At 46.0% G+C, this 115,343-nt stretch carries 98 protein-coding genes and 3 pseudogenes (1 of these 101 running past the window's edge); 66 read left to right on the plus strand and 35 right to left on the minus strand.

Annotated features, from left to right (window positions below):
• Positions 1 to 631 precede the first annotated feature (631 nt).
• Both Xhom_RS45565 and ghoS read left to right on the plus strand, forming a co-directional pair.
• Positions 632 to 1,084, plus strand: a complete 453-nt coding sequence (locus tag Xhom_RS45565; RefSeq protein ID WP_099139632.1) for a hypothetical protein — start codon at positions 632 to 634, stop codon at positions 1,082 to 1,084.
• Between the two features lie 480 nt (positions 1,085 to 1,564).
• Positions 1,565 to 1,882 (plus strand): type V toxin-antitoxin system endoribonuclease antitoxin GhoS, encoded by a 318-nt coding sequence (gene ghoS / locus Xhom_RS45560; protein WP_069317099.1) that lies wholly within the window; start codon positions 1,565 to 1,567, stop codon positions 1,880 to 1,882.
• Positions 1,883 to 2,052: 170 nt separating this feature from the next.
• Here ghoS and Xhom_RS45555 read toward each other — a convergent pair whose 3' ends face one another.
• Positions 2,053 to 2,499 (minus strand): GNAT family N-acetyltransferase, encoded by a 447-nt coding sequence (locus Xhom_RS45555; RefSeq protein WP_069317098.1) that lies wholly within the window; start codon positions 2,497 to 2,499, stop codon positions 2,053 to 2,055.
• Positions 2,500 to 3,084: 585 nt separating this feature from the next.
• Here Xhom_RS45555 and Xhom_RS45550 point away from each other — a divergent pair.
• The 8 genes from Xhom_RS45550 to gntU all read left to right on the plus strand — a co-directional run bounded on the left by Xhom_RS45550 (position 3,085) and on the right by gntU (position 10,686).
• The gene (locus Xhom_RS45550) at positions 3,085 to 3,390 is read left to right on the plus strand and encodes a PTS sugar transporter subunit IIB (RefSeq protein ID WP_069317097.1); all 306 of its coding nucleotides are present in this window, start codon (positions 3,085 to 3,087) and stop codon (positions 3,388 to 3,390) included.
• Between the two features lie 23 nt (positions 3,391 to 3,413).
• A complete protein-coding gene (locus Xhom_RS45545) occupies positions 3,414 to 4,712 on the plus strand; it encodes a PTS sugar transporter subunit IIC (RefSeq protein ID WP_069317096.1) in 1,299 nt (432 codons plus the stop codon).
• A 16-nt stretch (positions 4,713 to 4,728) separates the two neighbouring features.
• A complete protein-coding gene (locus Xhom_RS45540) occupies positions 4,729 to 5,088 on the plus strand; it encodes a PTS lactose/cellobiose transporter subunit IIA (RefSeq protein WP_084023161.1) in 360 nt (119 codons plus the stop codon).
• Entirely contained in the window at positions 5,075 to 6,382 is a 1,308-nt protein-coding gene (locus Xhom_RS45535; protein ID WP_069317095.1) for a 6-phospho-beta-glucosidase, read from the plus strand. Before Xhom_RS45540 ends, Xhom_RS45535 begins: the two co-directional genes overlap by 14 nt.
• Before the next feature lie 37 nt (positions 6,383 to 6,419).
• Entirely contained in the window at positions 6,420 to 7,391 is a 972-nt protein-coding gene (locus Xhom_RS45530; protein ID WP_069317094.1) for a LacI family DNA-binding transcriptional regulator, read from the plus strand.
• 147 nt (positions 7,392 to 7,538) lie between these two features.
• Complete coding sequence (gntR, locus tag Xhom_RS45525) at positions 7,539 to 8,534, plus strand: gluconate operon transcriptional repressor GntR (RefSeq protein WP_069317093.1); 996 nt, start codon at positions 7,539 to 7,541, stop codon at positions 8,532 to 8,534.
• 260 nt (positions 8,535 to 8,794) lie between these two features.
• Positions 8,795 to 9,352 (plus strand): gluconokinase, encoded by a 558-nt coding sequence (gene gntK, locus Xhom_RS45520; RefSeq protein ID WP_069317092.1) that lies wholly within the window; start codon positions 8,795 to 8,797, stop codon positions 9,350 to 9,352.
• On the plus strand, positions 9,349 to 10,686 hold the full coding sequence (gntU, locus tag Xhom_RS45515) for a gluconate transporter (RefSeq protein ID WP_069317091.1): 1,338 nt from the start codon (positions 9,349 to 9,351) through the stop codon (positions 10,684 to 10,686). The genes gntK and gntU overlap by 4 nt, the downstream gene beginning before the upstream one ends.
• Positions 10,687 to 10,916: 230 nt before the next feature.
• Here the strand turns inward: gntU and Xhom_RS45510 are convergent, their stop codons facing one another.
• The 6 genes from Xhom_RS45510 to Xhom_RS45485 form a co-directional block, all read right to left on the minus strand.
• Positions 10,917 to 12,140 carry an SGNH/GDSL hydrolase family protein gene (locus Xhom_RS45510; RefSeq protein ID WP_069317090.1) on the minus strand — a complete coding sequence of 408 codons (1,224 nt, stop codon included), beginning with the start codon at positions 12,138 to 12,140 and terminating at the stop codon, positions 10,917 to 10,919.
• A complete protein-coding gene (locus Xhom_RS45505; protein ID WP_069317089.1) occupies positions 12,127 to 13,266 on the minus strand; it encodes an SGNH/GDSL hydrolase family protein in 1,140 nt (379 codons plus the stop codon). The genes Xhom_RS45510 and Xhom_RS45505 overlap by 14 nt, the downstream gene beginning before the upstream one ends.
• Positions 13,253 to 14,674: an MBOAT family O-acyltransferase gene (locus Xhom_RS45500; RefSeq protein ID WP_069317088.1), complete on the minus strand. Its 1,422-nt coding sequence runs from the start codon at positions 14,672 to 14,674 to the stop codon at positions 13,253 to 13,255. The genes Xhom_RS45505 and Xhom_RS45500 overlap by 14 nt, the downstream gene beginning before the upstream one ends.
• Before the next feature lie 407 nt (positions 14,675 to 15,081).
• Positions 15,082 to 15,855: a protein bax gene (locus tag Xhom_RS45495; protein WP_069317087.1), complete on the minus strand. Its 774-nt coding sequence runs from the start codon at positions 15,853 to 15,855 to the stop codon at positions 15,082 to 15,084.
• A 428-nt stretch (positions 15,856 to 16,283) separates the two neighbouring features.
• Positions 16,284 to 17,102, minus strand: a complete 819-nt coding sequence (locus Xhom_RS45490; RefSeq protein WP_069317086.1) for a hypothetical protein — start codon at positions 17,100 to 17,102, stop codon at positions 16,284 to 16,286.
• A gap of 193 nt (positions 17,103 to 17,295) precedes the next feature.
• Positions 17,296 to 17,769, minus strand: a complete 474-nt coding sequence (locus Xhom_RS45485) for a DUF3761 domain-containing protein (protein ID WP_232326120.1) — start codon at positions 17,767 to 17,769, stop codon at positions 17,296 to 17,298.
• 354 nt (positions 17,770 to 18,123) lie between these two features.
• Here Xhom_RS45485 and Xhom_RS45480 point away from each other — a divergent pair, with 354 nt between their 5' ends.
• The 3 genes and pseudogenes from Xhom_RS45480 (at position 18,124) to Xhom_RS45470 (ending at position 21,110) form a co-directional block, all read left to right on the plus strand.
• Positions 18,124 to 19,227 (plus strand): toxic anion resistance protein, encoded by a 1,104-nt coding sequence (locus tag Xhom_RS45480; protein ID WP_069317084.1) that lies wholly within the window; start codon positions 18,124 to 18,126, stop codon positions 19,225 to 19,227.
• 101 nt (positions 19,228 to 19,328) lie between these two features.
• The gene (locus tag Xhom_RS45475) at positions 19,329 to 20,348 is read left to right on the plus strand and encodes a 5-bromo-4-chloroindolyl phosphate hydrolysis family protein (protein WP_232326372.1); all 1,020 of its coding nucleotides are present in this window, start codon (positions 19,329 to 19,331) and stop codon (positions 20,346 to 20,348) included.
• A 106-nt stretch (positions 20,349 to 20,454) separates the two neighbouring features.
• Positions 20,455 to 21,110, plus strand: a pseudogene (locus Xhom_RS45470) (SDR family oxidoreductase).
• 175 nt (positions 21,111 to 21,285) lie between these two features.
• Here Xhom_RS45470 and Xhom_RS45465 read toward each other — a convergent pair.
• Positions 21,286 to 21,636, minus strand: a complete 351-nt coding sequence (locus tag Xhom_RS45465; RefSeq protein WP_069317082.1) for a SymE family type I addiction module toxin — start codon at positions 21,634 to 21,636, stop codon at positions 21,286 to 21,288.
• A 687-nt stretch (positions 21,637 to 22,323) separates the two neighbouring features.
• Between Xhom_RS45465 and tnaA the strand changes: the two genes are divergently transcribed.
• Both tnaA and Xhom_RS45455 read left to right on the plus strand, forming a co-directional pair.
• Positions 22,324 to 23,730 (plus strand): tryptophanase, encoded by a 1,407-nt coding sequence (gene tnaA / locus Xhom_RS45460; RefSeq protein WP_069317081.1) that lies wholly within the window; start codon positions 22,324 to 22,326, stop codon positions 23,728 to 23,730.
• A gap of 761 nt (positions 23,731 to 24,491) precedes the next feature.
• Positions 24,492 to 25,118, plus strand: a complete 627-nt coding sequence (locus Xhom_RS45455; RefSeq protein WP_069317080.1) for a tyrosine-type DNA invertase — start codon at positions 24,492 to 24,494, stop codon at positions 25,116 to 25,118.
• A gap of 509 nt (positions 25,119 to 25,627) precedes the next feature.
• On the opposite strand, the gene Xhom_RS45450 is transcribed toward Xhom_RS45455, so the two are convergent.
• The 5 genes from Xhom_RS45450 to Xhom_RS45430 all read right to left on the minus strand — a co-directional run bounded on the left by Xhom_RS45450 (position 25,628) and on the right by Xhom_RS45430 (position 29,632).
• A complete protein-coding gene (locus Xhom_RS45450) occupies positions 25,628 to 26,206 on the minus strand; it encodes a TerD family protein (protein WP_069317079.1) in 579 nt (192 codons plus the stop codon).
• A gap of 55 nt (positions 26,207 to 26,261) precedes the next feature.
• The gene (locus Xhom_RS45445) at positions 26,262 to 27,290 is read right to left on the minus strand and encodes a TerC/Alx family metal homeostasis membrane protein (RefSeq protein WP_069317078.1); all 1,029 of its coding nucleotides are present in this window, start codon (positions 27,288 to 27,290) and stop codon (positions 26,262 to 26,264) included.
• A gap of 27 nt (positions 27,291 to 27,317) precedes the next feature.
• Complete coding sequence (locus Xhom_RS45440) at positions 27,318 to 27,773, minus strand: tellurite resistance TerB family protein (RefSeq protein ID WP_069317077.1); 456 nt, start codon at positions 27,771 to 27,773, stop codon at positions 27,318 to 27,320.
• 105 nt (positions 27,774 to 27,878) lie between these two features.
• Positions 27,879 to 29,045 (minus strand): TerD family protein, encoded by a 1,167-nt coding sequence (locus Xhom_RS45435; protein ID WP_069317076.1) that lies wholly within the window; start codon positions 29,043 to 29,045, stop codon positions 27,879 to 27,881.
• Entirely contained in the window at positions 29,045 to 29,632 is a 588-nt protein-coding gene (locus Xhom_RS45430) for a TerD family protein (protein ID WP_069317075.1), read from the minus strand. Before Xhom_RS45430 ends, Xhom_RS45435 begins: the two co-directional genes overlap by 1 nt.
• 425 nt (positions 29,633 to 30,057) lie before the next feature.
• Here Xhom_RS45430 and Xhom_RS45425 point away from each other — a divergent pair, with 425 nt between their 5' ends.
• The 5 genes from Xhom_RS45425 (at position 30,058) to Xhom_RS45405 (ending at position 34,658) form a co-directional block, all read left to right on the plus strand.
• Positions 30,058 to 31,197, plus strand: a complete 1,140-nt coding sequence (locus Xhom_RS45425; protein WP_069317074.1) for a phosphoribosyltransferase domain-containing protein — start codon at positions 30,058 to 30,060, stop codon at positions 31,195 to 31,197.
• Entirely contained in the window at positions 31,190 to 31,990 is an 801-nt protein-coding gene (locus Xhom_RS45420; RefSeq protein WP_069317073.1) for a hypothetical protein, read from the plus strand. The genes Xhom_RS45425 and Xhom_RS45420 overlap by 8 nt, the downstream gene beginning before the upstream one ends.
• The gene (locus Xhom_RS45415; RefSeq protein ID WP_069317072.1) at positions 31,983 to 33,074 is read left to right on the plus strand and encodes a cysteine protease StiP family protein; all 1,092 of its coding nucleotides are present in this window, start codon (positions 31,983 to 31,985) and stop codon (positions 33,072 to 33,074) included. The genes Xhom_RS45420 and Xhom_RS45415 overlap by 8 nt, the downstream gene beginning before the upstream one ends.
• Complete coding sequence (locus tag Xhom_RS45410) at positions 33,074 to 34,012, plus strand: HpcH/HpaI aldolase/citrate lyase family protein (RefSeq protein WP_069317071.1); 939 nt, start codon at positions 33,074 to 33,076, stop codon at positions 34,010 to 34,012. Before Xhom_RS45415 ends, Xhom_RS45410 begins: the two co-directional genes overlap by 1 nt.
• Before the next feature lie 160 nt (positions 34,013 to 34,172).
• The gene (locus Xhom_RS45405) at positions 34,173 to 34,658 is read left to right on the plus strand and encodes a tellurium resistance protein TerW (RefSeq protein WP_069317070.1); all 486 of its coding nucleotides are present in this window, start codon (positions 34,173 to 34,175) and stop codon (positions 34,656 to 34,658) included.
• Positions 34,659 to 34,720: 62 nt separating this feature from the next.
• Here Xhom_RS45405 and Xhom_RS45400 read toward each other — a convergent pair whose 3' ends face one another.
• The 6 genes from Xhom_RS45400 to Xhom_RS45375 all read right to left on the minus strand — a co-directional run bounded on the left by Xhom_RS45400 (position 34,721) and on the right by Xhom_RS45375 (position 42,282).
• Positions 34,721 to 35,215 (minus strand): TIGR00645 family protein, encoded by a 495-nt coding sequence (locus Xhom_RS45400; RefSeq protein ID WP_069318492.1) that lies wholly within the window; start codon positions 35,213 to 35,215, stop codon positions 34,721 to 34,723.
• A gap of 266 nt (positions 35,216 to 35,481) precedes the next feature.
• Complete coding sequence (gene dhbA / locus Xhom_RS45395) at positions 35,482 to 36,240, minus strand: 2,3-dihydro-2,3-dihydroxybenzoate dehydrogenase (RefSeq protein ID WP_069317069.1); 759 nt, start codon at positions 36,238 to 36,240, stop codon at positions 35,482 to 35,484.
• Positions 36,240 to 37,115, minus strand: coding sequence for an isochorismatase family protein (locus Xhom_RS45390; protein ID WP_069317068.1), 876 nt, complete (start codon positions 37,113 to 37,115; stop codon positions 36,240 to 36,242). The genes dhbA and Xhom_RS45390 overlap by 1 nt, the downstream gene beginning before the upstream one ends.
• Positions 37,112 to 38,740 carry a (2,3-dihydroxybenzoyl)adenylate synthase gene (locus Xhom_RS45385; RefSeq protein ID WP_069317067.1) on the minus strand — a complete coding sequence of 543 codons (1,629 nt, stop codon included), beginning with the start codon at positions 38,738 to 38,740 and terminating at the stop codon, positions 37,112 to 37,114. The genes Xhom_RS45390 and Xhom_RS45385 overlap by 4 nt, the downstream gene beginning before the upstream one ends.
• Positions 38,737 to 39,927, minus strand: coding sequence for an isochorismate synthase (locus tag Xhom_RS45380; RefSeq protein ID WP_069317066.1), 1,191 nt, complete (start codon positions 39,925 to 39,927; stop codon positions 38,737 to 38,739). Before Xhom_RS45380 ends, Xhom_RS45385 begins: the two co-directional genes overlap by 4 nt.
• A gap of 165 nt (positions 39,928 to 40,092) precedes the next feature.
• Positions 40,093 to 42,282: a TonB-dependent siderophore receptor gene (locus Xhom_RS45375; RefSeq protein ID WP_099139631.1), complete on the minus strand. Its 2,190-nt coding sequence runs from the start codon at positions 42,280 to 42,282 to the stop codon at positions 40,093 to 40,095.
• Positions 42,283 to 42,590: 308 nt separating this feature from the next.
• Between Xhom_RS45375 and fes the strand changes: the two genes are divergently transcribed.
• From fes to Xhom_RS45350, 5 genes are all read left to right on the plus strand, one after another.
• The gene (gene fes / locus Xhom_RS45370) at positions 42,591 to 43,892 is read left to right on the plus strand and encodes an enterochelin esterase (protein ID WP_069317065.1); all 1,302 of its coding nucleotides are present in this window, start codon (positions 42,591 to 42,593) and stop codon (positions 43,890 to 43,892) included.
• Positions 43,893 to 43,937: 45 nt separating this feature from the next.
• Positions 43,938 to 44,150: an MbtH family protein gene (locus Xhom_RS45365; RefSeq protein ID WP_069317064.1), complete on the plus strand. Its 213-nt coding sequence runs from the start codon at positions 43,938 to 43,940 to the stop codon at positions 44,148 to 44,150.
• A gap of 159 nt (positions 44,151 to 44,309) precedes the next feature.
• On the plus strand, positions 44,310 to 52,886 hold the full coding sequence (locus tag Xhom_RS45360; protein WP_069317063.1) for an amino acid adenylation domain-containing protein: 8,577 nt from the start codon (positions 44,310 to 44,312) through the stop codon (positions 52,884 to 52,886).
• 38 nt (positions 52,887 to 52,924) lie between these two features.
• Entirely contained in the window at positions 52,925 to 54,196 is a 1,272-nt protein-coding gene (entS, locus tag Xhom_RS45355; protein ID WP_069317062.1) for an enterobactin transporter EntS, read from the plus strand.
• 444 nt (positions 54,197 to 54,640) lie between these two features.
• Positions 54,641 to 57,778 (plus strand): autotransporter domain-containing protein, encoded by a 3,138-nt coding sequence (locus Xhom_RS45350; protein WP_069317061.1) that lies wholly within the window; start codon positions 54,641 to 54,643, stop codon positions 57,776 to 57,778.
• A gap of 165 nt (positions 57,779 to 57,943) precedes the next feature.
• Here Xhom_RS45350 and Xhom_RS45345 read toward each other — a convergent pair.
• From Xhom_RS45345 to Xhom_RS45325, 5 genes are all read right to left on the minus strand, one after another.
• Positions 57,944 to 58,641, minus strand: a protein-coding gene (locus tag Xhom_RS45345; protein ID WP_232326118.1) for an IS1 family transposase whose coding sequence is annotated in 2 segments (ribosomal slippage) — positions 57,944 to 58,392 and positions 58,392 to 58,641 — 699 coding nt in all. Because the reading frame shifts where the segments join, the coding sequence is not laid out codon by codon here.
• A gap of 385 nt (positions 58,642 to 59,026) precedes the next feature.
• Positions 59,027 to 60,007 carry a hypothetical protein gene (locus Xhom_RS45340; RefSeq protein ID WP_069317058.1) on the minus strand — a complete coding sequence of 327 codons (981 nt, stop codon included), beginning with the start codon at positions 60,005 to 60,007 and terminating at the stop codon, positions 59,027 to 59,029.
• Positions 60,008 to 60,208: 201 nt separating this feature from the next.
• Positions 60,209 to 61,159, minus strand: coding sequence for a hypothetical protein (locus Xhom_RS45335; protein ID WP_069317057.1), 951 nt, complete (start codon positions 61,157 to 61,159; stop codon positions 60,209 to 60,211).
• Complete coding sequence (locus tag Xhom_RS45330) at positions 61,160 to 64,285, minus strand: toxin VasX (RefSeq protein ID WP_069317056.1); 3,126 nt, start codon at positions 64,283 to 64,285, stop codon at positions 61,160 to 61,162.
• 18 nt (positions 64,286 to 64,303) lie between these two features.
• Positions 64,304 to 65,263 (minus strand): DUF4123 domain-containing protein, encoded by a 960-nt coding sequence (locus Xhom_RS45325; protein WP_169928390.1) that lies wholly within the window; start codon positions 65,261 to 65,263, stop codon positions 64,304 to 64,306.
• Between Xhom_RS45325 and Xhom_RS45320 the strand changes: the two genes are divergently transcribed.
• A complete protein-coding gene (locus tag Xhom_RS45320; protein ID WP_169928387.1) occupies positions 65,248 to 65,526 on the plus strand; it encodes a hypothetical protein in 279 nt (92 codons plus the stop codon). The genes Xhom_RS45325 and Xhom_RS45320 overlap by 16 nt on opposite strands.
• On the opposite strand, the gene tssI is transcribed toward Xhom_RS45320, so the two are convergent.
• Complete coding sequence (gene tssI / locus Xhom_RS45315) at positions 65,515 to 67,524, minus strand: type VI secretion system tip protein TssI/VgrG (protein WP_069317054.1); 2,010 nt, start codon at positions 67,522 to 67,524, stop codon at positions 65,515 to 65,517. The genes Xhom_RS45320 and tssI overlap by 12 nt on opposite strands.
• 12 nt (positions 67,525 to 67,536) lie before the next feature.
• Positions 67,537 to 69,279 carry a type VI secretion system baseplate subunit TssF gene (locus tag Xhom_RS45310; RefSeq protein WP_069317053.1) on the minus strand — a complete coding sequence of 581 codons (1,743 nt, stop codon included), beginning with the start codon at positions 69,277 to 69,279 and terminating at the stop codon, positions 67,537 to 67,539.
• A 464-nt stretch (positions 69,280 to 69,743) separates the two neighbouring features.
• Here Xhom_RS45310 and Xhom_RS45305 point away from each other — a divergent pair.
• Together Xhom_RS45305 and Xhom_RS45300 are read left to right on the plus strand one after the other, a co-directional pair.
• Positions 69,744 to 69,917 (plus strand): annotated as a pseudogene (locus Xhom_RS45305) (site-specific integrase); the annotation flags it as partial.
• Positions 69,918 to 69,955: 38 nt separating this feature from the next.
• Positions 69,956 to 70,198: a hypothetical protein gene (locus Xhom_RS45300; RefSeq protein ID WP_069317052.1), complete on the plus strand. Its 243-nt coding sequence runs from the start codon at positions 69,956 to 69,958 to the stop codon at positions 70,196 to 70,198.
• Positions 70,199 to 70,562: 364 nt separating this feature from the next.
• Here Xhom_RS45300 and Xhom_RS45295 read toward each other — a convergent pair whose 3' ends face one another.
• Together Xhom_RS45295 and Xhom_RS45290 are read right to left on the minus strand one after the other, a co-directional pair.
• A complete protein-coding gene (locus tag Xhom_RS45295) occupies positions 70,563 to 70,832 on the minus strand; it encodes a helix-turn-helix domain-containing protein (RefSeq protein WP_069317051.1) in 270 nt (89 codons plus the stop codon).
• 836 nt (positions 70,833 to 71,668) lie between these two features.
• Positions 71,669 to 72,034, minus strand: coding sequence for a hypothetical protein (locus Xhom_RS45290; protein WP_145957421.1), 366 nt, complete (start codon positions 72,032 to 72,034; stop codon positions 71,669 to 71,671).
• A gap of 149 nt (positions 72,035 to 72,183) precedes the next feature.
• On the opposite strand from Xhom_RS45290, the gene Xhom_RS45285 reads away from it, so the two are divergent.
• The 6 genes from Xhom_RS45285 to Xhom_RS45260 all read left to right on the plus strand — a co-directional run bounded on the left by Xhom_RS45285 (position 72,184) and on the right by Xhom_RS45260 (position 79,278).
• Positions 72,184 to 73,941 carry a type VI secretion system baseplate subunit TssF gene (locus tag Xhom_RS45285; protein ID WP_069317050.1) on the plus strand — a complete coding sequence of 586 codons (1,758 nt, stop codon included), beginning with the start codon at positions 72,184 to 72,186 and terminating at the stop codon, positions 73,939 to 73,941.
• 44 nt (positions 73,942 to 73,985) lie between these two features.
• Positions 73,986 to 75,992, plus strand: coding sequence for a type VI secretion system Vgr family protein (locus tag Xhom_RS45280; protein WP_069317049.1), 2,007 nt, complete (start codon positions 73,986 to 73,988; stop codon positions 75,990 to 75,992).
• Positions 75,989 to 76,759, plus strand: a complete 771-nt coding sequence (locus Xhom_RS45275; RefSeq protein ID WP_069317048.1) for a DUF4123 domain-containing protein — start codon at positions 75,989 to 75,991, stop codon at positions 76,757 to 76,759. Before Xhom_RS45280 ends, Xhom_RS45275 begins: the two co-directional genes overlap by 4 nt.
• Positions 76,760 to 76,779: 20 nt before the next feature.
• On the plus strand, positions 76,780 to 78,702 hold the full coding sequence (locus Xhom_RS45270; RefSeq protein WP_069317047.1) for an S-type pyocin domain-containing protein: 1,923 nt from the start codon (positions 76,780 to 76,782) through the stop codon (positions 78,700 to 78,702).
• Between the two features lie 12 nt (positions 78,703 to 78,714).
• Positions 78,715 to 78,984 carry an immunity protein gene (locus Xhom_RS45265; protein ID WP_069317046.1) on the plus strand — a complete coding sequence of 90 codons (270 nt, stop codon included), beginning with the start codon at positions 78,715 to 78,717 and terminating at the stop codon, positions 78,982 to 78,984.
• A 99-nt stretch (positions 78,985 to 79,083) separates the two neighbouring features.
• Entirely contained in the window at positions 79,084 to 79,278 is a 195-nt protein-coding gene (locus Xhom_RS45260) for a CPCC family cysteine-rich protein (RefSeq protein ID WP_069317045.1), read from the plus strand.
• Between the two features lie 357 nt (positions 79,279 to 79,635).
• Here the strand turns inward: Xhom_RS45260 and Xhom_RS45255 are convergent, their stop codons facing one another.
• From Xhom_RS45255 to Xhom_RS45245, 3 genes are all read right to left on the minus strand, one after another.
• A complete protein-coding gene (locus Xhom_RS45255; protein WP_084023153.1) occupies positions 79,636 to 81,741 on the minus strand; it encodes an AAA family ATPase in 2,106 nt (701 codons plus the stop codon).
• 106 nt (positions 81,742 to 81,847) lie between these two features.
• The gene (locus tag Xhom_RS45250; RefSeq protein WP_069317044.1) at positions 81,848 to 82,054 is read right to left on the minus strand and encodes a helix-turn-helix transcriptional regulator; all 207 of its coding nucleotides are present in this window, start codon (positions 82,052 to 82,054) and stop codon (positions 81,848 to 81,850) included.
• A 136-nt stretch (positions 82,055 to 82,190) separates the two neighbouring features.
• The gene (locus Xhom_RS45245; RefSeq protein WP_069317043.1) at positions 82,191 to 83,462 is read right to left on the minus strand and encodes a tyrosine-type recombinase/integrase; all 1,272 of its coding nucleotides are present in this window, start codon (positions 83,460 to 83,462) and stop codon (positions 82,191 to 82,193) included.
• Between the two features lie 285 nt (positions 83,463 to 83,747).
• On the opposite strand from Xhom_RS45245, the gene Xhom_RS45240 reads away from it, so the two are divergent.
• From Xhom_RS45240 to ssb, 16 genes and pseudogenes are all read left to right on the plus strand, one after another.
• Positions 83,748 to 84,635, plus strand: a complete 888-nt coding sequence (locus Xhom_RS45240) for a ParA family protein (RefSeq protein WP_069317042.1) — start codon at positions 83,748 to 83,750, stop codon at positions 84,633 to 84,635.
• On the plus strand, positions 84,632 to 85,021 hold the full coding sequence (locus tag Xhom_RS45235) for a hypothetical protein (protein WP_069317041.1): 390 nt from the start codon (positions 84,632 to 84,634) through the stop codon (positions 85,019 to 85,021). Before Xhom_RS45240 ends, Xhom_RS45235 begins: the two co-directional genes overlap by 4 nt.
• Positions 85,005 to 86,369: an SPI-7-type island replicative DNA helicase gene (gene dnaB-PI, locus Xhom_RS45230; protein ID WP_069317040.1), complete on the plus strand. Its 1,365-nt coding sequence runs from the start codon at positions 85,005 to 85,007 to the stop codon at positions 86,367 to 86,369. Before Xhom_RS45235 ends, dnaB-PI begins: the two co-directional genes overlap by 17 nt.
• Before the next feature lie 3 nt (positions 86,370 to 86,372).
• Entirely contained in the window at positions 86,373 to 87,947 is a 1,575-nt protein-coding gene (locus tag Xhom_RS45225) for a ParB family protein (RefSeq protein WP_069317039.1), read from the plus strand.
• Positions 87,948 to 88,023: 76 nt separating this feature from the next.
• Positions 88,024 to 88,599 carry a DUF2857 domain-containing protein gene (locus tag Xhom_RS45220; RefSeq protein ID WP_069317038.1) on the plus strand — a complete coding sequence of 192 codons (576 nt, stop codon included), beginning with the start codon at positions 88,024 to 88,026 and terminating at the stop codon, positions 88,597 to 88,599.
• 35 nt (positions 88,600 to 88,634) lie between these two features.
• Complete coding sequence (locus Xhom_RS45215) at positions 88,635 to 88,889, plus strand: ParE family toxin-like protein (protein ID WP_069317037.1); 255 nt, start codon at positions 88,635 to 88,637, stop codon at positions 88,887 to 88,889.
• 108 nt (positions 88,890 to 88,997) lie between these two features.
• Positions 88,998 to 90,221 carry an STY4528 family pathogenicity island replication protein gene (locus Xhom_RS45210; RefSeq protein ID WP_069317036.1) on the plus strand — a complete coding sequence of 408 codons (1,224 nt, stop codon included), beginning with the start codon at positions 88,998 to 89,000 and terminating at the stop codon, positions 90,219 to 90,221.
• Between the two features lie 196 nt (positions 90,222 to 90,417).
• Positions 90,418 to 90,771 carry a metalloregulator ArsR/SmtB family transcription factor gene (locus tag Xhom_RS45205; protein ID WP_069317035.1) on the plus strand — a complete coding sequence of 118 codons (354 nt, stop codon included), beginning with the start codon at positions 90,418 to 90,420 and terminating at the stop codon, positions 90,769 to 90,771.
• Between the two features lie 60 nt (positions 90,772 to 90,831).
• Positions 90,832 to 92,115, plus strand: coding sequence for an arsenic transporter (locus Xhom_RS45200; RefSeq protein ID WP_069317034.1), 1,284 nt, complete (start codon positions 90,832 to 90,834; stop codon positions 92,113 to 92,115).
• 52 nt (positions 92,116 to 92,167) lie between these two features.
• A complete protein-coding gene (gene arsC / locus Xhom_RS45195) occupies positions 92,168 to 92,602 on the plus strand; it encodes an arsenate reductase (glutaredoxin) (protein WP_069317033.1) in 435 nt (144 codons plus the stop codon).
• 6 nt (positions 92,603 to 92,608) lie between these two features.
• A complete protein-coding gene (gene arsH / locus Xhom_RS45190) occupies positions 92,609 to 93,331 on the plus strand; it encodes an arsenical resistance protein ArsH (RefSeq protein WP_069317032.1) in 723 nt (240 codons plus the stop codon).
• 378 nt (positions 93,332 to 93,709) lie between these two features.
• Positions 93,710 to 94,423: a PFL_4669 family integrating conjugative element protein gene (locus Xhom_RS45185; RefSeq protein WP_069317031.1), complete on the plus strand. Its 714-nt coding sequence runs from the start codon at positions 93,710 to 93,712 to the stop codon at positions 94,421 to 94,423.
• 14 nt (positions 94,424 to 94,437) lie between these two features.
• Positions 94,438 to 96,425, plus strand: a pseudogene (locus Xhom_RS45180) (DNA topoisomerase III).
• Between the two features lie 312 nt (positions 96,426 to 96,737).
• Positions 96,738 to 97,202, plus strand: a complete 465-nt coding sequence (locus Xhom_RS45175; RefSeq protein ID WP_069317030.1) for an STY4534 family ICE replication protein — start codon at positions 96,738 to 96,740, stop codon at positions 97,200 to 97,202.
• Positions 97,183 to 97,488 (plus strand): hypothetical protein, encoded by a 306-nt coding sequence (locus Xhom_RS45170; protein WP_418384607.1) that lies wholly within the window; start codon positions 97,183 to 97,185, stop codon positions 97,486 to 97,488. Before Xhom_RS45175 ends, Xhom_RS45170 begins: the two co-directional genes overlap by 20 nt.
• Before the next feature lie 16 nt (positions 97,489 to 97,504).
• The gene (gene ssb, locus Xhom_RS45165; protein WP_069317029.1) at positions 97,505 to 98,017 is read left to right on the plus strand and encodes a single-stranded DNA-binding protein; all 513 of its coding nucleotides are present in this window, start codon (positions 97,505 to 97,507) and stop codon (positions 98,015 to 98,017) included.
• Positions 98,018 to 98,085: 68 nt separating this feature from the next.
• Here the strand turns inward: ssb and Xhom_RS45160 are convergent, their stop codons facing one another.
• Together Xhom_RS45160 and Xhom_RS45155 are read right to left on the minus strand one after the other, a co-directional pair.
• Entirely contained in the window at positions 98,086 to 98,775 is a 690-nt protein-coding gene (locus Xhom_RS45160; protein ID WP_232326116.1) for a DUF4276 family protein, read from the minus strand.
• Entirely contained in the window at positions 98,736 to 99,827 is a 1,092-nt protein-coding gene (locus Xhom_RS45155; protein ID WP_069317027.1) for an AAA family ATPase, read from the minus strand. Before Xhom_RS45155 ends, Xhom_RS45160 begins: the two co-directional genes overlap by 40 nt.
• A gap of 452 nt (positions 99,828 to 100,279) precedes the next feature.
• Here Xhom_RS45155 and Xhom_RS45150 point away from each other — a divergent pair, with 452 nt between their 5' ends.
• The 6 genes from Xhom_RS45150 to Xhom_RS45125 all read left to right on the plus strand — a co-directional run bounded on the left by Xhom_RS45150 (position 100,280) and on the right by Xhom_RS45125 (position 105,298).
• Positions 100,280 to 100,561, plus strand: coding sequence for a helix-turn-helix domain-containing protein (locus tag Xhom_RS45150; RefSeq protein ID WP_069317026.1), 282 nt, complete (start codon positions 100,280 to 100,282; stop codon positions 100,559 to 100,561).
• A gap of 150 nt (positions 100,562 to 100,711) precedes the next feature.
• Positions 100,712 to 101,257 (plus strand): PFGI-1 class ICE element type IV pilus protein PilL2, encoded by a 546-nt coding sequence (gene pilL2, locus Xhom_RS45145; protein WP_069317025.1) that lies wholly within the window; start codon positions 100,712 to 100,714, stop codon positions 101,255 to 101,257.
• On the plus strand, positions 101,257 to 101,955 hold the full coding sequence (locus Xhom_RS45140) for a TIGR03759 family integrating conjugative element protein (RefSeq protein WP_069317024.1): 699 nt from the start codon (positions 101,257 to 101,259) through the stop codon (positions 101,953 to 101,955). The genes pilL2 and Xhom_RS45140 overlap by 1 nt, the downstream gene beginning before the upstream one ends.
• A complete protein-coding gene (locus Xhom_RS45135; RefSeq protein WP_069317023.1) occupies positions 101,931 to 102,470 on the plus strand; it encodes an integrating conjugative element protein in 540 nt (179 codons plus the stop codon). Before Xhom_RS45140 ends, Xhom_RS45135 begins: the two co-directional genes overlap by 25 nt.
• Positions 102,467 to 104,530 (plus strand): type IV conjugative transfer system coupling protein TraD, encoded by a 2,064-nt coding sequence (gene traD / locus Xhom_RS45130; RefSeq protein WP_069317022.1) that lies wholly within the window; start codon positions 102,467 to 102,469, stop codon positions 104,528 to 104,530. The genes Xhom_RS45135 and traD overlap by 4 nt, the downstream gene beginning before the upstream one ends.
• A 9-nt stretch (positions 104,531 to 104,539) precedes the next feature.
• Entirely contained in the window at positions 104,540 to 105,298 is a 759-nt protein-coding gene (locus Xhom_RS45125; protein ID WP_069317021.1) for a TIGR03747 family integrating conjugative element membrane protein, read from the plus strand.
• Here the strand turns inward: Xhom_RS45125 and Xhom_RS45120 are convergent.
• Both Xhom_RS45120 and Xhom_RS45115 read right to left on the minus strand, forming a co-directional pair.
• Positions 105,295 to 105,432 carry a hypothetical protein gene (locus Xhom_RS45120; RefSeq protein ID WP_157104623.1) on the minus strand — a complete coding sequence of 46 codons (138 nt, stop codon included), beginning with the start codon at positions 105,430 to 105,432 and terminating at the stop codon, positions 105,295 to 105,297. The genes Xhom_RS45125 and Xhom_RS45120 overlap by 4 nt on opposite strands.
• 17 nt (positions 105,433 to 105,449) lie before the next feature.
• On the minus strand, positions 105,450 to 109,052 hold the full coding sequence (locus Xhom_RS45115; RefSeq protein WP_069317020.1) for an AAA domain-containing protein: 3,603 nt from the start codon (positions 109,050 to 109,052) through the stop codon (positions 105,450 to 105,452).
• 286 nt (positions 109,053 to 109,338) lie between these two features.
• On the opposite strand from Xhom_RS45115, the gene Xhom_RS45110 reads away from it, so the two are divergent.
• From Xhom_RS45110 to Xhom_RS45065, 10 genes are all read left to right on the plus strand, one after another.
• Positions 109,339 to 109,668 carry an integrative conjugative element protein, RAQPRD family gene (locus Xhom_RS45110; protein ID WP_069317019.1) on the plus strand — a complete coding sequence of 110 codons (330 nt, stop codon included), beginning with the start codon at positions 109,339 to 109,341 and terminating at the stop codon, positions 109,666 to 109,668.
• Positions 109,665 to 109,901 (plus strand): TIGR03758 family integrating conjugative element protein, encoded by a 237-nt coding sequence (locus Xhom_RS45105; RefSeq protein WP_069317018.1) that lies wholly within the window; start codon positions 109,665 to 109,667, stop codon positions 109,899 to 109,901. The genes Xhom_RS45110 and Xhom_RS45105 overlap by 4 nt, the downstream gene beginning before the upstream one ends.
• Before the next feature lie 79 nt (positions 109,902 to 109,980).
• Positions 109,981 to 110,313: a TIGR03745 family integrating conjugative element membrane protein gene (locus Xhom_RS45100; RefSeq protein ID WP_232326369.1), complete on the plus strand. Its 333-nt coding sequence runs from the start codon at positions 109,981 to 109,983 to the stop codon at positions 110,311 to 110,313.
• A 10-nt stretch (positions 110,314 to 110,323) separates the two neighbouring features.
• The gene (locus Xhom_RS45095) at positions 110,324 to 110,701 is read left to right on the plus strand and encodes a TIGR03750 family conjugal transfer protein (protein ID WP_069317016.1); all 378 of its coding nucleotides are present in this window, start codon (positions 110,324 to 110,326) and stop codon (positions 110,699 to 110,701) included.
• Positions 110,698 to 111,354 (plus strand): PFL_4703 family integrating conjugative element protein, encoded by a 657-nt coding sequence (locus Xhom_RS45090; RefSeq protein ID WP_069317015.1) that lies wholly within the window; start codon positions 110,698 to 110,700, stop codon positions 111,352 to 111,354. Before Xhom_RS45095 ends, Xhom_RS45090 begins: the two co-directional genes overlap by 4 nt.
• On the plus strand, positions 111,351 to 112,184 hold the full coding sequence (locus Xhom_RS45085; RefSeq protein ID WP_069317014.1) for a TIGR03749 family integrating conjugative element protein: 834 nt from the start codon (positions 111,351 to 111,353) through the stop codon (positions 112,182 to 112,184). The genes Xhom_RS45090 and Xhom_RS45085 overlap by 4 nt, the downstream gene beginning before the upstream one ends.
• A complete protein-coding gene (locus Xhom_RS45080) occupies positions 112,174 to 113,586 on the plus strand; it encodes a TIGR03752 family integrating conjugative element protein (RefSeq protein WP_069317013.1) in 1,413 nt (470 codons plus the stop codon). Before Xhom_RS45085 ends, Xhom_RS45080 begins: the two co-directional genes overlap by 11 nt.
• Positions 113,586 to 113,936, plus strand: coding sequence for a hypothetical protein (locus Xhom_RS45075; RefSeq protein ID WP_069317012.1), 351 nt, complete (start codon positions 113,586 to 113,588; stop codon positions 113,934 to 113,936). The genes Xhom_RS45080 and Xhom_RS45075 overlap by 1 nt, the downstream gene beginning before the upstream one ends.
• Positions 113,924 to 114,325, plus strand: coding sequence for a TIGR03751 family conjugal transfer lipoprotein (locus Xhom_RS45070; RefSeq protein WP_069317011.1), 402 nt, complete (start codon positions 113,924 to 113,926; stop codon positions 114,323 to 114,325). Before Xhom_RS45075 ends, Xhom_RS45070 begins: the two co-directional genes overlap by 13 nt.
• Positions 114,325 to 115,343 carry the 5' end (the start) of a conjugative transfer ATPase gene (locus Xhom_RS45065; RefSeq protein ID WP_069317010.1) on the plus strand. The gene runs 1,744 nt beyond the window's last position, so the window shows 1,019 of its 2,763 coding nt (coding positions 1-1,019); its start codon is at positions 114,325 to 114,327; the stop codon falls past the right edge of the window. Before Xhom_RS45070 ends, Xhom_RS45065 begins: the two co-directional genes overlap by 1 nt.

Consider the following 115,343-nt stretch of genomic DNA (forward strand, 5'->3'; position numbering starts at 1 on the left):
GATTTGTGACAATAACGGCAATAGACGTCAGCTTTGGCCATGCTTTACCCTTAAAAGGCGGGAAGCATATCACAACAACTAACTATTTAATACATGACCGGCATTGTTTGTTTTGGACGTTTAATTTTTCCCATAGCCTCTCTGAGCCATCTATATAGCGTACTCCTAGAGATTCCCATCGTAACGCTATGAGGTGGTAGGATTTTATCCTGGATAGCGCGTTTAAATTCGGTTGGATAATGGACTGGCTGAACGTGTTCCCCGTACCTACGGGGATACGTCGTGTGGAAAGAATATCTGGAATGCAGAAAATATATAGTCAAAATAAACTTTCTCATCAATCAAATGTCTTTATTGCGTAAAAAAGCCGATAGAAAGAAAAAATACCCACGATAATACGATAGCTAAAACCGTATTGATTTTTGTTAATTTGAGTATTTTTAAGGTGAAATATGATGAAGGAAATGCAACAATCATCAGAAAAAAATTTACAAAACTTGTATTTCTAGTACCGTAAAACAATGGGAACAAAACTGTGACGAATGATATACATAATGCAGGTAGCCATATGGAGTAGTTCTCATATTTATTTCTTTCACCAAAAAATATATACAGCACTAAAAAGAGATTAGTGATAGATAGAATGGGAATGGCAGCTAATATAATGAATAACATACTTGTCCGTAGAAAATTTAACCATTTTTTTAGAGATATAATAATAGCAACATTGTTTTTATGGTACTTTTTTTTCTCATCTGACTCCATCAAAATGGAACCAAAAATAGTTAGTGAGGTTAATGATAACGGTGTGGTATATAAGGTCTCTGTTTACAAGTATGTACCTATTTCTCCTTACTGGATAATTCGCTATATGAATGGATACCAATATTATCTAACTTTAGATAAAAATGGCGAAAAAATATGGCAATCAGGTTTTAATAAAAAAATACAACATGAAACAATTATGTATCATGAGTTCTACTTTGAAAAAAATGATAAAGATTTAATTAGTCTTTTATACGCCAGAAATAATGGTTATAACGGTTTTGAGATAAAAAATGGAGCAGTTATTAACGATATCTGAGTCCGTTTTAATCCCTTTAGAAATAGTTCTAATTTATATTAAATTACCAAGTTTATAGATAGTAAAAAATAGCCAGTTTATACTACTGAAAACACTTATAAGAAATTATTAGACATTTTCTATCTCCTAGGATTTCTATGTTTAAATTTATCAATGTGTTTGATGTGATTAAACTGTTTTTCACAGGATGGTATTTCAAAAAAATTCCTTTCAAAATAATCAGAATTGACAAATTTTGTGGCTATAAAATTAAGTACACTTTTGATTGATATCTAACCCAGTTATTTCAGAACTTATGGGGAACTAAGCTACAAGTGATGGGGAAGCAGTTCCTCAAATAACTGTGATTTATTGATATGGTGTGACCGAGTTAATAACTGCTAAATTCACCAACGAACCACAATACCTCTGGAAATAGTGGGATGTGGCTTTAACTTACTGTAATCAAGTAAATGGTTAAATAAATAGAGAGGGCTAAAAATGGCTACTTACATGGTTCGTGTTGAAATTTTTGGTGCAGGCTTAAGAGAATATGATGCACTTCATGAAGCAATGAAGTTAATTGACTTCAGTAGAACAGTCAGATACCCCAATGGTGAGGTGATGGCTTTACCTACCGGAACTTATGTTGGGGTTTCATTAAATTCTGCTGCACAGATCAGGGAGAAGGTTAGGAAATTAGCGGATCCATTATCATCAAAAACTGCTGCGGTGTTTGTTTGTCAGTATGGTGAATGGGCTGCTCACTTATATCCGGCATCTGCATCCACATCGGCATTCGCATCTGAATCCGAATAGATAACGTTTAGCAGGCTGGTTGCCAACAAGTAGTTTGGCGACTAGCTTTTTGTGGTTTATTCCTACGTCATTCACATGGTGGGCGACAGCGGTTTATCTCCGTAAGTACGGGAAATACTGAGCTAAACCGCAAGGGATAAAATGACACCCTAAGCACATGATGACCTGGACTAAATTAGTTTTTTTCGATAACAAATGACACGTTCTGTTTCGTCAAATCCCCAATTCTCATGGGCCTGATGTGACTGCTTATTTCTGATTTCTGCATCTGAACAGAGTTCATAAAACCCTTTATTGATGAGTTCGCTGCTTATTTTATTTACGAGTGCTTGACCAATACCCTTCCGGCGATGTGTTGAGTTAACCCAGATCCCCTCCAGAAATGGAACGGGTTGTCCGGTGCAACCATTTGCATATTCACGCATACTAACCTCAGCGAAACCAACAGGTAGGTTTTCATCCATAAAAGCAATATAACTGACATTATTGTTGCTAATTAGTAGCTTGTCTATCTCACTGAGATGTTCATCTTGAGAATGGCTGTCCCAAAGTCTGAGACGCATATCCGCCCAAATTATTCTGTCCGATTTATCCATCTTTCTAATAATTATCGACATGTATATTCCTTTCTTTCTGACTGTTACGAACGACAATATCTGCCACTGTGTTTTTGTTTATACCGAGATCTCTGGCAGTCCAGCGATAACTTCTCCCTTCTGCAATTAAAGTCATAACTCTGGGTGTGAGTCGATCTGACTTCAGCCGTTCCTAACAGGAGAATATCTGTGGTCATGTGGAAGAAAAGCTTAGAGTGCCATTTCGCCCCCTGCCCTTGTTCCCCGTAAGTACGGGGAGCACATAATAAATCCATTGACAAAAACATTTCAAGGCGGTGGTTTATCCCCGTAAGCACGGGGAACACCCTAAACTTATCCATCTGTTTTATAATCATTTTTTATGAACGGGAAAATTCTACCATTTTTATAGCTTATAAAATAGACAAATAGTCTCTTTTATTTTCTTCTGATTATTCTCTGTAATATCGATCTCATTTCATCCATTTCCTTACTTTTCTCTTATCAAATTATGCGAACCCCATCGCAGCAATGGAAAAATAACCTGTTAGCCTTAACCAAAATGAGAGCGCTTTCATTTTAACTTAAGCGAAATAATCATGAGACAACTACAAAGAGAACAAAACTATGAAAACGATTCTATTGTGTTGTGCGGCTGGGATGTCCACCAGCCTGTTGGTACAGAGGATGCAGGCGGAGGCGGAAAAACGGCAGTTGGATGTAGCGATCAAGGCTGTGCCAGCGGTGGAGCTGGAAACGTGTATCCACGAGGCGGATGTGATTTTACTCGGGCCGCAAATTCGCTATGAGCTTGCCCGCTTTACCGAGCTTGCTGAGCCATTGGATAAGCCCATCAGTTTGATTGATATGTTGGACTACGGTGCGCTTCGGGGAGATAAGGTGTTGGATCATGCCTTAAGCCTGCTGGAATAATTTTTCACTAAATGGAGTGGATTATGAGTATTTATGCTTCTTTGACCCGCATAGTAGAAAACCATCTTGCTCCCATTGCCGGTAAAATCGGTAGTCAGCGACATATTATTGCGATACGTGATGGCTTTATTTCAGCCATGCCCTTTCTGATTATCGGCAGTATTATGCTGATTGTGGCAAATCCGCCATTTGATACTCAAACTTCATCTTCTTTCGGTCAGGCATGGCTGACGTTTGCTAAAACCCATTGGACAACCATTACGATGCCTTTTTTTATGACAATGGGGGTGATGAGCATTTTTGTCTCCATCGGGACGGCTTATAGTTTGGCAAAGTCTTATGGGTTGGATGGATTGACGTCTGCTTTGTTGTCTTTGATGGCATTTTTGCTGGCTTCGGCACCGCAGGTTGAAAATAAAATGCCGCTGGATTTTCTGGGAGGTGCGGGAGTATTTACCGCATTGATTTGCGCGATTTGGTCGGTTGAGTTAATCCGGTTACTGAAAAAATATAATATCGCCATACGTATGCCCTCTCAGGTTCCACCCGCCATTGCCCGTTCTTTTGAATTATTGTACCCCGTTATAGGTATTCTTCTGACGGTCTATCCCATTAGTTTATGGCTGCAAAGTGAATTTAATCTGCTGCTGCCTGCTGCGATTATGCAGGTATTTCAGCCGCTGATTACTGTCGGGGATACGTTACCCGCTGTCATGTTGTTGGTATTGTTGGCCAATTTGTTGTGGTTCGCCGGTATTCATGGCGACAATATTGTCACTGGGCTGCTGAACCCCATTTTTATGGCCAACATTGCTGCAAACGCCGCGTTAATAACGCAGGGAATGGCAACCACTCAAATTCTGACTGCTCCTTATTGGGCGTTTTACGTCTGTATCGGAGGGTCTGGTTCGACATTGGTACTGGCTTTCCTCTATCTGCGTAGCCGTTCAATTCACTTGAAAACCATTGGCAAGCTGAGTGTTGTCCCGGCCATGTTTAATATCAATGAGCCACTGTTGTTTGGCTCTCCCGTCGTGATGAACCCCACTTTATTGGTCCCATTGCTGCTCGTGCCGTTGGTGAATGCCGTGTTGGCCTACGGTGCCCTGCATCTGGATTTGGTGCAGAAGATGATTGCCATCGCCCCGTGGACGACTCCGGCGCCGATTGGGGCGTTGATTTCTGCCGCTTGGGATTATCGTGCTTTTGTGCTGGTCGGGGTGTTGATGGTGATTGATTTGCTGATTTGGTATCCCTTCTTCAAGGTGTATGAAAAACAGCTTTTGGCCGAAGAGCAGCAACCAGAGGTTTTGGCGAAATAATCAGGGGGATTGAAGCGTGTCTATTGATGTTGAATCACAGGATTTTGAACAGCAGATTATCGAATTGCTGGTACATGCCGGCAGCGCACGCAGCAGCGTATTAATGGCTTTGCAACAGGCGAAAGAGGGTAATTTTCAGCAAGCAGAAGGGCTGATGGAGGAGTCCCGACAGGAAACGCGTATCGCTCATGTTATCCAAACGAAACTGATTGGGCTGGATGAAGGCTGTGGAAAATTACCCATCAATTTGATCACAGTTCATGCGCAGGATCATTTGATGAATGCGATGGTGATCCAGGATCTCGCCAGTCACATTATCGATCTTTATCAACGATTGCCAGACAGTATAAGCAGAGGATCATATGAAACCGATTAAAATTGCCGTGATGGGAGGGGGTAGTAGTTATACACCGGAATTGGTGGAAGGCATTATTCAGCGTAGTCAAACGATCCCACTTTCTGAATTGGCACTGGTGGATGTGGAAGCCGGGCGGCAAAAATTGGAGGTTATTGCGGGACTGACGCGCCGTATGCTGGATCGTCATGGTTTGCAGCATGTGGTTGTCAGTGTGCATTATTCCCCAGATGAGGCGATCATCGGGGCTAGTTTTGTTCTTACTCAACTGCGTGTTGGTCAGCTTCCGGCTCGTGCTGCTGATGAGCGTCTGGGGTTGAAATATGGTCTGCTTGGGCAAGAGACGACAGGCGTTGGTGGGTTTGCCAAGGCGTTGCGCACCATTCCGGTTTTGCTGGAGATTGCCCGTAAAGTTGAGCGCCTCGCTCCGGAGGCGTGGATCATCAATTTCAGCAATCCAGCAGGTATTGTGACGGAAGCGGTTTCCCGCTATAGCAAAGCCAAAATCATCGGGCTGTGCAATGTGCCTATTTCGATGCACCATATGATCGCCAATATGCTGCAACGTCCTTATCAAGATGTCCAATTGCGCTTTGCGGGGCTTAATCATATGGTTTGGGCGCATCAGGTGCTGGTGGAGGGGAAGGATGAAACGGATCGGGTGCTGGAATTGCTGTGTAATGGGGCTGAATTGACGATGAACAATATCAAGGAAGCACCGTGGCCGCCGGAGTTTTTGCGGGCATTGGGAGCGATTCCCTGTCCTTATCATCGTTATTTCTATCAGATCGGTAAAATGTTGCGGGAAGAACAAGAGGGTGCAGCAAGCAAGGGCACTCGGGCAGAGCAGGTAATGCGGGTAGAGCAGGAGTTATTTGAATTGTACGCTGATCCAACGCTTGATCACAAACCAGAGCAATTAAGTTTTCGTGGAGGATCGTTCTATTCTGAAGTTGCATTGGAATTGATCGCCACTATCCACAATAATCTCGGCACACAATTGGTTGTGAATACGATGAATCGGGGAGCCATTCAGGGGCTGCCCGATGATGCAGTTATTGAAACTAACTGTATTGTTGATGCGCAAGGGGCACACCCTCTGGCATTTGGTCATCTGCCGGACAGTATGTTTGCCCTGACGCAGCAAGTGAAAGCCTTTGAGCGGTTGACGATTGAAGCGGCAGTCCATGGGGATCGCAAGGCGGCGCTACTGGCGTTGGTGACTCATCCTTTGGTTGCTGATGCCGCTTTGGATTCGGCATTATTAAATGAGCTGTTGGATATCAATCGAAAGTATTTGCCACAATTCCAATAAAACAAAAATGGGCTCATTGGAATGATAAGGAAAGTATATGGTAACTCTGGAAGATGTGGCGAAGTATTCTGGTGTTTCCCGCGCCACGGTATCACGGGTGGTCAATGGCAATAAAAATGTGAAAGCGACAACTCGCGCCAAAATAGAGAATGCCATTGTGAAATTGGGGTACAGCCCCAATCTGGCAGCGCGTGAATTGGCATCCAGTCAGAGCAATACGCTGGGCTTGGTGACAACCTCTTACCGTGGGGGTTTTTTCGGGGCCTTGATGGACAGCATCCAGACAGAAGTGGAATTGCACGGCAGGCAGCTTCTGGTTACTCAGGGCAGAAATAGTGCTGAAAATGAATGGCAGGCCATCCTTCATTTAAATAGCTTGCGCTGCAATAGAATGATTTTGCACGTACGTGCCATCAGCGATAATAAATTGCGACAGCTTGCGCAGGGCGCGCATTCTTTCGTGTTATTGGATCGGTGGGTGACAGGCTTGGAGCAGCGCTGTGTTGTCTTTGATCATCATAAGGCCAGCTATCTTGCAACGCAGGCATTGATTGAGCATGGTCATACTCGCATTGCCTGCGTTAGTGGCCCTGTTTCCCGCAATCCAAGCCAACAGCGCCGTCAGGGGTTTTTGGATGCCATGCAGAAAGCGGGATTACACCCCGTTGCTTGCCTGGAAGGGGAGTACGATCTGCAAAGTGGCTATCGGCAGACCTGTACAATTTTGACGTTATCGCGGCCCGATGCCCTGTTTTTCTGTAGTGAAGAGATGGCACTTGGTGCGTTGCTGGCGATTACTGAACAGGGGTTGAGTGTCCCGGAGGATATTTCCATTATCTGTTATGACAGCGGTGAACGTGCAGCCTTTATTCACCCTGCATTAACCAGTGTTCATTTTCCTATCACAGATATGGCCCGTTTCGCGGCTCGTTTATTGCTTGAACCCGATATGCAACATCCCGTATTTGCTCCTAAGATTATTTACCGGGATTCACTCAGGCATGCGTAAGTCGTCACAGTTTCAGAAATTGTTGCAGCATGAAGTGAAAGTATGTCGCATTTTCTGCTAAAAAATATGTTGTGATGGTATATAAATGTGTTAAAACCGCCAGCTATTTATTCGTCGCTACCGATAACTGATTGCATTACATTGAAAATGAAGAAGAAACGCCCTGTTTTACAAGATGTTGCAGACCTCGTTGGGGTCACAAAAATGACGGTCAGCCGTTTTCTGCGTAATCCTGATCAGGTTTCTGAAGCGTTGGGAAAACGGATCGCTGAGGCACTGGATAAATTGGGTTACATTCCGAATCGCGTACCGGATATTCTTTCTAATTCTACCAGTCGTGCGATAGGTGTTTTGCTTCCTTCATTGACTAATCAGGTCTTTGCTGAGGTTATCCGTGGGATCGAACATGTCACTGATCGCAACGGCTATCAGACCATGCTTGCTCACTATGGTTATTCTCCCCAGAAAGAAGAAGAGCGTTTACTTTCCCTGCTTTCTTACAATATTGATGGCCTGATTCTGGCAGAACGAACACATACGCCAAAAACGTTGAAGTTATTGCAGACCGCCGGTATTCCTGTGGTGGAACTGATGGACAGTGTATCACCTTGCCTTGATATCGCGGTCGGGATCGATAATTTTGAAGCAGCTCGCCAGATGACGGTGGCGATGATCGAACGCGGCTGCCATAACGTGATTTATCTCGGTGCGCGGCAGGATGAGCGAACATTGATCCGTTTGCAAGGGTTTGAAATGGCGATGCGCAGCGCTGGGCTTCAGCCGAGAAAAGTCATGACGCCAGCCAGTTCATCCTATTCTCTCGGTGCTCAGCTTTTGCAGGAAACCCGCCAGAAATATCCCGAGGTTGATGGCCTGTTTTGCACGAATGATGATATCGCCATTGGTGCAGTTTTTGAGTGTCAGCGTCAGGGGATCAAAGTACCGGAAGAGATTGCGGTAGCGGGTTTTCATGGCCATGATATTGGTCAGGTAATGACACCAAAACTTGCCAGTGTACTGACCCCTCGTGATCAGATGGGGCGCAAGGCAGCAGAAGCTTTGCTTAGCCGTTTGAAAGATGAAAAATTGGAACAAACTCTGATTGATGTTGGATTTACCCTTTCATTGGGTGAAAGTGTTTAATTTTTGTAGCCCAAAATGCTGCTTCCCCATCTTCAATTGCGATAAGCCTCACATTTTCCTTTTTTGGCAATCTTGATTGATTGCTCATCATCCTGCGCGACTGTTAATGTTACCGGTAATAAGTTACCGGTAACATTTTTTGTGGGTAATACTTCGAATGTAATGCTTAGAAGTTAATGCTCAGAAGGTAATACTTCATCGTTAAAATTTTGCAGGTAAGTCACAGACATAGCAGCAAGCTCTGCGCAAAGGAGTTTTATATGAGCGATACCCAGCAGCTTAACCATGTTTTTGTATTGATGGGGGTATCAGGCAGCGGTAAGTCTGCGGTTGCCAATGGTGTGGCCCGAAAACTTGGTGCCGCATTTCTGGATGGGGATTTTCTTCACCCTCGTACCAATATTACGAAAATGGCACAAGGCCATGCCTTAAATGATGATGACCGTCAGCCTTGGCTGAAAGCGCTCAACGATGCCATTTTCGCTATGCAGCGTACTAATCATGTCTCCCTTCTTGTGTGCTCCGCATTGAAAAAAAACTATCGGGATATGCTGCGCGATGGCAATAAAAATCTGTCATTTCTCTATATGAAAGGTGACTTTGATTTAATTGAAAGCCGTCTGAAAGCGCGTAAGGGGCACTTTTTCAAACCACAAATGTTGATCTCGCAATTTGAGACGCTGGAAGAGCCGACCAGCGATGAAAAAGATGTCCATCGTATTGATATCGGGCCTGCTCTTGATGACGTGATTAAAAACACAATAAAAACGATTGATCGTATCCAATCCATTGACCGTATTAGCGAGGGGCATCAATGAGTACATTCACTCTGGTTCTGACGGCTGTCGGCTCTGTTCTCTTATTATTATTTTTGGTGATGAAAGTCCGGATGCACGCTTTTATTGCCTTAATGTTGGTTTCAATTGGTGCAGGAGTTTTTTCTGGTATGCCACTGGAAAAAATCACTCAGACCATGCAAAACGGTATGGCTGGCACCTTGGGATTTCTCGCAGTTGTTGTGGCGTTGGGGGCAATGTTTGGCAAAATTTTGCATGAAACAGGAGCGCTCGACCAGATTGCTGTGAAGCTGCTGGGCAGTTTTGGGGAAAAACGGGCGAACTACGCATTGGGCGTCGCAGGGCTGATCTGCGCATTACCACTATTTTTTGATGTTGCAGTTGTATTGTTGATTGGTGTGGTATTTGCCGTTGCACGTCGTACCAGTGGTAATGTTGTGAAATTGGCGCTCCCACTGTTTGCAGGGGTTGCAGCAGCGGCCGCGTTTCTGGTTCCGGGGCCGACTCCCATGATGCTGGCATCTCAAATGGGGGCTGATTTTGGTTGGATGATCCTGATTGGACTGAGCGCAGCGATCCCCAGCATGTTACTGGCTGGCCCGATCTACGGTAACTTTATCAGCAAATATGTGACGCTGGATTTACCTAAAGATTTAAGTATGCCGAGCCTTGGCAAAAGCCAGATGCCTTCTTTTGGATTCAGCTTGGCGCTGGTGCTGTTCCCGCTGGTGTTGGTGGGGTTGAAAACCATTGGGGCGCGTTTTGTTGATCAACAATCGACGCTATACCATTGGCTGGAATTCATCGGTCATCCTTTCAGCGCGATTTTGATTGCGTGTCTGGTAGCGATTTATGGTCTGGCCATTCGTCGTGGCATGAGCAAAGAGAAAGTGATGGATGTCTGCTCTTCGGCGATCCAACCTGCGGGGATTATCCTATTGGTAACCGGCGCTGGTGGTGTCTTCAAACAAGTGTTGATTGACTCCGGTGTTGGGCCTGCATTGGGTAATGCGTTGGTTGGTGCCGGCCTGCCCATTGCAGTGGCCTGTTTTATTCTGTCGGGTGCGGTTCGCGTGATCCAAGGTTCGGCGACGGTGGCTTGCCTGACCACGGTGGGACTGGTTCTGCCGGTGATTGGTGAACTGGGTTATTCCGGTGCGCAAATGGCTGCATTATCAGTGTGTATTGCTGGTGGCTCTTTGGTACTGAGCCATGTAAATGACTCGGGTTTCTGGTTGTTCGGTAAATTTACCGGCGCGACAGAAGCACAGACGCTGAAAACCTGGACGATGATGGAAACCATTCTGGGTACAACCGGCGCAATTGTGGGCATGATCTACTTCGCAATGCTGTGATGTGCTAAGTCTTTTTGAGCGATTGCTAACGGCACCTTATGATTGATTAAGGTGCCGTTTTTTTATTAATTCTTCTCAGTTCTCGGCATCATTGTTGTTGTTCCTATAATCAGATTATCAGTCATTGATTTATAGTTAGGAAAACGCGATGGCGTGAGAGTCATTTATTACTACAAATTAGTACAAAGAAGCATGTAGAAAATGTCCAACATGCTTCTTGTCGTTTTAATTTATTGCCCAACCAAACCCATAAACTGCTGATAAAGCGCTTCCGCACTGCGTTCATAACCGGCGGCAGAAAGGTGAACGTAGTCAGAGCGTGCTAGGTTTTGCTGTTCCCAGCCTCTGACTGAACATGGCCCACCCATGTATTCCCGCCAATCCCAGAACAAGGTGCGCTGTTTTCTGGCAACGTCTTGCTGAATTTGAATCACATTATTGAGCAAGGCTGGTTGCTGTTCGCTACAGTTTGCTGCCGTTTTATTTTTCAGTGAGTCATTCGGCCCAATCAGCAAGATAACGGCTTGCGGTATTGTTCTGCGAATATCTTGCACTTTGGATGTCAGATCGTTCTGATAAGCAGCTAAATCGAGAGAATCATTAAAGGCTTCATTAGTGCCATAAGCGAAGATCACCAAATCCGGCTTCATCTGAGCCAGCGTATCGATCCACTGCGACTGCCATTTATCCAGCATATTAATGGTGGCCCCATTAATTCCCAGTGCAGATAGCATGATGCCGGGGCTTTGACGTTTTATCAGCCATCCACCGATTTTTAATTGAGTATCCTGCGGGTAGAGATTGATTGGGAATGTGACACTTTTTTCTGGCGAGAAACGCCATTCACTTTGCGTGGCAGGTAGATTCCATAATCGCATTGACGTAGTTTGGGCCTTGATTTGTGTTGCCTCATGGGATTGATAGAGCGCACTGACCCAGTATTTATCAAGGCTGGAGGGCGATAAATCCATCCGTAATGTACTGTTGGTATTCTCTGGAACGGCAATAAATCCACCCAGCGGATAATCTGCGCGATTGTCTTTCCGGCTGCTTGAAAGCCACCAGCCAGTTTTATCGCCACTAAATTGCACGGTGGCGTTACGCTGGCCGGGAATATTCATGGGGCTGATAAAACCCGGCCCTGCATCACCGTAACGATTCTGCAATAAACTGCGTAGCTTGCCGGTAAAGAAATCGGCAGCAGTGTGTGAATCACCCAGCTGCGCAAAATGAAGCTGTCGAGAGTCGCTATGACGCAATTTGTCTGCCAGCAATATGAGATTAGGATCGCCAAAATCCGTCAGTTGTTGCTGACGGTGCATTTGCGTGATTTGGCGATCTGATGAGAGAGTCGATTTATTCCCTTGGCATGATAACAGGCTTATAGAGAGCGCGATAACGAGACCAGCACCCACTACCCGATAAAACCCGCGGAACAATTTAAATGGTTTCATCTTCTTTCGCTGGCTCCTGAATAAATGTGATTAATGAAAATAAATAGTTAGCGATGGTCTGTTGTCCAGTCAAACTGAAATGAATACCGTCACCGCTTCGGAGTTTGATCGTACTGCTGCCATCACCGATATAATCTGAATAATTATCTGATTTATATTTGAACATATCATTAGCAGCAACATAGATCTCGCCTATTTTGGTTACCTCTGACTGATATAATTTATTTAGGTAAATCATGTTGTTAGATAGTTTCTTTTGGCGCATATTCGGAGGGCCAACCCAAATGACATTCACTTGATACTGTTGCGCGTTATTTAAAATGGTTTCGACTCTTTGGCGATACAGATTTTCCCAGTCTTCACTTGCGAATTTCAAATAAGCGCTTCCACGTTTTGATGGTATATCCCACGGATCATTCGGGCCTAAAAATACCACGACCAATTTAACATCAGGATTGTCTCTTAACGCATTACTGATCGTTTTCGGCCAATCAAAGAATCCGGGATAAGACAACCCTGTACTTTGCTTACTTAAATTAATACTGGAAATCCCATATTCCTGGTAAAGACGACGTTTTAAGTGTGGGGCAACGCCCTGCATCATTGAATCACCGACAAATAACGCTTTATCTTTTACTCCCAAGCTGACGTGAGTTTTCTGGACAATTTTAATGACGGGATTGTGTTCTGATCCATTTTGGCGCAAGGGAGACTGAACGAGTCTAATATCCTTTTTCAGTAATTCAGGAAATGTAAAAGAGATATTTTCAATGGGATGCACATAACCTTCCAGAAAGCGCAACCCAACCTGAAATTCAGGAGGAAATATCTCTCGGGTTTGATGACTGTTCATCGGTTGCTGAGATTGATTATTCTGATATTTACCTCTTGCATATGCAATAAACGTCTCACTGGCAGAAATGGTACCTTGTTGCATATTACTGCCTAAATCCCACCAAGGCTCCCCTTTGAGGGATGTCCAAGGGCTATTGCGGTGATATTTCTGTTGCCAGAAATTATCCAACGAACTTTGATTCAACCAGATCAGCAGCAAACAAGTCAAAGTAATAACAAAAATCACTTGTCCGACTTTCTTAAGATTAGATGTAGATTCAGAAATTGGCATAGATAAATCCCGGCATTCCAGAAGGTGACAGCATAAATACCAAAGTAAGGATCAGGACTAGAGGAATTGGATAATAAACCCAAGCGATCATATTGTGATTCTTTTCCATTTTGCTTCTGAGACTCACCAGCCACGGGTAGACAATAAAGAACCCCCAGAAAGCCATTAACAGTGATCCACTGGAGAGCAGCGCCATGAAAATATCCCCAGAGAACAATTGATTTAATACGGCAAGAGCGTCATTAAAGGTTGGACTACGGAAAAACACCCATGCAAAACAGACAAAATGGAATGTCACCACACGGGATAAAAATAACGATATGGAAGCCATTACCTGTGACTTATTTTGTGTTTTGGAGGCAGATAACAGGGCATTTTTAATATTTTGGAGAATTAATCCTAAGCCATGAATAGCTCCCCAAATGATAAAGGTGAGACCTGCCCCGTGCCACAGACCTGAAATTACCATGGCTGCGAACATATTCAGGTTCTTGCGAAATACGCCTTTTTTGTTGCCGCCGAGTGGAATGTAAACATAGTCACGGATAAACGTTGACAGGCTGATATGCCAGCGTCGCCAAAATACCTGTAAATTTTCGGCAAGATAAGGAGCATCGAAATTACGTGGTACACGGAAGCCTAATAGCAGGGCAATACCGGTGACGAGATCGGTATAGCCAGAAAAGTTAAAGTAGATATTCCAAGCGTAAGCATAAATTGCTACGAGGACTTGTCCGGCATGGTGGCTGGTTGGGTCTTCAAAAACGGGATTAACAAAATTTTCAGAGAGTGTCGAGCTGAGTAAAAAAAGTTTTGTAATAGCAAATGCGATCAATAACAGGGCTTTGAATGGCTCAAACAATATTCTGGATGGAGCCTGAATCTGTGGCAGAAAATCTTTAGCCCGATTGATTGGCCCCGCGACGATGCTGGGGAAAAAACAAAGATACAAAATAACATCGGGTAGTGGAGCGGGTGTGAGTTCTTTCTTGCAGACTGATACGACATAGCTGACCGAATGGAAGGCATAGAATGACAGCCCTAACGGCATCAACAATTCAAGTACAGGTAATTCCACAGTGAAGCCAATATTAGCAAGTGATTGTTGGATAGCTTCTTGGAAGAAAGAGTAATATTTGAAGGCGGTGAAACAGCCGAGAATACCGAATGTCAGTAGAGTGAATATGATTTTATTGGATAAATAACGGCTGAAAATATTCGCCAAAAAGTAAATAAATAGGGTATAGGCGAATAAAATGTAGGCGAAATTTGCTGAAAAAGAGAATATAAATAAATAACTAACTAAAATTAATAAGCCATTCTGTATCTTTGGGGCTTTTTGTAAAAGCCAATAGACAACAAGCAGAATAACAAACGTTCCAAGAAACTCAAAAGAAAAGAAATTCATATTAGGCTCTGGTTAACCATTTATCGTTGGGACAAGTCGTGTAATTATGGGGGATATTATAGTATGGAAATTACATGTATCTACAACAGGTAATAGAGAGGAATAGTTATAAAAATAATCCACCTTGTAATTAATACAAAGTGGATTTTTGGGCGAGTATACAGGTGATCTGATGTCTTTATTGTTTAATAATGGGCTATATCTTTCATCTTTCAAGTTGTCTCTGGGGTGGTTGCGCTTATTTTCCAGTCATAAATCAACTATGTGACCCGATAGATGTGACTCGTGATTCATGCTGCGCTTAAACTTGAAATTCATTGGGTATAATATTAAACAAAACATAATTTTTAGCATGTTATCCTTAACATAATCTCTTTTAAAGATTATTTCTGGTACATTACCCGAATTTATTCGAGAGTAAATTCCTGTACCTGTGAAATCAGACTCTTGTTACCATTAAATACCTGATGCAAATAGCGATTATAAGCCGTACCCAGTTCGGAATAACCGTTGAGGTTATCGATCAGTTTACTGGTATTCAGTGGTTTCTGGGCCGTCCTCTGTTTTGCACGTGACGAACGCAGTGACTCATAGGCACGGTGCGTATTCATATTTTTCATATAAGCAACGACAGAATCATTGATGTTGCTGTAAACAGAATAACCTTTGATTTTTCCTTTCGCTTTGCCACAAGAAGCGCAACGCATACCAAACAGGTTATTATTTTTCTGGGCCAGCGTTGAGGTTCCCCAGCCGGATTCTGCGGCTGCCTGAGTGGCAACAAAGTGGGTTGGTATAATGTCAACCCGGCTTAGCACTTTGTTCCAATTGACCTGTTTTGGTGAATGGCAGGTCATTTTGTAATCCATGCAGATCTTTTTCAATTGATTGATATCCTGTGCAGACCAGTTATGTTTTTTCTGGTGTGACAGGAGCCATTTGCGGTCTTGCATAATCTTTTGATTATGCTGATCAATTACAGGGACAATAATATTTAAAAACGCTTTCTTCCGAGGTGTACCTGAAGGGTATTTTCGCAAGTCAGGCAAATTTATTTGAATGCCATTGTGATAGTACTCTTTCATTTGTGAGGTACTGGTCGAAGCATAGCTCAGACCGGTAAAAATTAATGAGATAAAGAAAGCGAAGACCGCAGTTGTCCTCATCATTCGAGAGGGCATTTGCTTCTCCTCGTTTTATTAATCTGGATAAAAAACACACGAATATTAGCAGAACAAAACCTATGTGGCTACTATTATCCGTCATTGATAAGATTCATTTCTGTGATGAAGCATAGCACCCTACTGATAAATACCTATAGTTTTTATTTTGTATGGTAAATTAATGTAATGATTATTAGGATTTTATTTTGTGCATTGCGTTATTAATAAAATATTTATTCTTGATATTGTTATCAATTCATAGTTTGTGTTAATGGCTGATGGTTTAACGTAATGTTATTAAAGATTAATTTCTTATCTTGTTTTATTGTTATTATTTTTTATTTGAGTGTTATTTTCTTTAATATCATTATTTGTGATTTATTTTTATATTTTATACTAAAAATAGTGGTAATGGAATTTTTAAATCTATAAATTTGGACGATATTTCATTTTTTATCTAATTCCGTGCCTTTGCTTTTAATATGAAAGTAAAGTAATTTTATGCTTGTCGTCAGTTTACAGCCCATAAAGTGTGATAACGAAAATATGCAAACTAATGTCATAATAGATATCATAATAAAGAAGAGAATAAGTATATAATTCCATGCGTCAGGTTGTTTTATTAAGATAAAAATGAACATAGTAAAAATAATGATCAATACAACTTTGATTGAGGAAAAAGAAGCATCAGCTTCTTTTTTAAGCCATCCCCAAAAATCACCATTAGTCTCTTTCCTTTGTATAGAAAAAAGGCGTAATAACGTTAACTGTTCTTTAAATGTAAATGTCTTTGTAATGAGCTTTCTTTTTTTGGCATCATTGTCAATATAAACCTTAATGCTCTGTGTATTTAGTGGGGGATATGCTTTATTTTCTGATTTTGGTTCAAAAAATATTCTGTTACTTATGCAAAATAAAAATAGTTTTAAACCAATGACATATCCACATCCAATAATTCTGGCTTTATTTAAAATTGCTAAAAGAGAAAAAGCAAGATAGATTAAAACAGCATAATTGGCGATGTAGTTATAGATTTGTGATTTCGGTGGATCGAAAAAATAAAATGTAGCCATAATAATAGGAAGTATTGTTACATTTTTTACCGAGTCTATAAATTCATAGGCTATCCCCTTTAACCAGTTGGTGAAATTATCTCTGGTTTCATTCTGAATTAATGTAAAACTCTTGAGCAGGATAATTTGCTCAGTGTAGGTGAATAACCTGATTATCGATTTTCTTATTTTTTTATCGTCAGTAAATCGCATTATTATTCCAATTTTTTTGGTTGTTTGGTAATTTATTCTTTATTCATCCTATTGCAACTGAATCACTCGATGAATGCAGGCTGATGCTAATGAAAGTATACTATTAAATTAGATAAAAAAATGTGACTATTATCAGAAAAGAATTAGAGAGCCGAAGCTCCCTAATTATGTATGATGAAAAATCACCGGAAAATTATAGCCATTTAGCAACGCCACCGTGGCGAGAACAGGCCCCTTTATGGGATTTGCTCTTACTATAAGTACCATCTTTACATTGAGCGGTGTTTGCCCCTTTTTTCTTGATAGCTTTTTTTCCAGATGATTTTTGTTTTTTGGCTCCTTTGGTGACTTTTTTCTCTAATGAGCCTGCTTTATTTTTTACCTTTTGGACATTGTGTTCTACTGCTGTTGCTGTTTTTGACGCGGTTTCGGTTGATACCGCAGGTGCTGCAAGTGCTGTACTTGAAAACAACACCAGTAATGCTGCAACTGATAACTTCAAGCTTTTCATCATATATGTCCTCTGATTAGAGTACTTAAACCCGAAATCTACTCTTGCAGTTTGGAGTATAGTTTTGAATGTTCTGATTGCAAATTTAACATAGGTAATATTTATGTTTTGATATTTGGTTATTTTATATTTTCTTTTCAGAACAAATAATTGCATTTTGGGTGACATTAAGGATATATGTTAAAATATGTTTATTTTTAATGAGTTTTGCTATGTAGATATTAAATCTCAGTGCAACCAATAAAGTGGCAACTTAAAAGATGAACTGCCAAGAGTATTAGAGAAACTTTTTAAAAAATACAAAGAAAATCAAACGAATATTATGGCTTTTCGCAGCATGGGATCACGCTTATCTTGAGATGAATAGGTTTTAAATAAATACTGAAAATCGTATAATATTTGTTATTTTCCATTCTGTTATGCCCAATAAATTTCAAATTGCATTGCAGTTAACAAAAAGGCAACTTGAAAGATAAAGGGTGTATTTTAATTTAACAATGGGACTACTTAATGAATACGGAATCTATGCCTATACCATCATTTGAACGTCAGGTTGGCACCACCCAATTAGCTGAACGCGTTGAGCAAGAAAAAGTCAATGCACTGGTAGATAAAATTGATATTTTTCAGCCTGCCGCAGTGATTAGTTATGGCGCGAAGCCGATGGGCGAAATTGCTCGTTTTGCTGATTCTCTGTTAGAGAATGTTCGTTCAAAAGAAGCGGGAGAGGTGGGTAAGAAACTGTCCGATCTGGTTATGTTCGTGCGTGAAAATGGCGTGCTGACTGACGAAGAGAAAACCAGTGGTTTTTTGCGTAACCTGCCTTTGATCGGTGGCTTGTTTAAGAAAGCTGAGCGGGCTGTCGTTGACAGAAAAACATTGACGCAGCAGGTGGATACTATCGGCTCTCACCTTGATCGGGCGATGACCAATTTGGTTCGTGATATTAATATTTTAGATCAGCTCTATACACGCAACCTTAGTTTTTATAAAGATATCACGCTGTATGTTGAGGCGGGCAAGCAAAAACTTGAGCAAGTAAAAAACGAGCTTCTGCCTGAACTGAGCATGAAAGCTGAAATGTCTAAGGACATGATGGATGCCCAGAGTGTGAAGGATCTGGTGGAAAATATCACTCGTTTTGAACGCCGTATCCATGATCTGGAATTATCAAAAGCCGTAGCCATTCAAACGGCGCCGCAAATTCGTATCGTGCAGAGCAATAACCAGCAGCTTGTGGAAAAGATCCAAAGCAGCATTATGACAACTTTGCCTATCTGGAAGAGTCAGCTGGTACTGCAATCGTCGTTAGAAGCACAAGGCAAGGCGGCTAAATTACAGAAAGAAGTTAGTGATACCACAAATGAATTGTTGCGCAGAAATGCGGAAATGTTGCAGCAAAATAGCATCGCAACAGCAACAGAAGTTGAACGTTCCATTATTGACGTGGAAACATTGCGTGATGTGCAGAACCGTCTGGTCAGCACGATTGAAGACACCATGCGCATTGCTTCTGACGCGAAAACGAAACGTGCTCAGGTTGAAGTTGAATTGGCTAATATGGAAGAAAACCTGCGTCAGCGCTTGAGTGCCGCAGTGACGAAATATCAGTAATCTGCTGTTTCATCTGTTGTGTATAGACACATCCTATTCCGTGGGATGTGTCTATGATTTGCTGATTATACTGCTTATAAGGAATGAGCTTTATTGTGGATATGATAAAAGCATTTTTTTGGCGCCTGTTATTTCATGGTATAGGGATTTTTACGGGGTTTATTGTCTGTGCCCTGACCATTAACCTTCAATGGAAACCTTGGGGAAGCGATCACTCCCCTATAGCTGAATCACTGATATTCTTTTCTAACTATGTTGGTATGGTGGCACTTTGGGCTCCCCAGAGAGAGAAATGCACAAGAGCTATGCAATATTTTGTCGTCGTATTGATGCTGATATTGTGCTGGTTTGCAGACTTGTTGCCTGTATTTGTTCTACTGGCAGGGTTTGCAATGTTGCTTATCAAGGTGATTGGGCAACGGAAGGTGACTGGTGGGCGATTCCTTCTGCTGGTGATAGTCTGTATTCATGTTGTCTCCCTACTGGCATATGACCTCAAGCCATTTCCCACGTGGTTCTGTATCACTTATGTCGTGTTAGTCATCTTGTTGGGCTGTGCTGAACGTACAGAATCCAGTGAAGATAAACAGAAAGAGGAAAAGCTGGCAGGTAAAACACCTGATAAAAGTGGAGCAGGATTCAAGGACGCAAGTAGAAATAAAAATGCATCGGAGACAGTTAAAATGCCGAGCGAAGAGGAAGTGACATCGGGTGCTTTCAGCGAATATTATCAGCAACTAACCACGATTATGGCATATCAGTCTGCTGTTCCACGGGATATTTGGCCTCATCTGAACAAAATTGAAGAAAAAACCCGTGCTATTATCGCTTGTATGAAAGAGGATGAAAGAGACGTTCCGCATGGGACTGCGTTCTTGAGCCGTTATTTGCCGATGATTAAAAGTGCGCTGGAATCTTTGGCATTACTGAAACAGCATCAAGCCAGCAGTTCGCAATTTCAGGAAGCCAAATTGTTAACCGTTCAGAGTTTGCAGGATATGGGCTTGGCATTCAGTGAAATGCACCAGAAGTTGTTGGATAACAATTTTGATGATTTGGTGGCTGATTTGAAATCGATGACTCAGTTAGTGCGTGCTCAGGGTTTTGATGTGAAACAATGATTCGGAGAATGCGGTTGTGCAAAAAGTGACGATCATTACAGGCGGTTCCCGTGGCATAGGTAAAGCCACGGCGCTTTGCTTGGCAAAATAAGGGCATCATATCTGCATTGGCTATCGTAGCCGTAAAGATAAAGTTGATGAAGTTGTGAATATAATCCGATCTTTTGGGCGGTCTGCCATTGCGATTCAGGTGGATATCGCGGATGAAAACAGGTAGTGGCTTTGTTCCAGCGGACGGAACAAGAATTGGGGTATGTTTCTGGATTAGTGAACAATGCCGGAATATTAAAACCCCAAGCCACTATCGAGCAGTTGACGGCAGAACGGCTAAACGAAATTTTCGCAACGAATGTCACGGGATATTTTCTCTGTGCGCGTGAAGCTGTCAAAAGAATGGCTTTTCGTCATGGCGGGCAAGGCGGAGGGATCGTCAATGTTTCGTCAGCCGCAGCCAGATTGGGCTCTCCCCATGAATATGTTGACTATGCGGCATCGAAAGGTGCCATTGATACGATGACAATCGGGCTGGCACAAGAAGTGGCTGCACAAGGAATTCGGGTAAATGCTGTGCGCCCTGGATTTATTTATACTGAAATGCACGCTGCTGGTGGAGAGCCTGAACGGGTTGACCGAATCAAAGATTCTCTGCCAATGAAACGGGGTGGCCAGCCGGAAGAAGTGGCTCAGGCTATTGCGTGGCTGCTGTCTGATGAATCGTCTTATGTTACGGGTAATTTTATTGACTTGGCAGGAGGAAAGTAAATGCGATGATGAGTTTTAATCGGCTACGTTTAATGAAATGATCCGAAATCTTTGGAAACACTAAAAGCCGGAATTCCTTTCAAGATTTTGCCGGCTCATTAATGAACACGAATTTTTGGTCAATGTGTTTTTTTTAAACAATATATGATTTTGGGCAAAGTATTAGATTATCGGTTCAGGCCAGTAATTCCATTAATTTGGGTTTAAGGATAATCTTGCCTGGCTCCATTTCAATGTTAATAGGCTGTTCCACCAAATTACTGCTCGTTAGCCAATCCCCTGCAATATAAAGTTCGCCATTTTCGCGAATGTTGTCGATCCCTTCGTATGGATTATTTTCGATTTCATTGATCAAGCTGACCAGATCTGTGTTGGGATCAATGAGAGATATAATGACGCCATTGGAAAATTGTGAGATATGAAATAACTCATTCGCGGTAAATCCAGCATCGCTGAGTGTGCTGCCATTTAGTATTAATTCTGGGATATCAATGTCAGTATGGCGAAATGAAACATGAAGGCTCATTTGTACGTTCCTTGTGTTATTGGGGGATACGGCGATACTTTATCAGCACTTTGCCCGTACTGCACCGCGAATTTATACGTGTTTTCATTTGTACCGCATTCATTGCTTAATAATCGGCATCCACCCTAGCGTTTAGTTGACTAACATGCTATCGACAATGTTGCTCTTTGCGAAGCGACGCGCAAAAAATTACTGGATATTTCCATTTTGAAATAGCTTGTTAAAATTCGATCACATAATAGTTTTGTAAATAGCGATGATAAATGTAAATGGCTACCCTAAGATTGATGGTTATTTTTATTTAGTATTCGTTATAGTAGTTTATTACAAGTTTAATTAAATAAGCATTATATTTAATTGTACCTTTATCTTATTATTTTATAGATATTGTTTTTTATGGTTTACTATTATTTAAAAATTACATAGACAGAAATATTTTATTATTGTATAAGTATTCCTTTAGGTATTAATATCGTATGGGTTTAATGTATGAGTCTTGAGTTAATGTTGTACAAATGCTTTTTTCAAGTGCATTCTAATCTTATCAATCGAATATTGAAGCCTGCTCCTATCTAATCACAGATTTCCATTTTGAAAAAAACTATTTTTTAAAGTCTGGCATTTAAGCGTTTTTTCTTAATGCTGTGTGGATCATTTTATTTTTTATCTCTAAATAGGAATATTAAGATGAAGCGTATTCCAGAACCCTTCCGCATTAAAATGGTAGAAAATATTCGTATGACAAACCGTGCTGAACGTGAAACAGCATTGGAAACTGCGGGGTATAATCCATTTTTGCTCTCTTCTGATATGGTTTATATTGACCTGCTAACTGACTCTGGCACTGGGGCTATGAGTAATCAACAGTGGGCAGGTATGATGATGGGAGATGAAGCTTATGCGGGATCTCGCAATTATTATAATTTGGTGGATAAAGTTAAGGAGTTGATCGGATACGAATACACGATCCCTACTCATCAAGGCCGTGGTGCAGAGCAGATTTTATTTCCTACCCTGATTGCCAGAAAAAAACTAAAAGGCGGAGCTAAAAACCCCGTATTCATTTCTAATTTTCACTTTGATACAACAATGGCACATGTGGAATTAAACGGTGCCAAGGCTATCAATGTCGTCACAAATAAAGCCTTTGATACGGGCCATTATTACGATTGGAAAGGTAACTTTGATATTGAAGTCCTTAACAAGACGATTAAAGAAAATGGTGCGGATAATGTTGTTGCCATTATAACGACAGTCACTTGCAATAGTACGGGAGGGCAGCCGGTTTCGCTTGCTAATATGAAAGCGGTATATGAAATAGCGAAGCAACATGATATTCCCGTCGTGATTGATTCAGCACGTTTTTGTGAAAATGCCTGGTTTATTAAGCAGAGAGAAAAGGGTTACGCAGATAAATCTATCAAAGAGATCGTCAAAGAAATGTACCAATATGGCGATATGCTGACGATGTCTGCAAAAAAAGATCCAATGGTGAATATCGGTGGTCTTTGCTGTTTTCGTGATGATGAGGAGTTGTTTAATGAAACACGGATCCGCTGCATTCCTCTCGAAGGGTTCGTGACTTATGGCGGGCTTGCTGGGCGTGATATGGAGGCACTGGCGATTGGTCTCGAAGAAGGGATGGATGAAGACTTTTTATCTTACCGCATTAATCAGGTGACCTATTTAGGGGAACAACTTAAGCAAGCGGGAATACCTATTCAGTACCCGATCGGGGGACATGCTGTCTTTGTTGATGCTAAATTGTTCCTGCCCCATATTCCCAGTGATCAATTTCCAGCGCATGCGTTGAATAATGAATTATACTTGGAAGCGGGTATCAGAAGTGTGGAAATTGGCTCTTTATTATTGGGGCGTGATCCACTGACAGGCCAACAAAAAGAATCACCGATGGAGCTATTGAGACTGGCGATCCCTCGTCGTGTGTATACCAATGATCATATGGATTATATCGTCGATGCTTTTATTGCCTTAAAGCAGCGCGTGGCTGATATCAAGGGCTTAACTTTTACTTATGAACCACCGATATTACGCCATTTTATGGCTAAACTAAAACCCATCACAGAGAAGTGATAATCAGAGAGTGAGTTTTTTGATTCTATTCCCACTTTCACTAAGTCAGAAGTGAAGATTATCAGCATCTTATAAAATGGAATGCCACTAATAAAGCTATATCTAACAGATAGATATGGCTTCTTCGATAGAAAGAGATCGCACCACTTCTTTCACCCCAGTCATAATAGTTAGCTATATGACTGGGGAATTCGTTCTCAAGACATAAGCGCTGCAACTCGAAATCTATTGGGTATGTATCAAATAGATTGTCATATTTATGACATAAATCTGTCATGCAATTATTATTCGCCATTTATCTAATATTACATTTTATTCATTATCAATGTGTCGTGCGATATAAAAATTAAATTTTTTACTTCTTAGTATATTGGTAACTAAAAATAGTATCTTGGTAACCAAAAACAATTGATTGCTTATATTATTTATCGCATTATCTCATGAGGTGGAATGTGTTTTCACAGTGTTTGGACTTGTTGTCTGACAATAAAAAAGATAGTTTTTCTGTATAGCGCATTCTATTTATATAAGGTTTTTGTATTTTTTTGTTATTGGAAAATTAAGATGATTTTTAGTTTGTGTAAAAATAATTTTATAATTTGTTATTTGTATCAATTGGTTATATTAAGAAAAATGTTATTGGTGATCCGGTTGGAAATATTTTCATTTTTTACGGGAATGATTTATTCAAAAAGTTTCCTATCCATGAATGATTTTAATTATAAGAGACAATAACCAACTACCACAGAGAGTAATTCATTATGCTAAAACGTAAATATTTAACTAATTCTGAGATTGAGCAACTATTGGCTGAATTAGAAAATGGTGCCAATGCAGAACGTAATATCTGTATGCTTTTTATGGGCTTTATTCACGGTTTTCGTGTTTCTGAGCTATTGAGGTTACGGATGTCTGATGTGGATCTGCGTGACCGGAGTTTGAGTGTTAATCGTTTGAAAAATGGTTTTTCGACTATTCACCCTATGGTTTTACGTGAAATTCAATTATTGCGTAAGTGGATGACTATACGTAAAAAATTTGAAAAATTTGGTAAAAGTGAATGGCTGTTTATCTCCCGATCCGGGGAACCTTTGTCACGGCAGCAATTTTATAAAATTATCAGGAGCACCAGCATCAAGGCAGAAATTGCGATTTGCGCGAATCCGCACATGTTGCGTCATTCGTGTGGTTATGCGTTAGCGGATAATGGTGTCGATACTCGATTGATTCAAGACTATTTAGGCCATCGCAATATTCGTCATACCGTCAGGTACACCGCGAGTAATGCTGGTCGCTTTGATGGAATTTGGCGAGCAAGAGGGAAGCGAAAAAGGGTTACATTTAGTACCAAACTGTTAACTGATGATGTTTCTCCGTTTGCAAGCTAATCGTTTTTTTATATTTTACAAAGTGTTTTTTCAACGCCTTGATGAATAAAACTAAATAAGTTGGCTTAAATTTTTTAACATTAAGAAAAGTCAATATATCTGACCATTCTCCCTCCACCTAAATTCTCCTGTTATAGTGCTTATTTCGCCATCGAAAGAATAAAAATCCAGAATGTATGAATTTTAAAATAAAACATAAAATAAAAATGAATTTATGTAGATTAATCTATCGAGGTTGACAGTTTGGTACTAAATGTTAACTAATTAGAGGCTGATTATTGGCTTTAAATATGAAACATCAGCAGTCAGTCGATTGTAATGTCGATAAAATAAAAGCCCTGCTTATAGGGTCGAGCAGGGCTTTTCATCACTGTATAGTTATACCCTTTATCTTTCAAATTGCAGCTTTGTTGGCTACGATCACTTACCCCGTCACATCGTTATTTATGTTCTTAAGGGTTCGTTTCTTTGCTGCCTTTTGATGCAATAAGAAATCTATTCGGTATCAATTAAGCAGCGTTAATTCCATATTGCGCACAAACAGAAGCCAGGCCACCCGCATAACCCTGACCTACTGCGCGGAATTTCCACTCACCATTGTGGCGGTATAGTTCACCGAACAGCATGGCAGTTTCAGTAGATGCATCTTCTGTCAGGTCATAGCGAGCCACTTCAACTTGAGAGTCATCGTTAACCAGACGAATGAATGCACCGGAAACTTGGCCGAAGCTCTGGTGACGAGCCTGTGCGTCATGGATAGTGACAACAAACACGACTTTTTCTACGTCAGCAGGGATCTGATCCAGTTTGATTTTAAGTGATTCGTCATCGCCATCGCCTTCACCGGTACGGTTGTCGCCTGTGTGCATGATGGAACCGTCAGCAGATTTCAGATTGTTGTAGAAAATGAAATCTGCATCACCACGTACTTTGCCGTTAGCTGCCAGCAAGAAGGCAGATGCATCAAGGTCAAAGTCCTGTCCGTCAGTTGCGCGGGCATCCCAGCCAAGACCGACCAGAACGTTTTTCATGGTTGGCGCTTCTTTGCTCAGAGAAACGTTACCGCCTTTAGAAAGAGATACACCCATTTTTATTTCCTCATTTGTTACGTTATTTTACTTAGCTAGATTTAACTTACCGGATTTAACTTGCATTTTCTTTTTGTGGGAACAGCAGGCTGGCAATAATACCGACAACCAATACCCCGATGACCACAAATAGGCTGCTTGTCGCCGAAATGGAATAACCATGGTGGAATATGTGTTCTGAAGCGTTCAAACCTAATTTAATGGCAATAAAGAACAGCAGAACAATTACCGCTTTTTCCAAATGCACCAGATACTTTTTCAGTGCTTCAAGCACGAAGTAGAGTGTACGCAGGCCCAAGATAGCAAACATCATGGCGCTGTACACAATCAAAGGCTCTCGGCTGACAGCAATAACCGCAGGTACAGAGTCAAAGGCAAACATCACGTCAGACAGTTCAACCACAGCCAGACACAGCATCAGTGGTGTAGCATAAAGCGCTGCTTTGCCTGCTCGACCCGCTTTCACATCTGCATTTTCTGGTTTAGCCAGCTCTGCATCTACTTCCTTTTGGTTCAGCATAAAATCATGACCGCGCAGTTTCGGCCAAATCGGGAAGAAACGCTTCACCAGACGGTAGGCAAGGTGCTGCGAATAATCTTCGATTTCATCGTCATCATCACCGCTTTTCAGCATCATCACCGCTGTCCAGCCGACAATAACCGCAAACACCACTTCAACCCATGGTCCCAAAGCTAACAGGCTTGTCCCGATGGCGACGAAAATCCCACGGAAGACGATCGCGCCGATAATTCCCCAATACAGAACACGGTGGCGATAGCGGTCAGGCACGGCGAACCAAGAGAAAATCGCCATGATGACGAACAGATTATCGACGGAAAGGACTTTTTCCAGTGCATAGCCCGTTATAAACAGGCTGGCGGTTTCTTCGCCATGACGAGCATACAGGAAACCTGCGAAAACAAATGCAATTGCGATCCAGAAAACAGACCAAAGGGCAGCGCTGCGCAGCGAAATCGGCTTATCATGACGATGCATAAAGAGATCGATAAGGAGCGCACCCACCGACAGAATAATGAATACAGCAACGGTTTCTATCGGAAAACCAATGTGCGTGGATACCATGAAGTAAGCCTCTTAAATTATCTGCGATTACAGTTCGAAATCAGCCGGAGCAAAGCCCAGGGCTATGCATATTTCGCGGGCAGCATTTTTTTCGTTGTTATCAAAGTCACCATCACTTTTGGCGACCGCAATACCGACACGCAAAGCAAGCTGCGCCGCTTCCGGCTGTTGTTTCAGTGCCATAATGAATTTCATGGCTTCACCTTTGCCAATGTCAGCATCAAATTCATAGCTGCTGACCAGCTTGTTGAAGAATTCGATAATTTCAGTGGTATCGAAAACTTTCAGCTCAGGAGAACTTTTGATAAACCCTATCATTTTCTGCTTTTCTTCTGAGCTGACACCGTTGCTCGCCATTGCAACGTGTGCACATACGGCTACTGTGCCTTCCATGAATTTTTTGTTCTTGAAGCGGCCAACTTGGTTGGTTAACTCTTCGCGGCCTGCATTGAATGCAGACTTGATTTTATTTAAAAAGGACATAAGTCCCTCCGTTGGTGTAAGAACTCGTTGTGTAAGAATCCCTTGTATAAGAACTCTCTGTATAAGACATCATTGTGTAAGACATAGTTGTGTAAAAACAGGCTGCTATTTTTTGCCGGCTGACCAGCTGAAGCCCCATCCAAATGCTCTGTCCATTTCTTTGTGCCCACTGAAGTATTGATTGATGCGTTCTACTTTGATGGCACCGTTTTCATTGACAAGGCGGGCAATAGCACACATGTTTTTGTGGTTATAACCTTCCGTCATACGAGTTTCTATGGGGGGTTGATCAGGGACATAGATCGTGACGACGCCATCAGTCTTGTCCCAGCTGGGTGCCCCTTCGTAGATAAAGGCGTAGATCAAAACCTCATTGATGTTTTTCCATTCACGACCATTGATGTGAAGCCATTCACCGTCACTCACACTTCCGGTGCGATCATCTCCCTGTAACTGTACATAGGGTTCATGATGGTAATCACCAAAGCCATTTCCTAATGCTTGGATAACGTCGCGCTCTCCATCCCGCAGCCGGACGAAGGCCCCGAGATCCAGATCCACGCCTTTGTTTGAACCAAACATGCCCTGAAATAGACCTTTTGAGGAGGAAGAGGAGGGCGTTTGGTTCCAGTTCAGATTCACGCGAATTTCGCCGAAGTTATCGCGTTTACTCAGACTGATAGCCGGTTTTTCTTTTGTCAGCGAAACCTTGCTGAGACTAATGCTGCTTGGTGCAGTTGATGCTGGAGCTGGAGCGGGTGTTGATTTTGGTGCATCATCAATGATATCCACGCCAAAATGCTCTGCCAGAGGTTTAAGACCGCCATTAAAGCCTTGAGCAATAAAGCGGAATTTCCACTCTCCATTGCGGCGATACAGTTCACCAAGGATCAAGGCGGCTTCCGAGCGCCCTTGCACTTCAACATTCCCCTGCAAAATCACGCTGCTGTTCAGCTCGACCTGAATGGTAAGGCTATGCAGGTTAGAGATGGTTTGATTGCCGTCGCAGGTTGCGGTGAACGCCACTTTCTGGACATCCCGCCCTAAGGCGGGCAAGTTGACGCTGAATGAGGTATTGATATTGTCGCCAGCCAGACGAATGGTGTTGTCATCACTAACGGGCTGACCATAAAATACCATATCTGGATCGCCTTTAACTTTGCCATCGGCATACAGACGGAAAGCTGAGACATCAATGGCTGCACCTGACAGAACCCGTACGGTGACGGTCTGGTTGGAAACGGGGGCATTTCCCCCGGGCATCAGATTCATTAGCGTACCACCGTCTCAACGATCTGAGGATACATAGTGTCAATAGTCTGACCATGGCAAGGAACGCCATGTGCTGTGAAATCCCATTGACCCCCGTTACGGCGCAGAGAAGAGATGATAATGCCAGTATGAGCACCTTGCTCATTCAACTGATAGCGAGCCAGTTCTTTACCACTTTGGTCAACCACACGACAGAAGGCGTTTTCAACGTCATTGAAGGTTTGGCCACGGAAACTGTTAACGGTAAAAGCGAGGTATTCGACCTTGGCGGGCAGTTTGATCAGGTCGACACGGATAACTTCATCATCGCCGTCACCTTCACCTGTCAGACTATCGCCGGTGTGTAGTATGGAACCGCATTTTGATTTCAGTTGCCCGAACCACACTGTATCGATGGTATTGCCAGCTCCATCAAGCAGTATGCAGCTTGCATCTAGATCAATTTCATCGCTGCTACCACTGAATAAACTTGCTAAAAAGCCTTTCTTTTTAGCGACGGGATCCCATCCCAGACCAAAATCAACTTTAGCCAGTGAAGCGCTCTGTTTGGCGAGCGAAACTGACTGATTTTTGTTTAACGAAACCATTAATGACACCTCATATGCTGTTTGTCGGTGAATCACGTTAATTTCACGTATTAAAAAATCATAATATGACAAATAGGTAGCCAAAAATCTGTCATATTATGATTCCCATAAACAGTATGTTTGGTTGTTAACTGCGTGATAGAGAACAATCTGGCTTCATTTTTTATGATTTCTTTTTCGTGCAAAAAAGTCAAATAAATTTTAAACTAAAAAATCATAATATGATTGACATGTGCTTGTTCTCAACCCTAGACTGCGACGTATCTTTCACCGAATTAGGAAAGATTGCTGAGTGTTACCATGTTGACTCTTGGCAATTTAACAATAGTTTTTGCCTGAATAGCGGAATTTAGTTTATGAGAGGATTCTTGCCGTTTCCATCTGCGATCCAAAACGGACTGAAATTTTTTTAAAAAGGCACCATCATGACAGCATTAAATGATACTCAGGTTTATCAGAAAAAATTAAACAGTGGAACGTTGACGGTAACGGCATCTCGCGGCACCACATCTTTGGAAGCGCTATTTGATGTTGCTGAACGACGTAACCCCAAAAGGGCATTCTTATTTGTCAGTAAAGTATTGGGACGGCATATTCCTGTCTGCCCATCAACCATGCGTTCGGTCTATCGGAAATTATCTGAGCAGTTTCCCGCTAATATTCCCGGCCCGGTCCTGTATATTGGCATGGCGGAAACGGCTGTCGGGCTGGCGGCTGGGGTATTTCAGGAAACACGGGATAAGGTTGATGCTCCTGTCTTTCTGACCTCGACACGCCATCCCGTTGATGGCGATCTATTGTGTGAGTTTAAGGAGAATCACAGTCACGCAACCGATCATCTGATTTACTGGCCAGCCGAAAACCGGTTGCGTCAGCGGGTGATGAGTGCGCGTACTCTGGTTTTGATTGATGATGAGGCGACTACCGGTAATACATTCCTTAATCTGTTGGATGCACTACGCAACAGTGGGCTTAAGCATATTGAGCGTATCGTCACTGTCACGTTGACGGATTGGAGTGGTGAATCGGTGATGAAGCGCAGCCCACTACCGGTTTCTGCGGTTTCCCTGATTGAAGGCAATTGGCAATGGGAAGCGGATCCCTCTGCACCTGTTCCGGTTATGCCTCAAGTCAATGTCACGGCACGGGGAAAAATCAACATCATTGGCAACCAGAATTGGGGACGTTTGGGTCTGGATCAAATTCAATGTGATCTCGGCACAGATATTCATGCCAAAGTGAGTGAGAAAATGCTGGTGTTGGGGTCGAGTGAATTTGTCTGGCAACCATTTCTCCTTGCTGAGCGGCTTGAGCAAGAAGGTGCATCAGTGATGTTTGGTTCGACAACGCGCTCTCCAATCTCCTGTGGTCATGCTATTCAGTCAGTGATGGCTTTTACCGATAATTACGGACTTGGCATATCCAATTTTCTCTACAATGTCGCGCACCAGAAATTCGACCGTGTACTGTTGTGCCTTGAAACGCCGAAAACAGCCGTTGATCCGGCGTTAATCGCACAGCTTACCCGTGTGTCTCCCATTGTAGAGCTTGTTGCCTATGATTAAGCCCGTTTTTTTGACCGATATTGATGACACGCTATTTCAATCGTACCGCAAGATGGACAACACATCAGATATGTCACTTTTTCGTGTGGGAGCCTTGGATCGAAAAGGCTCTCCTCAGAGTTATCTGATCGAAAAGCAGTCCATGTTGGTTGACTGGTTGCTGGCTCATGCGGAGGTTATCCCTGTAACGGCCAGAAACACAGAGCAGTTTCATCGCGTGCAGCTCCCTTTCCATTCTTGGTGTATTGTCACGCATGGCGCGGTGATCCTGACACCGGAAGGTTCAATTGATGAGCACTGGCGATCACATATGCTGTCAGCATTGATGCCGTATCGGGATAAATTGCGGGAGTTGGAACGCCTGGCTCATTGTTTGATCGCATCACACGGTATGGATGCATGGGTACGTATCGATTATGAGTATGGTGATATGCCTGTTTTCCTGATTATTAAGCACCGGAATTGCGATAATCTGGACGATCTTGATGTGCTGGCTGAAGCACTGACTCAGGCAATAGCAGAGTGGTCTGACTCTGGTGACTTTCATTTTTATTTTCACCAAAACAATAACAATCTGACTTTGTTACCAAAGTGTGTTGACAAGGGATTGGCAACTCGTCACCTTTTGCAAAAGCTTCGTGCTGAGAGGGGTGTTTTTCCTGTTATTGGTCTGGGGGATAGTCTGAGTGACTATCGTTTCATGCAACTTTGTGATTGGTTTGGTATGCCCCAGCAAAGCCAATTTGCTGACAAATTAATGAATTCTTTATTTGGAGCTGTAAATAATGAATAGCTTTCCCCCTTTCTCTGGGAGTTATGCTTCTGATGATGTTCAATTTCTGTTAAAGCCAGTTCAGATTGAGATGACGCCTGTCGATGTTAAGGAACAGTTGATCCAATCGGGCACGCGCCACTACTCGGATATGTTGAGTCAGGAACCCGCACCAACGCTTTATCATCTCGATTTATTTGATAAGGCGCTGGAACAAGGGGCTGTCCGGTTGGCAACGGAAGTCGTGATGCTTGCCAAGGCATTGATATCCCGCTTTGGTGATACGCCGGATGACACACCAATTGTGCTGGTCAGTTTGGTCAGAGCTGGCGTGCCTTTGGGGGTTATGTTGCATCAGACACTCAGAAAGATGGGTAAGTGTTCTTATCATTATGGCATCAGTATTATTCGGGATCGCGGAATAGACAATGCAGCACTATCGTACATTGAGCAGCAACATGGCACAGAGGGGATCGTGTTTGTCGATGGTTGGACGGGGAAAGGGGCCATTACTGCGGAACTGTCACACTCTCTGGAAGGGCGGGTTGGCTATTCGGGTATTCCGCGTTTAGTGGTATTGGCCGATCCCTGTGGCTGTTCGTGGCTGGCAGCCAGTGACGACGATTGGTTGATTCCTTTTGGTATTATGGGAGCGCCGGTATCTGGCTTGATATCACGTTCTGTCTGGTGTGAAGAGGGGCTGCATGGTTGCGTACAGTGTGATCATCTGGTTGAATTTGAGTGCAGCAGATTGCTGGTGGATACCGTTGCTGATTGCCGTGATCGACTGGATTTGGATACTGTACCAGAAGCCATTTGGCAGCCACAGGAAAAGCGAGCTTTGCTACAATTGAGCAAAACGGTGATTTCCAACTTGGCTGAACAATACCAGATTGACAGCATTAATCGCATTAAACCCGGCATTGCTGAGGCAACCCGGGCTGTATTGCGTCGCGTACCGGAACACGTGCTTGTGCGTTCTCAAAATGACCCTGATGTTGCTTTACTGGTTCATCTGGCACGCCAAAAACAGGTCACTATTACGGAAGTGGGTGACTTAATCGGTCAATATCGTGCTGTGACAATCATTAAGAAGGTTGCGTGATGACAGCTATCCCTTCTCCATATCAACTTGGTGCAACACTGTATATGCCAGCGACTCGCCAAGATATTGCAGAAATCGTGTTACACAATAAAATTTCTGGTCTGCGCTCTCTGGTGATTTGTCTGGAAGATGCGGTCAACGAACAAGATATTCCTGTTGCTATCGAAAATCTCAAGCATGCCCTGCAAGTACTGGCTGAATCCGATACCGCTTCTGCTGAAATGTTTTTTTCTGATAGCAAGCATCCACGTCCGCTGATTTTTATCCGTCCGCGTGACGTGATGATGGGGAGATATCTGGTTGCTAATGTTAACCTCAGTGCCGTTGATGGGCTGGTTCTGCCTAAATTTACCCACGCTTCGGTATCCGATTGGTGGGACATTATTAGCTCAACACATCTTTGCATTATGCCTACACTGGAAACGGGAGAAGTGTTTGATGTTCAACAAATGAATCAACTTGCTGATACCCTTAAAAATCATCCTTGCAAGGAACGTATTATTGCCCTGCGTATCGGCGGTAATGATTTGATGAATGTGATATCTCTGCGTCGCTCACGTACTTTTACGCTTTATGATGGGCCTATGGGATATGTCATCAAAATGCTGATTGCTGTTTTTGCGGCCCGTGGGTTCTCTCTGACCGCGCCCGTTTGCGAGCATATCGATGATTTGAAACTACTTGAGAAAGAGCTGGAATTAGATATTACCCACGGTTTGGTGGGAAAAACCGCGATACATCCGAGGCAGATTAAATGCATCCAGCGAGCGTTTATGGTCAGCGCCCATGATTATGCTGATGCGTTAAATATCCTCAACGCCAGTCAGGCTGTTTTCAAATCTCAAGGGGCGATGTGTGAACCAGCGACTCATCAACACTGGGCGATGAATATCCTGCAACGAGCAGAGTATTATGGCATAGAAGCAGAAGTCGCATAGAACGAGGCAGCCTAGAAATAAAGACTAATGAAGGAGCTAGCAAGGCTTTAATCTGTTTTAATATTGATTTACCTGCTGTAGAAGCTATGCTGATAGGCCATCCCCGCAGTTAACCGTAGGGATTTTTTGTTTTTGTTATCCCTGATTTGGTAATCAAAAAATGCTGCTTAGTCCCAAACAATTTAGAAATTTCAAATTAACTTTATTGCTCTCACATGGCAAACCCGTTAGTAAGGTTAAAATCATTAGGGAACTCCATTGTTCGGAGCCGACATTAACACGTGCATTGCGGGAGTTGAGAGATCTCTACTGCGCAGATATTCGATTTAGCAAAATAGGAAACACCTATCAGTTAATTGATAAAGGGATGCTGACCAAAAAAGATGTGAGAAGGATCGAAGAACTGCTTGCCCAGCATCTCAGTCTCCATGCTGAAGAAGTCACCAGCCATGTTTTCCTTGATAAAGAGAAGAAAAAATCGATTTCTCTCTCTCTGAGAATGTCTGTTATCAGGAAAATAGACGGTTTGGCCAATCGGTTGGAAACAACCAGAAGTGAAGTGGTTGAAATGGTTGTGGACGGTTTTATTGAGACGTTATTGAAAGAAACCCTGAACAGTGAACCCACTAAGCAGCGGAGCCCGTAATGCCAGCCGGTTGGAATCAACTGGCATCAAGGGAATGTGTTTGCGTGAGGTTAAGTTATTGCTTAGTGGTCGTGGCGAGTAAGTTTATCAAGATATCCCATCACAAATGCGGATAAAACAAAGGTGAGATGGATAATGACATACCACATCAGTTTATTGTCCGGTACATTTTTGGCATCCATAAAAATGCGCAGCAAATGGATGGAGGAAATAGCGACAATCGAGGCTGCGACTTTATTTTTGAGAGATGTCGCATCCATTTTTCCTAGCCAACTCAATTTTTCCTTATCTTCGTCGATATCCAAGCTTGAGACAAAGTTTTCATAGCCGGAAAACATCACCATTACCAGCAACCCACCAACCAGTGTCATATCAATCAAAGAAAGTAACGTCAGGATCAGATCGGATTCTGCAACTGAAAAGATATACGGCAGGATATGCAGGATTTCCTGAAAGAATTTAACCGCGAGAGCAAATAGCGCCAATGATAAACCAAAGTAAACTGGCGCAAGTAGCCAGCGAGAGGCGTACATAGTGTTTTCTAGAAATCGTTCCATGGTATTTTTAATATATAAAAAAGGGGACAATAGTATAGATCAAGAATGTGAAAGCGATGAAATACATATCGCTATCAGGTACTCACTTGTTACATAGAGGGTGCACACTCAGGCTGTTTTTATTTGGTAATTTCATGCTCTTGGAATATTGACAGATTTATTAATAGTGCAGGCCATCATCTTGGATGGTCTGCACTTTATATTGACGTGTCTGATGGCGCCTGTCACTGTCTGAGCTTTTTAGATTGCACAGATGGATTTTTCACTCAGCTACCCAAGGTTGCTCCACCATCAACGACAATATCCTGCATGGTGATATGACTGGCGAGATCTGAAGCAAGGAAAAGAACGGTATCCGCAATTTCTTCCGGCAAGGCAATTTTTTTCAAAGGGATACCTAACTTAAATTTGTCAGGAAAACCATCAATGGTGTTTTGTCTGGATGCAGCATTTTGCCACATACCTCGTAGCATGGGAGTATCCGTTGAACCGGGGGAAACCAGATTGCAACGCACACCATAGGGAGCCAATTCAAGCCCGACACTTTGACACAAGCTACGCAAGGCGGCTTTGGAAGCGCCATAAGCTGACATTTCGACCCGTGGAACGTGAGCAGCATTAGAGCAGATAGAAACGATGTTTCCACTGCGTTGCCGTTGAAATTGTGGGATCACAGCCTGAAAAAAATTAAAAGCTCCACCGGCATTGACGTTGAAACATTGTTGCCAATCTTCCCAGCTCAGGGTTTCTGTTCGTCCTGTTCGCAGGATACCCGCACCATTGACCAATACATCCAAGCGGGATTCTTCTGTGAGTAATTCACGACAGCGCTGGCTCACGGCTACATGGTCACTGATATCTAACTCATAAGCAGTAAAAGGGAGGTTAGTATCGGGAAACGCCAGATCCAACCCGATGACTTTCGCACCAGCCTGACTGAATCGACTAGCAATGTGATAGCCAATACCACGCCCTGCTCCTGTCACCCAAACATGTTTATTATTGAAATCGAAAGTTGCGTTCATTATTTGGACTCTTGTCTATCATTAAGCAGAGTGAGCCAGTTTGCCAACGTTGGTTTTTTCACTAGCGAGATAAAATTAATGTCATGGTTTTCATGGTTCCAACGTGTCACCAGAGACATTGTTTTTACAGAGTCAAGGCCGTAATCCAGTAGGTTTTCGTGATCATCAATATCACCGCAGTCATCATCGAGCAGAGGTAAAATTTCAGCACGGAGACGTTCGCGTGTCCATTTTGGGGACGGGGATATTTCGTTGAGCAGAGTTTCTGTCGTCAGTACGCGACCACAACGGCCGGCAATATAACGTAATGCCATGATATGCTCGTTGCGGCTGAAATCTGCCAGTGCATCAGCGACAAAAAAAGGTTTGATGTCGCGCATAAAGGCATCCGTGGCTGTTGTCATGCAACCAATATGAGCATAAACACCGCAGATGATTAATTGATCACGCTCCATGACTTTCAATTGTTGTTCTAAATCTGAGCGCTGAAAGGCACTGTAACGCCATTTTATCAATATGGTGTCATCGCTTTCAGGCGCCAATGCGTCAGTGATACTTTGTTGCTCAGGATGCTGATTTAGTCCTGCTCCCCACATATCATTCAATAACCCACGGTCTGCATCACTTTGGTGGTTGGGTTGGGCGGTGTAAAAAACCGGAATCCCCAGTTGTTTGCACTGTTTTCTGAGACGAACGATATTGTCGATCATTTGCTTTACTAGCTGGCTATCGGTTTCCCAGAAATTGAGGAAATAATTCTGCATGTCATGGATCAGTAAAGCGGCCCGCTGACTATCAAATGGCCAATCCACTTTATTGATCGGTAATTCTTGAGTTACGGGCAGAATATAATCGTTAATTTTGGGAATGCTCATTTTGTTTCTCCGACATGGACTAACATGTTCTGTGCAATTTGGCGTAATTTTTGTTTATCGATTTTGCCGACAGGCGTCATGGGTAGGGATGGAACGTTTTCAAAGCGGTCGGGAAGTTTGTAATCAGCGATACCTTGCTCGCGTAAAAAGCGACGCAATATGACTGATTTTATCTCTTCGCGGGTAACAACATAGGCGCAGCTTTTTTCTCCCATCAGCGAGTCAGGAATGGCGATCAATGCTGCATAGATCACCTGCGGATGGCGTAACAGCAGATTTTCAATTTCTTCTGCTGCAATCTTTTCGCCACCACGATTAATTTGGTCTTTTTCCCTGCCCACAACTTTTAGATAGCCTTTCTCTGTTTGAATAACTAAATCACCCGAACAGTAAAAACCATTTTTATCAAATACGAGTTTGTTGTATTGATGGCTTTGGTAGTACCCACGAAAAGTATAAGGCCCGCGCGTCATCAACCTACCGGGAACACCATATGGTAGCTGATTGCCCAGATTGTCGGCGACCCATACTTCATCATCATCACTGATCGGACGGCCTTGAGTGGTGAAAATTGTTTGCTCGTCATCATCTAGCCGTGTGTAGTTCACCAATCCCTCTGCCATGCCAAATATCTGTTGTAACTGGCAACCCAGCTCCGAAGGGATTCTCCGTGCCAGAGATTCACTCAGGTGTGCACCGCCTACCTGTAATAAGGTCAGACTATCAAGCGGTGACTTATCCGCTGTCAGAGTAATGGCTTCCAGCCACAGGCTTACCGCAGGAGGAACTAAAGCAGCCACATTGATCCGATGCTGTTTAATCAAAGGAAAACAACTGGATGCACTGGGATCGTTGGCCATAATCACTTGACCTCCTGCATAAAAAACGCCCAATGCGCCTGGCGAACTCATCGGGTAATTATGGGCGGCAGGAAGGGCGCATAAGTAGCGTGTTTGCGCATTGAAATGGCAGATATCAACGCTAGTGCGAATACTGTAGTAGTAATCATTGTGAGTACGCGGGATCAATTTCGGGATGCCAGTACTGCCACCTGATAGCTGAAAAAAAGCGACTTCATCCGCTGGTGTTGGTGTCGCGGTAAAGTCATTCACTTTTTCATCAGTCAGTATCGTTAAATCTATCGGGCTATAGTTATCTCCCCGCAGGAATACGTTTGTCAGTGAAGGATGGCGTGTATGCAGTTCGTGAATAAAAGTATTGTCTGAAAATAGAGAATGGCTACGATCTGCGATCAGTAATGATGGTTTAATCTGCTCGGCGTAAGCCAATAGCTCACTACGCTGGTGGCTGAACAAGGCATTGACGGGAACTACACCTAAACGCAGTAGGGCAAAAAAGGTGATATAAAATTCCGCAATATTGCCTAATTGCACCAAGGCGGTTTTCCTATGCTGAACACCACGACGTTTGAGGGAGGCAGCCAGATTGTCCGCGAGTTGATTGAGTTGGCGATAGCTATATTGTCGCTCCGAGCAAATCAGCGCGGTATTTTCATTGGTAGCCTGACGACTGAGTATGTCGTCAAGGGTAAGGTCAAGCCAGTAGCCGCGTTGACGATAGCGCTGTGACAATTCTTCGGGCCAGCGATTGAACTCAATACTCATAACACATGTTCCTTATTAGCGGATAATCCCAGCGCCTGTAACATGGTGCCCAGTTTTACTCCCGTTTCCTGCCATTCGGCATTGGGTTGGGAGTCAGCAACGATGCCAGCTCCTGCGAAGAGTCGAACATGGTTTGCAAATAATTCACCACAGCGAATAGCAATGACCCATTCGCCATTGCCTCTGGCATCACACCAACCGACAATGCCGCCAAAATAGTTACGTTCGAAGGGTTCGAGTTGAGCGATGAGTTCGTATGCCCGTTCTCTTGGCGCACCACAAAGTGCTGGAGTCGGATGGAGCAGACAGGCCACTGAAAGTGCATCGGCGTGTTTATTGCGTAATTCGCTGCGTATTTCTGTGGCGAGGTGCCAAAGTAAAGGGGTACTGAATATTGAAGGAGAATCAGGGATCATCAGTTCAGTACAATGTTCAGTAAGTGCGCTTCTTATTGCGTTAATCACTAATTGATGTTCATGGTGATCTTTAGCCGAATGCAGCAGCGATTGTCGTAAGGCGTTATCTTCTGCGATATTGCGGCTTCTGCGCGATGAACCTGCCAGAGGTTGAGACGTAATGGCATTGCCCTGTTTGCGAAGTATAAGTTCTGGACTGGCTCCAATTAACGTGCTGTTGCCCAATGGAAGGTGGAAGTTATAGCTATAGGGATTTTGGGCGTTAAGCTGCATAAAAAGTTGGATAGTGTCAGGCTCTTGCTCAAATTCAATGTCTAACAGGCGTGAAAGGACGACTTTATCAATCTGACCCTGATGTATGGCATCAACGGCCTGAGAGACCATCTGGCAAAACTCTGCTTTTTCGGGCCATGAATGACACTTGTGTAATGGCAACATTGGTGAAGAAGACGGAGCGGAAAAACGCAAGGTTTCTCTTTCTAGCCAATGGTACTCATAAGGAATGTAAAGGGCAGAAGGTTGGCGTTTATCAAAAGGGATTGCTCCCACTGCGATGGGATTTTTAATTCCGGCCTGTTCAGCCTGATGGAATAATTGAGATAAATGATCACGCAATGGATTGTCAATATCACCATGATGACTGGCAGGAGTTGTTATTTTGGTAAAACACCCTTGTGCATGCAGGCTTTTATTTGAGGACAGGAACACAAAATCATCACAACTAAAATCCAGTAGTTGGGATGTGTGATATTCAGTAGTTAACTTAAGCACGATGTTTCCCTATTATTTTTAAATAATAGATTCAATAAATTGGCTTAGACGTAAAAAGTGGCTCAACACGTATAAGCTTGCGCTGATGAAAATAAGCTCACAGTGGCAAAAAGATTTTGTCATACATAGCATTACTTTTTGTCACTGAGATAAGTAAGTTTTGCTTTACCAGCTATACGACACAGTGGCAAAGATACTGCGTCCTCCACCATAGAAGCAGGCTTCTTTATTCGAGCATGAGGCGACATAACGTTTGTTGCTCAGGTTATTCACGTTTAGCTGTACGCTGGCACCTTTTAACTGAGGTGATGCTTCGCCAAGATCGTATTTCGCCATCAGGTCGTAGAGGGAGTAGGGCTGTACATGGAATGTTTCTTCATAATCGCCGGATGTGGTGCCGATATAGCGTACGCCTGCTCCCAGAGTAAAGCCCTTCAGAGCCGTCTGTGTGAAGCTATAGCTACCCCAGGCAGAAGCCGTATGTTCAGGAATCGATGGTACTCTTTTGCCGATACGTGAGGCATTGCTATCACCTTTGGTTTTAGTATCTGTATAGGTATAGGTGGCTATCAGATTGATTTCAGGTGTGATTTGTGAATGGATTTCGGCTTCCGCCCCTTTTGAGCCAATTTTGCCAATTTGTTCGCTAACGCGAGTGACTGGATTACGGCTGGTCACATTTTTTTGGGTGATATCGAATAAGGAAAGCGTTAACAAGGTATTGTGATCTTTGGGCTGGAATTTGATGCCTATCTCAGTCTGCGCACCTGTTGTGGGTTTGAATGCCGGTGTACCCGGTGCACCTTGAGACAGATTGGGCTCAAAGGAAGTGCTGTAACTGATATAAGGCGAAATGCCGTTATCAAAGGCATACAATAACCCCGCACGTCCGGTAAAAGCACGGTCTTTCTGTGTTGTTGATTTATCTTTGATGAGATCATGTTGCTTTGTTTCGGTCCAGTCATAACGCCCTGACAGAACTAAATTCCAGTTTTCCCAACCGAGTTGATCCTGTACGTAAGCACCTAACTGATGGAGTTTCTTTTTATCATTTAAGGCAAGGGATAGAGAATTTTCACTAACGGGAATACTCCGGGTTGGATGTGCCCAATCAAAATTGTATTGGTCACCTTTTTTATTCCATCTTTTGTTGTGATTATCCACCCATTTGTAATCCACACCACTGATGACGTTATGCTCAATGTTACCTGTTGAGAATTGTGCTTTCAGTTGATTATCCACGCTAAATGTTTGTGCTTCACCGTATTCCTTCTGTGGAATGCGTTGGATAGTCGTCGGTTTTTTTGTATCTGATGAATAAACGAAAAGCTTAAAACGCTCATCTAACTTTGAATAACGCAGATTTTGCTGGAAAGAGAAAATATCATCAATGTCATGTTCAAGCATGTAGCCGATAGAGGTCTGTTCGCGTCTGGCCTGATTAAAAGAAGGATCACTGAGGTTCATATCGTAGGGAATATAGCCCACATTGGGAACGGGTGTTACGGTGCCGGTTTTAGGATAGAAGTTGCGGTATCCCGCTTTAGGATCGTACTGATAACTTGTCAGTAACGTAAAGGTCGTATTATTGTTGGGTATCCATGTCAGTGCCGGGGCGATGGCAATACGCTCTTTTTTATAGTCTTTGACGAACTGCTTTTGGGTGCTGAGAATACCATTTAAACGATAGAGAACGGAAATATCGTCATTCAGTGCTCCTCCGAAATCAAAGGCCAATTCACCAAGGCTATGACTACCTGCTTTTAGCTGTACCTCATGAATAGGTTGTGCTGTTGGCTTTTTGCTGGTCATGTTAATCAACCCGCCAGGGCTGATCTGACCATATAGCACGGATGCAGGCCCATGTACCAGCTCCACACGTTCCAATAACCAAGGATCAACTTGGCCTCCTGTTGCATAGCTTAAGCCATCAAGGAATTTAGACGCATAACGGAAACCACGTATGATTACTTCATCGTTACGGTTGGAAGAGCCACGGTAATTAGTCACTACACCACTTGAATAATTCAGGGCGTCAGCAACAGTCGTTACACCTTGTGCTTCCATTTGTGTGCGATTGATGACGCTGATTGATTGGGGTGTTTTGATGAGGGGAGTGGTGCTTTTGGTGCCAGCAGCACTGTCTGATTCTACGAAGTGTTCTACTGAGTTACCTTTATTTGTGCTTGTGACGGTTATGATGTCTTCGTTGTTATTGGCCGTGTTATTGCTTGCTGAAGCATATGGAGATAACAGTAAGGCAGAAGTAATCGTTAAAAATAGTTTATTATAGTTATTGTTTCTATTTGTTTTATTTGCGGCTTTCAACGTTTTATTCTTGATAGGCAGTACCATGGATTTCATCTCTCAAAATAGACTTTTTTTTAAATAGTTTTTAAAAATCAATTAAATAATAAATTAATTATTTCATTGATGTTGAGCTGAATAGCAAGGGCCTCCTGCCACGTTACCCCAATAGTGTCCATTAACTCTATTAACCAGTAGTTATGATTAATAAAATAAGTTGAATAATATTGCAAACGAAAATCGTTATCAATATCATTTGATGATGATAATGATTTTCGTTTATTTGGGTTATTGTTCACTCTGTGTATCAGATATGTATGTTATTTATGAGCGAACTTTTTTGAGGGGATAACGGAATGCGGTTAGTATTTCAGCCATCAGGTGTGGTAGATAATTTGTTATCCGCTCCTAATGTTGGTAGTAAATTATGGTGGGAAAATATTGCTATTTTGGGAACGCCCATCATAGAAGTTGCGATAAATCACCAAGTTCAAACGACATTCTTTTGGCGAGATCCTCGTGGGGATGAACAAAATTCAGATATTCGCCAAGTCTATATCGATATCAATGGGGTCACTGATCATCACTGCCCGCAGCCACAGAGCTTGCAACGAGTGCCTGAAACGGATATCTGGTATTGGTCAGTGAGCCTCGAAGATGATTGGAGAGGGAGTTATCGATTTATACCTGTCACTGATGCACATTTGCCCCCCGAATTTTCCGATAAAATAAAACTAAGTAACCAACAGCAACGTGAGTGGTGGATCTCACTCTTTCCGTTATCCATTCCTGATCCTTTGAATCGGCAAGATTCTCACCGTAATGGGGTTGGTGTGCCTTTATCAGCGATTCACATGCCCCATGCCCTTGAACAGACTGCATGGGCATTAACCGAAGTAAATTCAAATCATGTCATGCGGTCGGACAAACGAGAGCCTCTGCTTTTGCATTGGCAGAGTGATCGGCTCAACAATCAAAGGCGCATTTGGCTTTATTCCAGCGGGGAAGAAACCGCGCTGCCACGGCCTCTTATCATTCTCTTGGATGGGCTGAATTGGGTAGAGAAAGTGCCGATTTTTCCTGTGATTGACGTGGCGACTGAAAAACAGCAGATACCGGGTGCAATCTGGCTTCTGATTGATGTTATTGATATGTCTCACCGAGAGCAAGAACTCCCCTGTAATCAAGATTTTTGGCAAGCGATTCAGGATGAACTATTACCACTTATCGCACAGCATGCTGTTTTCAGTGATGATCCTGAACAGACTATTATCGCAGGGCAGAGCTATGGTGGTCTGTCGGCATTGTATGCCGCTCTCCATTGGCCGCAACGCTTTGGTTGTGTTCTCACGCAATCGGGGTCTTTCTGGTGGCCAGATAGCAAAATTGTCCGGCAGTTTATGCCATCTTCTGAACAGAAACCTGGCTGGCTGACACAGCAGGTTTCTGATCAAAAAGTTGTTCCGTCATCATTGAAAATCTTTCAAGAAGCGGGTTCCCACGAAGCCGATATTCATTTTGTGAATGATCAAATGTATGCCGCGTTAAAAGAGGCCGGGCATCGCGTGAATTATCGCGTGTTTAATGGTGGTCATGATGTGCTGTGTTGGCGCGGTGGATTAATTGATGGACTGAGCTGGTTACTGGCTGAAAAGTGATATGGCAAATGATGATTGAAATCCCGAATATGATGAGAGTAAACGATGAATCTGGAACAAAAAAATCCTTTTGATGATGATGAAATCTCTTTTTATGTACTGATAAATAATCAACAGCAATATAGCCTTTGGCCAGCCTTTGCTGCACAACCAGCCGGTTGGGAGAGAGCTATTGGTCCAGATTCACGGACAGCATGTATTGCATACATAGAAGAGCACTGGGTGGATATGCGCCCGGCCATTCTGCGCAAACCATAGGTGAATCAAAATAATAATGCCGACGGTTTAATCTGTATACCCAATGGATTTCAAGATACAGCGCTTATGTCTTGGAAACGAGTTCCTGGGATGAGTGAGTGTAGCCAACAAAGCTGCACCTTGAAAGACGACAGGTATAGATAAGAAAGGAAATAAAACGTGCTTAATGTATTACCGCTGCCTGAAGTTAAACAGGTAAATCTGACATTACCGCTAGTGGCTGCTCAGCCCGGGATTTGGATGGCCGATCAAATCGCCAGCCAGCGCAATGTATTTACCATTGCGCATTATATTGAAATTAATGGAGAACTGGATCGTTCCTTATTTGATGCGGCTATCCGCCAAGGTTTGTCTGAAGCTGATACCATTCATGCACGATATTTTGTCAATGAAGAGGGGATACCTGTACAGCAAATTCCCACCTTCCGTGATGCACAACAGGTTATTGCCCCTGAATGGTTCGATTTCTCTCATGAACAGGGGGAAAACGCGTCACAGGAATTAATGCAGACGGATCTGGCCGCTGAATTACCCGCAGACGGGGAACGCCCGCTTTACCGGCAGGTAATCATGAAAGTCGGTGCTCAGCCTGAACGATGGTTCTGGTATCAGCGCTTTCATCATCTCATGCTGGATGGCTTTAGTTTTGAAGCACTGACCCGCCGCATTATTGATATTTATAATGCGTTAAGCACAGATCGCCAGTCTGCTGAAAATCCTTTCTGCTCATTCGAGCAGGTAGTCAAAGAGTATCAGGATTGGGATCAGTCACCCGCAAAAGCAGAGACAGCAGCATTCTGGCAACAACATACCCGTGAACGAGGTGTTTCCGTTTCACTTTCCACTGAAGATATAGTGAATACGGGCAGCGCTTTACCTCTACATTACGATTGCCATTTTCCGGTTACTCAGTTTGCTTCATTAGGTGAAGATGATTTACTGCGGAAATTTCAACCGGCTGAAATTGCGATGGCTGCACTTTGTATCTATTTCTATCGTATGAGTGGAGAAAAACATCTATCGATTGGATTTCCTTTTATGCGGCGCCTGGGGTCTCAAGCGCTTTGTGCGATGGGGCCTGTGGTCAATCTTTTACCTCTGCAAATAAAACTGCAAAGCAGTATGACTCTTGCCGAAGTAGCGAGAGCGTTTGTAGATGAAATAAAGCAAGTGCGTCGTTACCAGCGATATGAAGCCGAACAGCTACGTTGTGATTTGGGATTATCAGGCAGCAATAACGCGCTTTATGGCCCGGTTTTCAACTATAAAATCTATAACGAGACGTTGAAATTAGGCGGTAAGCCCATCAAGACACACACACTCGCGATGGGGCCTGTGGATGATTTAGAATTTGAATTGTGTAGCTATGATGACCAGCTTCATCTGACACTTATCGCCAATCGAAAAAAATATAGTGAACAAACCTTACAGTGGCATGGTGAGCGGATTAGCTATCTGTTGAATCAATTGTTGATACAGCCGCAACAGCCTATTGCGTTCGTACCCATTATTCCGCCGCAGGAACAGCAACGGCTTGATGAATGGTCATGTGGGCCGAAAATCCAAATGCCTGTAACGAGTGTTTCTGTGCTGGATCTCTTTTTGCAGCAGGTCGAACGGCAGCCTGATGTCGTCGCTATACGTTGTGGTAATGAACAGCTTAGTTACCACCAATTGATGGCAAAAGTGATGCAGTTTGCACGTTTCTTGCTGTCTCAGGGTATCGGGGCTGAAGATGTAGTTGCTATTGGCATTCCTCGTTCGGTGGATTCAGTGGTTGCTATTTTAGGTGTGTTAGCCAGTGGTGCAGCTTACATTCCGCTTGATCTCGATTACCCGCAGGAACGTTTACAGTTAATGTGTGACGATGTTCAGCCAGTCTTGCTGATCACGCACCTGAATACGCGGGCACAAATGCCTGAAATATCCAAGACCATCTGTCTTGATGATCATCAGATAGCGGTGCAGTGTGCCAGCTTGTCTTCGTTATTTGTCACAGACGAAGAACGGCGCGAAAAACTGCGTAGTGAACACTTGGCTTATATGATCTACACCTCTGGTTCCACAGGTAAGCCAAAAGGCGTCATGAGTACACATGGCGGGTTGCTGAATTTATTGACTTCCCATGCAGTACATTTGTTTGGGCCTGCCATTGAGAATTTTCATCGGCAGCATGGTCGGCGGGCACGTGCAGGGCATACCGCCTCTTTCTCATTTGATTCCTCTTGGGAGCCACTGTTTTGTATGATTTTGGGCAGTGAGCTTTATATCTTTGATGAGGAGCTAAGGCGGGATGCGTGGGGCGTGATACAGCAAATGAACCTGTTGCCGGTTGATATCATGGATATCACCCCTTCCTTTTTGACCCAGCTCATCGATAGTGGGCTGTTGGAGAAAGGTAACCACCAGCCTGCGTTTATTATGATAGGTGGTGAGGCCGCCACGCCACGGTTGTGGGAATTGCTTAAACAGCAGCCACAAATTGATATCCACAATTATTATGGCCCTTCCGAATACACTATCGATACGCTGGGCGCCAGTATTCAGGTGTCCGAGCAGCCTGTGATTGGGCGCCCGGTTGCCAATACGGATATCTGGCTTTTGGATAGCTGTTTACAACCTGTGCCAACAGGTGCCGTGGGAGAACTGTATCTCTCTGGAGCGGGTATCGCGCGCGGTTATTTGCACCGTCCAGGGCTGACGGCTACACGCTTTATCGCCAATCCATTCCGTCATGGCGAAGTTATGTATCGCAGTGGTGATCTCATGCGTTGGCAGTCTGACGGACAGCTTGCATTTATTGGCCGTGTGGATCATCAGATCAAAGTACGTGGTTTTCGCGTTGAACTGGGTGAAGTGGAAAATGCTCTGGCTGATTTGCCGGAGGTCAGTTCTGCTGTCGTGATTGCCGAGCCTATCGGCGCAACGTACCGACTGCTGGGTTATTGTGCTGTACCCGATGGGCAACGACGCGCCCTGCCTGATCTCTCTGCTCAACTATTGGCTGAACTGGCCAAGAAACTGCCTGATTATATGGTTCCTTCCCGATTAATGGTGTTGGAAACCTTACCTCTCACAGTCAATGGCAAAATTGATCGCGGTGCGTTGCCTAAATCGCAGAAACTCCAATTACCTGTGGGGAGAAAAGCGAAAAGTGAGCAGGAAAAATCTATCTGTGAAGCATTCGTCAGTCTATTAGGTGTGCAAGAAGCCTGTGCAGATGATGATTTTTTTGTACTGGGAGGTGACAGTATTTCCGCAATGGCGCTGGGAACACAATTACGTCGCCTTGGCTGGCAGTTACGTCCACGGGATATTTTTAGTGAACGTACACCCGCGCGCATGGCATTGAAAATGATGCCTGTCGCTATCGTGAAGCAGACTCCTGCGCGCATTCAGAAAGGGGCAATCGATAGCCTGCCTATTTTGCATTGGTTTGCTGAATCTCATGGAATCAATACCCGTTTCGCTCATGGTGTATTTATACGCGTGCCCGCAGAATTACAGCCGCAACACTTATCACAGGCATTGACTGCCTTAGTGCAGGCACATCCTGTACTGCGTGCATCTACCCGCGATAATCAACTTATTGTGGGGGAATCGATAGCTGTGCCTGAAGGAACTTATTGCAGTACATGGCAAAATTGTGAAGATATTGAAACTTGTGCAGAGCAAGCCTTCCATGATGCAGTAATGCGTCTGGATCCCGCGCGGGGTCAGTTATTCTATCTCTGTTTATTACAAAATAGTGGTGTGTCAAAGGGACTAGTGTTCGTTATTCACCATCTGGCTACAGATGGGGTTTCATGGCGAATACTCTTGGATGAGTTACGTCAGGGAGTGGAAGCGGCAATTACCGGTAAGTCCATGACTTTACCCGCAGAAGAGTACACCCTATACGATTGGAATGATTACCTGCGCCAAAATCTGCCACAACGTGCAGCAGAATTGCCTTTTTGGCAAAGTATGCTGGATGAAAGAACACCTCTTTTAGGGCTGCGTCCGTTGAATGTACAGCGGGATCGCCGAATAAACGCCCGCGAGGAACGAACATTATTGAGCTGTGAACAAACGGCAGCATTATTAGGAATATTGCCAAATCAGTACCACGCTAATGTTGAAGAGATTTTATTAACGATATTGGCAATGGCTTGTTATCGTCACTTTCATGCCAGTAAATTACGCTTTCAGTTAGAGTCTCATGGCCGTATTGAATTAGATCAAACAGGCGATTTGGCTCGGACGGTTGGCTGGATGACGGCTGAATATCCGATAGTGGTCGATTTACTACAGAAAGGGGAATGTCAGCCGGTTGAGGTGGTGCGGGCGGTGAAAAGCGTTCTACGTGCTGTACCCGATCGTGGTATAGGCTATGGCTTGCTGCGTTACCTCGATCAGACAGGGCGGGAAATATTTGCACCGCAAGAAACGCCGGAAATCTTATTTAATTATCTGGGACGTTTTATCGAGACAGATAACTTATGGGCGCCACAACGGACTAGAAATCTTTTCCGGGATGCTTTTGCTGTTTATCAAGATCCCGAAATGTTCCTGAACCACAGTTTGGAAATCAATTTGTTCGTTGATGAACAGGGGAACACTCCGCAATTGGTGATTAACTGGCAATGGGTCGATGGTATTTTCAGCCACCGGGATATTGCCGAATTACATCGTGGTATGGCATGGGCGGCCGACAGCTTAATACAATTCGCCAGGCAACAGCCTGAGCAGGCTGTTGCAACTTTAGTCGCCGCAGAAGTGGGGTTGTCAGGTGTGGAGGAGAGCGATCTCACCCAACTAAGCGAGCGTTATGGGTCATTATCTGCGGTATTGCCGCTGCTTCCTCTGCAACAAGGATTATTATTCCATGCTCAGACAGCCACCGAGCATGGCAGCTATAACTCATTGACACGCCTTTCCCTGTCTGGGCCATTGACGGTTACTGAGTTACGCCGGGCGCTGTTGGCTTTAATTCGGCATCATCCTCAGCTTGCTGCGCAATTTGACACAGAACAAAATGCCGCTCCACTGCAACTGATACCGATCATATCCGATGATAAAGATTATTGGGCATTTGATTTCCATCAACTACCTGAACTGACGCTGGAAGAGGAAGATATAGCATTACGAGAACTGGAAAAAGCAGAGCTTATGCGAGATCTTTTCCAACAGCCAGTAGCGATGTTGCACGCATTGCTCGTGCGCCATGGTAAAAGTCTACGCTACACGCTATTGCTGAATGCTCATCATCTGGTCGTCGATGGCTGGTCAACCCCTATTCTGGTGCAAGATCTTTTGACGTTGCTGAATCAAGGCGCTCAAGCCTTGCATAGACCTGAAATTCGTTATCAAGAAGTCGTCCATCAATTATTGGCACGTGAGGCGGAGCCTACTCGCCAGTGCTGGAAACAGCTCTTGAAAGGGGTTCAACCAACCTGTTTGTTCGGTGAACATCCTCATACTGGCGAGGTTAAGGCGCTTGAGATATTACTTGAACCTGCGATGGAACAGGCGTTAATCGGGTTATGTCAGCAACGTGGTTTGACAATCAATACATTGATGCAAGGCGTTTGGTCTCTGTTGCTGAGTATACACAGTGGCTCATCTGATGTCGTTTTCGGTTCCCCCGTGTCGGGGCGGTTTGGGCAGACTGAAGGGTTAGATCAGCATATTGGGCTATTTAGTAACACTTTACCGGTTAGAGTTATTCTGGATATGGCGCAGCCACTATTGCCTCAATTAGAGCAGTTACAAGCGCAGCAGATCCAATTGATTGAACATGACAATATTGGTCTTGGTGAGATCCAGCAAATTGCAGGCACCAGCACGCTTTTTGATACCTTGCTGGTGGTTGAAAACTACCCTGTAGTGGAGCAAAATCAAGGGAATGACGAAGGCATCGTCTGTCAGGGCATCAATAACTGCGGTTATACCCACTACCCTTTGACGTTATTGGTGTTACCAGGTAAGCGTCTGCGTTTATTGATGGAATATAGACCAAGTGTTAAACAGCCTGAACGCTTGGCACAACGCATACTTCTTTTGATCCAGCAATTAATTGAACAACCGGAGATCGCCCTGCGGGATTGGGTTTTGCAAACGGTTGATGAAGCGGCGTTGATTGAGGAAGTCAATAACACCTATCGTGATATCCCTTCAAAAACACTTCATCAGACCGTGATCGAGCAGGCAAGAAAAAGGCCTGACGATTTGGCGTTATTGGATTGTCATCATCGCCTGACTTACCAGCAAATGCGTCTTCAAACTCGCTTGTTAGTCGATCGTTTAATTGAAGCGGGGGTGCAGCCGGGAGATATTGTCGGGGTTGCATTAGCACGTTCAGTACGGCTGAGTTTGGCGTTACAAGCGATTCTGGAAGCAGGGGCGGCATGGTTGCCTCTTGATACCGCTTATCCTGATGAGCGCTTGACCATCATACTGAAAGATGCCCAACCTCGATTAGTGATAACAGAAAGTGAGTTTCAGGCACGTTTTGCCAATCAGGCACTTTTGTTGTTACTGGATAAACTGGCAGATGAAACACAGCAGCCCATCCATCTTGCCGCCAATGTGACTCCTGAACATACGGCGTACATTATCTATACCTCGGGTTCCACAGGACAGCCTAAAGGGGTAATGGTGAGTCACCAAGCCATTGTTAACCGCCTGTTGTGGATGCAGGATACTTACCAACTGACTGCGGATGATGTGGTATTGCAGAAAACTCCATGTAGCTTTGATGTTTCTGTATGGGAATTTTTCTGGCCGCTGATGACGGGAGCTCAGTTAATGATGGCGCCACCAGAAGCACATCGCGATCCCGCAACGCTTCTTCAGCTTATTGATGATTACCGTGTGACTACGTTGCATTTTGTTCCATCAATGCTGGCAACCTTAATGGATTCATTAGTGTTACGAGAGCAAGACGCTCCTTTCTGCCACAGTCTGAGACGGGTTTTCTGTAGTGGCGAAGCTTTGTCATGTGAATTGGCGCGTCGCTATCAAACGCTGGTAGCAGCACCTTTACATAATCTTTATGGGCCAACGGAAGCGGCGGTGGATGTGACATGGCAACCAGCATCTGGTGATGCATTGGAACGTTGTACCAGTGCTGGTGTTCCTATTGGCCGACCGGTATGGAATACCCAATTACGTATTTTAGACACTTGGTTGCGTCCTGTTCCTATTGGTGTGGCTGGTGATCTCTATCTCAGTGGTATTCAGTTAGCCACAAACTACCTGAACCGAGCCGATCTGACCGCTAGCCGTTTTGTGGCCGATCCGTTCGTATCAGGTAAACGGATGTACCGAACGGGTGACATTGCCTGTTGGTCAGCAGACGGTGAAGTTGAATACCTTGGACGCAGTGATGATCAGCTAAAAATACGGGGTCAGCGTATTGAGTTGGGTGAAATTGAACAGGTTTTACTGGAACAGCCAGGAGTGGCTCAGGCTGCGGTTGCAGCGCGTGAACTAGGGAAAGCAGGCCAAGCAATTATCGGTCAGGCAATTACTGGCCCAGCAATTAATAGTGCTGATGCCCGTCAGTTAATTGCTTGGTTAATTCCTCAATCTGGTGTGGTTCTGGATATAGAAGCACTACACCAAACGATGACTAAACGATTGCCGGTTTATATGTTGCCGGTCAGCTATGTAATACAGGAAAGTTTCCCGTTGAGCGCCAATGGGAAATTGAACCGCAAGGCACTCCCGATACCAGAAAAATTGACCACGGGCAGGTTGCCGAGAGCGGGTTTGGAAAGCCAAATGGCTGGGTTGTTCGCCGAAATTTTAGCGTGTGACACCGTTTGGGCTGATGATGACTTCTTTGCTTTGGGGGGACATTCTCTGCTGGCAATGCGGTTGGCAGCCGAAATACGCCGCCGTTTTAATCACTCTGTTTCAGTCGGTCATATCATGGTCACCCGAAGTGTAGAAAAATTGAGTGCGTTATTGGTTGATGATCAAAGGCAGAATTCGGCAGAAAACCGTGGTGCGGGGGAAGTCCTGCCGCTGAGAGAAGGCATTGGGCCAGCACTGTTTTGTGTACACCCTGCATCGGGTTTTGCTTGGCAATACAGCGGACTGTTGCGTTATTTAGAGGGGAATTGGCCGATTATCGGATTACAGTCTCCTCGTCCTAGAGGGGTGATTGCTGACTGTGACAGCCTCGACGCAATGTGTACACGCCATTTGGCAACTTTGCGGAGTATCCAGCCTCATGGGCCTTATTATTTGTTGGGTTATTCTCTGGGGGGAATGCTGGCACAGGGAATGGCAATTCGTTTGCAGCAAGAAGGAGAGGAAGTGGCTTTCTTGGGATTACTGGATGCTTATCCTCCAGAAGGACAAGATTGGGGAGGGCTAAGTGAGGAAGAAGCCAAACAGGAAATTGCCCGTGAACAGGCAGAGTTTATGGCGACGACAGAAGATGAACGTGATCCGCAGTTACGCATGGAAAAACAGGCGATGTTTGAAGATATCGTGGCTAACTATCGAGATGCTGTCCGTAGTTTATTATCTGCCGTTAACCAGAAATATGATGGCGAAGCCACACTGTTTGTGGCAACACGGACTTTGCCTTCTGAGCTGGATGTCGAGGGAACGTGGGCGCCTTGGATTCGCCAGTTGAAGGTTTATCGGCAAGATTGCGAACATGCAGATATCCTTTCTCCTGTTTCACTGGAACAGTGGGGGCCATTGCTCAACAATTTGTTGAAACAATGCCGTCATTAACTTTATGCGTTTAACGTTATCGGATCGTATGGAACATCATGGCTAAGTCATCAATCTTCTTGGATTTTAGTTTGCTCAGAAATAACTCACATTTCCGAGCTATCTTCATTGCCCGCATGTTATCTGTCTTTGCATTGGGGATGTTGACCGTTGGTGTCCCTGTCCAAATGCAATTTCTGACGGGTTCTACTTTACAGGTGGGAATTGTGGTTGCACTGGATGGGGTCGGTATGTTTATCGGGTTACTTCTGGGAGGGGTACTGGCTGACCGCTATGATAGACGCAAACTCATTTTGTTTGCCCGTGGTACCTGCGGTATTGGTTTTGTGGCACTGAGCTTTAACGCCTTTTTAGACTCGCCATCACTGTATATGCTCTATTTTCTTTCTATTTGGGATGGCTTTTTTGGTGCGTTGGGTATGACGGCGTTAATGGCGGCAATCCCAAACTTAGTAGGACGGGAAAACTTGGCGTCAGCAGGTGCCTTGAGCATGGTCACTGTTCGTATAGGAGCCATTATTTCTCCTGCACTGGCGGGTATTATTATTGTTGTTGGTGGGCCGGGCTGGAATTTTGCCGTTGCAGCAATCGGTACATTAGCAACACTGTTACCTCTGATGAGACTTCCTAAAATGAAACCTCAGCCAAGCAAACAAGAGCATCCGATCAGTGCGCTGATAAGTGGTGTGAAATTTGTTTTGCAGCATAACATTGTGGGCAGTGTCATATTGGTGGGGATGATGATAAGTATTGCAGGGGCGGTTCGTATTCTGTTTCCTGCGTTATCTCAGGAAGTTTACCATCAAGGGCCATCAGCGACTGGGTTGATGTACTCCGCTGTTCCGCTGGGAGCTATGCTCGGTGCTTTCACCAGTGGTTGGATAGGGCGAAGTGCCCGGCCAGGAATTTTACTGGTTATATGCGCCCTGTGTTCCTTCATCACGTTATCCATGCTGGGAGTAGTAACAAACATCGTTCTGGCATTACTTGTATTGGTTTGTTATGGATATTTGAATGCATTTGCATCCTTACTGCAATTTACCCTTATTCAGAGTCATACACCGGATCATTTATTGGGACGTGTGAACAGTTTTGTTACTGCTCAAGATGTTACTGGTGACTCTTTGGGAGCGTTGGGATTAGGTTTTATGGGACGCTTATTATCCCCGGTAATGACTGTCTTTTCATTTGGAACTTTTGCCGCACTTGCCTGTTTGTTGCTGGCGGCAATAATAAAACCCCTGCGTCATGCCACACTGCGTGGCAACGCTCAATTATCAGAAACAAAACCTCAAGAAACAAAGCATTAATAAATAACGTCTTCATAAACAAAGCATTAAAAAATAAACTTCAGAAAATGATAGTTGGTGGAAGTGAGGCCGACTATCACCATTGGCAAAAATACTTTGCATTTAAATAAATCACAGCGTGGTATCGATATCACGCTGAACACAAAAACACCCCACTCAGATGTTTCAAAATAATATTATTTGTTTGTTTTGTTTAAAATATATGTAAATAAAAGTTAATTAATTATGGCATTTTATGAGTTGTTTAGGTGGGTTCAGAGGATGGCGTTGATTAAACACGTTTTTTTGGGAGGGGAAATCTAAAAATCAGCACTCCTTTTTAGTTTATTTCTGCTCTCAGGAAACGATTACCTTGATGGTTTCAACCCACCAATACGATACCCACCAACACAAAAAAACATAAGAACGGGTATTTTTGCAAACCAACAATGGATGATTATTGAGATGAAGAAGCTTCACAGAATACCTCAGAGCACTCTGACTGCTGAGCGCTTGTCAGTCAAAACCCAGCCACGTGTACTTTACCATGCAATAGCCTGCTGTTTGATGGCTGTCAGCGCAGGGGCTTATGCAGAAAATTATGTTGAAAAGGGGAAGTGGGGCGATAGCACAAGCTGGCGTACTAATGAGTTTAAAAAGGAGTGGGGGCTTGGTGCTATTCATGCTGATGAAGCTTATTCCAGAGGCTATACCGGTAAAGGAATTAAACTGGGCATCTTCGATCAGTCAGTGTATGCCAAACACCCTGAATTTGTAGGAAAGGATAAGGTCATCAATCTGATCACGTCAGGGATACGTGAATATACCGATCCCTATATTAATGATGCGAAAAAAGGTAGTTCATTCCGCTACGATGGAACACCGTCCGTTGATTACAGAAAAGTATTAGGGAATCACGGTGTCCATGTTGCAGGTATTGCGGCAGGTAGCCGGGATGGTGGAGAAATGCATGGAGTGGCTTATAACGCTCAAATCATCAGTGCTGACAACGGCGATCCCGGCCCTGAAGATGGCATCATATTAGGTAATGACGGCGGGGTTTACCAAGCTGGCTGGCATGCACTGATAGATAGTGGTGCCCGTATTATCAATAACAGTTGGGCTATTGGGATTGATAAGGAGTTTGAAAATGGAAAAATGGATCCAAATGCTGCACACTTTACCTTGGCAGAGGCTCAAAAACAGTTTGATGAAATCAGGTCGATTTTAGGGACACCACCCGGTGGTGCGTATCAAGGTGCGATTGACGCTGCACGCAGCGGTATTGTGACGATTTTTGCTGCGGGTAATAGCTACAACTATAATCATCCAGATGCCATTGGCAGTCTGGCTTGGTTTGTCCCCGATATTGCACCAAATTGGCTGACGGTGGCTAGTGTGGCGAAAGATGAAAATAGTACGAATGCGGTCCCCTATTCCATCAGCAATTTTTCTTCCCGCTGTGGCTATACAGCCAGCCTCTGTGTCAGTGCACCCGGCAGTGCGATCTATAGCTCGATCATTGCGGGAACAGTAGATAACATTACCACCGGGTATAAGAATTCCAGCGGTACTTCTATGGCTGCTCCGCATGTTGCCGGCAGCGCTGCTATATTGATGGAACGTTTTCCGTACATGACGGGTGATCAAGTCGCTTCTGTACTTCGCACCACCGCGACAGATATGGGAGAAAAGGGGATTGATGAACTTTACGGTTGGGGGATGATTAACCTTGGTAAAGCCATTAATGGCCCTGGTATGTTCTATACCGTAGAAGATATTCCAGAAAAATTCCGCATTCCTGATTCCCATGGAGTAGCTTACGGTAACGGTCAGTTTATTGCGGATATTCCGGGGGGCGGTACTGTGCTTGATAAAGGCAAACCCACAGAACGAGTCTGCAATGATGGTCTGTGTACTCAGGATAAATGGAGCAACGATATCAGCGGTCATGGTGGGCTTACCAAACAGGGCAATGGTACGCTGATCCTCAGTGGGCTGAATACTTATTCTGGTCCAACGCTAATCAAACAAGGATTACTAAGCGTTGAAAAGAGTATCGTCTCCCCTGTTTCGGTAATGGAAAGTGGTACTCTTGGAGGCAGTGGTACGGTTGGAGTGCTCAATGTACAGCGTGGGGGGAGTGTTTCACCGGGTAATATTTCTCCTAGTAGCGCGATCGGTACTCTTCATGTTTCTGACGAACTTTCTTTTGAATCTGGTTCTCGTTATGTTGTTGAAATCGCTTCCGACGGACGTAGTGATCATATTCAGGCTGAAAAAAGTGTACAGCTCAATGGCGGAGAGGTTGCTATTTCCCTTGAAAATACGCGTAATTTGCTTTCCCTTAAAGAAGTGCGAAGCTTGATGGGGCAGCAGTACAATATTCTGAATGCGAAGCAGAATATCAATGGTCGCTTTGAGCGCGCCGTCACTAATTATCTCTTTCTTGGTACTCGTTTATCTTATCAGCCGGACAGCGTCACTCTTCAGGTCGGACGTAATACTACCGCTTTCGCTGATATTGCTAAGACACAGAATGAGCGTACAGTGGCTGTTGCTGCTGATACCCTCAGTGCCGGTCATCCGGTTTACGAAAGCATCCTCAGCAGCGCTTCTGCGGAACAAGCCCGATACGCATTCCGCCAGCTTGATGGGCAGATCCATGCAGATATCGCCTCTTTGTTAGTCAATGACAGCCGCTACCTGCGTGATACGCTGAATATGCGTTTGAGTCAGGCCGAAGGCCGTTCATCATCACCTGATATCCGCGGGGATGATAATGGTGCATGGGTACGACTGCTGGGGGCATGGAGCCATGCCTCCGGTACACAGAATGCGACAGGCTATCAGGCTTCCAACTACGGCGTATTCCTTGGTGCAGATGCTCTTATTGATGAATACAGCCGTCTTGGTATCGCTACCGGCTACACCCGTACTTCCCTTGATGGCGGTAACAGTGCCACTGCGGACAGCAATAACTATCACCTTGCGCTTTATGGTGACCGTCAGTTTGGTGATTTGACTCTGCGTACCAACGGTGGATTTACGTGGCACCGAATTGATACTCATCGCTTTGTTAACTACAACAGCCAGTTTGATCGTGAAAACGCGAAATATGGTGGCCGTACTGCGCAGTTGTCTGCTGAAGCGGCTTACCATCTGCCCGTCGGGTCAGTCAATTTAGAACCATTCGTGAACTTCGCTTATGTCGATTTTCGTAATGACGGCATTAACGAGAATGGTGCTGCCGCCGCACTCCACGGCGATAGCCAGCACACTGAAGCTAAACTTTCCACACTGGGATTACGTGCCAATCATCGCTGGCAGACCTCATGGGGCTCTGAGGTTTCCTTGAATGGAGAATTGGGTTGGCAGCACCAATATGGTGAGCGTGATCGTGCTGTAGGTTTGGCGTTCCGCGGCAGCGATACAACTTTTGTGACCCGCAGTGTTCCTGTTTCCCGTGATGGTATGGTATTGAAGGCTAACGCAGAAATGATCGCAAGTGATAATGTGTCATTAACACTCGGTTATAGTGGGGTGCTATCCAGTAGTCATCAAGACAATAGTGTGAACGCGGGTTTTAGATGGCAATTCTGATGGTAACACTCTGGTGGTAAAGATAGGGTGTAGTACTTGATAAAAGTCGTACCTGATAAAACATGTGGAGTTGGCAATGCTGGCTCCGCAATACAATTTTGCCATGACAGCTAAACGCCAGTTGTATGGATATTTATAATGCCTTATTTTGGTCATGACTCTAATTTATTGATAATGCTGAATGTTCAGATAATATCCAATGACTCTGTCATGCATTTCTACGGATTTTGAAAAAGCCAGTGTTTTGCGAGTCAGTCTTGCCAAATGCTGACGAAGATTCAGGTTATGTCTCTCTATGCGTTGTGTATAACGCTTGCTGACCACATACCGTTTCCCTGCCCGCGTTTTTTCATACCCTCTCCAGTCATCGGTCATATAGACCACAATGTTGAAAGGAGACAATAACGCCCTCAAACGCATCAAGGTCTTCTTTGTTCTTGGGCCAAAAACGTGGGCGATGACTTTTCGCCTAATCCTGTCGTAAGCATAAAAGAGCCAATGAGGTTTGTTCTTTGACTTCACGTATGACCACGGCTCATCCATTTTGTAACAAACAATCACTTCGGTGCTGGGAGCAATGGCTTCAGTGACGTGTTTGGGCCTGAGCTTTTTAAGTGACGAAGGACCGTATTAAGACCAATATCCATAACACGCGCAGTCGCCCGACATCCCATTCCATTCAGGGTCATATCAACGATTTGCTCATGTGTACCGGGACGACATGCGGTATAAGTGAATTCAAGTGGCCAGGAATGACGACAGGATTGGCAAAGGTAACGTTGATGACCGGAACGAGAGCGCCCATTACGATGGATCCCTTTGACTGCACAACAAGATGGGCAGGTCACATCAATCTTTGTCATCTGAATGTTCTCCAAATAGACAGACTATACATGATTCAATAAATTGATGTCATGACCCACGATTTTGTTTTCTTTAGCAAAAACTTTGATCGTGCCTCAGGCACTTGAATTCCCTTCTTAAACAAATCTCAAGTTATCTAATATTCCAATATCTTCCTTCAAAAGAGGATCGAAAATAGTTGACATTCGTGCTAATTTAATTTCATTATTTTTATCCATACAAAACAATTCCATATAAAAAATTAATATAAATGATAATAAAGTAACGATTTAAAATATAATTTTTTAAACTTTAAAATTAGCACCGAGATAATTATAATATTTTTCGGTGCTATTTTTTCTGGCATAAAAATATAACTTACTGTATTAATATTTTTTCCAGCTATTATTTAGGATCAGTCGCCCCTTTCGGTGGCCCAAGCCTATCCAATTCAGCTAAGATTGCCGTAATCTGAGTTTCCCAATCAGTTGGTTTTGAGTTTTTATGTAAAGGAAATATTGATGATTGGCGTTTAAAATCCACTGAGCTGACGGATTCTTTTCCTTGTATCAGATATTTTGCGACAAAAGCCAATAAATACTTTTTGCTTATTATGTCGTCTATTAGGTTAGGGATACGGGGTTCAAAAGCATAAATCATCAGTTTGTTGTTTTTGTCAAATCCATAAACTCTTAAATATAGAACATCATATAGATTAACAACATCGACTTGAGAATAACGCGCAACATACATTCTTCCCCTACACCAGGTATAAAACAGTTGTTTTTTCCGATCAATAACAAGAGGGGATATTTTACGAAGTAAAGATAATACCCATAAATGAATTAAAATTATGGTAATAGAAAATAGAAAAAAACCACCATCTAGTAATAAATTTTTTCGCACTCTAGATTTTTCATAAAAATCATTATCCATATAACGAATATGAAAATATTGAGAAAAAGAAATGCTCTTTGCATCAGCAATATATTTATATTTTTCAACATAATCAGGAATGTTAGGATTTAAATAAAATTCCTCCCCATAATCCCTCTTAGCATAAGTAACGGCTCTTAAATAAAATCCCTCATTGACTTTCCATGTATTAACAAAATCATTAATAAAAAAACAAAAACCTAATAAAAAACCGGCTAAAGAAGAAAGTAAAATATTTTCACGATAATTACTCCTGCCATATCGTATTTTACACTTTTTATCATCAATTAACTCAATAAACCCCTCTGTTTTTATTTTCTCTTTATCCAGCATGCCAATATCTTCATCCAAGAAAGGATCGCACTCTGTTGAGAGTCGGTTAATTCTGGTATCATGATTTACTTTACCCTCATTTTTTTTGGCTAGCCATTTTATTATTGAGTTTATCATTTAACGTACCTTCTCATCAAAATATCCATAAATCGCATTTTCGGGTCATGATTCCAATTTATAACGTATAGGAAAAATAGAGTCCTCAGTTGGTGTATAGCACCGAGATAATTATAATATTCTTCAGTGCTATTTTTTATAGAGTAAAGACATAACTCACTAAATTGATATTTTTTCCAACTCTTATTTAGAGGAAGTAGTCTATTTCGGTGGACCAAGTCTATCCAATTCAGCTAAAGTTGCTGAAATCTGTTGTTCCCAATCCGTTGGTTTTATTTGCTTACGAAACCACGGTAATCGCTCTTGACGTTTAAAATCAACTGAACTGACAGCCTCTTTTCCTTGTAATAAATATTTTGACATAAATGCCAAAATATAAACTTTATCCTCGTCTGAGTTGAAAAGACTAAGATAAGGGATAAAAAACTGATATGTCAGTTCATTCTTTTCGTTCAGCCCATAACATTTGAAATGCAAAATATTATTAGCAAATGCTACGCCTAATTCTTTATAGCGAGATACATACACCTTCCCTTTTTTCCAAGTATAAAAAAGTTGTCTTTCATGATCAATGATGAAATTTGCAGGCTTACGTAATCTTAAAAAAATGCTGATAATAAGAATATTGGCACTAAGGAAAAACAACCCGAAACTTGCATCTATAATTAGATATCGCCTAGCCCTTTCTTCACCATAATAGCCATCTTTAGAATAACGCATATATAGATATTTAGGTAATGATACTTCTTTTTCATCAGATATTATTTTTAATGATTCAAGATCTTCCGACAACTCATAACTTAAAAAAATTTGTTCTCCATAAAGTATCTTGGCATCACTAACATATCTAAGAAGGGCTCTTTCGTTAGCTCTCCACCCCTGAACAAAATCATTAATAAAAAATCCAAAACCTAACATAAATCCAATCATCACAGGTACTATAACTTCTTTTCTTGCTCTAATAAGATTATGACGGAAATGACACTCCTTGCTATTTATTGCATCCAAAAATCCTGCACGTTTTACGGTTTTATTATCCAACAGAATTAGCTTTTCCTCCAGAACAGGATCACCAAATGTAGATAATGGCTCTGTTGGAGGTGCCTTCACTCTAAAAATTTTCTTGAATATTTTTTTAATTAATATACTCATTTAACGTAATACCTCATCTTCATATCCATAAACCGCATTTTCCAACGTTGGCTCTTTTCTCCATTTATAGTGAAGAGGAGAAATAATATCTTCTGTTGGCTTATAATACCAAAAAATTTTCATATACTCAGAATATTGCTTATCTACCTCTACGGTTAGTGTAGTTAAACCACTTTCCTCATCAAAAATTAGATTTTCACGATTTTCACGAGCAGTATTTATTGCTTTATCAAACTTATCTTTTGCCACAGAATAATGATGTCTGCTATAACTACGTTCAATTATTGAAGCATCAGGATCACTGTAGCCATCTGACAAACCAGATGGCATGACTTCATGATATATATCTGATTCTCCCCATTTGAAACTAGGCAGTATAAATTTATAAATCATCTTCCCTTTTTTATTGCTTTCAATTTTCAAAGTTGGTTTAATAAAAATATTTAAAAATTCTTGAAACTCAACCCGATATGCATCTCTAGTATTTTTCTCATTACGCATTATTGTCTTAAATTGAGAACTTAATCTCGGGCGATCTTCACTCGTACTCCAAAAAGCATACTTACTCCCATTCCCCCAAAAGCAGTTACTTAACAACGTTTCCAAATCTACCCAATTGAAGTATATAGCTGCGAATGTTCCACCAAGCATTAGTGAAGCGCCTAGCGCAATCAGAAGACTGACGCCAAAAGTCACTTCCGACGCGGCTACCGCCATAGACCATCCTACAGCCATTATTATTGATCCTGTACCTATTGAAATATGAGAATAAGCTTCTTTATCATTACCAAAACCAAAAGAGTTGTAGGCATCGTAATAAGAAAGTGCCCCACTCACAAACCCTGTAGTAATTAATCCACCGTTTACCCATTTTGTTATTAAAGCACTTTCTAACAGAAGCCTGCGTGATGCAGAATCCAATAACGCTTTTGCTGTGGGGCTATTCAATTTACCCGCCAGGCTAGCTGCAACTTTAATAGCATCTCCACCAATAGCGGAAACACCTTTAGCAGCAATTAATCCGCCTAATATAGTATTCGCATAACTTGAAACATAATAATAAGGAAGTTTGTTTGCATTAAATGGCGCATTCTTTTCGAAACGAGACATTGATGTCAATTTATATAACATATAACTCTTCATAAATAAATCCAAACCACTTAATCCTGAGCTCAATAAGTAGCCAGCAGACTTATTTGCATTATAAAAAAACTTAAACTTAGGATTTAACTCAGGCCTTTTAAATTTAATCAGCGGTATTTTTATCTTTATATTATTATTGTAATTATCCAACCTGTTAGACCAGTCAAACACTTTTTTTCCTACAAACCTTTTCAAGCCAGACTCAGCATGAGCCATGCCTTTCTTAATTTTACCTGATACTCCTTGATTTTCATATTCTTCAATTTTTTTTAGAAACTTATAATATTCTTTCTCGGTTAATTCGAGATATTGTCCTTGCTTTATTTCAAGCCCCAAATAATCTAAGATTTTAGGCACAAGTTTATGCGTTACCTGTTTAACACTCAACACATGTAAATGTAATATCCCTTTATATGATAACTCTGTTGTAAATACATACAGTCTAGCCAATAAATTGCCAACGACACTGAGTATTATATCTATTCCCCGATTGAGGAACCTTGCAATGGAACCTTTATCAACGCCATCATGGCCCAGTGAATTCACTATTCCATTGAGGGCAACTTCCCACGCATTATTTCCGTCTATGGCCAATGGACCCGCAATAATACTTTCCATCGCCAACAGCCCCTCTTCTGAATGCTTTAGCGGCTCCATTAATTCAGCGTGTAAAATACAGAATCGTTCAAATTCTTTTGCATCATCTTCGGTATAAATGTCCTTTTTATCAGATACGGAGAAAAAATTCTTAAAATAGTGTGTAAGCCCACCTAATTTACCTGCAATCATTTCACTTTCAAAAAAACATTTATAAAATTCAAGAATTTCTTTCTTTCTATCTTTTACACTCTTAATCGGCGTAGTTAATTTAGGCCACCAAGTTTTCCAATTTTCTTGGTGAATACACTCCTCAACACATTTTTTAATTTCTTTATTTTTTGATGCCGCTAATATCTCAACAAAATTCCCTATCGTAAGAGGATACATATTAGTTGCACTATAGCTTAGCTCCCAAAGATTAAGTAACATATACGCCATTAAAATATCACGCTGATATCCCACCGGATCATGCAAGACCACAATCTTCGCTTTATCTTTGTAATAAGGGCAGATAAGACTGTCGATATAACGCATTTCCATCTCGGCATCCATGAAAAAACTGCCTTCCGTCGTGATATCCCCCAAATCAGCAGCGTGTAAAAGCGGATCGGATAATTGATTTTTGTATGCCTGAAATTGTTTTTCAGGATCTTTGAAATCTTCCACTAATCTGTCGAAATGTTCTTGTCTGGCATCAATAGCATAATCTGATGCCTCACTGTCTAAATCCACAAATTGCATCGCACTCTTGCGGAAGGTTTTATCGTTATCCATCTTATTCAGGACAGATTTAGCCAGCTCGACTTCACTGTAAACGATACTGATTTGGGTCACATCTTTATCCATCGCCAAAAAAGGATAGCCTAATCCGGCTGTACCGCTGGCAGGGTGGATTTCTTCCCACGATGAGCTTCCGGCTGTTTGCTCATATTTGGTGTATTTTGTGACCATCCCCCTTTTGCCCTCTAAGGTGACAATTTCAGGGCTGAATTTGAAAATCAGTAATTTGCCATTCTGTTGGGAGCCACGGGTTTTAATCGCCTCTTCTTCTTTGACATAGATCCAACCCGGTCTTGGCATTCGAATGCTATAGCCCCCCAGAACGCTGGCACTTAATGAATCATCATCAGGATCAATAAACGTACTTATTGGCGGCGGTAATTGAGCATCTATCCATGTGTCACCAAAAAAATTCATATAGGCATATCTGACAGGATAAACCGGCCGGATATTGGCGTCACAGGGCCTGACAACGGTATCCATATCCAACTCATGAGGTATGCGTGCCTTCGCCTCATCGACCATTTTTTCAAACGTTTTTGCCGCTTTTTTCGCGGCGGTCTCAAGAGCGTCACCCGCGCTCGTTAATATCGATTTTTCCATTTCTCTTCTCTCCTTGTGTTAACTTAATGCCCGGTTTTTAAAACAATACTCATAACAAGCCAGCGCCCGCACCTCTTGCGCCTGTGCTTCGGCACAGGCATGCTGCCATGCCCGCTGCCAGAGCGCTTCGTTATCCCGCGCCAGACTTCTGCCCGCCACCAGATACAGAATCGAACGCTGATGGGCGAATCCCGCCAGACAGGCAAGATTGGCCTGTTGCACCACAAAGGCGGGCAGGTGTTCTTGCTGTTCGGGCGACAGTTCAGGCTGGGTCTCTGCAATAAATTTCACTATCTGCGCCACCGCCCGCGCTTGGGTCTGCCCCGCCAATATGCCCACCAGAGAGCGGTTGATGGCCACGGGAGCCGTTTTTTCCTGATCCAGGCTGTTTTCAGCCACAGAAAGGGCGTAGTACTGCCCCGTCTGGCTGTCGAAGTAACCGATCCGCATTATCGGGCGCATAAAGTGCATCAGTTGTTCATCCGGCAGGCTTTTCAGTAGCGGGAGCAAGCCTTGTGGCACATAGAAGCGGTAAAACACCCAGGATTGGTGTTGTTCATTTCTCAGATAGGTGAATTTACGCAGGTGATTACGGATCACAGGAAATGGCTGGTCACTGTCGATAAAAATGCCTGATTCTGGAGTGGTCGGCTGAGTAATCTTTTGCTGAAAAGCAGAGTACACCGTAGTGTCATCCGTTAATTCCACCAGATAAGGGGCGCTGTCTTCGAGCGTGATTTGGGTTTCCCCCTGAAACAAGCTTTCCCATCGCAGGTTGGAGACCATCAGGTCAGGCACGATAAAACTGCCCATGACCCGACGGTAAACCGTGGCATCAATCACCATATAGCGGTACTGCCCGCATGCTCTGGAGGGCATGGTTTCCGTTACAGTGAACTGCAATATGCCCCGCTCGGCAGGCAAGGGGGCGTTGATATTGTGTTCGTTCAGCGGGATCACCTGTGCATTCCTCTCCACCCCCTGCCGGAACTGCCGCAATAGCGGCAATTCGACATAAGGGCTGGCGGCAAGGTATTCAGGCAACGGCTGAATACTTTGATATTGCCCCGGTGAATGTCCCGCCTGCAGGACATATTCCGCCAGTGCCGACAGAGCCTGCGGCTTGCTCGTTGCACGGACAATCGACTGGGCAGAGTAGTGCTCGCCTTGTGGCGTGGTATAGGCATAATCCACCACCCAATGTTCGGCATAATCGGGTATCCAGGACATTATTCCGATGACTCCTGCGGCTTACGGGCTTTTTCCCGGCAATCCTCTGCCATGACCAACCCTTCATTGGCTGAGCCGCTGAGTGACGGCACGGTGCCCGGGCTGCCCCCCGTTACCGACACATCCCCTTGCAGGGTGATTTTGCCGGTGATCGTTACTCCTGAACCATCCAGCTTAATCGATCCTGCCTTGCCTTTGATCAGTACGGTTTCGCTGGCCTGTAGGGTATGGACTTTCGTCAGGCTCTGGATGTTGTTGACCACATTCAGGGTATAGTTGTTGTTGATTCTGGCGGTTTTGTCCCGCCCCACTTCTTGCAAGTGATCGGCAAAGATATTTTCTTGCCAGTTGTTATTGATGCGGGTTTTGCGATCTTTGGTGATAGTTTCAAACTGGTTCAGGTCAATCTGGATGTGCTGTTCATGCATAATCCTGATGAATTCATCGTTGCCGATTTCATGTTTACGGTTGTTCAGGACATGGTGGCTTTCATCGTGACCAACCCGTTGGGTTTTATCGTGGTTTATCTGGATAAGCTGATCTTTCTGGGCGTGGATATAGATCTCTTCACTGCCTTTCGCATCTTCAAAGCGCAATTCGTTAAATCCCTCACCTTTGTGGGTGTGGGTCTTGAAGGTGGTGCGCGTTTTTTCCGCCGGCAGATCCAACGGTGGGCGGTTGCGCCCGTTGTAGGTACAGCCCGTCACTATCGGGCGATCAATATCGCCATTCAGGTAGGAAATAATCACTTCCTGACCAATGCGCGGAATGGCCATAAAACCGTAGCCATCACCATTCCATCCCTGTGCTACACGTATCCAGCAGGAAGCACGGTCATCCGCTTCATCATAACGGTTCCAATGGAAATGAACTTTGATAGCACCATGTTTATCAACGTAGATCTCCTCACCTTCCGGCCCTACGACGGTTGCAACTTCATCTCCATCCGCCAGCGGCTTATATCGGAAAGGCGGACGCCAATCCTGCCTGCCCGGAATAAAGGTAACGTGATTAGTTAACGTTGTCCCTTCTCCCGCATCTCTGGAAGCTTGTGGTTGATGTCCATGATGCGTGACAGTAATAACCTGCCAGCGATCATTCATTGTCACAATCGGATGGGATTGTAGAACGAAGATCCGACCCGGTCTTAATTTGATACAGTTGGTACTCGCTTTACCGATTTTGCTCTGGTTCTGCAACTGCTCCAAACGCAATTGGGTGAAAGGGCGGCCTTCTGCATCCATCTGAAAACGGCCATAACTTTCAAATACAGAATGGTTCCCGCCATTATCTGATGCAGCCAGATGTTGCAGAGGATAGGAAGGCCGAAGGAAATTATTATCTTTATGGATCGTTTCATCCGGGCACAGATATTCGCCGTAATTCCACTGCCATGCCGTCAAATCACTGTTATCCGTGTTTGCCTGTACGTTGTAGGTCAACGTTAATGCCGCCAACATGCCGAGGTGGGAATTGCTGTAAAACAGTTTGTCCTCTTCGAACCAGAATATAATGCCTTCTTCCGCCGCCAGCCGGCACCAGAATTCATAGGAAGATTCGCGTTTCTGGGTGGTATATTCCCGTATCGAATGCTGCTGATGATCTTTGTAAAACTTGTTATCAGCCTTGATGCGATGCTCTTTAAGCAACTGCCCAAGAATATCGGGTACAGATTGATGATGGAAAATCCGGCTATCCTGATTGAGCGTCATTAACCACATTTCCGGGCGAATAATAAAAGTGTAATAGGTTTGTCGCCCATTGGTATTTCCCTGCTCTGCCCCTGCCACAACGCCATTAACGGTTCGCTCGATGATGCCATCCCTGATAACCGTCAGAGAAGCGCTGGAACCCAATTGTTCATTGAGTGCCACGTTGTTAAAAGCGCTGACGGCTGTGATAGAAAGGTGAAACAGTTGTGACAGCCCTTCCTGTAAGCTGAAATTCACTACCTGAAACGTTGTCTGCGGCAATGCACCTATCTGGCAAGTGAAAACTAATCCATCCATTGTAGAAACTCCTTACATAATTGAGCGATAACCTTGAATCATTGAAGGTGCCAGATACCATTCCGTCCCTGAAGGTTGGCTGAGCACGCACATTCGCAGCCATGTCCCCTGGGCAAGGCAGAACGGGAAGAATTGGTATAGTGAATTGGCGAATCGATATATTTCGCCGGCATCGATATAAGCGGTTTCATCCAGCATCAGGGTAACCAGCAGACAGCGAACGGGTCTGTCCCGGATTATTCTGTCACCCCATTTTGCCTCTATATTGGTGATCCCCCCGATCATGCGCCGGATATTTCGGCTGGTTAAGCGATCGATATCTGCATACAGATCAAAATCCTGTAGTAGCTGTTTGACTGACGTGCTCATCTCCAATAAATGGCTGCCGACAGAATAATGCGATAACAAATCCCAATGACGATGGCTATCAACAATCGGAGGATAAGTTTGTGAAGTTGGAGTGATATTTTTTAATTGAAAAATGTCGGGAACATTTTCTCCCGCCTGACAGATCTCGCCCAGTACAAGAGGTGCTTGATATTGTTCAAAGCCATAAAAATGGCAAGTGAATTCACGCTCAGGTGGTTTACGCATCAACTCCGCTTTGCTGTCATAGAAAATCAGCTCGTACTGTATTCTGCCCAGTGCATCTTTACTGACTTCAAGCGCATAGAACCAAGCTTTGTCATACTCTGGGTGATAACGTTCCATACCTGTCAGGAGGCTGACCGGATAAAACAGGTATTCATCCCCGCGTCTTTCCTCTTCTGTGTTTGGCTCATTTTTCAGTTCAATACCTGAAATATGCAAAACACCCTGAGTCGGCATGAGAGGTAAGCGATAGCGCGCTGTTTCTGGTGTAAAAGGAAGTGTCACTTGGCTGTTACGCGCCATATTAACCACAGGTGCGCAATTAAGCTGGAATGCAGACTTTATTTGAGCTGCTGACAACGGCAATACTGTATTCAAAGTCAGAACGATACTGAATTCACGCTGTTTTGTCAGTTTCAATCGCTTTGCCATTGTCGGCAGAGGTAAATTCAGAAATTGGTTAACATGTGGCAGATAAAGAGACTCAACTAACAATTGTGGTGCCCAGTTATCCCCTACCGCAGATGACAGAACCAATCGGGAAGCGCCTGAGCGCGGTTCAAACCGATCTCCGTGTGCTTTATAAACTTGCCCGTCATGATACAGTTCAGCACCATCATAATATTGAGTCAGTCCCAGCATCAGAGCATTAGCAACTTGCTCATCACTGCTCAGGAACAAATTAATCGGCTGAGTTAGCCACTCTTCTTCCTTACCAGTATAGTGAAATTTTAAGGTGACTTTAGTTGTCTGTACTTGATGAGTTATGTCACGTGACACTAATATCAAAGGCTCAATAGGACATTCTCGGCAAGTGACAAATGGCTGTTGATGATGAGTATGAACTTCTGTTCCTGCCGGTATGGAAAAAGCAAAATCCCCCTGCATGATACTATCAAACTGAATAATGCTGGTCGCAGGAATACCTTTGATCGTCTGTGCCCGTAATTTTTGCAGTAACGGCTGAGTCAACTCAGGGAAGGCATCATCCACCTTCTGATTCAAACGAGCCATTAAAGCAGCAAAGCCCTCATTAACCTTTTCAGCATCAGGATCCCTGCCACTAAGTACATCTTCAAGATGTGACTTCTCTTTACACGCAGATTTTGCAAGTTGCCTTAGGTAATCAATTTCCCACTGATAATAATATTCAAACGATTTCACAACTGACTCCTTTTCCTTAAAGTGGTATGTTGTGAGAGTGACCACTTTGCATTTATACCCGTCCTTCAAGTTACAGCGTTGTTGGCATCCTGAAATACATAGGGTATATGTTTAGTTTATTAATTTCAGGTAAGTGCAGAATCTTTATTAATTCTTATTAATTAAAAATAACTGCTTAATATATACGCTGTCGGGTGTATGTCAAAACAAAAAATAGCGAACATATTGTTCCTTTATTCCCATTTATTCATCTAAAAAATATTAGAATCTCTAAATATTATTATTCAAAATTAATAAATCAATTTGATGAACTGATGCATTCGCCATTAAAAGCTTAAAATACACGATAGGGGAATCTAACTATTGGAGGCATTACCATTATATCAAGTAACCTTTCACCAGCCCTCTATTGACTAGACAGGAATAAAGCTGAACACATCTGGGTAAGGGAGTCCCGTCTGAGTTTTCGTCATACATTGGCAACGGAACTGATAAAAGCGCCGGGGCGTAACCTGCAACTGGTTAAAGGGTTACTGGGGCATAGCCGTGTGTCTGCAACGATGGAATATATTGATATGGAGATAGCGAGCAAAACGCTGGAGAGTGAGCTGTCGTTGTCTATGGATCTATCCGTGTAGTTATTTATAAAGAAGTATAAAAAACAGGGAGGGACACCATGTTGGATGGCGTGGAGAAAAGAGGTGGTTCTGCCCTGTATCACATGGAGGGGGTGAAAAAAGGAAAATATGTCATCGTCCTATCTTCCATTCAAGTGAAGTTTTTACCTTACTTGATATCAGAATCAAGTACTGGAATCATTACCTTGAACGAAAAAAAGAGTGCTTGCTTATGCAGGCACTCTGTATTTTTTATTTACGGCTTTTTAAACATTATTACGCAAATCAGAATTACAAATTGATTAACATTGTTCTTAACAGCCGTAAATTTTAACTCACTTGTTAATTATCTGATAACCTTCAACAAATGAGCTCTTAAAATTTGGTGCCGGAGGCGGAAAGCATTATAACTCGTTGAATATATAAAGTCTATTCTCTTTCATTCCGTTTATGCCCCTTTTAATGCCCCCAGATTTTTTTGCTTACTTTTTCTTTTGTATCTAACTGATTTTAATTATTTATATCACTTATTGCGTGTTTTTTTAATTAGCTTAAAGCAAAAAAGCCGTGAGGGTTAAAAATGGTCAAATTGGGCTGCCATTTTACGCTCAGGGCTTAAGATAAAAAATGTTCATTTTTACGACATCGATCACAAATTGAAGCGGATTATTCCTGTGGCTTAGAGCGGGCTTTCCTCTCTAATAATTCACCAGTATAAGAATCGAAATAACGGCTGGGCCAGATCTCTGAGGGATGGATGCCAAGATAATCTGCAATGATCCATTCACCTTTCGGCCACGGTCTGCTGAATGCATTTGCCAATGTCGATGAACTGAGTCCTGCCTCACGAGAAACCGCTGCTAAGGTTGTCCCGCGTTTGCGCAATGCGGCGATGATATCGGCCTGATGCCAATCATTCCTAACGTTGTTATTCATTCCTGCTACCCCTTCCATTAATTAATATTGATGGTGGCGATTCAAGCAGGGTTCGCAATACCGGAGATCAACCAATCCGGCGAGGCCGAAGCCTCCCCCACCTGAACCGCCATAGAAAAGGCGAACGCAGGCGCACTGGCAGAAACATCCTACCAGTGGGTTGATCATTACAGGGTTGCGAATCCCCGACCATCGGATTTTGCCAATGGCGGGAATACTTTAACTGATTGTTTTACCTAACACAATAATCGAACGGCTAAGTTTAACGGTTATTCCTCCTCTCAGAGCGCATAAACTCAGGGGATAATACGGACGCCTAATCAATCTTTGTTGTTTGTTCTCGTTCGTGATTGCTTCGCTATCCGTATTTCCCCTGTGATTTTTAGACTACTTTTATGCATTTCGAAACATTTTCCCTGCGTGTCGGTTAGGTTCACCGTTCCGTGGTACGTCAGATAATGTGTAGCAGAGAGGCATTGTGTTGAGTTTTTGCAGGAGTTCGCTACGTGCATGCCAAGCACGGCGATGGTTTACTCCCCGTTCAGCGCCTGATTAGATCAGGATGAACGCCTCATTATTCGTGACGTGTGATATCTCCTTTCTTTACTGCATCGGCCTATTACAAGGCGGTGAGTGAAAAACAAACGAAATAAGTGAATTAAGGCAGAAAAATGCCAATGAAAAGTGGTGACACTGAGTAATACGGGGTTCAAATCGGTCGTAAAGCCAGACCGAACGTGCTCTGGACGTTGGCCGCCCAGCGGCGTCACTTGGTAATCGCTTTGCTTCAACGCAAGTGACGCCGCGCAGTTTTCGGGACGTTTATTGTGCGTAAATCAAAACATAGGTAAAAATCGTACAGAACACATTGTGATTGTGGACGTGGCAGGGATTATTGCTCTGCCTGAATGATAAGCCGGTGCATAACAAGACCGGGAAACTTTGACCGCCAGACGATGGGTTAGGTGTCTGGCGATATCTGCTTCCAAAAGTGTGCAGATGTACCGCAATTTAGCTCTCCCTTGCAGGCTACGGGAGTTTTTTCGCCACCCGAAGGCGATCCTGACAGGCAATGGATCATTTTTGTAAGAAAAGATATTAACGGTTAGCCAGAAGGGAGTCAAACGACCGTTTTTCCTGTCATCCTGATTTTTGCCTGATTTTTGCCTGAATTCCCGTACAAATTCCGCAAATCTCCCCATATTCGGCCAACATCAGACAAAAATTGGATTTAATTGGTTAATTAATTTTATTGGTGAATGTGTAAAATAAACCACCTTTACAGACTGGATACCTATTTTTAATTCAGCACAGAACCGTTCCCTGACAGATAAAACATAAGTGAAATTCAATGAAAAACAACAAGGAATCACTGTACTTGCGAGAACGTGCCTATCTACGGGAACTGGCGCAACGTGTGGCGAAAGACTCGCCGCATCTGGCGGATTTTCTGATTTCCTCCCATGATCCCGATATTACGCGCCTTTTTGAAGCCTTTGCGCTGTTAATTGCCAATGTCCGGTCTAAACTGGAGGACGAACTCCCCGAAATCACCCACGGTATTCTGTCTCGCATCTGGCCGCTGGCCTTGTGTCCCCTTCCACCCACCACGATACTGCAATTTTCTCCCGCCGATGATGAATATCAGGGCTGCACGGATATTCCGGTGAATACCGCTGTTTCCACTCATCACAACGGGCAGTTAATGACGTTTAAAACCCGCCGTCCGCTGCATATTGAACCTCTGGTCGTGCAACAACGCGTGGTGAAAAAGACCGGCACCCACAGTGAAATTATTCTGACCCTGTGTCAGACCGGCACGGCATCTTCGGTCTGGCAAAGTGGAGAACTAATTTTTTTCCTCGGCACTGACACCGAAAAGGCCGCCCAGCTCAGTCTGTGGCTGGATCAACATATCTGTGATGTCAGCCTGAACACGCAGGGCAAGCAGCGAAAGCTGCGCGGTTTCCCTTATGGCTGGCATGATCTGCTTGATAGTCCGGTGCTGCCTGTGCCCAAAAATACGTATTCTGGCCTGCAACCGTTGGTGGAGTATTATGCCCTGTCCCCACTGTATAACTTTGTCATGCTGGATATCCGCAACAGTTGTACAACAGTCCCCCTGAATGCGGACGGCACGTTTGAGCTGATTTTTCGTTTCGAGGGCGAATTGCCGTTGGCGGATGTCGATGAGGCATTTTTGCTGGGCTGTGTACCGGCCATTCATCTGGAAAATCGGGTAAGCCTGCCCATTGAGCTGGAAGCCGGTAATCACCGTTATCCTCTGCCGTTGGGAGAATCGGTGCGGTTGTTCCGGCTGGGTGATATTGAGGTTGTGGAACAGCCCGGTGACAGTGAGCAACGCGGGACACCGTATCACTGGCTGCCGATTGAACAGTTTACTCCCGCCGGGCGTTTTCGGGATGACGACCCGCAACCCGACACGTTTTATTACCAGCTCCAGACCGAACAGGATTTTCTCGGCAGAACCCAGCACCGACTACACTTTTTTGATTTGACGGGCAAACCGGCCAACGACTTACCTGCCATTGCGATTTTGTGTTATTTCATCGGCTACCATGAACAGGCACCGGCATTGATGCAAGGCACGATTAGCGTGACACAGGAAGGCGCACCGTCTCATCTCAGCGTCCACAATATTACGCCGGTCATGACCGATTACCCGCCCCTGTTGCAGGAAAAGAGCGGCTGGCCGCTGCTGTCCTGCCTCTCCAGCCCACCAATGATGCTGTTTGCCACCGACAGCCTGAAACAGTTTCTCCGGTTGTTTGACCCGTATGCCGACACGCATCGTCCCCTGAGCCGCCAGTTCCGCCAACACATTGACGGTATTGTGCAGGTCGAAGAGCGCCTGACCGACCGGATGCGACTGGGGCGTTCTATCCGCGGACATTTACTCTCGCTGACGCTGGATCCCGACTGCTACCGTAATCCGGGGGAGATGTATCGGTTTTGTCGGTTAATTAATCAGGCGCTGGCGTGTTTTATTACCCAGTCTGCGTTTGTCATGCTGGAGATTTTTACGCCGGACAGTCACAAGGCGCTGTGGCAGTTCTGGCATGTCGATGGACTACGTCCGGAAATGTAATGGATTAAGGAACACATGACAGAAACCATAAGGAAAAAATCAATATGAAAAGTGGGTTACGCTTTGTCTGTCACATTGCCGGTGTGCCGACAGAAACCTTTGCCGTAGGCGAATTTTCCCTGCAAGAGGGATTATCAGAACTTTTTACCCTGAACCTGACGCTGGTCAGAGCCGGTAACGCAAACCCATTCAGGCCACAGGCTGACATTGATTTGGCCTCACTGTTGATGCAGGAAGCGGTGTTACAGGTGTTTAACGGGGACATGCTGCAACGTAAAATCACCGGCATTGTTTCCCATGCTGACTGGGCCGGTACAGATGGCAATAAGACACTCTATACTCTGACGGTGCGCCCTGCCTGCTGGCGGCTAACGCTCAATCAGGACAGCCGGATTTACCATCGGCAGAATGTCCCCGCGATTTTAACCAGTCTGCTGAAAAAACACCGGGTACAGGCCGATTCGAAGCTCTACGATGCGCATCAGGACCGGGAATATGTGACCCAGAAACGCGAATCCGATTATGCGTTTTTCAGCCGTCTGGCAGCGGAAGAAGGCATCAGCTTTTGGTTTGAGGATGAAACCCTGTTTTTCAGCGACAGTCACCTCGGTATGACCGCCGGGCTGCCGTTGCAATACCAGCCGCAGCCAGAAACAGCCTACGGAACCGATACGATTTATCAGGTTAGGCTGGGTGTCGGTATGAGTCCGCAGCGCAGCCTGCACAAGGATTTCAACCCGGCAGAGCCGCGTTATCACCTCTCCCATATGCACAGCAGCGAAGGCTTCCGTGATTTCGGTAGCCAGACTCCCTATACCGTATTTGAAAGTTACGGGCGTTTTCAGAAAGATGCGGCTGCTATCCCGTTTTTAAAATACCGGCAGGAAGCACTGGACAACCAGAAACAGACGGGCAGTGGCAGCAGCAACTGCATCAAACTGATGCCGGGTAAAATCTTTGAGATAAAAAATCATCCCCATAAACCACTGAATGTGCGCTGGCAGGTGGTCGGCATCAGCCACCACGGACGCTGCCCGCAGGCACTGGGCGACAGTGGCGGTGAAGGCACCACGCTCAGTAATCATTTCAGTTTTATCGACGGCCTTGCCGACTGGCGTCCGCCTTTCCACTATAAACCGCTGGCAGACGGGGATGAAACTGCCCTCGTGGTCGGCCCGAAAGGGGAAGAAATCTTCGTCAATAAAGACGGGGCGATTAAAGTCCATTTTCACTGGAACCGCTACGACCAGCCGGATGATGGGGCATCGTGCTGGGTTCGCGTTGCGCAGGGCTGGAACGGTAACGGCTTTGGTTTTATGGCGATACCCCGTATCGGGCAGGAAGTGATTATCTCCTATCTCAATGGTGATATTGACCGACCGATTGTCACCGGCTGTGTTTATAATGGCCTGAACCGCCCGCCACTGGATTTACCGGCTCAAAAAACCCGCACCACCTTTAAAACCAAGACCCACAAAGGCAAAGGCTTTAACGAACTGCGCTTTGAGGATGCGAAAGACAGTGAGGAAATTTATCTCCACGGTCAGAAAGACCTGACTGCACATATCGAAAACGATGCTTACTGGTATATCAAACATGATCAGAAGAGCCGCATCGATAACAACCGTTACCACGATATCCGCGCCGATGATCATCATCAGGTTGCCGGTTCGCGCAAAATCACCACCGAAGGCGATGTGTCCCACCGGATTGCCGGTAGCCAGCATATTCAGACTGGGGATGCGACTGTGATTGACAGCGGACAGGAAATCCACCTGAAAAGCGGCGGCAAGGTAGTGTTGGAAGCGGCAGCCGAAATCACGCTGAAAGTGGGTGGTAGTTTTCTGAAAGTTACACCGGGCGGCATTCTCTGTTCACCGATTAATGTCGGGCAAGGTTCAGGCGGCAGCGGACGCGGGGTTTCACTGCAATTACCGGAAGGCGTGGCACCGTTGCCGGAGGTGGAATTTCCGGTCAAAAAATATTGTGCATTGCAAGCACAGGAAAATGCTGCGTGGGTGATTAAAGCCCCGCAGGGAGGACAGTCATGAAAACAAACTGGACAATCTGGCTGGGCGGATCTGACAAATCACCGGCTTACCTGATTATCAACCCGCTTGCAGCGCCCAATCCTGTCAACACGCTCTATGTGAACAACTGGGTTGAACAGGCTTTTCCCCTTTATAGCGGTACACCACTCGCTCACCTGATGGAGCAGGGGCCGTGGCTTATTCAGCCGAAAGTGGATTGCCTGCCTACCCTTGCTCGTCTGCTTGACTGCCGCGCGTTCAGTGACGGCAGTTGGGGCTGGGCATACCGTAGCGATACGAACTGGCAGGCACAATTGGATCACTGGCAACGTCACCAGCTCGTGACCCTGCGGGATGAACAGGTCGTCTTCCGGCTCATGGATACGCGCATTCTGCGGGTATTGATGCCCGCGATGCAACCTACGGATTGGACATCCTTGCTTAATCCGGTCACTGAATTGATGGTGGATATGCCTGAGCTGACGGTTTTTCTTCGTCCGGCACAATGCCCGTTCAGCCAGATTGAACGCCCCTTTGTACTGGAGCCGCATCTGATTGCAGCATGGGAGCAATCAGATTTCGCACTGGAAGGTCTTGCCAAGACGTTAATGTATGAACTGTGGGAAGCACAAGGTGAACTGGCACTGAAACGGGATACTCCCGAAGGTACTTTGATCCGTGACCTTGAAAAATGGCTGCGCCAGCACCGCCAACAGGGTTCACGTTTACAGGCGCTGACCATCCATGATTTTCTGGCCGATAGCGGTATTTATGTACAACGTACTTAATCACAAAAGGATTTAATCAAATGAGTGACACAGGAAGATTAGATTGTGTGCCCTGCAATACATTCAAACACTGGCTGGAATTTCAGTTACTGGATAATCAGGGTAAGCCATTAATCGGTATTCCCTATACCCTGAAAAGCCGGGATGGAGTGATCAAGGCTAATGGCGTAACGGATGGTCAGGGACTACTGCGGGAAGAAAATTTATCGCCGCTGCCCGTGACCCTGCATGTGGATGCGCAGAAACTGGCAGACCAATTGGTTGAAAGACCCTCTGTTTCAGCGGTGAAAACTGAAAAAGCATCGGGTTCCTCACCCGCGATTATGCCGGGTGAACTCAGTGATGGGTTGCCGAAGATCAAAGGCTGGACAGAAGAAGCCCTGCAAACAAAGTATTATGCTGACCGCGAATATGCGGGCATCACGGTGATACCCGAACATAACCGCCGGCATGTAATAGTAGTCGAACGTATTGCGAAGCCGGTATTTGCAAAATCCTGCCTGCAACCTGCGGGTTGCACAGAGGCAGGGACTGGAATGGAACCACATACGCACTTTGGTGAGATGCAGATTTATCGGGCCGAACCGACACACCAACGCCCCCCAAACAGACAGGAAACCTCTGAGCCATTTATTCTCAAGGCCATTGCCTGGGTAGGGAATCAGATATTTCCGAAGGCAGAAGCCAATCCATTTATCTTTCCTGAACTAATGCGGCAGCAGATGATGCGGCAGATGGCAGCCAATGCGGCGGCAGTTCAGACAAATTATGGCGATACCGATAAAGAGAGTCCGCTGCTCTCTCAAAGTGAGCAACAAAAGCTGAAGGATGCCCAGTTTGAGTTATCCCGTGATGCTTATCTCGCCGCGACATCCGTGGCAATATTAGGCGTGATGATGCGAAGTTGGTGGAATGGCAGCGACAGTGATTTAGAGAGCCATAAAAATCTGATAAAAATTGCCGATGAAAAGGGCACTGCGCCAACACGTGTCCGTTACCGGTTTGTCGAAGATGTAAAAACCGGGCAATCAATCCCCGTGGGATACCATACCAATGAAGAAAGCGGGTTAGAACAGGTCAAAGTTCGCCATGTACAATACAATAGTTCACTCAACCAATATGAGTTTTGGGAAGATGATGCAGATTCGCCGGCATTGGTCTGGTATGCGGATCCACAAAAAGGCGGAATATCGCAAAATGAAATTAGTGGTCAGTATGGGCAGCATGATACTTCAATAAATGTCAAAGTCATCCCGCTTGATCCAACGATCACCAGCCAAACGCCCGGCTTACCGATCCCGGAACAGCGAACATGGCGGGACGGAATTCTGGTCAACCCACAGCAAGATCCGAATGAAATCGCAGGGAACAAAACGGAAACGCCAATAACAGATGGAACAGACCACGGGCCGACGAAGACGACCACACCCATACAGGAGCGTAATTTCCGGGATTATATTCTGATTTTCCCAATCTCAAATATACCGGCGATTTATGTTTATTTGAGCGATCCTTATGGTGGAACGGAAAAAGGTAAATACAGTGGTCGTACCTATGATCCAGATAAAGCGGGTGGACCTATTCAGGATTTAGACTGGAGAAATGTTGAAATTACACAAGAAGGATTAGATAAAGTTAAACTACATACCAGCAGATTTGAAGAAAGTATTGATAATACAATGATGATTGAACGTTTAGAGAAAATTCTGTCAGGAGAGATACCTACGACCGATTATGATAGGCGATACTACACACATGAAATAAGGGAATTAGAACGTTATCGTGTTGTAGGTGTTCCCGATGGTGTTCATGATGAGGATATTTGGAATCATGCCCACGCTGCAACTCTAGAGGATTACAAAATTCATGAAAGAACGTATCCTCTATATACACCTGAAGCTATTCATGCTGCTGATCTTGCAGAAGAAGCTAAATATAAATAGAGAGATAATAATATGCGTCCATTAGAGCAAATGATAAAAAATGAATCTGTCGAAGATATACTTTTAGTGTTTTCTCTTAAAAGCTCCTATCCATCTATAGATCGTATGTATGTAAGATTTAACTTTGAAGTCATTGAAAAAAACGAACTATGGACAACATACAAAAGACTACTAGACGAGGGGAAATTAACTAAAGATAATAAAGGGAAGACAATTAAAGGTCCTAATTGGAAAGAGCCTGAGTTTTCTAGAACAAAGAAATATAGTAATTTAATTGAATGATATTAAAAAATAGTTTTTAAAAAATGATTGTTAAAAGCTATTTGTTTAAACAGATAGCTTTTATTTTAAAAGGTTAATACCAAAATATTAGAGTAGCCAATGAATGATAAATATCATTGTCCATGTTGTGACCACATTTCCCTTGATGAACTTGGCGAATACCTTATTTGTGACATTTGTGGATGGGAAGATGACTCTATACAGTCTAAAAATGCCGACTTTCAAGGAGGGGCTAATGAGATGAGTTTAAATGAAGCCAGAAAAGCATTTTCAGAAGGTAAGAAAGTAATCTAACTTTACCTACACTAAAAAGTGTCCGTAAATTATTTATCTCATATTAAGTTATGTTACATCCTTGACTGACGCGCTGCGCTTGTCATCTCCGTGCTACCGGGCTAATACATTAACCCGGTAGCACGGAGAGCTGAAAAACACCTGCCAGAAAAAATATTTCCTCACCTGCTCCTCATTTTTCTCCTCACTTTTTATTTTCCTCACTGTGAAAACAGGTGAGGAATCGATAATTTTTTATCCTTAAAAATCAACGTGTTTTGTGCTCCTCACTTTTTCCATATATATGCGAAAAAAGTGAGGAAAACGGTGAGCAGTAAAATTCCTCTCCTCACCGTTCCTCACTTTCTGACTCACTTTTTAATCTTTATTGTTCTGGTTAATAATCGTGAGTTCCTGCCCGTGGCGGGTAATCATCCCGTCCTGTTCTAACTTGGTTAACCAACGGCTGAAATTCTTCACATTCACGCCCATCGATTTTAAATCATCACGCACAAGGGCAATGCTGCAAGGTTCTTTCAGGGCCGTACGCGAGCGGATACACTGCCACAAGGCTGTGTGGTTATCAGTTTTATTGGCGATATGATCGATGTCTTCCTCTTCAACCGGATCACGCGGCCTGTCAATCAGCGCCAGTGACGTAATCTCTTCACCGTCTTTATCGGTAAAAAGCTCCACCACGCGCATATCATAGGCTTTGGTTTCCGGTTCTTCGGCATCTTTCATTTTGGTACAGGTGATAACCAGTGAGCCGCCTTTTTTCCCTTCCCGGCTGATCTTGTATTCAACATCCAACGCGGCGCGAAGGGCACTGGAGCCTCTCGCGCCTTTGCTTTCGTCTTTGCCGGAGTGGTGAACCACGAGAATGCTTGCCCCTGTTTTAGCTTTCAGTTCATCACAGCCCCGGACAAACGCGCCCATATCTTTTGAATCATTTTCATCCGCACCACCAAAACAGCGGGCGAGGGTATCCAGAATAATCAGGCGCACCGGCTGGCCTGTTTCAGCTTCAACTTGCCGGGCGGCAATCACCAGCTCATGCACTTCGGCAGGCGAGGCCGGAAATACCGGCGTATTGATCAGGTACATATTTTCAACCGTTTGACCGTTGACGATTTCCCATGCTTTGATGCGCCGGGGCACACCAATCCCACCTTCACCAACCACGTACAGTACAGCACCCAGAGCAACCTGTTTTCCTGCCCATGCCTTACCTGTGGCAATATGACAACCCCACGCTCCCGCCAGAAAACTTTTGTATGAACCGCTTGCCCCGTAAATGCTGCACAGGGAATGCGCCGGAATAATGCCCTTAACCACGTAGTCTAACTGTGCGTCAAAGCCTTCAGAGCCGACTGACAGTGGTAATTTTGTTTGGCGATTTGGGTAGATACTTTCAACATTGTCATAACGACGGGTTTCTATTGCATCACTGGTCATCGGTTCCCTCACCTGATATAACGCCTTACTGAATGCCTGCTGTGCTGCCTCAGTGCCATGTTGTTGGCGATAATCATCCCAATCAGCTTTATGTTTTGTCGGTGGTAACGTAACCCAACCGTTAACCGCCAGCGCTGCTTTCTCTGCTGAGATCCTGCCGGTATTCACTTTCGGTTTGCCGTTTTTATCCAGCTCGTCGGGGCTATGCCAGTCATTATCTGCGGCAATAATGATTTTTACGTCCGGCCAGCGTTCCCGAACGACTTTGGCAAAGGAAGATAAATTGCCTGCATCCAGTGCTGCCAGAACGCTTCCTTGATGTAACTGGTTAACGGTCAGTGCTGTGGCGTAACCCTCTGTAATGATTACCGTGTCGGGGGATTCTTCCAGCTTTGATACGGCAATAAACGCGCCTTTCTTCTGGCTGCCTGACAGTAATTTTTTCTCGCCATTGGGTTTGATGATTTGTGCACCGGTGATTTTTTTATCCAGTGTTGTCAGCGGCAATAAAACCGAATTATCGAACAGTAACCGCTGATTTGGGCAGTGCAGCCCTTTTGCAATCAAATAGGGCGATTGTCCGGCGATAGTCTGCTTCATCAGTGCCGCGACGCTTTCGGCAATGGGCTGTGTGGGATAAGTGGTTTTTTTGGCGGGCTTAGGTTCGGGCAAAGGCAATGCCAGTGCATCCGCGACAACTTTGGCTGCTTCAATAATCGTGATCCGATTGGTTTTTGCCACTAAATCCAGTCCATCGCCATAGTTCGGGGTATCACACTGGCGGCAGTGCCAGTTGCCGTGATGATGGTCGTCGATAAAGTGAAAGCGGTCAGTGCCGCCACAAACCGGACAGGCACCATGTTTACCTTTTGCCGGAACAGTGATACCACAAGCTGGTAGCAGGTTTTGCCATGAGTACATAGCTGAAGTTTTGACGGTTTGGATAAGATCAAGCGGTTTGTGGTTGCTTGTTGTTTTTTGAGCTGTAAATTTAGGGCGAGTTTGGGTATGCTGTGTATCAGCCATCATTTTTACCTTTCTTAATGATTGTTGGTGAAACGCCTCGCAGTGTTAGCGCACTTCGGGGCGTTGTGTTTTATAGTCTGTTTATTATGTCATCATATTTTCTGTGTTATGCCGCTCGTGATTCTGCAATACGCTGCGCAATCCAGTCATCAATCTCTGCCTCAATAAAAGCCACTGAGCGAGGTCCGATTTTGACCTGTTGCGGAAATGCGCCATCGCTAATCAGTTTGTAGATCCACGCTTTGCTGTAACCCGTCCTGCGCTGCACTTCCGGCAAACGAATCAAGTGTATTTTCATTGCTGTCATTGTCATATTCATTCTCCTGTTACCGAGTCCTTGAGCGCTCACCGTGGACGTTATCTGATGACAGGCGGATTATTTAAAAAACAAGACTTAATGAACAGCGTTAACTCTTTTTCTCCCGATAAGAATTAATTTTTATGTTGCATTAACGGTTTTTTCTGTCGCGCAGCGGTTTGGCGAAGTCATACGGTGTAATGGATTTTTCCCGGTTCGCATCCAGATAATCCGCCCACCACTGCACCATCAGTCGCCGTTCGTCCAGATGTTTGGAGGTGTGAATATAGGCTGCTCTAACGTTGTTGCGTTCGATATGGCTGAGCTGGCGTTCAATGGCGTCATCACTCCACAGGCCGGATTCGCCCATCGCACCACGCGCCATTGTGCGGAATCCGTGCCCGCAGACGTCGGTTTGAGTGTCGTAGCCCATCGTCCGTAATGCCTTGTTAACCGTGTTTTCGCTCATGACTTTCGCGGAGTCGTGATCGCTGGGGAACATCACGTCGCAATTGCCGCTCAGTGCGTGCAATGCTTTGAATAGCGAAACTGCCTGACGGCTCAACGGGACAAGGTGATCCGTTTTCATTTTCATGCCACGCTCAGAAAAGCGAACGCCTTTGATGGGTTGCCTTGTGGCCGGAATTTTCCACACCGCGTTTTCAAGGTCGATTTCCTGCCAGCGGGCAAATCTCAGTTCACTGGAACGGACAAACGTCAGCAGCGCCAGCTCGACGGCGATCTTGGTCAGTAAGCGCCCGCGATAAGTAGACAAGCGGTTCAGGAAATCCGGTAAACATTCGTGGGGCAGGGCGGGATGGTGACGGGATTTGGCGGTGGTGAGTGCGCCGGTCATATCATTGGCCGGGTTGGTTTCCAGAATATCATTCTGGACGGCATAACGCATGATGGCGGTAACACGTTGGCGCAGACGCTGGGCGATATCGTGTTTGCCCTGTTCATCAATGGCCTTGACGGGGGCTAAAAGCTGGCTGGTGCGTAATGTGGTAATATTGCGTACGCCGATATGCGGGAAAATAGACTGCTCAAGGCTGCGCAGCACTTTTTGACGGTGGCTGTCGCTCCAGCGTTTGTTACTGGCGTGCCATGCACGGGCGACTTCTTCAAACGAGTTCACTTTGGCGGGTGAGGGGGTGCTTTTCTTTTCGGCTTTGGGATCGATGCCCTGTGCCATCAGCTTTTTGGCTTCATCCCGTCTGGCGCGGGCATCGGCTAACGATACTGCCGGATAAACACCAAATGCCAGACGATCTTCTTTCTTATCGGTCGGGCGGTAATACTTCATGCGCCAGTATTTTGAACCGCGTGACGAGACTTCTAAATAAAGGCCCCCGCCATCGGCGAGTTTGTAGGTTTTTTCTTTGGGCTTTGCAGTTTCGATTTGCCGGGCGTTTAGTTTCATTATTAAGGGCATTCCTTTAATCGAACGGTAAGTGCCCCGAATTATGCCCTTCGCTGCATCTTGATTGCAACAGACGAAACTGGACGTAGAAATAGGAAATGGTATTGATTTTGCAGGACTTGCTAAGAATTGTTTGACTGGGCTGGACTTCACTGGAAGTTGAAGTGGTGCCGGACTCGGAATCGAACCAAGGACACGGGGATTTTCAATCCCCTCCTAAGTTAAGAAAATGTAACCAGTTGATTTTTGCATTGGTTTGTACGCTCAAACTACTGAGTGTACAACATGAAAATACTTCCGATAATTTCCCCCAAAGGTGGCGAAGGTAAATCCACCCATGCCGCGAATCTGGCCGGCTTTTTTGCCGATGCTGGTTTAAATACTCTCCTGATTGACGCCGATTACTCACAGCCCACGGCCAGCAGTATTTTTCCCCTGCACTATGAAGCCCCGACGGGTTTGTATGAATTACTGATGCAGACGGTGGATCTGAACCAGCCTGAGCAGATCATTTCCCGCTCGATAATCAAAAATCTGGATGTTCTGATCTCCAACGATCCCGATGAACTCCTGCCAACCGCGATGCTGCATGCCCCCGACGGGCGTTTACGTTTGCGCAACATTCTGCAACATCCGCTCTTCAGTCAGTACGATATCATTTTCATTGATTCCAAAGGTGCGACAGGTGTGATGAGCGAGCTGGTTGTACTGGCGGCCACACAGGGCGTTCTGGGGATAATCAAACCGATTCTGCCCGATGTCCGCGAGTTCCTGCGTGGAACCCTGCGGATGCTGACCCGGCTCCGACCCTTTGAAAACTACGGTATTCGGTTGCCTGCTATCCAGATACTGGTCAATGGGATTGAAGGGACGAATATTGACCGGGATACACTGAGTGAACTGACTGACATTATCAATAACAGACGGTATGACGCGTCGGCACTGGGTGGTAGGCAGATTTATCAGCTGCTGAAAACCCGGATAGACCTGTTGGATATCTACAAACTGGGACATGTCCGTGCCCAGCCCGTGCATCGCCTTGAATATAAAACCACCCGGAAAAGTCCGGCGGCCACACACACCATACACAGTCTCGCCTGTGAGTTAGTGCCCCTATGGGCGGAAAAATTCGATGCGGTACTGACTGAACAACCGGCGGGAGATACACAATGAATGTTATCTGGCGAGTCGTCTGCTTTCGTTATGAGCATGTTGAATTACTGTTCAGTGATGATGAGTGGTTTGTTTTTGTGGATGCGCCGGATCGCGAAACCGCGCAGGCAAAACTCCAGGTTTTGTTGCCGGCTATTCTCGACGTTTCTCCGAATGAGGTTGAACACTATTATCCCCGCAATGAAGAGGAGCTGCGCAGGCAGGCCATGCATCCCGATGCGTCTCCGGATTTAGCGCTGCTGGAATGTGGCTGGGAAAATAACCAGCCGCAATATCTGACCAATAAAGAGGTGCTGTTCTGGGTTTCTGCGCCCTGTCTGCAACAGCGTTTAATCGCTGCCCTGAATGCGGTTAGTAGGGAGGCAGACGATGGATATGGTGCATGATCATTTAAAGCTCATCAGTGAAGAAGCGCCCTGTTATGCGTATGCCGAAGTGGGGGTACTGGGCGGCCTGATACTGGAGAATGATCGCTGGGATGGGGTGGTGCTGTTACTGGTTGCCGACGATTTTTTCTTTCCGGCACACCGGATACTGTTTCAGGCCATTGCTGAACTGAGCGAAAAAAACTGCCCATTCGACCTGATCACCCTGACCGATATGCTGACCCAGCGTGGACAAATCGACCGGGCAGGCGGTTTTGCCTATGTGGCGGAAGTGTGTAAGAACACACCGAGTGCCGCCAATATTGAGGAGTACGCCCGTATTGTGGCGGAAAAAAGCCGGTTACGTCAGTTACTGGCACTGGGAAAATCCCTCAGCGCTGATGTTTTTCAATCGAATGTTCAGTCAGGTACCCTGATTGCGCAGGCGGAAAGTCAGTTGTTCAGTCTGGCCGAAAAAGGCGCTGCCCGGCAGCAGCAGGAAGTCACCCTGTTGCAGGGAGCCGAGGCATTGATTTCTCATCTGGAGCGCATTCAGGGCAGTAACGGGATCACCGGCACGCCGACCGGGTTTCAGGTGCTGGATGAAATGACCTGTGGCTTACAGGCTGGCGACCTTATTCTGCTGGCCGCGCGTCCTTCGATGGGCAAAACCGCACTGGGGCTGGCCTGTTGCCTTGGTGCCCTGAGACAGCGGGATGAGGCGGTGGTGCAGATTTTCAGTCTGGAAATGCCGACGGCCCAACTGATGCTGCGCCTCTCTTCAATGGAAGGCGGCGTGGCTTTAAGTGCCCTGCGCAACGGGATATTGGATGACGAGCAGTGGGGGCGTATCAGCCAGAGTCTGGAACAGTTCAGCCAGTGGGATCAGCGCCTGATTATCGATGATTGCAGCCACCAGACGCCTGCGTTACTGCGTGCCCGCGCCCGCCGTTATACCCGTAAATACGGTAAACCGGCCCTGATTATGGTGGATTACCTCCAGCTGATGTGTGCGCCGGGACAGGAAAACCGCACACAGGAAATTGCCGATATCTCCCGCAGCCTGAAAGCGTTAGGCAAAGAGCTGGATTGCCCGGTGCTGGCGCTGTCTCAGCTTAACCGACAAGTTGAAGCCCGCCCCGAGAAACGGCCCAATAATGGTGACCTGCGTGATTCAGGCTCACTGGAGCAGGATGCCGATTTGATATTGCACCTTTACCGCGATGAGGTCTATCACGAGAACACGCCGGATGCGGGTATTGCCGAAATCATTATTGGCAAGCAGCGACAGGGACCGACAGGCACGGTGCGTGTGCGGTTTGAGGCGCAATATACCCGTTTTTCGGATTTCGATGACAGCGGGAGGTAACGGATGGGACGTAATACGCAGAATTTAGGCCATGCCTTGTTACAGCAGGGGCGGCAGGCCGTGGCCACGCTCAATGACAGCCCGCCGATGGCAGAAATACCGATGGTCCTGACATTAGATCAGCTACGCCCCAATCCGGATAACCCCCGGACCAGCCGCAATCCGCGCTATGACGATATCAAAGCGTCAATCAAAGCCCGTGGACTGGATGCGGTGCCGAAAGTCACCCGCGATCCGAAGGGCGATGAGGTTTATATCTTCAGTGATGGCGGGAATACGCGCTATCAAATACTGTCCGAGCTGTGGCAGGAAACCGGGGATGAGCGCTTCTATCGGGTGCATTGTTTGTTTAAGCCGTGGCCGGGACGGTTGCAGTGTGTCATCGGGCATCTGGCGGAAAACGAATTGCGGGGCGATCTCAGCTTTATTGAAAAAGCGCTGGGTATCTGCAAAGCCAGAACGATTTATGAAACGCAGAAACAGAAAAAAATCAGTTTGCGTGAATTTTCAGCGTTGCTCAGTGAAGCAGGTTTTCCTGTTAGCGATGGTCACATCAGTCGAATGGAACATACCGTGAAGTACCTCTACCCGTGGATGCCTAATCTGCTGGCGTCCGGGCTGGGAACACCACAAATACGTCCTTTATTGGTGTTGCGTCAGAATGCAGATAACATCTGGCAACAACATGTTTTCAGTATAAACCAGGAACCTACCGTAACCTTTGATGAGGTTTTTGGTCTCTGTTGCCGTAAGTTTGATGCATTGGAAGACTGGTCACCGGAGATGTTCCGCGATGAACTGATCGGTGATTTATTACAAGCATTGCCACATCCATTATTGAATTATGACCGCTGGATATTGGAGCTAGATCCGAAAGAAAGTAACCGTCGACAACTTTTTGGCGAACAGGCTACAGCGTTTGGCTCTATGCCGGAAGAACCTGAGACGAATAAAGCGGATCGGATTCGGGTACAAAACAAGGAACCGAATCCGAGAATAATTTCTCAACCCGACTCTGGGACAATACACGCCCCGGCCGATAAGGCACGAACGCCTGCTCCCTCTCCCCGAAAAAATAACCCTGTGCTCCCACCTTATCAGTCGGAGAGCGAGGAGAATTCACCTGAACCTGCCCTGCCAGCTCCTGAGGTTGAATGCCTGCATTTTGCTCAGACTGGTCTGGAGCCGGTCAGTTCCGTCTGGGACATTTCCCCGATGCAGGACGATATCGAACATCTGCAAAGCATGGCGTTCCGGCTGGCATTTGAACTGGCGGAAGTGATGGGCTGTGACAGCGACTTGCTGCCCGTGTCGGATGAAGGGTCGGCAGGCTTTTGTCTGGGGAATGCGCAGGAAGCACGGGCTTTTTCACGTTTATTACTGTCGCTGATCGGCGAAGAAGTGGCTGCGCCCACGGAATTGATGCTGACAGCCGTTCTGCTCGGCACTGCGGGACGGGGAAACGCGCCGTTACTGGATGATGCCCAGACGGTGAAGTTCCTGCGTCTTATCCGAGTACTCCGGCGTTTGCGTGAACTTCAACGCCAGATAACGCGGGAGAATATAACGATGTCGTGATACCCGTATAAGGTGCCTGCTTTCCGTGTGTTGTTCATTCATTGTGTTTTGACTGGCCTGATAGTGGAGGAAGTAGATGAATCATTTATCGCAAGCAACCAACAGCCTGCTGATGCAGTTGGTGATGGATTTGAAGAACGGCTATATCCGCCGGTGTGAGGCACTGGGGCTGGCACCCGCTGAAATGCTGATGTTGCAGCGCCTGACGATTGAGGATTTGCATTATCTGGGCAACAGCCCGGTGTCGGTGCTGAGCGTTCATATTCATCACGCCAATCTGGCCCGCATCTTACATCAGGCGCGGATTGAACAGCAGCGGATGCAACGTATTGACCGGGCACTGGAATTAGGCGGCTCGATTGAACTGATGCACTATTTTTTCGGCCTGTCGAGTCTGGAAGTTGCTGCCCGACGCCGCATTGCCGGCATGACCGTGCGGCCGGGGCGGGGCTCGCCCCTGACGGAAGACGAAAACCATGACCTGTGGCAGCGCTGGCAATCGGCAAAGATTGCCGATGCGGACAGCGCCGAAGGGCTGGATATGATGCTGGAGATGGCCACGGATCACCAGATTTCACTAACGGCCGTCTGGCACGCGGTGAAGGAGTGGCAGCAGGGCGATGCACCGGAACCGGTCAAAAAACAGGCCTGAAAGCCCTCCGTTAACTCTCAACAGAACAGGAAACGATGTCAGCAAAATTAACAGAAATCATGCCCGGCCTGAATGTGCCTCTGACGACGCCATTGTCACTGCGCCGCAAGGCGCAACATCAGGTGAGCAGCTACCAGCGGGGCGAGCGCAATTACGTCCGGCTGAAAGAAAAAGGCACCGGGTATCTGAAAATCAATGTGGGGTTGTTCTGGCGGTTGTTAAGCCGGGATGACGGACAATCGTGGGAGCTGATGCTCCATGAACGTTACAACAATGAAATTCGTAAATAGTCCGTATTGAAGTCGTGTCATTCTGCATCCTGTTCAACGTCACAGGGTGCAGCCCTGACATTATTTTTACCGACTCAATTTAAAAGCCAAGGCCGGAGATCAAGGATCATGATAAACCTGTCAGCAGACAGCATAATTGCTCACACAATTGCTAAGATGAAAATGCGTCTGGAACATCGCGCAGACGATGACATTTCACAACTTCGTAGTGGTCTGCTGTTTATGGGTAATATTCAGGATGCCTATCCCCGCCGCCTGTTACTGGATGATCGCTTGTCGCCGCTGGATAAAACGGGCTGGATGATGATCCGGCTGTATGCGTTGAATAATGAAGGTGCGGTGTTTCCCAGTTATGACGAATTGCAGGTGCTGTTGGCCTCGCCTTATAAAGGTAAGGCCTCGCGTGAAACCGTCAGCCGGGTGTTACTGATGCTGCGAATAACCGGCTGGCTGAGTTTATGCAAACGTATCCGGGATGAGCACGGGCGGGTACGGGGCAACATCTATGCGCAACACGATGAGCCGCTGACCTGCCGTGATGCCGAAATACTCGATCCCCACTGGCTGGATACCATCGCCGAAGCCTGTCGCAGCAAAAACCGCACTATCAGCCAGACGGCTTGGGACGTCATGACCGACATCAAAGAAGACCCGCTGATGCGACATGGCCATAGTCATATTCGCTTGCTGGAAGAGAGGTTAAGTGCCGTTCAGACGCCTCAGCAAAGGGTGATTCGCCAGTCTCTTCAACAAGAGGACAATCAAACCGAACTCAGGGAAATCAGGCCGGGTTCGGAAACCGGACTGAGTCAACAAGAGGCGCAGGTTGAACTGAATTCGGGAACCGAACTCAGCCTAAAATCAACGTCTTATAGGGTTTCAGCTAAACCGAACTGTTATGTACGTTCTTTCACACAAAGTGTGAATAAAAAAACATACGTAGAACCCCAAACTGCTGTTTGTCTGCCGGAAGGATTGTGCCGGCAACTGGAACCGGAAGATGTGACGATGCTGACCAGCCAGTTGCAGGCGCTGCCCGCTGAACAGGCGCAGACCGTGCTGAGTTGTCTGGACAAGGCGCTACGGGCAGGGAAAATCGGTAATCCGGTCGGCTGGCTGCTGACGATGATGAAACGGGCACGGGACGGGCAACTGTATGCACAGGCTGAAACCACCGTCGCTATTTCTGTCCCTGAAAAAATGCCGGTGAGATGCGTACAAGAAACTGAACGCCCTACGTCACCCTCCTCACAAACCCATGTCCGCAGTATGGTGAAAGAGATTCGCCAGCGACTGACACAGGCAAAATATCATTATAATGTAATTGATTGAAAAATGAGCACCGCTGGCACTGCCAGCAATGCTTAAAAGATCGCCTGTTTATGATCAGCTGATTTTCCGTGGAATACATCATATTGAGCCATTGGATTTTTAACGTTCTCCTTAAAAACATATTCACTTAAGCAAATGTATTATTGACGAGCCGTTACCCCTGAGTATGATATTCAATTCAGCAATAGGAGTGTTTATGACTCAGCTTATCCCGCTTCATTTTTTCAAATATCTTTCAGATGAGACGCGCCTTCGCATCATGCTGTTGCTACGTGAGACTGGCGAGCTGTGTGTTTGCGACATCTCAACGGCACTTCAGGAACAGCAGTCTAAAACTTCGCGCCATCTGGCCATGCTTCGCGAAGCTGGGTTGCTTTTAGATCGACGTGAAGGCAAGTGGATTTACTATCGTTTGTCTCCACATATACCGGTCTGGGCAGCCAATGTGCTTGAACAGGCTTTTCAATGTCAGCAGGTTGAGATAGCTCAGTTGAGTACGCGACTTCAGAAGATTAACTCGACAACAAGTGGTAAATCCGTCTGTCAGTAACAAGAAAAAATTTATTCAAACACATTCGATTTTTCACATATGTATATTTAGGAGAAAACCATGTGGCTTGCAGGAGCAATTTTTATTCTGACTCTGATTCTGGTGATATGGCAACCAAAGGGGCTTGGTATTGGCTGGAGTGCCGTCATTGGTGCCACACTTGCCTTGATTACAGGTGTTGTCCATATCAGTGATATTCAAGTGGTGTGGCAAATTGTCTGGAACGCAACGGCAGCCTTTATCGCTGTTATTATCATTAGTCTGTTGCTTGATGAATCGGGCTTTTTTGAATGGGCAGCTCTGCATGTTGCACGCTGGGGAGGTGGCAAAGGCCGTTGGCTGTTCACCTATATTATCTTGCTCGGAGCCAGTGTTTCCGCGCTGTTCGCAAACGATGGTGCGGCGTTGATTCTGACTCCGATAGTGATTGCTATGCTTCTGGCGCTCGGTTTCAGCAGGGGAGCCACGCTGGCGTTCGTCATGGCAGCAGGATTTATTGCCGATACGGCCAGTTTACCGTTAATCGTTTCCAATCTGGTGAATATCGTCTCTGCTGACTTCTTCAAACTGGGATTTCATAATTATGCCTCAGTAATGGTACCGGTTGATATCGCTGCTATTACCGCTACGCTTGCCATGTTACATTGGTTTTTCCGCAAAGATATTCCGAAGAGCTATGACGTTGCGAAATTGAAATTACCGCATGAGGCTATTCGTGATGTGCACACATTTAAAACCGGTTGGATTGTGCTTGTCTTGTTGTTGACAGGTTTCTTTGCTCTTGAGCCTTTAGGCGTCCCTGTAAGTTTGGTTGCTGCTGTCGCCGCTCTTGTCCTCTGGCTGGTTGCTCGCCGAAGTCATGTGATTAATACGGGTAACGTACTGAAAAAGGCACCCTGGCAAATCGTTATTTTCTCACTTGGGATGTATCTGGTGGTGTACGGCCTGCGTAATGTTGGTCTCACCGATGCCCTGTCTGGCATACTGAATATCCTAACTGATTATGGTCTCTGGGCAGCTACGTTGGGCACGGGTTTCCTGACAGCAATTCTGTCATCGGTGATGAACAACATGCCTACCGTTCTGGTTGGTGCACTTTCTGTTGAATCCAGTACGGCAACGGGCGTTATCAAAGAAGCCATGATTTACGCCAATATTATTGGCAGTGATCTGGGACCTAAAATCACTCCTATTGGCAGCCTGGCGACGTTACTTTGGCTGCATGTTCTCGCGCAGAAAAATATCATCATCTCATGGGGCTATTATTTCCGTGTCGGGATAGTAATGACCATTCCGGTTCTTTTCGTGACGTTGTCTGCACTGGCACTGCGCCTATCGTTTTAATAAACCTTTAATTATGGACTGGATCACCGGATAAACAGAAAGAGAATGAATAATGACAGATATCACTATTTATCATAATCCGACCTGTGACACTTCGCGCAATACACTGGGACTGATCCGTAACAGTGGCGTTGAACCTGAAGTCATTTTGTACCTAGAAACCCCGCCTTCCCGTGAGATTCTGATCAGACTGATGGCAGATATGAGCATGACTCCTCGTGCACTGTTACGCAAAAATGTCGAACCGTATGAAGAACAGAGTCTGATCGAAGATAAATTCAGCGATGATCAGTTGATTGATACTATGCTAACGAATCCTATCCTGATTAACCGGTCGATCGTTATCACACCAACACATACCCGACTGTACCGTCCGTTTGAAGTTGTATTGGATATTTTACCGAAACCACAGAAAGGCACATTCATTAAAGAAGACGGTGAAAAAATTATTGATGAGCAGGGTTGTCGAATAGCAGAATGCCCGTGAGGAACAATGAAAATATTTAAAAATGAGCTAGACAATATTAAACCAGAAATATTTGATACGGAAATTTCAGAGCAATGGTTTAATGCGAATCAACTTAATCATCCACCAAAAATTCTGATGCTCTATGGCTCAGTACGAGAGCGTTCATATAGCCGACTGGCAACAGAAGAAGCGGCTCGTTTGCTGGAGGCGATGGGGGCAGAGATACATATATTCGATCCCTCAGGATTGCCGTTGCCTGACGATGCACCAGACACCCATCCTAAAGTGCAGGAACTTAGAGAATGGGTACGCTGGGCAGAGGGGATGGTATGGTGTTCTCCCGAACGCCACGGTGCTATGACGGGGATTATGAAAGCGCAGATAGACTGGATACCCCTCTCTGAAGGGGCGATACGGCCTTCACAGGGGAAAACACTCGCAATTATGCAGGTCAGTGGCGGCTTACAATCCTTCAATGCACTCAACCAAATGCGTATTCTGGGGCGTTGGATGCGTATGTTTACCATTCCGAATCAATCATCCATCGCCAAAGCATGGCAGCAATTTGATGATACAGGACGAATGAAACCTTCTTCCTATTACGACCGTATTGTGGATGTTATGGAGGAAATGATGAAGTTCACTTTGCTTATCCGGGGTAACAGTGATTATCTTGCTGATCGTTACAGTGAACGCAAAGAAAGTGCAGCACAGCTTTCAGCCAGAGTGAATCAGCAGGAGATTTAGGGCAGCCGTTATTGGTACGCTCAAGAATGCGTTCACGCTCAGCCTCAGCGACAACTACGATGCTCTGAATCGCCATTTTTCCTTCGGTGTTTAGGCTATTTTCCGGAGACTGAATAGCTATCTCCTTTTGATGGCAAACAGCAACAATCCGGTACATTCAGAGATTCAATCTTTGTTCTGGGACTTTTGCCTTTCTGTTGTATAAATATCATACACTGCTGGCACTGCCAGCAGTGATTTAAAAATGATCAATTTTTAACGTCAGGTTAATTCTGCCGACTTTTCTTCTTGTCCCATAACTGGTTATCCATTGAGTCACAACCTCCTTTGCCCTGATAGTTTGACTGACTTATCAAGGCTAAACAGGAGTTTTTGTGTATGTCTGATGCAGAAGAAAAAACCGCATCCCGGCCGCCGCAGCGTGCTGGTGTCTTAACCTCTTCATTAACGATTGAACTGCATACCCACTATGCCATCCGGCTGTGGGCAGGGCGTCGACGGGAAGAGATCAGTAAGACACATCCGGTGACGGAGATCCTGGGGATGCCGCAGGTGATCAAACGGGCTGGTCATATCAGTGTGGATGCCGCTGCCGATAATCCGTATGCCGATACCTGGCTGGTGAAGCTGGAGCAGAAACTGGAAGCCGCGTCCGCCAGTCTCCAACAGAGCCTTGTGATTTTGCAGGATATCCTGAATGCGGTGCCAAAGCAGATTACCCTATCCGCCGTTTCCTCTGTCGAACCTCTGAATATCGGCGTCTACAGTCACTCGCCATTAGGCTATCGCTGTGTCTGGCTGCTGGTTGGTTACGACCAGATCGCGATGAAAACGTTTCAGGCTTTTCATTATGGGCTGATTTCACGCGCGGAGCGGGATGCCTTTCTGCACAACGGCAGCCGAGCCATCCGCCAGATTTACGGCCTGGTGCGCTCTTACCGTTCACTGGCGGTCACCCGGCAGGATATTGCAGAGAAAACCCCGGCCGGGCTGGATGCCATTAAAGTGCTGGGCGAACCGCATCCCGATATTCTGTCAGGCAAGCAGCGTTCCGCGTTCGCCTCCCCGTTACGTTCCACCGCACACGATTAACGGAGGGGAAAAAGATGCAGCTTTATTTATGTGAAAAGCCCTCTCAGGCGAAAGATATTGCCCGCGTTCTGGGAGTTAAACAGCGCGGACAGGGATTTCTCTTCAGTGCCCGTATCATTGTCACCTGGGCCATCGGGCATTTGCTGGAGGTGGCGGCACCTGAACAGTATGGTGAACAATTCGGCCCGCCGTGGCGGATGGAGGTATTGCCGGTGCTGCCCGTGCAATGGCAATGGTCGGTGAAGGAAGCCACGGCGGGGCAGTTTGCTGTCATCGAACACCTGTTAAAACAGGCTGATGAGGTGATTATTGCCACCGATGCCGATCGGGAAGGGGAAATGATTGCCCGTGAGTTATTGGAATATTGCCATTTCACGGGTGCAGTCCGGCGGTTGTGGCTGTCGGCACTGGATGAAACCAGCATCCGGCAGGCACTGTCGGCCATTTTGCCGGGGGAACAGACGGAAGCACTTTATCAGGCCGGGCTGGGGCGGGCGAGAGCCGACTGGTTAACGGGCATCAACCTGACCCGTTTGTATACCCTGAAAGCGCAGGCCCTGGGGTTCGGGGAGGTCTTATCCATCGGACGGGTTCAGACCCCGACACTGGCACTGGTGGTGAGCCGGGATAAGGACATTGCGAATTTTGTGCCGAAATCCTACTGGCAGGTGGTGGCGACACTGGAAAAAGACACTATCCGCTTTCAGGCGAAATGGCTGCCTGCCGCCGAGGATGGCGATGAAGAAAACCGCTGTATCCGGGAGACCGTGGCACAGGCCGTGCAACAGAGTTGTCAGCAGGCCACACAGGCTACAGTGATGACCGTCAGCAAAAAACGGGAGAAAACTCCGCCACCTCTCTGCTTTGATTTGGGCACGTTGCAGCAGACGGCATCCCGTCTCTGGGGGATGGGCGCCAGTCAGGTGCTGACGATTGCTCAGTCCCTGTATGAAACCCATAAAGCCACGACCTATCCACGTACGGATTGCGGGTATCTGCCTGTGTCCATGCAGGTAGATATTCCGGTGGTATTGACCGCACTGGCACGAACCGATCCGGCGATAGCTGATATTATCAACCAACTGGACAAACAACAGGTTTCCCGGGTCTGGAATGACAAAAAATCACGGCCCACCATGCCATTATCCCCACCCGTCACGCTTTTGATCTCACCCGGTTAACGACCGACGAGTTACAGGTTTATCAGCTTATTCGTCAGCATTATCTGGCTCAGTTTCTGCCCCCGCAGGAAACGGATGTGACTGAAGTGACACTGGATATCGGCGGGCAACGCTTCCGGGCGAAAGGGCGGGTCAATGTGACCACGGGCTGGAAAGCACTGTTTACTGAAAATCAGGAAAAGTCAGACGTTGATCCCCGGCTCCCGTGCTTTCATCAGGGCGAGCTCTGCCAGATTATTGAAGCCAGCATTTAGCCGCTGCACACCAAACCGCCGGCCCCATTTACTGAAGGTACTCTGATTGCCGCGATGAAAAATGCGGCCAGTCTGGTCAGTGATCCGCAATTAAAGCAGGTCTTGCGTGAGAATGCCGGACTAGGCACGGAGGCGACCCGTGCCGGCATTCTGGACACCTTGTTTAAACGCCGGCTGATTGAGCGGAAAAAGAAAGCGATTCAGTCAACACCACTGGCACGCGAACTGATTGCCGGGTTGCCGGAGGTCCTGACCAGTCCGGGCATGACGGCGTTATGGGAGCAGTCGCTGGAGGATATTGCGCAGGGTAAAACGTCGTTGGCTGTTTTTATGCAGAAACAGGCGCAGTGGCTGTTGCATTTAGTCGAACGCGGCAAGGCCCAGTCGCTACATCTGACGTTACCGAAAACCCCGGACTGCCCGAACTGTGGCAGCCGGATGCGGCAGCGGCAGGGAAAAACCTCGCCGTTCTGGGGCTGCGTGAACTACCTGGGCTGTAAAGGAATGCTGAATGACAAAGCGGTTACCCAATCGCGCAAGGTCAGGCGGGCAAATCAAAAAGTCTGACGATTTGGTTGTTGATTGACGTGTGGACGGGATGCTTTAAGAATCACCCTGTTTCTTAAATGATCGGTGAGCCTGCAACGATCGCCTTTGGGTGGCTGTAAAATTCCCGTAGCCTGAAAGGGAGTGCCTCAACGCGGTACATCTGCCCCCCTTTGGAAGCAGATATTGTCGGTTCAACGGCAATGAAGGTTCATATTCTTTATCAGCACGTCAGCAACGTCTATGCCTGACGCCCGGCGGGGAAAACCATTCCCGTCAGGGAGTCGGGTTTTCTCCGTCACATTGTATTTTTACTTCCATGGAGAACATCGTATGTCTGAGAACACCACAACCTTAACCAAAAACGACTATTTCAACCTGAATATTAAAGGACTGGGTTATCTGAATAATATCCGCCATGTCAGCACCGCCAGCGGCACGTTCCTGAGCTGTGTGATCAATGCATTAAATGGCCCGGGTGATAACCCGGTCTATGTCCGTTTTGATATCACCGTGGTTGGTAAGGAAGCGACCAGTCTGATCGGTCGTTGCCAGAAATCGGTGGATGAGGATAAGAAAGTGTTGCTGGGCTTCACATTAAGTAACCCGTCCACTGATATTTTCACCCTGAAACGCGGTGATCATGCCGGCGAACAGCGTGTCAGCCTGAAAGCCCGCCTGATTAAAGTGGACTGGATCAAAATCGGTCAGGACAAAGTCTATCAGGCTGAACAGTCTGATTCGGCTCCTCCCCAGAACGGCGTTGCGCAAACTGAATATGCAGAAAATTCATTCTGATATTCCTTTTACCCCACTGACTTGCCCTGATATTTCAGGGCAGTTCTTTTATTCTCAAAGACAACAGGAAGCAGAGATGAATATTGCCCCGATTGGTGTTCTGGCACTGCAATACTGCCATAAACAGTTACCGTTAGCTGTGTTACAAAGCCGTGCGGGATTTTATATCGGCACCATGGAGGCGGGCGTTCCGTGCTCCCGTGAATCAACCGAATATTTTGCCAGCCGTGAGCAGGCAGAGCTGGCGCTGCAACAAGGGCGCTGGACACAACGCCAGTCAGCATAACCGAGAGGAAATCAGCATGTCTTCGCGCGGCATTAACAAAGTGATTTTAGTGGGTCATCTGGGACAAGAACCGGAAATCCGTTACCTGCCAACGGGCGGCACGGTGACAACGCTGTCACTGGCGACTTCAGACAGTTGGCGGGATAAACAAACCGGCGACATCCGGGAGAAAACCGAATGGCACCGGGTAGTGATCTTCGGAAAATTAGCCGAAATTGCGGCGGAGTATCTGCAAAAAGGGGCTCAGGTCTACATTGAAGGCCAGTTGCAGACTCGCAAGTGGAAGGACCAACAAGGGCAGGATCGCTATTCAACCGAAGTGGTAGTCAATGTGAACGGCACCATGCAGATGCTGGGCAGCCGTGGTGAGGCAAAGCCAGTGGCTAAGCAGCAGAGTGCACCGAAACCCGTTCAGAAGCCCCAGCCCTCTCAGCCAACTAAAAAGGACAGTGCGCCAACACAAATGGCACAGCTTTCAACGTTGCCGGAAAAAACGGAGGAAATGGAGTGGGATGAGATCCCGTTCTGAGTGGTTTAACCTATTGCCCTGTTATCACAGGGCCTATTCTTATTTTTGAGTAACACTATGTGGTTTATTTACATACGAGCGATCAGTGTGGTCAGCTTATTTAGCCACTGACTGAAATGTGGGCATTGGGAACGAATGGTATCTAAGCCAATATCACCGACAATCAATGGGCCATGTAAGGTTTTATGATAATTGGGAATGATGGCCAAAATGCGTTTAGATGGCGCTGTTTGTGGGCTGTTGTTGATATCTTCAGGCGTATCAAATTTATCTTTGATGGCCTGTAGTGCGGCAATCGGCGCATTGTCATCAAGCCAGTCAGCAAATTTTTCGGGTTGGCAGAACAGTAAGGCTTCAAATTCATGTAATAACAGATTGGGAATAAAATTAGCCTGTCCGATATCATGAGCAAAAGCCTGCTCCAACTGTACGACCCGTTCGTTGCCTGCATTATCCCGTTGGGCATTATAGTCAGGGAAATCGGTAGGCAAACCGTAGTAATCGATAAGTGTCGTGACGAATGCCCCGGGATCTTGTCGGCATAAGCGGGTAATTTGGTGTTTTACTTTGCCATAACTCGTGATCCCACCTTTCTGGCTGGAACTTGTCTGAGCTAATATGGGAGTCAGATAGATCTGTTGTGCGAAGAAATAAGGCGCCAGTACATCCCGAACGAACGTTTCTTCCGTCTGTCCTTCTACAAAAACATGAATACGGATCATCGCTGTGGTCTCCCGCCGAGTAAGTTTTTCTTCCATAATTCACCCAGGCTATAGTCTTCAAGCCATTCGGACAGCGTTTCATTATCCAGTCGCTTAAAAGTGGAAGCGCCTTGTTGTTTGTCGACCACAATCAGGTCATCAGCATTAAACTGATTAACCAACTCAACCGACTGAGTAGAAATAATCAGTTGGTGTTGATTACTGGCATTTTTAATCAGACCAGCCAGTACATTGATTGCATAAGGATGGAGTCCGAGCTCAGGTTCATCAATAATAATCGAGTAGGGCATGTAGTCTTCGGGTTGTAACAGCACCGTTGTTAATAAAATAAAACGCAGTGTACCATCAGATAATTCACTGGCTTTAAAAGGAATATCCTGCTCTTTTTCTGTCCATTCAAGTTGAATATAGTCGGCATTATCCGGCGTAGGCCGCAGGTAAAAATCACCAAAAAAAGGGGCAACCATCTGGATGGTTTTGATAATGCGGGTGTAATGCTGCTGATGGTGTTTTTGCAGGCGATACAAAAACGCCGCTAAATTAGCCCCATCTTCCCGCAGATAATCATTGTCATTAATACGGTGGGTTTGTTTGACTTTGGCACTGTCACTCGTGTCATGAAAATGGTATACCCGCCAACAAGGTGTGATCGGCAAGGTGTCATTTTCGAGATTCGCATGATGCTGATTGACCTGAGATTCAAAATGTCCGGCTCCAATATCATACTCTCTCTTGCTGTCGCCAAAGAGTGATTCATGGCGGAACATCATACGGTTATCATTAGTGGGTTCCAGCTCAAATTTATAACCATTATGACCAAAAGAAAGCGCGGCACTCATACACTCGGTTTTTTTACGACCAAAGTGCAATAACGTGTCGGGTCCCCCCATTTTGCCAACAAGGGATTGTAAGCGCTGATCGAGTAGTACGGAGGATAAACGAAAGAAACTGATGAAATTGGATTTTCCGGCGCCATTGGCCCCAATAAGGACATTCAGGCTTCCCATTGGTAAATCACATTCTGCGATAGATTTGTAGCCTGTTATCTTAATTCTGCTTAAGTGGTCATTATTCGTTATTGGTTTCATAATTTTGCCTTTTCAGCATCATGTGACTCAATTGTGCCTTATTATACACTTTTCTGACGGTGGTCTGATGGATATTAGCTTGGGCAAGTACACCTGCCACGCTGAGTCTCTTATTTTAGATAATGCGCAAATAGGCAGTTTTTTGTTCTTTAAATCTGAGCAGAAGGTATAACCCTGTCATTTTATTTACTTGTTAAACTTACACGTTCGATTATTGAATTAGATAACGTAATTCGTTAAAGTAGAAACGCTATCGGCAAAATCCGATAGTCAGGGATTTCCAACCCTGAAAGGTCAATCCACTGGTAGGTAGTTTCTACCAGTGTGCCTGTTATCGCCCTTTCAATGGCGGTTCAGGCAGGGGAGACTCACGTCTCGCCGGATCGATTGACCTCCGGTATTGGAAACCCTGTCTGAACCACCACCAATAATCAACAGAAGGGGAAGCAGGTATGATTAACACTCAACAAGACTGGCACCCAGCCGAAGTTATTTGTGCATTACGCAAACGTGGTACCACACTCGCTGCTTTATCCCGTGAATCGGGACTCAGTTCTTCCACTCTGGCAAATACCTTATCCCGCTCGTGGCCGAAAGGAGAACTTATCATCGCGACCCGTTTGGGAATGGAACCCGCTGAAATCTGGCCCAGCCGTTATTTCGATGACTACGGCAATTTTATTGAACGAAAAATCCGTCAGTCGGTTGATGAAAATCAGGCAGCGGCTGAATAACGCACGGATAAAAAAACTAACATTGACACACAATAACGTTTTTTCGGCATATTAATTTTCAGCAAACACAGTTGAGTTGTTCATTGAATACATTACCGGGTTCCTTGCATAGTCAGGATTATTTTACGACTGAGCAGGAACCTATTTGGCATGAAAATAACGGTGTTAATCGGCTTAATCGCGGTCATACTGACGGGATGCACGACTCCCGTGAAACAACCGCTCCCTCAGCCTTCCCAAAATAGCTTTTCTTCCGTGACGCTGACACAAAATGTGCAGTCGGTTTCACCGGATATTTATCAGCAAACACCCGAAGTCGTCCGCTACGGGCGCTATGTGCTGGTCAGTACCGACCCGACAGCAGTGCAGCGTGATCCACTTTCCCAGTTGATTGATATTCAGCTTCCCACATCCCAGAGCCCCACTGTGGCTGATGCCATGCGTTATGCATTGCGCCAATCCGGCTACGCCCTCTGTGTGCCTGACAAGACGAATGATATTTTATATCGCCAACCGCTGCCATCCGTACACGCGCAGTTGGGTCCGATTCGGTTACGCACAGCATTGCAGATGATGGCAGGCCCGGCCTGGCAACTGGAGGTGGATGAGGTGCAGCGCAAAGTTTGCCATCATTTACGCCAGGGCTATCAGTTACCGGTTCCGGCTAAACAACCGCAGCAGGGAGGCGGACGTTGATGAAATTACACCAGCTCGGTGTGTTGGTATGGCTGCTGAGCAGTTCGGTCTGGGCAGTAACACCGACACCGTTAGCTTCACAGCAGACACGAACGACAGAAAGCCAGCCACAATCCCTGAAAAGTCAGGCTGAGCAGTGGCAGCTAAGTACCGGTGAATATCAGCGTTATCAGCACCTGATGAACGGGCCGCGGGGTATCCAATCGCAGGGACTTGATCCGTTGACCGCATTAGGTATTGAAGCCGAAAGCGAGGCCGAACGCCGTCGTTATGCTGAACAGTGGGTGAAGGCCGAGTTTGCCCGCACTGAAAAAGAGCTGCGTTTCCAGCGGGAAGTGAATGCGGCCTGGCAGCGGTTGTTTCCAGATGTCTTGCCGGTCAATATGGAAAAATCTCGTGAAGCAAACGGTCGCCTGGTATTGTTTGTCAGAGCCAAAGATTGCCCACAATGTGACATCCGTTTGGCTGAAGTCCTGGCGGCAAAGCAGCCGGTTGATATCTATCTGGTCGACAGCCAACGTAATGATGACACCTTACGGCAGTGGGCTAAAATGCATCATATTCCTGTTGAACAGGTTCGTAACCGGCAAATCACCCTGAATCATGATGCGGGATACTGGTTCCGGTTTGGTAAAGGACTGATGCCGGTATTATTACGACAGGGGGAGCAGGGATGGCAGGTCACGTCATTACAATGAAACGGTTGAGCGTATTCCCCATTATCGGCCTGTTATGGATGACTCCCTGCCAGGCCGAACTGAATGTGATTGCCGATTTGGGCGGCAAAGATGCTTCGCCTTTTTATGAAGGTATTCATGCTCAACCGGATGCTGTTTCTGCATTACCACCTTCTTCTTTACCCGAAAAATTGGGTGAAGCAGCCATGTTACCGGTTAACACACCGGAATTGACTCCGGGAACAGTCATAAGCCGCCCATTGCAATTACCCGGCATTGGGGCGTTATTTCTGATTGGGGATGATCCTGAATCACGCCAGTGGTTAAGCCAGCATGCTACTACATTGGCAAAATTGCATGCGGTGGGGTTGGTCGTCAATGTCAGGGAAATGGCGGACTTACAGACGCTGCGTGCGTTGGCTCCGAGTTTACACTTGTCAGCGGCTTCCGGCACAGAGCTGGCGCGTCGTTTGCAGTTACAGCATTATCCGGTGTTGATCACTGAAAATGCACTTACGCAGCAGCCCTCACTATGAGCCGTCGTTATGTGGTTGAAGCCTTGCTGCGTCCGGCTGTCGAGCTGAATACCGCTGTGGTTTCAGCGGTGGCCGCATTTATCTGCATTCGGGCACCCTGGGCGATTGCACTGGCACCCTCCGTCAGCTATGTGATGGCAGGGAGTTTTACTGTATTAGCGATAATACGCACATGGCAGGGCATTCAGGTTATCCGCTATCGCCGAAATCTGAGCCGTTTACCGCGTTACCAGATGAGCACAAAACACATTCCCGTCAGTCATCAGCGCTTGTTTCTGGGCCGGGGTTTTCGCTGGCAGCAGAAGCATACCCAGCGTTTGCAGGATACGCGACGACCGGAAGTCGAACGATTTGTGCAACCCTCTCAGGTTTATCAGCTTACCCGTTTACTGGAGCATCGAACCGAATACCGCTGGCCTCAGTTATCTGCGTTGTTACGCCGGGATTCGCCCTTTAATCCGGTGCGACCATTGCCTCCGGTTGGGGGCAATTCCATGATCCACGGTATTGAACCCCAGGAAGCGGAAGTGTTTATGGATCTGCGTGAACGGGTCGGACATACCTTAGTTATGGGCACGACTCGCGTGGGAAAAACCCGGCTGGCTGAACTGCTGATAACGCAGGATATCCGGCGGGGAGAGGTGGTGATTGTCTTCGATCCCAAAGGGGATGCTGATTTATTAAGGCGCATCTGGGCAGAAGCGCACAGGGCCGGGCGTGGCAGTGAACTGTCTCTCTTTCATCTGGGCTGGCCGGAGATTTCAGCCCGTTATAATGCGGTCGGGCGGTTTGGCCGGGTCTCCGAAGTCGCTTCCCGTCTGGCGGGGCAATTGAATGGCGAAGGCAACAGTGCCGCGTTCCGGGAGTTTGCCTGGCGGTTTGTCAATATTGTCGCCCGTGCGTTGGTGGCACTGGGGCATCGGCCGGATTACACGCTTATCACGCGTTACGTCAATAATATCAGCGAACTGTATCAGCTCTATGCCACTAAAGTGATGGTAGACAGGCAGCCTGTGCTGCTGGAACAAATCAATCAAACCCTCGGCAAGCTGAAAGAAAAAGATATTCCGCGCAATATGCAGGGTCAGCCGGATGGGCTCCGGCTCTGGGCAATGGAAATGACGCTCAGTTCTGAGGCCGGTAAACAGCTCTATGACCCTATTCTGGATGGGTTACGCTCTGCCGTGCGTTATGACCGTACCTATTTTGATAAAATTGTTGCGTCCCTGCTGCCTCTACTGGAAAAACTGACCACGGGAAAAATCGCAGAACTGTTATCACCGGATTATCTCAATATGGCCGATTTACGCCCCATTTTCGACTGGGAGCAGGTGATCCGCAAGAATGGCATTGTCTATATCGGGCTGGATGCACTGTCTGACAGCGATGTGGCTTCGGCAGTGGGCAACAGCATGTTTGCGGATTTGGTCAGTGTGGCCGGGCAAATCTATAAATATGGCATGAATGCGGGGTTGCCGGTTAGGCAGGACGGGAAGCTGGCAATTAACCTGCATTGTGACGAATTCAATGAACTGATGGGGGATGAGTTTATTCCGCTGATTAATAAGGGCGGTGGTGCCGGTATGCAGGTTACCGCCTATACCCAGACCTCCTCGGATATTGAAGCCCGTATCGGCAGCCCGGCCAAAACCGCGCAGGTGATTGGTAACTTCAACACCCTGATTATGCTGCGGGTACGGGATAACCGGACAGCCGAGTTACTCACCAGCCAGCTGCCGGAAGTGGAAATCTACAGCAAGACATTGGTCTCAGGGCATTCGGATATTGCCGATGTTGAACAGGGACAGGATTTTACCTCGTCTACACAGGACAGGGTCGGCACGGTCAAAACACCGCTGGTGACGCCGGCTGAGATGATTAACCTGCCGAAAGGACAGGCATTCGCCTTATTGGAGGGCGGGCAGTTGTGGAAAATTCGCATGCCTTTGCCCACCGGTGATGACGATGATGCCCTGATGCCGGCGAGTTTGCAGAACATCGCCGAGCAGATGCGACGGCACTACCGCACCAGTGAAAACTGGTGGGAAGAGAAGGGGTAATTTCACGTCATGGCACCGTCAGAAAACCCATCCCGTCAGCCTTCCCAACCATCCCGTAAGCATGGGTTGCTGTATCGTGTGTTATGGGAATGGCCGTGGCAACTTATCGGGTTTGTTGTGATGTCTTGGCTATTCAGTCTGTTACTGGAATATCTTGGGATGATTTTTTTCTGGCCGGACGAGGGCGCGGCTCACAGCCAGACGATGATGAAAACCGAGCTGCAATTTTTATCCTCGGAATTTACCCGGAGTCTGTTGTTGTCAGAACCTTCACAGACGGTCTCTGAGTGGTTGATGCAGGCGTATCAATGGCTGTTTGTTGACAGTGGTTTTCTGCACTGGATACAGGAGAAATCGCACTCTCAGCTTAATAGCCGCAATGACTTTCTGCGTGAATTCAATACAGTATTACATAGCATATCGGGTTATTTGCGGGAATATGCGCTGGCGACGGTATTTATCACGATGGTCACGTTAATCAGGTTGGCTATTCTGGCGCTGTCTGTTCCGCTGTTTGTGATGGTGGTGTTGGTCGCGTTGGTTGACGGACTGGGACGGCGGGATTTACGCCGGTACGGCGCAGGCTATGAATCGAGTTTTGTGTATCATCATGCCAAACGGGGGATTAAACCCGCCTGCACCATTCCCTGTGTACTGTATTTATCCTGGCCGGATGTGGTGTATCCCACGGTGATATTGTTGCCTGCGGCACTCTTGCTGGGAATGGCGGTGGTGATCACGACATCGATGTTTAAGAAATACCTTTAAATTGCTGGACGATGGCCTACAAAACGGTTGTTTGTTTTATAGGCCATCGTCAGCAGACAAGCCGCACGGCGGCGCGTCAGTGATTGCTCTCCGTCTTTGAGGCTGTTTTTTGCCAGTTTAGATGCTGAACACAATATGGCGTCTGTGATAGTTATTCCAGACTCAGGCGAGCTCTCATTTCCTTAATCAACGAAGTATCATCAAGTTCAGCACTTATCTCATGACGAATGGCATGACTGAACTTCTCACTGCGCTGGCAGCTATAGTGGTAACCATGAGATAGCCAATTCCAGCTACCTAAAACGATATAACGACCATCAATCATGACCACTTTTTCATGGGTACCTTCTATCAGGCGTATCACATTCTCTTTTCCAAGCTTGTCACGGTACTCGGCAACCAAAGACGCATCATTATCATCAGCTTGCTCAAAACGTTGATGATAATAACCATAATAAACTTTTACTTTAACACCCCGTTGCTGTGTTGCTACAAGCTGTGCCAATTCAGGTCTCTGATATTCTTTACCGCTTCGTCTTATCCACGGTGCGATCACAATCATTTCCTTTTCACTCCGTGCAGCCAGCGCACTGAATGCGGTAATATGTTCACAGTCACGATAATAACGCTGTAAGCATGGTGTTTTGCTCAGGGTTGTAAATTGAGGAGGCTGACTTCCTTGCTCAAGAAGAAAATCTTCCGCAACGCTATCGGCAAGCACCTTGAGATATCCACCCGCTTGTCGCAGACGGCGATAATTGCCGACAACGATAAATTGCTGTTTGGCACGTGAGACCGCGACGTTGAGCATATTAGGTGCATCATTTTGAAAACCCGAGGTGTCAAGAGGATGAAAAATCACCGGACTGTAAATAATAACCTCAAATCCGACACCCTGGAACTGATGCACGGTACCGATACAGTTCTTCTGTTCGTGATTCATACGTTGAGCGAGGCGCTTAATCAGCAATGACTTTTGATTTGTATAAGGCGTGACAATACCGATATCTGCGGTCAGATCATAACCCGACTCTTCCAGCTTATCCAATAACTCTTCAATAGCGTTAACCTCATCAATGTTAGTATTAACGAGATTGCCTTTCTGACCTTCTATGCTATAGAACATTAAATGGTGACCGCCTGATTTTTCAAAGGCGCTATTGATACGTTCAGAGGGCGGTGTAGTTTCCACCGTGACACCACGGTAACCTGCCAGCCGGATAAAGAGGTCAGCAATCGGTTTCTGACATCGACGGTGTTCATCAAGAATAATACCGCGGCCGATATCATTTACCCGGCCTGAAAGAGAGCCAGCGGCTCGATGCCAGCCTGTGACGGTTGCCGGCGAAACCCGCTCATACAGCGTGTTGTTATCTGTAAAGTGACGTTCACGCAGTTGTGTCTTCAGATTTTCAGAGAGATTACGGATCGGTTCAATCTGCAACGGATCGCCGACAATCATAGCTTTCTCACTGCGGCTTAATAGTGGGACCAGCGACTCAACTGAAACCATGCCTGCCTCATCGCAAAGTGCCAGATGCCAAGGTTTATGGCCCTTTAGGTCACTAAGCTTACAATATCCGGCCATCTTCCTGGCGGATACCAGTGTCGTCGCCATTACCGGATATACCAGCGACAATGCACAGTAGAATTCATCCAACTTATCCAACCAGCGAAGAAAGCCTGGGGGATAGCGTTTACTGAACATAGTCTGCCAGAGTGTTAGCACCTCTTCCAGTTCGGTTTTCCGTTTTAATTGTTCCTGCCAAAGATAGCCAATAGCCGCTTCAAACATTTCCCGATGCTGACGCACAAAGCGTTTGCGCAGTATGTCATTCCAGTTACCTTCAGGATAACGCTGCTGATACTGAGTCACCATTTGTTGCGCATATACGACTTTATTCCATTGAGTCTGCAAATCTGCCACTTCGACACTCAGGCTGAGCAAATTATCTTCTTGCTGCACATCAGGCTCAGGTTGTAGGAGCAGTTTCAGAAGCCGGAGATTTTCTATCTGTTGCGACAGAGATTCGCTCGCATCTGCCAATGCGGCTAACTGTTGATGGGAAAGTTCAGTCAGATTGAAATATTGAAAATCCTCTGAAGCGGCAGTATACATTTGCTGTAATCGTGCCCGGTATTTTCCTTCAAACAGACGAGTGAGATGCCGCCAGATACCTGTGCGTGGATAGTCACGGTAATGTAGCTCAAGCGCTGGACGCAGTGGTGAATCCATCCAGCGGAGAATTTGTTTTACGTTATAGGGTTGAGGCCAAGTCGCTTGCAGGATTTGATAAACTTTTCCTGCCTGCTGATATAATGCCTTTTTCTGGCGTAATACCTGAAGACGTTGGACTAGCTGACAGGAAAAATCATTAAGATCGTCAGGATGACTAAACGAAGCATCAATACCCTGATGTTGTGCATGAGCAGCAAATGCAGTGAGTTTTTCCGCGAAACGTCGGGGAAGCTCCTGTACGCTTGTTGTATCCAGCTTGCAGTCGGTAACAGATTGTAGAGCGGCGGCTTTATCATTCAAGTATGTCTGATAGCAAATATTCAGCTCATTGTAATGCCGATGCAAAATCGCTAAATAGTCACGCTGAATGTGTTCCTCATAACGTTCTTGTCGCCAGCGGCTAATGAGTTTCTCTAGCCGTACAAGCTCATTTTGTATCTTCTTCTTAGAGCCACCGTGAAACCAGAGCCAGTCAAGCTGTTGAGTCAGCGGGTCATTACGAAGATCATCAATAATATTTTCCACCGCTTTTATTGCGGTAGATGTCACCAGCATACCTAAATTGCGGTCATTGCCGTCAGCAATGAGTAATGCCCGGGCGACCAGTTGCTGGGCAATCAGCGATTTAAACAGTGTAGTTTTGCCTGTTCCCGGGGCACCCTGTACGGCAATCAGGGGCTCATCCTGATTAATCGCTTGTATTGCTTCCATCTGCCCATGCCCAAGCGGATAGTGTGTTTCAAACAATCCTCCGGTTACTCGCTCATATTGCTCTGGAGGTTCTTCCTCACTGTGAGCATGATTGAGGTATTGTTCCAGCAGAGGAAACGCATCGTTGGTATTGCCACATAACCAACTGAAATCTTCGATATCACGTTTCAGGTTGTAATCTTCATTATGTAGCGGAGCCACGAGGGCGTTGAATGCGGTTTCCAGTTCTCTATTTTTACCGTCAGGCTGCGTGGTGACCCAGCATTGAAGTGCCTCAAACGCTTCAAGGAAGGTGTCATATTTACAACCAGTCAGAGCGCTGACCAGACTCATCATATGGCGATTTTCACCCAACTCAGCCAGTTGAATGCCAAACATGTCACGGAAGGCAGAGGGTAACGCGCTGACCTGCTGTCCGTCTTTAACCGGTAGCAATAGAGAATGGCTATTTTGTTCAAAAAACGATTTTGGCAGAGGGAAAGAAAATAATGGCAGGTACTTAACGTTAGCTTTATCACGGTCATACTCGATACAGCGCAACAGTGGAAATAGCAGGTTGACCGGCTCAATATGGGTAATCTCACCCTTGTTGCCATATTTAACAAAATGCCTGCGCCAGTTTTCATACATTTCAGGCGATATGTGGAGGAGCACGCCGTTTGGCGTCTCCTTACAATTGTCTTTATTGAGTACGAGCTGGTGATCTTCATGCACTAAACTGGCCGATATTTTACTCTTCTCTGCGCCACTGCATTTTAGATAATCTTGCCATGCTGTAAGGATAACTTTCGAAGAATTTTTCATTATACTGGATATGCCTTGTCAATCCATTTTCCTTTAAATTTATGTAAATAGAATAACATAGAAGGGATAAGGCGGGTCTGTGATTCTTGTCAACTTAACCAAAGTGTATAGATGAAACGTTCAAATTAATCCGCAGCATGTCTATTCCTACATAATGAAACCATTAACCCAATAAATTAGTCAGGCCACTTACCTAATTCTCACCCAAGAATAAAGAGTTTATTGCTGATCTGATTTAGAAAACACCGCATCCTCGCACTCGGAGTCTATGATGAGGTGAGTCTTTATGCGTTGTTGCTTTTCGATATCCGGTTCTGTCTGTTTGCTGGGATTGACTGTATTGTGTATGCCACTGGCTTATGCGGCTGAGAAAGATGAGCTGGCCAGTGCCAAACGTCTGATTGATCAGGTTCAGATGGCACTGGAACGCGCAAACATCGCCGAAAAGCAGTCTGACATGTCAGAACATCCTCGTTATAACTTTGATTATTCACGCATCAGGGCCGACCTCCATACCCTCAAAGCCGGTATCGACCGCTACCTGAGTCCTTCCCGCGATCAGCCCCGTGTTCCCGTCCCCCTCTCCGGCGATTACCGCCAGGAACATCCGCAATGACCCCTGCCCAGCGCCATGCCTTTGAAGCGGCTTCAGGACACTTTGATATTTATTTTCTGTCTCTGGTGTGTGTCGGCTTTTTTCTGGCCACGTTGTTTTTGTGGGCGGCCTGGGCGGCGGTGGAGGTCTGGAACGGCTGGGCGAATGAAAAAGTGCGTAATCAGACCCTCAGTCAGTTTGCTCTTCGAACCGCAGTATTGCTGGTCGTGGCGGTCTGGATGTTTGCCAGTTGAGTCAATGAACATAACAAAAAGGAACTGAATCACTATGAAACGAATTTTTACCACTTGCCGTCAGTTCAGCACAAACCTGATGACCCGGGTCAGCACTTTTCTGTTGCTGCTGGGTTTTTCCTGTGAATCGGCCTGGGCCGATTTGCCTTCGATTGAACCGCCCACAAGTGGGGGCCGTGGCGGATTAATGGGGCAGGTAAAAGGGTATGCGCAGGATGGCATTGTGATTGGCGGGCTTATCCTCTCCGCAGTGGCGTTCTTTAAAGTGGCCTCGGCTGCGGTGGAAACCTTCTCCGAAGTGCGCGATGGCAAAGCCACGTGGACCCAGTTTGGCTCGATTATTGTGGTTGGTATTGTGTTGCTGGTTGCGGTGATCTGGTTGCTGGCAAAATCGGCCAACATTATTTTTTAAGGTGCCGCGGATGCAGACGATCCCCTTTTTACCCGATCGCTTAAACGCCGAACCCGTCGTATTTCGCGGCTTCACCACGCCGGAGATGGGGCTGGCAGCCATCGCAGGGCTGGCCCTCGGTCTGGTGGTCAGCCTTCCCTTTATTCCGTTTGCCGGTTGGGTGATGCTGCCGACCGGCATGCTGATGATGCCGTTGTTACTGATGAGCGTTGGCGGGCGCTGGCTCGCTCAGCTGAAGCGGGGCAAGCCGGAAAACTATCTCTGGCAGAAACTGGAAGAGAAAAAACGCCGATTAGGGCTGGGTGACCCAACGTTGATTATTGCGGCGCAGGGCTGGTCATTACGCCGCAGCAGGCAGGCGCACTGCAACGGGAGAGGCGTGTTATGAGTCGCTTTCGTCATGCGGTCAGAAACCGGGACCAGCATATTCTGACCCTGCGGGTGGCGTGCGGCATTCTGGTGGGGGTGCTGCTGCTGAGCCTGCTGGGCTGGATGGCTTCCCCGCGCAATCTCACCATTCATAACCCGCCGGATTTACGCAGTGGCAGCACCCGGGCGTGGTGGGAAGTGCCGGCACCGAGTGTCTACAGCTTTGCCTTTTATATTTTCCAGCAACTGCATGCCTGGCCGAAGAACGGGGCACAGGATTATCCGGCCAAAATTGAAGCCTTATCGCCGTATCTGACCCCCGCGTGTCAGGATTTTCTGCGTGCGGATGCCCGAATCCGGGCTGACAGCGGTGAACTGCTCGATCGGGTGCGGGTGGTGTATGAAGTGCCCGGCCGGGGCTATGAGACCCGCAGTGTGAGGGTGCTTGATCGCGATAACTGGGTGGTACGGCTGGATTTGGTGGCGGATGAATATTATCACGCCGAACCGGTCAAACGGGCATTGGTGCGCTATCCGCTGAAAGTGGTGCGCTGGGAAGGCGATGCGGAGCGTAATCCTTTTGGTCTGGCACTGGATTGCTACGACGGGATGCCACAGCGGCTGGAAGCTCTGCCACCGTCAGCGGAAGAGAAAAAAGGCGTATTTCAATGAGAAGAGATGTATTTGACTGGTGCAGTGTCTGGCTGGTGCTGCTCAGCCTCCTGCTGTTCAGCGTTGGCACAAAGGCCGATGAGCTGCTGACATGGGAGCGGATCCCGTTACCGGTTACGCTTAAGGTCGGGCAGGAGCGGATTATTTTTGCGGACCGCAATGTCCGTGTCGGTCTGCCCCCGGCACTGGGTGAGAAATTGCGGGTGCAGAGCACGGGCGGTGCGGTTTATCTGAAAGCCAACAGTGCATTCCCGTCAACCCGACTACAATTGCAGGACAGTGAGAATGGCGAAATTATCTTACTGGATGTGACCGCCGGCAAAACCGAGGTCAGCGAACCCGTGCGTATTATTTACCCGGCTGAAAAATCAATAGATTCAAAAGATAAATCGCACTCACAGAGCAAACCATCATTGTCTGCGCCTACTCCCGTGCTGTTAACCCGCTATGCGGCCCAGCAACTGTATGCGCCCCTGCGTACGGTGGAGCCGGTCAGTGGCATTCAGCTGGTGAACCTGCATCTGGCTGCCTCCATCACCACCCTCTACCCGTCAGAGCCGGTTGAAGTGACCCCGCTGGCCGGCTGGCGACTGCATCATCACACCGTGATGGCCCTGAAACTACGCAATACCGCCAAACGGATTATCTCGCTTGACCCACGCGCCTTACAGGGACAGTTCGTCACTGCCACCTTCCAGCATCGCTGGCTGGGAAAAGCCGGAACGGCGGAAGATACCACGGTACTCTATCTTGTTACCCAAGGGGCGCCGGGTAACGCCCTCATTCCTGAACCGGTATTGGTAAAACCGGGAGGCCGCGATGCAGATTAAATCCAACAGTCTGGTAAAAATACTGGTGCCGACCGTATTGGTGATTGGTGGGTTTATTGGTATCAGGAGTTGCAGCTCAACAGAGAATAGCGCGCCGGATAAACCACAGAATAACGCTCTGGCGACCCTCTCTCCGGAAGAGTTACAGGCGCTGGGGGTGGGTGGAGATACACCGGAAGATACCCTGCACACGCTGGTCGGGACGCTCAATGCCGTGCGGGCAGAGCAGAAACGCTTAGACCAGCAGAATGCCGCGATGAGAAAAGAAAATGACCAGTTAAAAAATCAGCAACAGGATGTTGCCGGTCAGATAGAGGCTGCGGTTGCGACTATCCGGCAGGACGATGAACAGCGTCAGCGCACGTTACAGGACGAACAGCAGGGATTGCTGGCCCAGATTGATTTGCTCACTGAACGGTTAAATTCAACGCCGTTGTCGGCACCGGATAATCAGATACCCCTGGGTAGCGGGCTGGCAGGGAGTTCATATTCTGCCAGCACTATCAGAGGACAGGATGACCTTATCTGGGTTACCCCGGCCGATGAAAAAATCCCCGATAGGCAAACGATGGGCAATGGAAAAACGGCGGCTCAGTTTCCCACCTCTTTTTTAAGCGAACAACCGACCACCGTAAAAAATAATCCACAAGTTCCATCGGCTAAGGCCGACAACGAAAAACCGGTCTACACCCTGCCGGAAAATGCCACTCTGGTGGGCAGTCAGGCTATGACCGCATTATTAGGTCGCGTTCCTGTTAATGGCACAGTCACTGACCCCTATCCGTTTAAAATTCTTATCGGTAAAGATAACCTGACCGCTAACGGTATCGAACTGCCGGAGGTGGAAGGGGCGGTGGTGTCCGGTTCCACCAGTGGCGACTGGACGTTGTCCTGCGTGCGTGGTCAGGTCAATTCCATCACCTTTGTGTTTCAGGATGGTACCGTGCGTACTTTGCCGGGCAGCGGACAGAATCAACAGGGTATCGGCTGGTTGTCTGATGAAAACGGCATTCCCTGCATCAGTGGTGAGCGTAAATCCAATGCCAGTACTTATTTACCAACATTGTTTGCGTTGTCAGCCATGAATTCAGCCGGCAATGCCCTGAACGAGAGCCAGCAAACCGCCCAAACCAACGGTACCGGCGGCATCACATCCGCATTAACCGGCAATGCCGGTCAGGCGACACTCGGCAAAGCAGTGGCCGGGGGCATGAATGAGATGAGCGAATGGTTCAAACAACGCTACAGCCAGACCTTCGATGCCATTTACGTCCCACCCGGTGCCCATGTTGTCGTGCATATCACACAAAGTCTGGCGATTGATTATGAAACAACAGGCCGTAAGGTGCGTTACGGTTTTAGTGAATCAGTTCAACGTCATCATCAGGAAGCCTTAGATTAATGGAAACGACGTCTTCTCCATGGCTGTTTAGTGCCAGCCAGCCTTATTGTCTGCAAACCCATATAACTCCACAGGCTGAACCCACACCAGTTCAGCTTGACTGGCGACCCGGGCGTACCCAGGGCAGTCAATTATATCTCTTTAGCGGCAATGAGAGCCGATTGCTGAATGACGGGGATTTTACCGTTTTTCGGCTGACCGAATTTCAGTGGCAATCAATGCTTGCAGGCAACAGCGAGGCTGAACACTGGGAGCGCTTGCCGTTTACTTTATCGGAACTGGCGGTACACCCGGAATTTGCCACGTTTACCCTTATTAGTAGCCCGGAGGCTCAGGGATGCGAAAAATAACCTATGCTATCGTGTTAGGTCTGACGGGGCTGCTGGCAGGCTGTTCAGCCTCGAAAGAGATGTTGCTTCCGGCCGGCGAACAGACGGTGCTGGCCATGTGGCAGGGAAATCAGGCGGGGCAGAGCGTAGCACAGGCAAGGCAAATTTTGCGCCGGGCGTTAAACCCGGCCGAACGGAGTCGGGCATTGAGTGAGCCTGACAATTACAGCCGCTCGGCTGAGCATGAAATCAGCCAGCAGTTTCCCCGCCTGCCCAATCCCGATATGGTGATGTATGTCTACCCGCATCTGGTGGCAGGCAAGACGCCGGTACCGGGCTACAGCACGGTGTTCCCGTTTTATCAGCAGGTGCAGTATGCCCTGCCGGGTGAACGCACGGAGGCACCGTAATGGAAAACCCCAATGCATTGCACCGTCCCGGCAAACTGCGCGAAACGGATGAAGCCGCGATTTACCGGGCGAATCCGTCGATTATTGACTACCTGCCCTGGGTGGAATATCTGGAAGACGGGCAGTGTTTATTGCTGGATGATGGTGTGTCCGTGGGGGCCGTCTATCAGATTGAACCCATCGCCACCGAAGGACGCCCTGCCGAGCGGTTGCTTGAAATCCGTGACCAACTGGAAGATGCGATTCAGGACAGTCTGGATGAGGACGATATGTCCCCGTGGGTGGTGCAGTTTTTTTGTCAGGATGACGATGACCCGTCGGGTTACCTCAATACGTTACGGGGCTATGTGAAACCGTGGGCGCAGGGTACCGCCTTTACTGACGCTTTTCTGGCAGAATCAGCACGTCACCTGAACAACATTGCGCAGCCTGACGGGATATTTCAGGATAGCTTAATCACCGGGCAACCGTGGCGGGGGCAGCAACGCCAGACGCGCATGGTGGTTTACCGCTGGTTGCCTGCGCATAAATCGAAGGCTCACCCTCAAACGGTATCGTCGGTGGCAGCACTCAATCAGGTCTGTGAACGACTGGTCTCCTCACTGGCATCTGCCGGTATTGTGGCGACCCGACAAAATGGTAGTCAAATTCACCACTGGCTGCTGCGCCATTTTAATCCGGCCCCGGACTGGGGCATGACCAAAGCCGATTTTTATCGTGCGGTGCGTTATGAGTCATCCGCACAGTCCGATCTCCCGGTGAATAATGACTTTGCCGAAAGTCTATGGTTTACCCCGCCGGTGTCTGATCCCGATAACGGTGTCTGGTGGTTTGACGGCCTGCCGCATAAAGCAGTGCCGGTTGAGCGCCTGCGGCGTCCGCCCGAGCCGGGCACCCTGACAGGGGAAGTGAAACGGGGAGACAATATCAATGCGCTGATGGATATGATGCCGGAAGGCACTGTGGTCACGCTGACCATTGTGGCGCAGGCACAGGATACACTGGAAGAAAGCTTCAC

The sequence above is a fragment of the Xenorhabdus hominickii genome, from assembly GCF_002632725.1.
Lineage (GTDB): Bacteria > Pseudomonadota > Gammaproteobacteria > Enterobacterales > Enterobacteriaceae > Xenorhabdus > Xenorhabdus hominickii.

Bases quoted from the DNA above. Each gene is read 5' to 3' on its own strand.
- Xhom_RS45500 (WP_069317088.1), bottom strand. From the start codon at position 14,674: ATGAATTTCTTTTCTTTTGAGTTTCTTGGAACGTTTGTTATTCTGCTT.
- Xhom_RS45485 (WP_232326120.1), bottom strand. From the start codon at position 17,769: ATGCAATTATTTGTTCTGAAAAGAAAATATAAAATAACCAAATATCAA.
- Xhom_RS45530 (WP_069317094.1), top strand. From the start codon at position 6,420: ATGGTAACTCTGGAAGATGTGGCGAAGTATTCTGGTGTTTCCCGCGCC.
- Xhom_RS45075 (WP_069317012.1), top strand. From the start codon at position 113,586: ATGGAAACGACGTCTTCTCCATGGCTGTTTAGTGCCAGCCAGCCTTAT.
- Xhom_RS45420 (WP_069317073.1), top strand. From the start codon at position 31,190: ATGATTAAGCCCGTTTTTTTGACCGATATTGATGACACGCTATTTCAA.
- Xhom_RS45490 (WP_069317086.1), bottom strand. From the start codon at position 17,102: ATGCGATTTACTGACGATAAAAAAATAAGAAAATCGATAATCAGGTTA.
- Xhom_RS45290 (WP_145957421.1), bottom strand. From the start codon at position 72,034: ATGGGGAGATTTGCGGAATTTGTACGGGAATTCAGGCAAAAATCAGGC.
- Xhom_RS45205 (WP_069317035.1), top strand. From the start codon at position 90,418: ATGACTCAGCTTATCCCGCTTCATTTTTTCAAATATCTTTCAGATGAG.
- arsH (WP_069317032.1), top strand. From the start codon at position 92,609: ATGAAAATATTTAAAAATGAGCTAGACAATATTAAACCAGAAATATTT.
- Xhom_RS45150 (WP_069317026.1), top strand. From the start codon at position 100,280: ATGATTAACACTCAACAAGACTGGCACCCAGCCGAAGTTATTTGTGCA.
- Xhom_RS45245 (WP_069317043.1), bottom strand. From the start codon at position 83,462: ATGAAACTAAACGCCCGGCAAATCGAAACTGCAAAGCCCAAAGAAAAA.
- gntK (WP_069317092.1), top strand. From the start codon at position 8,795: ATGAGCGATACCCAGCAGCTTAACCATGTTTTTGTATTGATGGGGGTA.
- Xhom_RS45295 (WP_069317051.1), bottom strand. From the start codon at position 70,832: ATGAATAACAACGTTAGGAATGATTGGCATCAGGCCGATATCATCGCC.
- Xhom_RS45440 (WP_069317077.1), bottom strand. From the start codon at position 27,773: ATGTCCTTTTTAAATAAAATCAAGTCTGCATTCAATGCAGGCCGCGAA.
- ghoS (WP_069317099.1), top strand. From the start codon at position 1,565: ATGGCTACTTACATGGTTCGTGTTGAAATTTTTGGTGCAGGCTTAAGA.
- Xhom_RS45480 (WP_069317084.1), top strand. From the start codon at position 18,124: ATGAATACGGAATCTATGCCTATACCATCATTTGAACGTCAGGTTGGC.
- Xhom_RS45235 (WP_069317041.1), top strand. From the start codon at position 84,632: ATGAATGTTATCTGGCGAGTCGTCTGCTTTCGTTATGAGCATGTTGAA.
- dhbA (WP_069317069.1), bottom strand. From the start codon at position 36,240: ATGAACGCAACTTTCGATTTCAATAATAAACATGTTTGGGTGACAGGA.
- Xhom_RS45330 (WP_069317056.1), bottom strand. From the start codon at position 64,285: ATGGAAAAATCGATATTAACGAGCGCGGGTGACGCTCTTGAGACCGCC.
- Xhom_RS45415 (WP_069317072.1), top strand. From the start codon at position 31,983: ATGAATAGCTTTCCCCCTTTCTCTGGGAGTTATGCTTCTGATGATGTT.
- Xhom_RS45225 (WP_069317039.1), top strand. From the start codon at position 86,373: ATGGGACGTAATACGCAGAATTTAGGCCATGCCTTGTTACAGCAGGGG.
- Xhom_RS45080 (WP_069317013.1), top strand. From the start codon at position 112,174: ATGCAGATTAAATCCAACAGTCTGGTAAAAATACTGGTGCCGACCGTA.
- Xhom_RS45170 (WP_418384607.1), top strand. From the start codon at position 97,183: ATGCAGAAAATTCATTCTGATATTCCTTTTACCCCACTGACTTGCCCT.
- Xhom_RS45200 (WP_069317034.1), top strand. From the start codon at position 90,832: ATGTGGCTTGCAGGAGCAATTTTTATTCTGACTCTGATTCTGGTGATA.
- Xhom_RS45110 (WP_069317019.1), top strand. From the start codon at position 109,339: ATGCGTTGTTGCTTTTCGATATCCGGTTCTGTCTGTTTGCTGGGATTG.
- Xhom_RS45270 (WP_069317047.1), top strand. From the start codon at position 76,780: ATGAGTGACACAGGAAGATTAGATTGTGTGCCCTGCAATACATTCAAA.
- Xhom_RS45550 (WP_069317097.1), top strand. From the start codon at position 3,085: ATGAAAACGATTCTATTGTGTTGTGCGGCTGGGATGTCCACCAGCCTG.
- Xhom_RS45160 (WP_232326116.1), bottom strand. From the start codon at position 98,775: ATGGAAGAAAAACTTACTCGGCGGGAGACCACAGCGATGATCCGTATT.
- arsC (WP_069317033.1), top strand. From the start codon at position 92,168: ATGACAGATATCACTATTTATCATAATCCGACCTGTGACACTTCGCGC.
- Xhom_RS45300 (WP_069317052.1), top strand. From the start codon at position 69,956: ATGTTGGATGGCGTGGAGAAAAGAGGTGGTTCTGCCCTGTATCACATG.
- Xhom_RS45135 (WP_069317023.1), top strand. From the start codon at position 101,931: ATGGCAGGTCACGTCATTACAATGAAACGGTTGAGCGTATTCCCCATT.
- Xhom_RS45375 (WP_099139631.1), bottom strand. From the start codon at position 42,282: ATGGTACTGCCTATCAAGAATAAAACGTTGAAAGCCGCAAATAAAACA.
- Xhom_RS45510 (WP_069317090.1), bottom strand. From the start codon at position 12,140: ATGAAACCATTTAAATTGTTCCGCGGGTTTTATCGGGTAGTGGGTGCT.
- tssI (WP_069317054.1), bottom strand. From the start codon at position 67,524: ATGGATGGATTAGTTTTCACTTGCCAGATAGGTGCATTGCCGCAGACA.
- Xhom_RS45400 (WP_069318492.1), bottom strand. From the start codon at position 35,215: ATGGAACGATTTCTAGAAAACACTATGTACGCCTCTCGCTGGCTACTT.
- Xhom_RS45155 (WP_069317027.1), bottom strand. From the start codon at position 99,827: ATGAAACCAATAACGAATAATGACCACTTAAGCAGAATTAAGATAACA.
- Xhom_RS45350 (WP_069317061.1), top strand. From the start codon at position 54,641: ATGAAGAAGCTTCACAGAATACCTCAGAGCACTCTGACTGCTGAGCGC.
- Xhom_RS45430 (WP_069317075.1), bottom strand. From the start codon at position 29,632: ATGGTTTCGTTAAACAAAAATCAGTCAGTTTCGCTCGCCAAACAGAGC.
- dnaB-PI (WP_069317040.1), top strand. From the start codon at position 85,005: ATGGATATGGTGCATGATCATTTAAAGCTCATCAGTGAAGAAGCGCCC.
- Xhom_RS45505 (WP_069317089.1), bottom strand. From the start codon at position 13,266: ATGCCAATTTCTGAATCTACATCTAATCTTAAGAAAGTCGGACAAGTG.
- ssb (WP_069317029.1), top strand. From the start codon at position 97,505: ATGTCTTCGCGCGGCATTAACAAAGTGATTTTAGTGGGTCATCTGGGA.
- Xhom_RS45335 (WP_069317057.1), bottom strand. From the start codon at position 61,159: ATGAGTATATTAATTAAAAAAATATTCAAGAAAATTTTTAGAGTGAAG.
- tnaA (WP_069317081.1), top strand. From the start codon at position 22,324: ATGAAGCGTATTCCAGAACCCTTCCGCATTAAAATGGTAGAAAATATT.
- Xhom_RS45435 (WP_069317076.1), bottom strand. From the start codon at position 29,045: ATGAATCTGATGCCCGGGGGAAATGCCCCCGTTTCCAACCAGACCGTC.
- Xhom_RS45425 (WP_069317074.1), top strand. From the start codon at position 30,058: ATGACAGCATTAAATGATACTCAGGTTTATCAGAAAAAATTAAACAGT.
- Xhom_RS45220 (WP_069317038.1), top strand. From the start codon at position 88,024: ATGAATCATTTATCGCAAGCAACCAACAGCCTGCTGATGCAGTTGGTG.
- Xhom_RS45285 (WP_069317050.1), top strand. From the start codon at position 72,184: ATGAAAAACAACAAGGAATCACTGTACTTGCGAGAACGTGCCTATCTA.
- Xhom_RS45095 (WP_069317016.1), top strand. From the start codon at position 110,324: ATGCAGACGATCCCCTTTTTACCCGATCGCTTAAACGCCGAACCCGTC.
- traD (WP_069317022.1), top strand. From the start codon at position 102,467: ATGAGCCGTCGTTATGTGGTTGAAGCCTTGCTGCGTCCGGCTGTCGAG.
- Xhom_RS45070 (WP_069317011.1), top strand. From the start codon at position 113,924: ATGCGAAAAATAACCTATGCTATCGTGTTAGGTCTGACGGGGCTGCTG.
- fes (WP_069317065.1), top strand. From the start codon at position 42,591: ATGCGGTTAGTATTTCAGCCATCAGGTGTGGTAGATAATTTGTTATCC.
- Xhom_RS45250 (WP_069317044.1), bottom strand. From the start codon at position 82,054: ATGACAATGACAGCAATGAAAATACACTTGATTCGTTTGCCGGAAGTG.
- Xhom_RS45175 (WP_069317030.1), top strand. From the start codon at position 96,738: ATGTCTGAGAACACCACAACCTTAACCAAAAACGACTATTTCAACCTG.
- Xhom_RS45185 (WP_069317031.1), top strand. From the start codon at position 93,710: ATGTCTGATGCAGAAGAAAAAACCGCATCCCGGCCGCCGCAGCGTGCT.
- Xhom_RS45475 (WP_232326372.1), top strand. From the start codon at position 19,329: ATGATAAAAGCATTTTTTTGGCGCCTGTTATTTCATGGTATAGGGATT.
- Xhom_RS45450 (WP_069317079.1), bottom strand. From the start codon at position 26,206: ATGGGTGTATCTCTTTCTAAAGGCGGTAACGTTTCTCTGAGCAAAGAA.
- Xhom_RS45275 (WP_069317048.1), top strand. From the start codon at position 75,989: ATGAAAACAAACTGGACAATCTGGCTGGGCGGATCTGACAAATCACCG.
- Xhom_RS45390 (WP_069317068.1), bottom strand. From the start codon at position 37,115: ATGAGCATTCCCAAAATTAACGATTATATTCTGCCCGTAACTCAAGAA.
- Xhom_RS45445 (WP_069317078.1), bottom strand. From the start codon at position 27,290: ATGGTATCCACGCACATTGGTTTTCCGATAGAAACCGTTGCTGTATTC.
- Xhom_RS45240 (WP_069317042.1), top strand. From the start codon at position 83,748: ATGAAAATACTTCCGATAATTTCCCCCAAAGGTGGCGAAGGTAAATCC.
- Xhom_RS45125 (WP_069317021.1), top strand. From the start codon at position 104,540: ATGGCACCGTCAGAAAACCCATCCCGTCAGCCTTCCCAACCATCCCGT.
- gntR (WP_069317093.1), top strand. From the start codon at position 7,539: ATGAAGAAGAAACGCCCTGTTTTACAAGATGTTGCAGACCTCGTTGGG.
- Xhom_RS45255 (WP_084023153.1), bottom strand. From the start codon at position 81,741: ATGGCTGATACACAGCATACCCAAACTCGCCCTAAATTTACAGCTCAA.
- Xhom_RS45405 (WP_069317070.1), top strand. From the start codon at position 34,173: ATGCTGCTTAGTCCCAAACAATTTAGAAATTTCAAATTAACTTTATTG.
- Xhom_RS45215 (WP_069317037.1), top strand. From the start codon at position 88,635: ATGTCAGCAAAATTAACAGAAATCATGCCCGGCCTGAATGTGCCTCTG.
- Xhom_RS45085 (WP_069317014.1), top strand. From the start codon at position 111,351: ATGAGAAGAGATGTATTTGACTGGTGCAGTGTCTGGCTGGTGCTGCTC.
- Xhom_RS45340 (WP_069317058.1), bottom strand. From the start codon at position 60,007: ATGATAAACTCAATAATAAAATGGCTAGCCAAAAAAAATGAGGGTAAA.
- Xhom_RS45140 (WP_069317024.1), top strand. From the start codon at position 101,257: ATGAAATTACACCAGCTCGGTGTGTTGGTATGGCTGCTGAGCAGTTCG.
- Xhom_RS45105 (WP_069317018.1), top strand. From the start codon at position 109,665: ATGACCCCTGCCCAGCGCCATGCCTTTGAAGCGGCTTCAGGACACTTT.
- Xhom_RS45535 (WP_069317095.1), top strand. From the start codon at position 5,075: ATGAAACCGATTAAAATTGCCGTGATGGGAGGGGGTAGTAGTTATACA.
- entS (WP_069317062.1), top strand. From the start codon at position 52,925: ATGGCTAAGTCATCAATCTTCTTGGATTTTAGTTTGCTCAGAAATAAC.
- Xhom_RS45100 (WP_232326369.1), top strand. From the start codon at position 109,981: ATGACCCGGGTCAGCACTTTTCTGTTGCTGCTGGGTTTTTCCTGTGAA.
- Xhom_RS45545 (WP_069317096.1), top strand. From the start codon at position 3,414: ATGAGTATTTATGCTTCTTTGACCCGCATAGTAGAAAACCATCTTGCT.
- Xhom_RS45410 (WP_069317071.1), top strand. From the start codon at position 33,074: ATGACAGCTATCCCTTCTCCATATCAACTTGGTGCAACACTGTATATG.
- Xhom_RS45260 (WP_069317045.1), top strand. From the start codon at position 79,084: ATGAATGATAAATATCATTGTCCATGTTGTGACCACATTTCCCTTGAT.
- Xhom_RS45365 (WP_069317064.1), top strand. From the start codon at position 43,938: ATGAATCTGGAACAAAAAAATCCTTTTGATGATGATGAAATCTCTTTT.
- Xhom_RS45090 (WP_069317015.1), top strand. From the start codon at position 110,698: ATGAGTCGCTTTCGTCATGCGGTCAGAAACCGGGACCAGCATATTCTG.
- Xhom_RS45280 (WP_069317049.1), top strand. From the start codon at position 73,986: ATGAAAAGTGGGTTACGCTTTGTCTGTCACATTGCCGGTGTGCCGACA.
- Xhom_RS45115 (WP_069317020.1), bottom strand. From the start codon at position 109,052: ATGAAAAATTCTTCGAAAGTTATCCTTACAGCATGGCAAGATTATCTA.
- Xhom_RS45210 (WP_069317036.1), top strand. From the start codon at position 88,998: ATGATAAACCTGTCAGCAGACAGCATAATTGCTCACACAATTGCTAAG.
- Xhom_RS45555 (WP_069317098.1), bottom strand. From the start codon at position 2,499: ATGTCGATAATTATTAGAAAGATGGATAAATCGGACAGAATAATTTGG.
- Xhom_RS45455 (WP_069317080.1), top strand. From the start codon at position 24,492: ATGCTAAAACGTAAATATTTAACTAATTCTGAGATTGAGCAACTATTG.
- gntU (WP_069317091.1), top strand. From the start codon at position 9,349: ATGAGTACATTCACTCTGGTTCTGACGGCTGTCGGCTCTGTTCTCTTA.
- Xhom_RS45465 (WP_069317082.1), bottom strand. From the start codon at position 21,636: ATGAGCCTTCATGTTTCATTTCGCCATACTGACATTGATATCCCAGAA.
- Xhom_RS45495 (WP_069317087.1), bottom strand. From the start codon at position 15,855: ATGCCCTCTCGAATGATGAGGACAACTGCGGTCTTCGCTTTCTTTATC.
- Xhom_RS45265 (WP_069317046.1), top strand. From the start codon at position 78,715: ATGCGTCCATTAGAGCAAATGATAAAAAATGAATCTGTCGAAGATATA.
- pilL2 (WP_069317025.1), top strand. From the start codon at position 100,712: ATGAAAATAACGGTGTTAATCGGCTTAATCGCGGTCATACTGACGGGA.
- Xhom_RS45385 (WP_069317067.1), bottom strand. From the start codon at position 38,740: ATGAGTATTGAGTTCAATCGCTGGCCCGAAGAATTGTCACAGCGCTAT.